Origin of the sequence: Acinetobacter sp. NIPH 2100 (assembly GCF_000369805.1) — a bacterium.
Classification (GTDB): Bacteria; Pseudomonadota; Gammaproteobacteria; order Pseudomonadales; family Moraxellaceae; genus Acinetobacter.
This window is the reverse complement of sequence record NZ_KB850224.1, coordinates 3,683,146-3,798,488: the sequence shown is the minus strand read 5'-3', so window position 1 is coordinate 3,798,488 and position 115,343 is coordinate 3,683,146. Positions and strand designations below refer to the sequence as shown.

Here is a 115,343-nt window from a genome sequence, read left to right as displayed (position 1 = left end):
ATTTAGGAATTCGCCTGCAAAGATCAGAGGTGCGAAAACAAAGCTATTCTTAAGCCATTGTTTAGGTCTTATTAGTTTTATCAGTCCTGGGATTTCCGCTAGAAAAGACCGATTTTCTGCTATATCATACATTTTTTTTCAGCGCTATTAAATATAAATGATGGACTCGATTAAGCTCGCGCTGCTTTATACAGCATTTGCTATGGTTGCTACTTTTTGCAATATTATAGCACAAGATATTTCCAGTTATATTTATGTTGGAAATTTTTATATTTTTATTTCAATTTTTGTCGGCACAGGTGTTGGTTTAATTGTTAAGTATATCTTAGATAAAAAGTATATTTTTAAATATAAAACACAAAATACCAAACATGATGGAAAGGTTTTTCTGCTGTATACCATTATGGGTATCTTTACTACGATTATTTTCTGGGGTTTTGAGTTTGGCTTTCATGCAGTTTTTGGAACCAAAGAAATGCGTTATGTGGGTGGAATAATCGGTCTAATGATTGGCTATATTTGCAAATATTATTTAGATAAACATTTTGTGTTTCGTAAAGTTGGGGCATAAATGAAAACAATGCAGGCTTGGGGTAGGCTTTCTGACGCTGAACATCAGGTTATTCCTTTACTAACACCTTCACGAGCATCCAGACAAATAAAACATGGCACGTTCCCAGGTATCGCTCATGGTATGGGGCGTAGTTATGGTGATGTGGCATTAAATGGTAATGGCCTTTTATGGCTGACCACAGCTATGAATCATTTGATTTCTTTTGATTTGAACACTGGAATTTTACACTGCGAATCAGGTGCTACTTTACAAGACATTCATCGGACACTAATCCCGCAAGGCTGGATGTTACCTGTAACACCAGGCACGCAGATGATTACCGTAGGTGGAGCCATTGCCAATGATGTCCATGGTAAAAACCACCACGCTTTTGGCTCTTTTGGCGACCACGTTCTGCAGATTAAATTACTGCGTACGGATGGTGAAATTATTGAGTGCTCAAAGACTGAAAGGGCAGATTGGTTTTATGCAACCTTAGGTGGGATTGGCCTAACTGGTATAATCTTAGAAGCCAAAATTCAGTTACGTCCAGTCCAAAGTTCTTGGATTGATTCAGAAACCATTCCTTATCACAATCTAGATGAATTTTTTGCACTCTCTGATTCATCTGAACCAGATTGGGAATATACGGTATCTTGGATTGATTGTATGAATGGTGCAAATGCTAAGGGACTTTTTTCACGAGGTAATCTCGCGGGTCAGTCGACTCAAATCGAACCTAAAATAAAAGATAAAGTATTTCCGATTAATCCGCCTATTTCATTGGTCAATAAACTTAGTTTACCGATCTTTAATTTTTCCTATTTCCATGGAAACTCGCTAAAAAGACAGCCGCAAAAAGTACATTATGAGCCATTCTTTTATCCATTAGATGCTATGCATGAATGGAATAAAATGTATGGACCAAAAGGGTTTTACCAATATCAAAGTGTAGTGCCGAAAGACATTGGCAAAGAAGTCACTCAAGAGATGTTAAACACCATTAAAAAATCAGGTGAAGGCTCATTTTTAGCAGTATTAAAAACATTTGGTGATCGTGAGTCAGGTGGATTACTGAGTTTTCCCAAATCGGGTGTTACGTTGGCATTGGATTTCCCAAATCGTGGTGAAAAAACCTTAAAGCTGTTAAATGAGTTGGATCATATCGTACAACAAGCACAAGGCCGCCTTTATTTAGCCAAAGATGCTCGTATGCCAAGATCACTATTTGAAGCGGGCTATCCACGCTTTACTGAATTTTTAAAATATCGGGACCCAGGCATCAGCTCGGAAATGTCTCGTCGTCTATTAGGGGCCTAAATGTCAAATCAAGCAAAAATCTTAATTGTGGGTGGAACTTCTGCTATTGCCGAACACTGCGCCAGACTCTGGCTGAAGCAGCAACCTTGTGAGGTTATTCTATTAGGTCGAGACCAAGACAAATTACAGCGTGTTGCGAATGATCTTAAAGTCCGCACTCCGCAAGCGAATATCCAATTGCAGACCGTTGATTTCTTAAATGCGGCGGCAATTCAGGATTGTATTGATAGCATCAATCAACAGGGAAAAATCGATATTGCTCTGGTTGCACATGGCAATTTACCTGATCAAGAGCAATGTCAAAATGATCTAGTCCAATGTCAGCAGGCAATCGAAGTGAATGCGCTTTCACCTGTGCTATTTACTGAAATTATTGCGAAACATATGATTGAACATAATCATGGGAAATTGGCCGTGATTGGTTCAGTCGCGGGTGATCGTGGTCGTAAATCAAATTATGTATATGGTGCATCAAAAGCACTGCTTGATAAGTATCTACAAGGATTGCAACATCGCCTTGCTTTAATCGGTTCTCAAGTCACAGCAACTTTAATCAAACCGGGTCCGACAGCAACGCCAATGACGGCTGGAATGTCAGGCAAAGGTAAGCTTGCGTCACCAGAACAAGTTGCGAATGATATTGTGCAAGGAATTGATAAAGGTAAATTAACCATTTACACACCAGGTAAATGGGCAATCATTATGATGATTATTCGAAATTTACCTTTCTTTTTATTTAAAAAAATGGATATATAAACAATATGTATCAACTAAAAAGTCCAATCATCTATTGGGCTTTTTAGTTGATGTTTCCTTTAATTTCTATACATCGCATCAGGTTTTATATCCCTATACTTCTAACCATCGTAGGCATCAGGATCTTTGATACAGTTCGCCTGACTGGTTAAAATAATAAAATGAATTGCTTGAATCACTTCGGTTAAGGTAATGAGCGAATATTCAGTTTCTTTTAAAACGTCTTGAGTTGATTTATAGATTTCATATTCACTGGCCAGAAAGCCCAAGTTCAGAACACTGATCCCATTCATGTGTTCTCGTAGTGATTGCGCAATGCCCCTTAGAGTAAATTTGGTTGTGAAGAACACAAGTTCTTTACCGTTATGACTATCAACACCCCACGGTGAACCGATTAGAATGACTTTGGTATTATCAGGGCATTTTGGATTTTCAATTAAAGATTGAATACAGGTATTGGTGGTAATGATTTGAATGATTTTCTTATATAATTACCTTACTTTTTTAGGCTGATTATTCATTATGATAAAAATTAAATTATTACTTGTCGCTGTTTTAGGTCTGAGTGTTGTCCAATTAGCATGGTCAGCACTCCCAGAGAATAATCAAATTGCATCAACTCTGAAAGCTAAACTTAGCGATAAAATCTTAACACAGGCTGAAATCACGCAAGGTGCAAATCAGACACAAATGCTTTACCAATACTGTATCCAAGACACTGTTGAAAAACTTAAAATGATGTATCCAGATGTGGATCAAAACACGGTCATCAATACAGTGAATGGTTCTTGTGTATATTCTGAGGATCATTTTAATCTTTACAGTGTATTATTGGCAGCTTCGAGCATGCAAAAGCCAATGTCAGAAAAACAAGCAGCGGTGTTTATAGAAAAAAATTATGCGAAAGATGGTCGTGATCAAAATAATGCAGCACAGCGTAAGAATATTTATAAAAAGTTAGGTTTGTTGGAGTAATGATTTACTGTTATCTCATTGAGATAGGTACAACTAGCATTGAGTACAAAGCTGCTTATGTAGATTTCATCTTCTCACACTTCTTACATTCCAACACCATACCTAATTTTTCATTGCGCCCTTGTTCGGTTAATACCCAAGGGCGATTCTGCCACGGTGGGTCATGGCGCATATGCTGCCCGTGACCACAGGCGAGATCAGCAACATAATGTCCTTCCTCATCGAGATGAAAACCGACAATCGCTTGCTGCATTTAATTTTCCGTAGACTCGAGTTTAGATTGTTCCAAACCCTTTAAAAAACGATGGCATAAGTTATGAATCGCCAGCAGATCATTTGGGTCCATACCCAACGAACAGGCAAGCTTAAACGGAATCAGGGTAATTTCATCTTTTGACGCCAGCGCCTTTTCCAGCAAAATTACTTTCTTCATCCGCTCATCTTCTTTGACAGCAACGCGTTTTAAAAACTGCTTTTCTTCGAGTTTTTTAATAATTGGAGTCAGCGTTCCCGAATCAAAAAAAGTCTTTTGTCCAATCTCAGACAACATCACATTGTCTTGTTCATACAAAGCCAGCAATACAATAAATTGCGGATAGGTCAGATCATATTCCTGCAGCAAAGGGCGATACTGGCGAATCATCGCATTGGTCGCGGAATACATGGCAAAACACACTTGGTTATCCAAAAATGAAACGTCAGCCACGATGCTTTTTCCTCGACTTGGTTGTTGAACATTCAGTATAAATTGGATTGCTCTAAAAGTACATTGTGCATAATAAACTTGCGCACAAGATAATTGTGTGCAATATTAAATGAACGAGCTGAATGATTAAGCAAACGATTTTGAGCAATTCCATATTGGATAGATGAGAGAACACTTATGAGCAAGATTTATGATTTTCAGGCTGAACTGCTAGAAGGCGAACAAAAGAACCTCGCGGACTACCAAGGCAAAGTTTTATTGGTGGTGAATACCGCTAGCCAATGTGGTCTCACGCCACAATTTGAAGGTTTGGAAAAGTTATATCAGGACTATCAACAGCAGGGTCTGGTGATTCTCGGTTTTCCATGTAACCAATTCGCCAATCAAGATCCCTCGAGCAATGAAGAAATCGGCAGCTTCTGTCAACGTAACTATGGCGTGTCTTTCCCGATGTTTGCCAAAGTCGATGTCAATGGTCCAAGCGCACATCCCTTGTATCAATACCTCACTTCTGAAGCTAAAGGCCTCCTAGGCAGCAGCATTAAATGGAACTTCACCAAATTCCTGATCAATCAAAACGGTGACGTGGTTAAGCGTTATGCGCCAATCACCAAACCTGAAAAAATTGCCAAAGATATTCAAAAACTTTTGGCTTAATTTGAATTTAAAATGCGATGCTTTTCAAATTACTGGCGGTGGATTCATTTGCCAGTAATTTTTTATCCGTAATAAAATAGTCTATTTAAATAAATTGAATCTAGTGATTTGAATAAATTAGAATTTTTTAGATTTAATAATTACATAACTTGTTTAAACATCATCAGTAAACTTCGCTATACTTTTTGCCAAGATTAAAAATACGAGTGTCAGATTATGCGTGTACTGGTAGTGATGGACCCGATTGAAACCGTGAATCTTAAAAAAGATTCAACCATGGCAATGTTATGGGCGGCCAGTCGTCGCGGACATGAATTGGGTTATGCATTACAACACGATTTATATATCGACCAAGGCAAAGCTTTTGGTCTGATCTCACCTTTAAAAGTGTTTGAAGATTACAATCATTATTATGAGCTGGGCGAAAAGCGCAAAGAATCGTTGGCAGATTACGATGTGGTTTTGATGCGTAAAGATCCACCGTTTGACATGAACTTTGTCTACACCACCTATATTTTGGAACAGGCTGAGCGTGAAGGTGCTTGGATCATCAATAAACCACAATCATTACGTGACTGTAATGAAAAATTGTTTGCCACCCAATTCCCAGAGCTACAAGTGCCAACTCTGGTGACCTCTCAACAAAGCCTGATCCGTGAATTTATCAAAGAACATGGCGATGTGATTGTGAAACCGTTAGATGGTATGGGCGGTATGGGGATTTTCCGTTTATACCAAGATGGGGTGAATATCGGTTCGACTTTGGAAATGCTGACAGAAATGGGGACATGCCCAATCATGGCGCAGCGCTATATTCCTGAGATTGTCGAAGGCGATAAACGTATCTTGATGGTGAATGGTGAACCGATCCCATATTGTTTGGCGCGTATTCCACAAAATGGTGAAGTGCGTGGTAACTTGGCAGCAGGCGGTTTGGGGCAGGCGCGTCCACTCAGTGAAAATGATAAATTGATTGCCGCGAAAGTCGGCCCATTCCTGCGTGAAAAAGGTCTAGTCTTTGTTGGCCTGGATGTGATTGGCAATTATGTGACCGAGATTAATGTGACGAGTCCAACCTGTATTCGTGAGATTGATACACAATTTGGGACATCGATTGCCGATGATCTTTTTGCGGTGTTAGAAGCAGGTCGTCAAAACTAAAAAAGTTTCACTTTTTGACCAAAATGCCCGTTTGTATTGAATGAAAATTTAGATGCAAATGGGCATTTGCATATCGGCAGTACCTTGTTTTTAACAAAGAATCGAAAAAAGCCCAGCTTTCTGTTGTAAACAAGTGAAATTCGCTTTTCGTGAATGAAGCTTTAGGATTAAAATAACTGCCGAAAACAATAGACGATAACCTTCTTTTTTGAGTTGAAGAATTAGACCGTGACCAATTCACCACAGAACAAACCCAAACATGTCATGATGATGGCCGCAGGTACTGGTGGGCATGTTTTTCCCGCACTTGCTGTTGCGAAACAACTGCAACAGGAAGGCTGCCAAGTCTCTTGGTTAGCGACGCCTACGGGAATGGAAAATCGGTTGCTCAAAGATCAAAATATTCCAATTTATCAAATTGATATTCAAGGCGTACGGGGCAATGGCCTCGTCCGTAAACTGAGTGCACCGTTTAAAATTTTAAAAGCAACTTTAAGCGCAATGCGCTACATGAAACAGCTGAAAATTGATGCTGTGGCAGGTTTTGGTGGTTATGTCGCAGGTCCAGGTGGTTTGGCTGCACGATTACTGGGGATCCCTGTACTGATCCATGAGCAAAATGCGATTGCAGGTTTTACCAATACCCAACTGGCACGAATTGCCAAGACCGTGTGTCAGGCTTTTCCAAATACTTTTGCTAGCAGTGATAAGATCGTGACCACAGGTAATCCTGTACGTGCGGAGATTACTGCGATTTTGAATCCGTCATGGCGTTATCAAACCCGTGAGCAGGAACAGCTGCCGCTCAATATTCTGATCGTGGGTGGTTCTCTCGGTGCGCAAGCATTAAATGAGCGTTTACCAGAAGCCTTGAAAAAGGTCACTGTGCCGCTCAAGGTGTTCCATCAATGTGGTCAAAATAAGCAAGATGCAACTCGTGCTTTGTACCAAGGTGCACCAGAGCATTTAAATATTCAAGTCGAGCCCTTTATTCATGATATGGCGAAGGCCTATAGTGAAGCGGATTTGATTATTTGCCGTGCGGGTGCTTTGACGGTGACCGAGGTGGCAACCGCAGGTTTGGCGGCGATTTTTGTTCCTTTACCGATTGCGGTAGATGATCACCAAACGGCAAATGCTAAATTTTTGGCAAATGTTGGCGCTGCAAAGATTTGCCAGCAAGCAGACATGACACCTGCTGTTTTAGATGAGATGTTGGCTGGCTTACTCAATCGCCAGTTACTTTCTGAAATGGCTGTAAAAGCACGTCAACAAGCACAACCGAATGCAACGCAGCATGTGGTTGATCTGATTAAAAAATTGTAATTCGAGTTTATCTATGTCTCCAACAAATCCAAACCAAGCCAAAAAGCTGATTAAAGTGCCAGAAATGCGCCGTATTAAAAATATCCACTTTGTTGGTATTGGTGGTGCGGGGATGTGCGGTATTGCCGAAGTATTGAGTAACCAAGGTTATAAAATTTCAGGCTCAGATATCAAAGCGTCGAAAACCACGGCTCAACTTGAAGCGAATGGGATCAAGGTATTTATTGGTCACTCGGCTGACAATATTAAAAATGCCAATGTTTTGGTGGTATCGACGGCGATTGATCCTGAAAACCCAGAGATTAAAGCAGCCATCGAACAACGTACGCCAATCGTGCGTCGTGCGGAAATGTTGGGTGAATTGATGCGTTACCGTCATGGTATTGCGGTTGCAGGAACGCATGGTAAAACCACCACCACCAGTTTGTTGACGACGATGTTGGCAGAAGAAAACCTTGATCCGACCTATGTGATTGGTGGTTTGCTGAACAGCACTGGGGTAAATGCTGCGCTTGGTGAAAGCCGTTTTATTGTGGCAGAAGCGGATGAATCAGATGCTTCTTTCTTGTATTTACAGCCAATGGCTGCCATCGTGACCAATATCGATGCAGACCATATGGATACCTATGAAGGTAGCTTTGATAAGTTAAAAGATACCTTTATTCAATTCTTACATAACTTGCCATTCTATGGCTTGGCTGTGGTCTGTGGCGATGATGCCAATATTCGTGAGATTCTACCACGTGTTGGTCGTCCAGTATTGACCTACGGCTTTGCTGAAGACAATGACATCCGTGCGGTAGATGTTGTACAAGAAGGCATGCAGTCGCATTTTACAGTATTGCGTAAAGACCGTGAGCCATTGCGTGTCACTATTAATCAACCAGGTTTGCATAATGTTTTGAATGCACTTGCTGCGATTGGTGTGGCAACTGACGAAGGGGTTTCTGATGGTGCGATTTGCCGTGCTTTAGAAGGCTTTAGTGGCGTAGGGCGTCGCTTCCAAGTTCAGGGTGAGTATGAAGTTGGCGAAGGCTTAGTGAAACTGGTGGATGACTATGGTCACCATCCAAAAGAAGTTGAAGCCACCATTAAAGCTGCACGGGCTAGCCATCCAGACCGTCGTTTGGTGATGTTATTCCAGCCACACCGTTTTAGCCGTACTCGTGATTGTTTTGATGATTTTGTTGATGTGTTATCACAAGTCGATCAACTATTATTACTAGAGGTTTATCCAGCGGGTGAAAAACCGATTGTAGGTGCAGATAGCCGTGCTTTGGCACGTAGTATTCGCCTACGTGGTGAGGTTGAGCCGATCTTGGTCGATCCAGTGGAAGGCAATTTACCGAACGTTTTACAAAAAGTGTTACAAGCGGATGACCTGTTATTAACACAAGGCGCGGGTAACGTTGGTGCAATTTCGGTAGAATTGGCTCAGCATCGCTTGTATGCCAAATAATTTTGTTTTGTGATTATTAAAAGTTTTAAGGATATAAACGTGTCAAATGCTGCAAAATTCGGCAAAGTTGCTGTGTTATTTGGTGGGAAGTCGGCTGAGCGTGCTGTGTCATTGGACAGCGGCCAAGCTGTTTTAGAGGCGTTATTGCGTTCGGGCGTTCAGGCAGAAGCATTTGACCCGCAAGATCGTAGTGTGACTGAGTTAGTTGCTTATGATCGCGCATTTATCGTGTTGCATGGTCGTGGCGGTGAAGATGGTCAGATCCAAGGTGTATTGGAGTGGTTAAACCTTCCTTATACAGGTACAGGCGTGCAAGGTTCTGCCATTGGTATGGATAAAGTTAAGACCAAGCAAATCTGGCAGGGCAGTGACTTGCCAACTGCACCTTACCGCATTATCACCAAAGATACGGATCTTGAACCTGTGATTGCTGAATTGGGCTTACCTGTGATTATCAAACCTGTGCATGAAGGTTCAAGCGTTGGGATGAGCAAGGTTGAAAAAGCTGAGGATTTTGCTGCTGCAATTGAAAAAGCAACTCAGCATGATGCTGTGGTGATGGCAGAAAAATGGATTACAGGTCGTGAATTTACGATCTCATTCTTGAATGGTCAGCCATTGCCTGTGATTCGTTTACAGCCACCAGCAGACGTTGCTTTTTATGACTATGAAGCAAAGTATCAGCGTAATGATGTGGAATATGGCATTCCTTGCGGTTTAAGCGAAGCAGAAGAGAAAAGCTTGCAAGCGCTCTGCTTACGCGCTTTCCAAGCCGTAGGTGCAGAAGGTTGGGGCCGTATTGATGCGATGCAGGATGAACAGGGGAACTTCTGGTTGTTAGAAGTGAACACAGTTCCAGGTATGACCAGCCATTCTTTGGTGCCAAAAGCAGCACAAGCTGTCGGTTATAGTTTTGATCAGCTTTGTGTTGCTATTTTAGAGCAAACCTTAGCAGCATCGGCTTAACGATTTATGGCTCAGCTTCCTGCCTCTATGCGCCGTAAAACACGGCCAGCCATTAGCTCGATTCACGAGAAACCGCCTTCGCCTAAACAGAAAATGGTGAATGCGGGCGGTTGGATGTTGCTGGTGATTGCATTTGCTGTATTGGCGTTGGGTCTGTTTGGCTTGTATAAAGTCATGACGGATGCACGAGTCGCGCAGTTGCAGGTGGTTGGGACCAATTCTGATGTTGAAAATCAACAGCTGGTTCAATTTCTCAATCCAATTGTTAAAGATAACTACTTCACTTCAGATTTAGAACAGATTCGAGATCAAGCATTAAAAGTGTCTTGGGTTGATCGTGTGGTGGTGTCACGGGCTTGGCCAAATGCAATTCGAGTGCGGGTAATGCCGCGTCATGCGATTGCACGTTGGGGAACAGGGCGTTTGCTGAGTGACAATGGCGATGTATTTAGCGAGGCGGTGCCAACAGCACATCCAAACTTGCCGCTTTTACATGGGCCAGCCAGCCAATCCAAAATGATGATGCGTCGCTATAATGAAATTAATCAATTGTTTCATCCAGCGAATTTGAGATTAAAAGAATTGTATTTAACCGAGCGTATGACTTGGTTCATGCAGTTTGATTCGGGCCTACGGATTATTGTGGACCAAGATCAAACCATGAATAAGTTGCAACGCTTAAGCCATTTGGCACAAACGGATTTAAAACCTGTATGGTCAAAAATCACGGCGATTGATTTGCGTTATCGGAATGGCTTGGCTATTCAGTGGAAAAACGCAGCTCCGCCAAAGATTGTTAACGGTCAGTTAGTTGTAACGATTGATGACACAAGCCTTGCAGGGGCAATTCAGGCAAAGCCATAATACGTGGCTTAAAATAAAGGACAGTTGTCCTAAACAACACTAAAGATATGGTATTGAAGTAATGAGTGAAGCTGTTCCCTCAGTTGTTGCGATTGATATTGGGACCCATAAAGTCTCAGTTTTGATTGGTAAGATCCATGCACCAGATAAGATCCAAGTCATTGGCATGGCAACTGCTCGCAACCGAGGTATGGTTAAAGGCAAGATTGTTAGCTTAGACAAGGTGATTGCGGCGATTAAGAATGCGGTATCCGAAGCTGAGGATATGGCGGAGTGTCGTATTCATAGTGCGTGGGTGTCGATTCCAAGTACAGAATTACAAAGTTTTTATGCATCAGGCCGTACCCCAGTCGCCAACCACGATCATATTATTACGACGAATGAAGTGGTTCGTGCACTAGAGTTGGCCAAAGCGAGTCATGTATCACCAGACTATTACCTCGCCAGTGCTGTGCCATTGGGTTTTGAGCTTGGTGATTCAGCTGAATGGGTACAAAACCCAGTGAATATGTCTGCGCATAGCATGACCGGTCATTATCAGTTGATGATGATGCCGATCAGCACCATGCAAAACCTTGATCGTGCCATGAAAGGGGCCAATATCGGGGTGGAAAAAATGGTGGTGTCTTGCTTGGCAACCGCTGAAGCCAGTCTGCTCAAAGATGAAAAAGAATATGGTGTATGTTTAGTTGATATTGGCGCAGGAATTACCAATATTGCGGTGTATTTAGATGGTCGTTTGGCTTTGGCACGAACCTTGCCACGTGGTGGTGAGAATGTCACCCGTGATATTGCCGCTGTTTTACAGACCACAACCGAAGAAGCTGAACGCATCAAAATTTTGCATGGTTGTGTTGACTTAAGTGTGGTGAAGCCAGATCACATGATTCAAGTGCAAGCGATTGACGGTACACAAACCATCAGTCGTATTGAGCTTGCAGAAATCATCATTGCGCGTTATGAAGAAATCTTCACTTTAATTCGTGAAGAACTGGAACATAGCGGTGCAATTCATGGTCTCTACCATGGTGTGGTACTCACAGGCGATTCTTGTCAAATTGAAGGTATGGTGAATTTGGCGCGTCGTATGTTGGGCGTGTCTGCACATTTAGGCAATCCGCCATTACAAGTCTATGCGGATGATCAACATTTACCTGCTTTGCGTCGTTCAATGTACGCCACAGTATCGGGTTTGTTGATGTTTAGCCAAAGCGATTTGCAAGATACAGTTGAAGAACCAGAAGAAGCAAGTGATCGTAGTTTTGTTGATCGGGTTGCCAATGGTTGGAATGCATTAAATAGCAAATTAAAGGCCATCTTTTAAGTTGTAGTTATTTTTGGGAAAATTTGTTAGGAAGTTGTTCTAAATCCGCCACTGTACTTGACAAGCTAGCGATTATTGAACAGCATCCTACACATCAGTTGTTTAAAAATCAGGGCAGTAACGGGCTGAAGTAACTGCCATTAATATTAGGAAATCTAAAGGTCATGGCCTCATTTGAATTTATAGAAGATGAACTAGACAATGGCAACGGTCAAGCCCGTTTCACAGTATTTGGTGTGGGTGGTGGCGGTGGTAATGCCGTGCAGCACATGGCGCAATCTGATATTCAAGGCGTAAAATTTGTCTGTGCAAATACGGACAAACAAGCATTGGATAGCATGAATGCTCCATTCAAAATTCAATTGGGTGAACAAAGTACGCGTGGTTTGGGCGCTGGAGCGAATCCAGAAGTCGGTCAAATCGCAGCTGAAGAAAGCCGTGACGTGATCCGTCAGCACCTTGAAGGGACTGACATGGTGTTCGTTACTGCGGGCATGGGCGGCGGTACGGGTACAGGTGCTGCGCCAGTGGTTGCAGAAGTTGCCAAAGAGATGGGTATCTTGACCGTAGGTGTGGTCACTACACCATTCAACTTTGAAGGTCGTCGTCGCCAAAAGTCTGCTGAAAAAGGTATTGATGCATTAGAAGCACATGTTGATTCATTGATTATCATTCCAAACCAACGCTTACTTAGCGTGTATGGTGATATCTCAATGAAAGATGCCTATAAAAAGGCAGATGATGTATTGTTGAATGCGGTACGCAGTATCTTTGATTTGGTGGTTAATCGTGGTCATATTAACCTCGACTTCGCCGATTTGAAAACAGCAATGAGTACGCGTGGTTATGCGATGATGGGTGCTGGTTTGGGTCGTGGTGAAGATCGTGCTCGTCAAGCCGCTGAACAGGCGATTCGTAGTCCATTGCTTGATAATGTAAATATTATCAATGCGAAAGGTGTGTTGATCAATATCACGGGTGGTGATGATATTACCCTGCGTGAAACTGAAATTATTACTGATGTCGTTAACCAAATCGTTGATTTGGATGAAGGTGAAATCTTCTACGGTACCGTATTTGATCCAGATGCACGTGACGAACTCCGTGTTACTGTGATTGCCACAGGTTTAACGCGTAATGCGAGTGAAGTTGATCAGAAGAGACGTGCGGTGGTTTCACATGCACCTGCTTCGCAAGCTGCTCAGCAATCTGTAGATGAAGATGATGTTCCAGCGATCAGCAAACGTGCAAATGTTGATGCTCCAGCGAGTGCAGCAGCAAGTTCTACGCCACGTTCATCGCCAATGAGCATTCAAGACTATCTGAAAAATCAACAGCGTAAATAATAAAATCATATATTTAGAGAAAGGGGGCAAGTAATTGTCCCCTTTTTTATTTTTTTAAAATGGCAAAATATGCTAAGTTATATCGGTTTTTGCAAATGAAGTTGGTATGGCATGTTGAAACAACGTACTCTCAAACGTGTGGTGAAAGCGAGCGGGATTGGTCTGCACAGTGGTCAGAAGGTGCTGATTAATTTTGTTCCACATCATATTGATGGAGGTATTGTCTTTCGCCGTATCGACTTAAATCCCCCTGTTGACATTATTGCCAACGCTTTATTGATCCAAGAAGCCTTTATGTGCTCGAACTTGGTTCGTGAAGACATCAAGGTCGGTACCATTGAACATGTCATGAGCGCGATTGCTGGATTAGGGATCGACAATCTGATCGTTGAAGTGTCTGCCTCTGAAGTGCCGATTATGGATGGAAGTGCGGGACCTTTTATCTATTTGCTGATGCAAGGTGAACTGGCGGAGCAAGATGCGCCAAAGAAGTTCATTCGTATCTTAAAGCCAGTCGAGGCTTTAATTGATGATAAAAAAGCAATTTTCTCACCACATTCAGGCTTCCAGCTCAACTTTACCATCGATTTTGACCATCCAGCATTTGCTAAAGAATACCAGTCAGCCACCATCGATTTCTCTACAGAAACCTTCGTCTATGAAGTCAGTGAAGCAAGAACCTTTGGCTTTATGAAAGATTTAGACTATTTGAAAGCCAATAATTTGGCATTAGGTGCGAGTTTAGAAAATGCGATTGGTGTCGATGACACAGGGGTGGTGAATGAAGAAGGTTTGCGCTTTGCTGATGAGTTTGTGCGTCACAAAATTCTAGATGCGGTGGGAGACTTATATTTACTTGGACATCAAATTATTGCCAAGTTTGATGGGTATAAGTCAGGGCATGCGCTGAATAATCAGTTATTACGCAATGTTCAAAATGATCCAAGCAGCTATGAAATTGTAACATTTAATAACGAGAGTGATTGTCCAATTCCTTATGTAAGTGTGACATAAGTCATTGTCTTTTATTGCCTATGTTATGTTATAACAATTGAATTTGAGATTTCCATCACATAAAAATAGTGTGTATTCCAACACTTAATATATGAAGTTTACTTTTTATTGCTTGCCAAACGTAGTAAAGCTTGGCTAAGCTTAGGGTCGCTCACATATTCAGCGGCGCTGCGTAATAGCTCTTGGGTCTCTGATGTCAGTGTTTTTGTTGGGGGAGAGGGTTCACGAGAGACAACATTTTTGTTTCTTAAGCGAACTTGGATTTTTCGTAATTCCTTGAGTCCTTCGAGCTGAGCTAACTGCGCAACATAGTGGCTTTGTAAATAGCTGAGTTGACTAATCATTGCTTGATTTTCACCAGTTATGATCAAAACCCCGTGTTGATAACAAACAACTTGCCATTGCTCTGGTTGGGGCAATAACGGTTGAATAATTTTCGTAAGTTGTTTCCATTGTGTCACTTGCGTCGTCAGAAGCGTTAAGTTTCCAGTTTTTATATGTTGTCCTTTCTGTTGGAAAACGTTGTTAGGTTCAGACATGTGACTTCCTCGGAGGTAATGTGTCCATCTTAAGCGTTTGGTTCAGCTGTTATCAAGGAACAGATGATAAAGGAACGTTTGAAGGACGGTTTCAAGAGGTTTTTTATGCATCACACGCGTCGTATTTTACTCGCATTTTCATTGGCTGCTTCAGCTGCTTCGGTTGCTTTTGCAGATTATCAGAACATTGGTCAGACGACAGGCGATGACCGCTTAGAGCAATTATCAAAAACCTTAGCTCAAGGTTCTTATACTCATTCAGCTGATATGGATTTGCCAGCTGTATCGAATGTGTCAGTTAAACTACGCGAAAAAACCATTGAATTGAATAATGCGACGATCGAGAAGAAATATGGCCGTTCAGCTATTTCAACTCAAGACAACGCACCGTCATTTTCAGCAAATACTGGTTATTCTTGGCTGGTTAGCCATCCGCTACAAGAGGGTCGTGTAAGTTCTTCTTGGGGCAATCGCACACTACTCGGTTCTACTCGCCACCATTCAGGTGTTGACCTTGCTGCGCCGTCTGGTACGCCAATCTATGCAACAGGCCCGGGTGTGGTGACAAAGTCAGGTTGGGGTACGGGTTATGGTCAATATGTTGAAATTGATCATGGCAATGGTTACATCACCCGTTATGCACATGCTTCGCGCTTAATCGTCAGTGCTGGTGATCGTGTAGGTGCTGGTGAACATATTGCAAATGTCGGTTGTACAGGTCGTTGTACTGGGCCACATTTACACTTTGAAGTTGTAAAAGATGGTCAACGTAAAAATCCATCAACTTACTTAGCAATGTTGCCTTAATGTAATTTGTTAACAGTTGTATATCAATATTCAAAAAAATCGCCTTTATTGGCGATTTTTTATGTGTTTTGTTTCATTTAGGTCAATGACTATTTTGTCAGAAAATAATAAGGCGTTTTGCATTCATCTGGGGCAATAGTTCTATCACAGCAAAACATGATAAAAATAGGGTCGACAAATAACTTAAGGGAAAAGGTGAATTGTATGGCGTTTTATGGCGACTCTGACGCGCAAGAAACCCAAGAATGGCAAGAAGCATTTGATTCAGTATTACAACATATGGGCACGGAACGTGCTGCCTTCTTGCTAGAAAAACTTTATCAACGGGCTATTGCAAAACACGTTCCAATCCAACGCATCAATACACCTTACCTCAACACCATTTCAGTTGAAGAACAACCAGCAATGCCTGGCGATCAGGATATGGAACGCCGTATCCGTGCCTTGATCCGCTGGAATGCTTTGGCAATGGTATTACGTGCCAATAAAACGGGTGACGATCTCGGTGGTCACCTTGCAAGTTTCGCATCGTCTGCAACATTGTATGACGTTGGTTTTAACCATTTCTTCCGCGCAAACAGCAATAACTTTGGCGGCGATATGATTTATTACCAAGGTCACTGTGCGCCTGGTATTTATGCACGTTCTTTCCTCGAAGGACGTTTAAATGAAGAGCAGTTAAGTAATTTCCGCCGTGAAGTTGGCGGTAACGGTTTACCAAGCTATCCACATCCATATTTAATGCCGGACTATTGGCAATTCCCAACCGTATCCATGGGTCTTGGTCCAATTATGTCGATTTATCAGGCACACATTCAAAAATATTTGATGAATCGCGGCTTGATCAAAGAAGAAGATCGTAAAGTCTGGGCATATCTTGGCGATGGTGAGATGGATGAACCAGAAAGTACGGGCGCAATTTCACTTGCGGGTCGTGAAAAGCTTGATAACCTCATTTGGGTGGTGAACTGTAACTTACAGCGCCTAGATGGTCCTGTACGTGGTAACGGTAAAATTATTCAAGAATTAGAATCTTTATTCCGTGGTGCGGGTTGGCGTGTCATTAAAGTGGTGTGGGGCCGTCATTGGGATCCACTTCTTGCTCAAGATACTTCAGGTGCTTTAAAAGCGGTCATGGACGAAACAGTTGATGGTGAGTACCAACGCTATCAAGTGAAAGGCGGTGCATATACACGTGAGAAATTCTTTGGCAAGTACCCAGAAGCTGCGGAACTTGTAAAAGACTTAAGCGATGAAGATATCGATAATCTTAACCGTGGTGGTCATGACCCGTACAAAGTTTTTGCTGCCTATGCAGAAGCAATGAAAGCCAAAGGTCAACCAACCGTTATTCTTGCGAAAACGGTTAAAGGTTACGGTTTGTCTGAAGAAATTGAAGCGGTGAACAAAACTCACCAAATCAAAAAAATGCAGATCGACTCTTTGAAATATGTACGTGACCGTTTTAACCTGCCATTTACAGATGATAAGTTAGAAGAGCTTCCATTCTACCGCCCAAGTGAAAACTCTCCAGAAATGAAGTATATGAAGGCGCGTCGTGAAGCATTAGGGGGTTACCTACCTGCACGCCGTCGTGAGAGTGAAACTTTAGCGATTCCTGAATTATCTGTATTTGATGCTGTATTAAATGGTTCAGGTGGTAAAGAGCAATCGACCACGATGGTGATGGTGCGTTTAATTGCTGCTTTACTGAAAGAAAAAGCAATTAAAGACCGCGTAGTTCCAATCGTTCCAGATGAAGCACGTACATTTGGTTTAGAAGGGATGTTCCGTCAGCTTGGTATTTATGCTGCTCATGGTCAAAAATATACTCCAGAAGACCAAGAACAGTTAATGCATTACCGTGAAGCAAGTGATGGCCACATGCTTCAAGAGGGAATCAACGAAGCGGGTGCGATGAGTGCATGGGCTGCGTTGGCAACCAGTTATTCAACCAATAACTTGCCAATGATTCCAATGTACATGTACTACTCAATGTTTGGTTTCCAACGTATTGGTGACATTGCATGGGCTGCTGGTGATGCACAGGCACAAGGTTTCTTGTTGGGTGCGACTGCTGGCCGTACCACACTGAACGGTGAAGGTTTACAGCATCAAGATGGTCATTCACATATCTTGGCGAATACTATTCCAAACTGCGTATCTTATGATCCATGTTTTGGTTATGAATTGGCTGTGATCGTCCATGACGGTTTACAACGTATGTATGTAAACCAAGAGCGAGTGTTCTATTACTTAACCGTAATGAACGAAAACTACGAGCATCCTGCAATGCCAGAAGGCGCTGAGGAAGGCATTAAACGTGGTATGTACTTATTCGAAAAAGATGAAAAAGCAACGGTTCAATTATTGGGTTCAGGCGTTATTCTGCGTGAAGTGATTAAAGCTGCGAAAATCTTACGTGACGAATACCAGATCCACTCAAATGTTTGGAGCGTAACCAGCTTCAATGAGTTGTCACGTGACGGTATGGCATGTGAAGAGTACAACCGCTTACATCCGCTGACTGAAGAAGTGAAAGAATCTTGGGTATCTAAACAGTTACGTGGTACGGAAGGTATCGTCGTTTCTGCGACAGACCATATGCGTGCGTACAGTGAACAAATCCGCGCATATCTACCAGATGGTCGTCCATTTGTTGCATTAGGTACGGATGGTTACGGCCGTTCAGATACACGTGCGAACTTACGTAGTTTCTTTGGTGTTGATGCTGCGCATATCGTTGTTGCGACTTTGAAAAAATTAGCTGACGAAGGCGAAGTAGACGCGCGTTTAGTCAAAGATGCAATTTCTAACTTTGAGTTAGATACTGACCGTCCAGTTGCATGGGCGCCACAAGCGCATCCAGAAGTTCAGGCAGTTGCTGAATACCATGAAACACAAACAGGTGAGGGGAAATAATTATGCAAATCCAAGCACCTGATATTGGCGTAGATAAAGCACTTGTTGCAGAAATCTTGGTCAAAGTAGGCGACCATGTTGCAGTTGACGATAGTCTTCTGGTTTTAGAATCAGATAAGGCAACGGTAGAAGTACCAAGCACTGCGGCAGGTATTGTGAAAAGTATTCTGGTTCAACAAGGCGATGAAGTCACTGAAGGCGTCGCATTGATTGAGTTAGAGTCTGAGTCTGCTGCTGAAGCACCTGTGAACGAAGCACCGAAGTCAGAAGCGCCAAAAGCAGAAGCGAAACCTGTCGAGGCTGAAACAAAAGCACAACCCGCTGCAGCAGCGACAGCAAGCCAGGTTGTGGATGTAAAAGTTCCAGATATTGGTGTAGAAAAAGCGTTGGTTGCAGAAGTGCTGGTCAAAGTCGGTGATCAGATTGAACCTGAACAAAGTATTGTTGTGGTTGAGTCGGACAAAGCGACTGTAGAAGTACCAAGCTCGGTAGCGGGGATTGTGGAAGCGATCCAGATTAAAGAAGGCGACAGCATCAAAGAAGGTGTGGTACTGATTCAGGTCAAGACTGCGAGTGCTGCAACGTCATCTGAACCGCAAGCAGCCCCAACTCAAACAGAAGCGCCAGTCGCAACGACAGTAGCACCAGCTGCAAGCAATACCTCAACAGGTAATGTCGAAATTGAAGTGCCTGATCTGGGTGTAGAAAAAGCACTTGTTTCAGAAATTCTGGTCAATGTCGGTGATCGTGTTGAAGCTCAACAAAGCTTATGTGTGGTTGAGTCGGATAAGGCCTCTGTTGAAGTGCCAAGCTCGGTAGCGGGGATTGTGAAAGCGATTCATGTTTCTGCCAATCAAGAAGTTCGTCAAGGCGTGGCTTTGGCAACGATTGAGGTGAGTGGTCAGGCTGCTGCTCCAGCAGCACCAAAAACTCAACCAGCCGCTGCGCCTGCTACGCAAGCAGCACCAGCAAAACCACAGGCAGCAACGACAGCAGCACCAAGTGCGCCAGCGCAAGCTGAGAAGCTGACCAAAGCGCAAGAAGCAGAAAATGCCAAGGTTTATGCAGGCCCAGCTGTACGTAAATTAGCACGTGAGTTGGGTGTTGTGCTTGGACAGGTGAAAGCATCTGGCGAGCATAATCGTGTCATTAAGGAAGATGTATTTGCTTATGTGAAAACACGCCTTACTGCACCACAGGCAGCAGCTAGCTCTCAAGCAGCTCCAGTGGCTTCAGGCTTGCCGAAGTTGCCAGACTTTAGCGCATTTGGTGGTGGTGAAGCGAAAGCGATGACACGTTTGCAACAGGTTTCTGTTCCGCAATTGTCATTGAATAATTTCATTCCTCAAGTAACACAGTTTGACTTGGCGGATATTACTGAGCTCGAAGCGTGGCGTGGTGAGTTGAAAGATGGCTTTAAAAAGCAAGGTCTTAGCTTAACCATTTTGGCCTTTATTGCCAAAGCCGTTGCACACCTGCTAAAAGAAGAGCCTTATTTTGCTGGGCATTTGGCGGATGACCAAAAGTCAGTGTTATTGCGTAATGAGATTCATATGGGGATTGCAGTCGCAACGCCAGATGGATTAACCGTTCCTGTATTGCGTAATCCAGACCAGAAATCAATTAAGCAAATTGCAGCTGAATTGGCTGAACTTAGCCAAAAAGCACGTGATCGCAAGTTGTCACCGAAAGACTTGCAAGGTGCTAACTTTACCATTACCAGCCTAGGCAGTATTGGTGGAACCGCATTTACACCATTGGTGAACTGGCCACAAGTTGCGATTTTAGGTATTTCACCTGCAACCATGCAACCCGTATGGAATGGCAAAGATTTTGATCCGCGTCTGATGTTGCCATTGTCATTGTCTTATGACCATCGTGTCATTAATGGTGCAGATGCCGCACGCTTTACCAATAAGTTGACCAAGTTGCTTAAAGATATTCGTAGCTTATTACTCTAATTATGATTTGAATTTAGAAAACCTCGCTTAAGCGGGGTTTTCTATTTTTAGCATGATAAAAATAGGGCTTTATTTGAGCATGGTTTTGCCTAAAATAAATTTGTATTGATAACGATTTTTTGAATCAAGGAGCAAGGATGTTAGTGATTTATCGGGTGATGCTACCCATATTACTCATCGTTTTTGTGCTGATGGGATTGTGGGTGAGCTTCCTGCATTTCCCTTGGGACTGGGTCATGTATGCTGTAATGGGCATCGAAGTGCTGGTAGCGACAGTGGTCATGGCAATGGAATATCAGGCACAACATGTTGGTGGTGCAAGTGGTTGGGGCAGTTTTGGTTTTCTTGGCTTAAGTGCTTATTTGGCTTTTTTTCTGGGGCTTGCACGTATATTGATTTGGAGTTACCAAAAATTTTGGGCATAACGATTTAAAATCGTTTTATTGTTTGATAGAATGAAATCACTTCATTGGGGAGTAGCCGCTCTTTACGCAAAGTAAAGAGGTGATGATCAACATAATTGCTCAACAGAGCATGGTCATCATAGCAAAGAACCAAGAGCAGCTGTTTAGCTGAGCTTTTGTTGGCAAGACCTTTGATTTACCACTCTGCATCAATCTATTTGATTTTGGCTAGCAGGAGGGGTAGGTCATCGGTATATTTTGCTAGCCAGAGCATTCAACTATGTATGAATTTCTCATCTCCACATCGATTGTTGCCCTTGCTGAAATGGGTGACAAAACACAATTGCTCGCATTATTACTCGCTGCACGTTTTCGTAAACCGATTCCGATTCTTATTGCCATTCTATTAGCTACGACTATTAATCATGGTATTTCCGCTGTCTTAGGGCAATGGATTACCACCGTACTCAGTCCTGAAATCTTGTTATGGATTCTTGCACTTGGTTTTATTGGGATGGCGATTTGGATGCTGATTCCAGATGAATTGGGTGACGAAACCGAAAATATCAATAAATGGCAAAAATTTGGGGTGTTTGGTGCAACGTTCATCCTGTTTTTCTTGGCTGAAATTGGTGATAAAACTCAAATTGCAACCGTGGCCTTGGCAGCACGATTTGACAGTGTTTTCTGGGTCATGTTAGGCACCACGTTCGGAATGATGCTTGCTAATGCACCTGCAGTGTTTATTGGTGATAAGCTGGCGGATAAGTTACCGATTTCCTTGATTCATAAGATTGGGGCTGCGATTTTCTTGGTCGTTGGGGTCTCTGCTTTGGTGCAACACTATTTCTTTTAGTCTGCTGACATTTTAAATCTATGCGAACCCATCCCAATGTGATGGGTTTTTTTTCTTATAAATTATGATAAAAGTCCAATATCTGATTGAAATGCGAACTAAATCCCATTATTTTATTATGGAATTAAAAATATTTAATATTTAAAGAATTTTTCTGGGGAAATTATGAGTTTTGAGCGGACAACATCACAAATTTTGTTTGATAATGGCACACATAAATGCATTAGTTTTACCAGTTTGGTTAAAGGAGACGGCATTCAGGCCAATCAATTTTTAATTATTGATCATGATCGGGCGGCTGTTTTAGATCCGGGTGGAGATCTGACCTATGTGCCTCTCACCATGGAGCTTAATCGCTATACCAAACTGAAAAATCTGGATTATGTGATGGCTTCGCATCAAGACCCAGACATTATTACCTCGATGCCACGTTGGTTGGTCTATACCGATGCCAAAGTGGTGGCATCAAAACTATGGGCACGTTTCTTGCCACATTTGAATTCTGCCTTTATGAGTGATCGCATGAAAGGCAACTGGGAAGAGCGTCTGATCGAGCTTGCAGATACGGGACAAATCATTGCTTTGGGTGAATCTGCCATCGTTGCAGTTCCCGCCCACTTTCTGCATTCGGTGGGCAATTTCCAGTTTTATGATCCAACCGCAAAAATTCTGTTTTCTGGTGATATGGGGGCTTCAATTGTAGAAGATGCCAGTTTGCCGATTACTGACTTTGACGCGCATATTAAAAAAATGAAAGGCTTCCATCAGCGTTATATGTGCTCCAATAAAGTCATTCGTTTGTGGGTGAATATGGTACGGCAAATGGATTTGGACATGATTGTGCCGCAACATGGCACAGCATTTATAGGCAAGGACATGATCCATCAATTTTTAGACTGGATCGAAACCTTGGAATGTGGTGTGGACTTAATGAATGAATATGTCTTTAGCTTGCCCACTGAAATGAGTTAAGTTGTGATCAGTGAAATGTAACGCTTTATGGCGTGGTGGGGCAGAGAGGTTGCTGTTCCATCCGTGAGTTTTGGTTTTTTGAATTGTAGGTTATTGAATATAGTATGAATAACAAATGATTGTGAGAGTTGTATTTCACGAATCAGTACTCAAAATGATGGAATAGAAAGCCACTGAAGTGCCGATTAAAATTATTTTCATCATAGAAAATGAAATCACATCGAAATTTGTTTATAATAGCTCACGGAAATTACCAGTGAGATTGTTATGCTGACCATCGTTCAAGAAGCGCTAACCTTCGATGATGTCTTATTACTTCCTGCCTACTCAACTGTTCTCCCAAAAGATGTCTCCTTAAAGACACGTTTAACTCGCGGAATTCAACTTAATATCCCTCTCGTTTCTGCTGCAATGGATACAGTGACTGAATCACGTATGGCGATTGCGATGGCGCAAAATGGCGGTATTGGTATTTTGCATAAAAACATGGATATTGCAGCGCAAGCCGCTGAAGTTCGCCGTGTGAAAAAATTTGAAGCAGGTATGGTGAAAGACCCAATTACGGTTGGTCCTGAAACGACAGTACGTGAGCTGATTGCGATTACCCAAGCGAATAATATTAGCGGTGTGCCTGTTGTAAAAGATGGCAAAGTGGTGGGTATTGTCACAGGTCGTGACACACGCTTTGAAACCAATCTTGAACAGCCTGTAAGTAACATCATGACAGGCCAAGATCGTCTCGTGACTGTTCGTGAAGGCGAATCGAAGGAAAATATCCAAGCATTGCTACAAAAGCATCGTATTGAAAAAGTTTTGGTCGTTGGTGAAAACAATGAGCTGAAAGGCTTAATTACCGTAACTGACTTCCGTAAAGCTGAAAGCTACCCAAACAGTTGTAAAGATGATTTGGGTCGTTTACGTGTTGGTGCTGCGGTTGGTACAGGTGCTGAAACCCCAAGCCGTGTAGAAGCTTTGGTTGATGCAGGCGTAGATGCGATTGTCGTAGATACTGCCCATGGTCACTCAGCGGGTGTTATTGAACGTGTACGTTGGGTAAAAGCAAACTACCCACAAGTTCAAGTCATTGGTGGAAATATCGCAACAGGTGATGCAGCATTGGCATTGCTTGATGCAGGTGCAGATGCGGTGAAAGTTGGTATCGGCCCAGGTTCAATCTGTACGACACGTATTGTGGCAGGTATCGGTATGCCACAGATTTCTGCAATTGATAGCGTTGCCAACGCACTGAAAGATCAAATTCCTTTGATTGCAGATGGTGGTATTCGTTTCTCTGGTGACATGGCGAAAGCGATTGGTGCAGGTGCGAGTACGATTATGGTAGGTTCACTGCTTGCCGGGACTGAAGAAGCGCCAGGTGAAGTTGAATTCTTCCAAGGTCGCTACTACAAAGCGTATCGTGGTATGGGGTCATTGGGTGCAATGGCAGGCGTATCTGGTTCTGCAGACCGTTACTTCCAAGACGCTAAAGCGGGTGCGGAAAAGTTAGTTCCAGAAGGTATTGAAGGCCGTGTTCCATACAAAGGACCAATGGGGAATATCGTACATCAAATGATGGGTGGCTTACGTTCATCAATGGGTTATACGGGTTCATCTGTCATTGAAGATCTTCGTCAAAATGCGAAATTTGTGAAAATTACTTCAGCAGGCATGTCAGAATCACATGTTCATGACGTGACGATTACCAAGGAAGCGCCAAACTATCGAGTTGGTTGATTTTTGGTAATTTTGCTGATCGAAAAACCGTCAGGACACTGACGGTTTTTTTTGTTTTGGTGTAAAGTGAATACGATGAAGAAAGATATGGTTAGAAACCATATAAAGATAAGAAAGTGAGTAGAAGATGAGCTATTTTGGTACTGATGGAATTCGCGGCAAATTTGGACAAATGCCAATTACTCCCGAGTTTGCATTAAAATTGGGTTTCGCGGCAGGAAAAGTATTAAAGAGAAATAGCCCTAAAAATAAACCGATTGTAGTACTGGGGAAAGATACACGTTTGTCGGGTTATATTTTAGAAGCGGCATTGCAAGCAGGTTTGAATGCTGCGGGCGTTTATGTCCATTTATTGGGACCATTACCAACCCCTGCGATTGCACACTTAACCCGTGCACTGCATGCACACGCGGGAATCGTCATTTCGGCTTCACATAATCCGTATTTTGATAATGGGATTAAGTTTTTCTCGAGTGAAGGCAAAAAACTTCCAGATGTAATCCAAGAGCAGATCAATCAAGAGCTAGAGAAAGATCTTGTCATTGATGACACAGCAAATCTGGGCAAAAGTGTACGTGTAAAAGATGCCAACGGGCGTTATATCGAATTTTGTAAATCGACTTTCCCATATCATTTTGACTTGCGTAATTTAAAAATTGTGGTGGATTGTGCTAACGGAGCAGCCTATAGCGTTGGGCCATCGGTTTTCCGTGAGTTGGGTGCCAAAGTCATTCCATTATTTAATGAGCCAGATGGTTTAAACATTAATGAAAACTGTGGTTCAACCCATCCTGAGCAATTGCAAAAAGCAGTGATTGAACATAAAGCCGATCTTGGTATTGCTTTTGATGGTGATGCTGACCGTGTGGTGATGGTGGATAAAAATGGTCAGTTGATTGATGGTGACCATATCCTATATATCCTTGCAACACAGGCTAAAAATAAGCCAGTGGGTGTTGTTGGCACAGTAATGAGTAATATGGCACTCGAGCTGGCATTAGAAAAAGCCAATGTGGCTTTTGTACGTGCGAGTGTGGGTGACCGTTATGTATTACAAGCACTTGAAGAAAATGCTTGGATGACAGGTGGTGAGCCTTCAGGTCATATTCTCACATTGGATAAGAGCACCACAGGCGATGCCATCATTGCTGCCTTACAAGTACTTACGGTGATGGTGGAACAAGCGAAAGCGTTACATGAATTGGTGGAAGGTTTTGTGTTATTCCCTCAAGTGCTGGTGAATGTACGCTTACAACACATGATTGACCCATATTCGATTCCAGCTTTGGTGGCTGAGTTTGAAAAAGCGGAACAACAACTGAAAGGTCGTGGACGTTTGTTGATTCGTAAATCAGGGACAGAACCTGTGATTCGTGTCATGGTTGAAGGTGATCAACAGCAAGAAGTTGAAGCATTGGCGAACCATTTGGCCGATGCGGTACGAGCTCACGCCCAAGCTGCTTAAGGGAGAGCGATCATGAGTGATGTGATTAAGGACCTGAGTGAACTGCGCTTGAGTTACGAGCAAGGTGAATTGCACGAAGCGCAAATCAGTGCGCAGCCACATGTACAGTTTCTCAATTGGTTTAACCATGCATTGGCCGCGAATCTACATGAGCCTTATGCCATGTCTCTAGCGACAGCAAATACGCAAGGCCGTCCACATGTGCGTACGGTGTTGTTACGAGGTGCGACCGAAGCAGGTTATGACTTTTATACCAATTATGACAGTCAGAAAGGCTTGGATCTTGCTGAAAATCCTTATGCAGAATTGTTATTTTACTGGCCAAGTCTGGAACGTCAGGTACGTATTGGTGGTCGGGTGATAAAGATTTCTGAACAAGAGTCGACGGATTATTACCATAAACGTCCACGTGATAGTCAGATCGCTGCGCATATCAGTACCCCACAAAGTGGTGTGATTGAGAGCCGTGAGTTATTGCAACAACGTTTTCAAACATTGCAGAGTCAAGCCCAGAATGAACTGGATAAGCCTGAATTTTGGGGCGGTTATCGCCTCGAAGCAGATTATTATGAGTTCTGGCAAGGGCGACCAAATCGCCTACATGACCGTTTAAGTTATGAAAAACAGAACGGACTTTGGACTATACAACGTTTGATGCCATAAATGACCCAGATTCAAATTCAAAAAAGACCTTTGCTGACACGCCCTGAACAGTTTCAGGGCGTGCCTATGTTTATCGCTGAAATTTTGGCAAGACGTGGTGTTCAATCCGAACAAGAGTTGCAACTCAAGCTCAAGCATTTACTCTCTCCCGCGTTAAAAGGGTTGGAACAAGCGGTTGCCTTAATGGATCAAGCCATTGATCAACAACAGCAGATCGTCATTGTCGGAGACTATGATGCTGATGGTGCAACAAGTACTGCTTTGATGGTTCTTGCGTTGAAAGATATGGGGGCCAAAGTTGAGTATCTGGTACCTGATCGTTTTAAGTATGGCTATGGACTCACTCCTGCAATTGCAGAGCTGGCACAGCAAAGTTATCAGCCCGATCTTTTGATCACCGTGGATAATGGTATTTCTAGCCATGCGGGTGTAGAAACGGCACAGGCATTGGGAATGCAGGTGATCATTACGGATCACCACCTCACGACTAAACCGACACCTTGTGCTGAAGCTGTGGTTAATCCGAATCAGCTGGGCTGTGAATTTTCCAGTAAAGCATTGGCAGGAGTAGGCGTTGCTTTTTATGTATTGGCGAAATTGGCTAGTGCTCGCAGTCAGCAAGGTAAAAGCAGCAGCAAAGTTACCCAGTATCTAGATTTGGTGGCTTTGGGGACTTATGCCGATGTGGCAAGTTTGGATTACAACAATCGGATTTTGATTGATGCAGGTTTAAAGCGTATTCAGCAGCATCAATGTCGTGCTGGTATCTTGGCTTTGCTGGATATTGCAGGGCGAGATGCCGCCAGTTTACGTGCGCAGGATTTAGGCTTTGTCGTGGGCCCTCGAATTAATGCGGCAGGTCGTATGGAAAGCATGCGGATCGGAATTGAATGCTTGCTGGCAGCTGATATGGCAACAGCTTATCCAATTGCACAACAGTTGAATCAGCTGAATAATGAACGCCGTCAGGTTGAAACTGAAATGAAGCAACAGGCTATGCAAGCCTTGCAACATATTCAATTAGAAACCTCACATTTGCCTGCTGCGCTGGTGATGTTTGATGAACAATGGCATCAAGGTGTGATTGGGATTGTGGCTGGACGTTTAAAGGAACAGTTTCATCGACCAAGTCTTGTCTTTGCTCCAGATGAAGATGGGATCCATATCAAAGGTTCGGCACGTTCGATTGAGGGGATTCATATCCGAGATACCATTGAGCAGGTGGCGGAGCAATATCCACATTTGGTCAGTCATTTTGGTGGACATGCGGCTGCGGCAGGTTTAACCCTAAGAAAAGAAAATTTTGATGAATTCAAAACTATTTTTACCCAATCTGTTGCTGAAATGGATGATGATTTATTTCACGCTACCTTGTGGACGGATGGTGAATTGACTGATTCAGATCTGCATTTGGGTACATTGGACTGGATTGAGCAATTGGGTCCGTGGGGGCAGAAATTTCCCTTACCGCAGTTTGAAGGACGTTTCAAAGTGATCGATTATCGTTGGCTCAAAGAGCAACATTTAAAACTCAAAGTGGCGGCTGGGGCACATTCTATTGATGCGATTGCATTTAATGCGATGGATCGTTTTGAATTTAATCCAATGCTAGGTTATGTGGATTTAGTCTATACCTTGGAACGTAATGTTTTTAATGGTAACACCAGTCTGCAATTGCAAATTGCTTATTTAAAACAATAAAAAATCCGCTCTGATGAGCGGATTTTTTATTGCTGATTAGCAATTAGAAACGGTATGCGCCACGAAGACCGAAAGAAGTGTAGTCATTATCTACATATGATTTGTCGTTACCAAAACCGACACGACCTTCTAAGCTCACTTGTTGATTGAAGAATTTCTTCGCAGAAATACCCCATTCGTTCGAGTTGATAATCGTGTTGTCATACTTAAGTTTTTGATAATCGACACCAACACTTAAAGTTTTGTCGATGAAGTAATCGCCTTTTAACTTCACTTCTTTGTTGTCACCAAAAGCACTATATGCTTCTAGGTTAACATCATTTTGACCAACTTTAGTTACATACTTCGCACGAAGTGTTGGGCTAGTTTCACGGTCACCGTCTTTAACATCGACAGTTTTCGCACCCGCTGCTACCAATAAACCTGGTGCTGGTAAGTAACCAACTTCACCTGCATAGTGATTAATTTTCACTTTGTTATCGAGATATTTTGAATTTGGTTTGATTTCTTCACGGCCAATATTACCGCTTAAATAGAAATCACTGTTTGGAACAAAGTATTCGATACCCGCGCCATATTGGTTATTTTTAATCGCATCATCTTCTTCATGAGCGTACTGTGCTTTTACATTGCTTGCACGATCAAGGAACGCTGCTTCTGCAAGAGGTGCATTACGTGTTTGTACTGGGTTGAAGTAATATTTGCCGTCTACGCTGAAACGATCACTGTCACCAAAACGATCTTGGTCTTTATAGGTATAAGAACCACCTACCTCAGCTTGATAAGCATGAGCAGTGCCTGTCACTGCGATAGCAGATAAAAGTGCTGATGCAATTGCTAATTTTTTCATGGTTGTTTCCTCATTAAGATTTAAACCAAGTGTTAAACACTGATACATGTTTTGTTACAACTTGAGTCTAGAGCAATTTTCGCGAGCGTCAATCTTGATAAAGTAATCGAACTGTACGAATGTAATGGACTTGTAATTTTGACATTTTATGTATCTGATATATATAAACAAAAAATCATTGTTTTGATTTATTAAAACTTAGGATGAATTATGTGTTTTAGTGTTTTTAGTCTAATTTTCACACAGTGGGCCTGAGCAAACAGGGGCAAAGAAACATTGAAGAGATAATAAAAAGTAATGAGAAATGCAAATTTAACAAACAAAAGGATTCAAAATGACAGAGCTGTGTCGACCAAAACAGTTATGTTAAAATAAGCAATTAAGTGAAAAACTGTGTGAGAAAAGACGCGTGGAAATTAATCCGTATTTAATTCAATTGAAAGATTTATCTGATCGTAGCCAAACACTACGGGGGTATCTTTGACTACGATCTAAAAGCTGAGCGTTTAGAAGAAGTTTTAAGAGAATTAGAAGATCCTGCGATTTGGAATGATCAGAGCCGTGCTCAGGCCATCGCAAAAGAAAAGGGCAGTTTAGAAAACACACTAGGCGTATTTGATCGTCTTGCTGAACAGTTAGATGATGCAAAAGCAATGCTTGACCTCGCAGTTGAAGCGGATGATGAAAGTTTATTGTTGGATGTACAAGCAGAATTAGATAGTGCTGAACAGGCATTGGGCAATCTTGAATTCCGTCGTATGTTCAGTAATCCGATGGATCCAAACCCTTGCTTCCTTGAGATCCAATCAGGCTCAGGGGGTACAGAAGCACAGGATTGGGCATCGATGTTATTGCGTATGTATCTACGTTGGATCGAACGTCATGGCTTTAAAGCTGAATTGATGGAAGTGTCAGATGGTGACGTGGCAGGTATTAAATCTGCCACCATCCGTGTTGATGGCGAGTTTGCGTATGGTTGGTTACGTACTGAAAGTGGCGTACACCGTTTAGTACGTAAATCGCCATTTGACAGTAATAACAACCGTCATACGTCGTTCTCAGCAGTGTTTATTTCACCTGAGATTGATGACAATATCGAAATCGATATCAATCCATCAGATGTTCGTACCGACACCTACCGTGCTTCGGGTGCAGGTGGTCAGCACATTAACAAAACCGATTCTGCGGTACGTTTAACGCATGCACCAACAGGCATTGTCGTGGCATGTCAGAACCAGCGTTCGCAACATGCCAACCGTGACCATGCGTGGAAGCAATTACGTGCCAAACTCTATGAGTTAGAGATGAGCAAGCGTAATGAAGCAGCGCAGGCCTTGGAAGACTCGAAATCAGATATCGGTTGGGGAAGTCAGATTCGCTCGTATGTTTTAGATGATTCACGCATTAAAGACTTGCGTACTGGTGTGGAAAATTCCAACACCAAAGCAGTTTTGGATGGTGACTTGGATAAATTTATCGAAGCAAGTTTGAAACAAGGTTTATAAGTTTTAATCCAATTAAAACGGCAATCTCGTTCAGCATCTACTGGTTAATCGAAAAAATATGATATTAATATCGAAAAAAATGGATATTAATATTTGAAAAGTTCGATATACTGGATTTAGGTGCTGAACAAAGTGTTGCCGCTTGAGAAACGTGGTGAGTCTATGGATATTGATGTTATAAGCAAAGCCTTAGCCAATCCATTACGTCGACAGATTTTGCAATGGTTGAAAGAGCCTGAGCAATTTCTACCCGTTGAGCAATGTGGTGGTAGTTTTGAACGTGGTGTATGTGCAGGACACATCGAACGTTTAGGAAAAGTTGCACAATCGACCATGTCGAATCATTTGTCTGTACTACAACAGGCAGGTTTGATTAATGTCGAGAAATATGGACAGTGGTCCTATTTCACACGCAATGAAGCTTTGATTCAGCAATATATCGAACATTTAAAACAAGCACTTTAGATCGAAGAAGTGTAAGTTGAGGCGATCATGGCTGAACTAAATTCTACTTTGCAAGTAGGTGATTTCACGATTAAAAACCGCTTGGTTTTAGCTCCGTTAACCAGAGCGCGTAGTGGTGAACAACGTATTCCAAACGATTTAATGGTGGAATATTACCAACAACGTGCCAATGCGGGTCTTATTATTACCGAAGCAACGGTCATTAGTCCAAAAGCAGCGGGATATGCCAATACGCCAGGTTTGTGGTCTCAAGAGCAGGCTCAGGCATGGAATAAAATTGTTAAAGCTGTGCATGCACAAGGTTCAAAAATTGTGGTTCAGCTTTGGCATGTTGGACGTATTTCACATCCAGACTTGTTGGATGGTGATACGCCTGTGGCGCCAAGTGCGATTCAACCTGCGGGTGAAGTCAGTTTACTTCGTCCAAAGCGTCCCTATGTAACGCCGCGTGCGTTATCGCATGAAGAAATTCAGGAAATTGTTGCGCAATATAAAAATGCCGCAGAACAAGCGAAAGCAGCTGGTTTTGATGGTGTGGAACTGCATGCGGCGAATGGTTATTTGATCGACCAATTCTTGCAAAGTAAAACCAATCATCGTGATGATGAATATGGCGGTTCAATTGAAAATCGCGCGCGTTTATTACTGCAAGTTGTCGATACCTTTATTGAAGTTTGGGGCGCTGGTCGAGTTGGTGTGCATCTTGCGCCACGTGGTGATTCGCATGATATTGGCGATGAGAATCCATTGGCGACATTTGGTTATGTCATTGAGCAACTGGATCAACGCAATATTGGCTTTATTTTCACACGTGAATATGAAGCTGCAGATAGTGTTCTGCCAAAACTACGCCCGAAATTTAAAGGGGTGTGGATTGCAAATGAAAATCTAACAGCAGAGTCGGCTAAGCGTATTTTGGCGACAGGGCAAGCGGATGCAGTTTCATTCGGTAAACAATATATCTCCAATCCTGATTTATTTGAGCGTTTGCAACACGACTTACCTTTGAATCCGCTTCAGCCACAAACCTTATATGGTGATGGTGCTGAAGGTTATACTGATTATCCTGTATTCGAAAAGCTAGAAGCTTAGTCCGCTTTAAGACTTCAAAAATGACTCATGCGATTTACCAAAATTGCATGAGTTTTTGTTTTAATTCTCAAAATGGTCGATTAAATTTTAGGCAATAAGTCAGAGGAAGCATCTGTACAATTTGTACTATGTACCCATAATCCTCTTTTTGTGACGAAATAATTATGAAAATCAGCCACTTCAAAATTATAAACTTTTTGGCGAAATGCTTCCGCTAAAACATAAACTTCTTGATTATTCACAATGAATGGGCTGGGTGAATTGTCTCCCATCACCCCACTGGCACCTAAATCGCCAAATTCATATAAACTAAAATATTCAACATCTTCAATACTAACTCCTTTTTTGTCTGCATCAAATACATTACTAGGATGGTAACTGCCTGCAACATTAGTCATAGTCGTTTTGCGTAAAGGATTAACCATAAAGACCAAAGCAAAGATTTCTGGATCATGTGTTTCTATAATTTGACCATTTTTCAACTCATCCAGACGAGTCCAACCTAAACCCTTAACCCAAAATGGATGGTTAGGAGTTACCATATTACTGACCATCATACCTTTATGGGACAGTTGTAATAACTTTCCCTTATGTAACTTTGAAATGTCAGTATTGGCTTTAATTTGAAAATATGTTAGTTCCCAAATCTCCTTATCTTCATAGGAAACAGTATGTAGAACAGGCTTATAACAAAGCTCTCCCTCTCCATTTTGTGGCTTAGACAGAACCATGTCACCTACTTTAATGTCTTGAATCGGAACCAGACCTTGCTCTGTGATAATACGAGTCCCAGCTGGAAAGCATCCTTTTTGTTTCATAACAGCATACATTTGCTTAGCTCCTTCTTCGTTTTTATTTCTTTTATGGTTGTAATGAAATTTCAAAAAGATTTTTCTTTTAGATTTAAAACATAACATTTCTTTAGGTAATTGACTAAAATGTGCAATTGGCTTATTTACAAGATAATTTAGTTTAAGCATATAGAAAGAAACTCCATATTTTTTTCAAAACACATTTAAAAGTCTAACTGTCAAAAAATCATAAATTTCCGCATAATGAGCGGGAATCACATTGTAAATTATGGTCTCGGATGGCGCAGCAAAACGCAGTACAGCAAACCCCGTTCTGGTATAACTTTCTACTGACATGTATCAAACCGCTATATCGTTGGAAAATCAAACAGCGGGCGGAAACTGATGCGTTATTCCAGCACGAATGTATAGAACGTTTTGGTCCATTTCAAACCCCTAAAAATTTAAGGACGATTTGGTTTCATGCGGTTTCTGTAGGTGAGACTAACGCAGCCCAGCCTTTAATTGAGCATTACTTAAAACTTGGCCATCCAGTTTTGGTGACCAATACCACCAAGACTGGACAGGCACGTGCAAAATCACTATTTTTAAAAGCACCTTACCTGGATTTATTTCAGGCGGTGTATTTGCCTGTCGACCAAAAAGCATTATTAAAACAATTTTTTAATCTGTATCAACCTAGATTATTGGCATTGGTTGAAACAGAGATCTGGCCAAATTTAATTGCACAGGCAAAGCAGCAACAGATTCCCTGTATTTTATTGAATGCACGCCTTTCTGAAAAATCAGCCAAAGGTTATGGCAAAGTTCGCCGCTTGACCCAGCCCATGTTGCAACAGTTGACTTGGATGCTGGCACAAGACGCCGCAACGCAACAACGTTATGTCGATTTAGGCCTTGATCAAGCCAAAAGTCAGGTGGTTGGGAATATTAAATTTGATATTTCAGCACCACAACAGTACCTGCAACAAGCACAGCAGTTGAAACAAGATTGGCAATTGGCGGATCGTCAGATTATTAGCTTAGCCAGTACGCATGCGCCCGAAGAAGAAAGTTTACTCAAACAATTACAGCCACATTTAAATTCAAATCCGAATTTACTCTGTATCGTGGTGCCACGTCATCCTGAACGTTTTGATGAAGTGTATCAAGTGTGCCAAAGTTTGAATTTAAAAACTCAACGCCGTAGCCTTCAACAACCGATTCAAGCGGATACACAGGTATTTCTGGCCGATAGTATGGGCGAAATGTGGTTGTGGTATGCCTTGAGCCAAGCCTGTTTTGTCGGTGGTTCACTCAATGAGCCGGGTGGCGGGCATAATATTTTAGAGCCCATGGTGCTGAATGTCCCCACCGTCATTGGTCCGCGTTATTTCAATTTTCAAACCATTGTGGATGAATTTGTGGCTCAACAAGGCATTCTGATTGGAGAGGATGCAGCACAGGTGGGGCAGCAATTATTAGCTTGCCTAGATCATGCTGCACAGACTCAGCAATTGATTCAGCAAGCACAATTGGTTTTGCAGCGTAATAAGGGCTCACTGCAGAAACATATTCAATTGCTTGATCATTATTTACAGCAAACCGTATCGTCATGAATATTGTTTTACTTGAACCTGAGCAGTGTAGTTCGGTGGATGCGTGGCAGATTAGCCAACCCAGACAATTACAGCATTTAGGTCAGCACTTACAACTGAAGATTGGGGATCGTCTTAAAGTAGGTGTACGTCATGGATCGCGTTATCTTACGGAAGTTCAAAGTATTTCTGAACAACAGATCATTGTGAAACCTATTCAGTTAGAAGCAGTGCCTGATAAGCTTCCAGTGCATCTGATTCTCGCGTTACCACGTCCTAAAGTATTGCGCCGTATCATCATGGATGCGGTGACGATTGGGGTGGAACGGATTAGTCTGATTCACAGTTACCGAGTGGACAAGAGCTATTGGCAAACACCGTTTTTACAGCAGCTCAATGATTATGTGACTTTGGGGTTAGAACAGGCGGGCGATACCATTGAACCCGAAATTCAACTCTACAAACGTTTTAAACCGTTTGTTGAAGATGTTTTACCAGCTTTGATAAGCGCAGAACGACCAGCGTATGTGGCTCATCCTTATGTAGAACAGCAAATGCCTTATGCAATTCAACATGGCTGCAGCTTGATTGTTGGACCAGAGGGTGGTTTTATTCCGTATGAGGTCGATCTGCTCATAAAAAACGGCTGCCAAGCAAAGAGCTTAGGCAACCGAATTTTACGAACTGAAACCGCAGTATCGAATATTTTGGGACGCTTATTTGTCTAACGTGTCTTGAGGTTCAAGTTGATCGCCACGGTAGACTTTGACTTCTTGTACTGGGTAAGGAATTGAAATTCCTTTTTCATCAAAAGCAGTCACGACCAGTTCCTGAATTTCACTGATAGATGCTGAGGTGCTGGTTTCAGTGGTATTGACCCACCAACGTACTGTTAAATTAATCGAGAAATCTGCCAGTGCGGTGACATTAACTGAGAATCCCGGTTGGCTCAGCACATTCAGATTGCGATCCAAGATATCGAGAATAATTTTTTTGGCTTTTTGCATGTCATCTTCATAGCCAATGCCAACGACAAACTCACAACGACGACGTTGATAGGCATTATTCACCGTCACTGCGCTGGTGTACACCGTGGCATTGGGAATGACAATGCGACGGCCATCAGGGGAACGTAAAAAGGTGGCACGGATTTGAATATCTTCGACGTTTCCTTCCAAGCCATTCACGACAATATCATCACCAATACGGAAAGGCTCACTAATTAAAATCAAAATACCTGACAGTAGGTTTTGAAAAATATCTTTGAAAGCAAAACCGATCGCAACCGAACCAATCCCAAGGGCACCAATCAACTGACTTGGTGTGAAGCCTGGGATAGCAATCACCAACGCAATTAAGAAGCCAAAAAAGAGAATAAAAGTGCTACCGACCCGATTCAGTACCAGAACTAAGTTTTGACGGGTATAGCTGCGATTTTCCAAGGTTTTGCGAATAAAGAATTTAAACAACTTGGTGAGCAGCCAAAAAATGATGAACACCGTGATCGCAATGCCGATGTAGGGAATACGCTCCCAAAAGCTATCCATGATTTTATCAATCGTGGTATAGGCATCGTGATATTTTTCAGTATGCGCGAGTACGCTTTGCGTGGTTTTAGCCCCCGCTTGATGGATCAACTGGCCCGTATCTTTCGCCACTTCCGTCAATGTTGTTTGTTCATTTGCCACAGGAAAATCTCTATTTCGCAAAGGAAGGAGTAAATAAGGGAAGCAATCATAATGAATTTATTGCCAACACGCATGCAAAATTCAATCTTTGCTTCCCATTATGATCAAATCCATCAACTGAATGCGTTCGCTTAAAAATATTCGGTCGTATTTTGAATGATTTGTGTTGGTGCATCCCATAAATCTGGGCTGGCAAAATAATATGCAAAAACAAACATGCCGAACATCATCAACAGACTGAACAGAATCATGATCCATGCGAGTATTTTTTCCCACGCACTGGATGGACGAATATCACCATAATCATTGCGGCGAGGGGTTCCCGGTGCCAATAAAACGTATAAGGTGAACAAAAATTGCAGCACGGGAACCAAGAGCAGTAAGCACAGCCAACCTGTTTTATTCAGGTCATGCAGGCGACGGATAAGAAATACAATTTGAAAATAAAATGCGGCTAACCATAATCCAATCAAGGCAAAGATGGTCATGCCTGAAAATGTAGAAAAGAAGGTTTCATCGACATTACTGAGACTAAAAATGCCAGCGAAGGCGAAGATACCGAGAAAAGCCCCCATACACACGAGGCTGAGTAGACCATACCAAGCGATATAACTTAGACGGTTGAAGCGACCACTTGGGGAGAGCGGATGGTCACTGCTTGGTTGTACTTGAGCAGTTGTTACGGGATCAAACATACAGTGTTCCTATTTTTCTGATTATTAAATCTTTTAAAGGCTTGGCAATGATCAAAATAATCACTTATTTTAAAAACAAAAAGCATAGACAAGCAGTTCAAATTTAAATTATTTTGAGTAAATTTTTGAAAATAAAATGATCGTAAAAGCGTCGGCTTTGCTATTTTAGCCTATAACTTAGTCAAGATCGAAAGATTAAAAGCCCTGACATTTCTACGACCAAAGCCGCATTGTTTGCGCTTGTAAATGGTGTCAATACTGCAAGTGAGAACAAAACATACCCGTGTAATAGATGAGAACATCTAAGGTATGAGATAAAAAACCAAGGAAGTGAGCTATGAAAGAAATCTACCCAGTGCCTGATAAATTCAAAGAAACGGCAAGAATCTCTGAAGCAGACTATTTCAAACGTTACCAGCATTCGATTGAGCAACCTGAAGCATTTTGGGCAGAAGAAGCCAACAAGATTGAATGGATCAAGCCGTTCACACAGGTCAAAAATACCAGTTTTAATCAAGATAATTTCAAAATCGAATGGTTTGCTGATGGTGAGTTGAATGTCTCAGCCAACTGTTTAGATCGTCATCTCAAAGATAATCCTTTAAAGCCAGCGATTATTTGGGAAGGCGACCATCCTTCACGCCATAAAATCATCTCATTTTCTGAACTGCATGATGAAGTTTGTCGTTTTGCCAATGTGTTAAAGAAACAAGGTATTCGCAAGGGCGATCGTGTTGTGCTGTATATGCCAATGGTGCCTGAAGCGGCAATTGCGATGTTGGCCTGTGCACGGATTGGTGCAGTGCATTGTGTGGTATTTGGTGGTTTTTCACCAGATTCATTGGCAAGCCGAATTGAAGACTGTCAAGCAAAACTGGTGATTACTGCGGATGCAGGCATGCGTGGAGGAAAGTTACTTCCTCTGAAAGAAAATGTGGATGCAGCTTTAGAAATTGATGGAACCAATAGTGTTGAAAATGTGATCGTAGTGCATCGCACAGGTAATCCAATTCAGTTCAATGCAGAACGTGATGTTTGGTATCACTTGGCGATCATGGACGTAGACGAACATTGCCCACCAGAACCAATGAAAGCAGAAGATCCTCTATTTATTCTGTACACCTCGGGTTCAACAGGTAAACCGAAAGGTGTGCTGCATACGACAGGTGGTTATCTGGTTTATGTAAATACCACCTTTAGAGAAGTTTTCGATCTGCGTGAAGATGATGTGTATTGGTGTACCGCAGACGTGGGCTGGATTACAGGCCACAGTTATTTACTCTACGGTCCATTGAGTAATGCCACGACTACGGTGATGTTTGAAGGGATTCCACAATATCCAACATGGGCACGTATTGGTCATGTGATTGATAAGCATAACGTCACGATTCTGTATACGGCACCCACTGCGATTCGTGCCATGATGCGTGAAGGTGATGCCTATGTCCGTGAAAGTAACCGCAGTAGCTTACGTTTACTCGGTTCGGTGGGTGAGCCGATCAACCCTGAAGCATGGAATTGGTATCATGAAGTGGTCGGTGAAGGCCGCTGCCCAATTGTCGATACATGGTGGCAAACAGAAACAGGCGGTATTTTAATTTCACCATTACCGGGTGCGACTGCCTTAAAACCGGGTTCAGCGACACGTCCATTCTTTGGGGTACAGCCTGCATTGGTCGATGGCGAAGGCAATGAGCTCGAGGGGGCGACGGAAGGTAATCTGGTAATTAAAGATTCTTGGCCAGGTCAAATGAGAACGATTTGGGGTGATCCACAACGTTTTATCGAGGCTTATTTCTCGACCTTTAAGAATTACTATTTCACAGGTGATGGCGCACGTCGCGATGCTGATGGTTACTATTGGATTACTGGACGTGTCGATGATGTACTTAATGTATCAGGTCATCGCTTAGGGACTGCGGAAATTGAGAGCGCCCTAGTCTCGCATGTGGCAGTTGCTGAGGCTGCAGTGGTGGGTATGCCGCATGATATTAAAGGACAGGGGATTTGTACCTTTGTCACTTTACAAGCCGATGTGGCTGAATCTGAGGAGCTACGTAAGGAGTTGGTCAACTGGGTACGTAAAGTGCTTGGGCCAGTGGCCACTCCAGATGCACTGCATTGGGCACCTGCTTTGCCAAAAACCCGTTCAGGTAAAATCATGCGCCGTATCTTGAGAAAGATCGCAGCCAATGAATTGGATAGTTTAGGTGATACCTCAACTCTTGCTGAGCCAGCTGTGGTTGATCATCTGATTGCCACGGTTTATCCAAACCGATAAATCTATTCAAATTTAAAAAGAGCGTTCGATGGAGCGCTCTTTTTTTCTGCATGATTTAATTGTGCGCTAAAAAATCAGCAGTGTTTTGTACCGTGGCAAAGAAACCGAGTGCAGATAAGAATGCAGTTTGTACATCGGCTGCTTTGGCGATCTTAGCCTCATGTTCAAGATCACGCGTTGCAGTCGCATCGGCAATCACAATCGGTTGGTAGCCAAGTTCTTTCGCTGCACGTGTACCTGAATCAATACAGACATGGGTCATCATGCCAGTTATCACTAACTGCTCAACTTGATGCTGCTGTAACAACGCTTGAAGATTGGTTTCCAGAAAGCTATTGGGAAAATGTTTTTCAACAATCAGTGAGCGATCTGTGACTTTAAGTTGTGGATGTAATTCAACACCCACTGTATTTTCCTGAAAGAAACTAGCAGAGGTAGGGTTTATGTGTTGAATGTAAATAATGGGTAAATTATTTTGAATAAAATGATCTTCTAATAGATTGGTTTTCGCTAGAGCAAGGTCTGGATTGACCAATTCCATTTTGCCATTTTTAAAATAATCGTTTTGGACATCAATAATCAGTAAGGCTTGTTTCATCATTTTTTCTTCCAGCGTTAAGATAAAACAAGAGTAGGGTGAAACGCAGAAATCCGCTATATTCAGATGAAAGCATTGTTGCTGGTTTTCTTTCGTAATGAAAAATGAATATTGAACTTGATCCGATTGATCTGAAAATTATTGAATTGCTAAAACAAGATTCGCGTTTAAGCCATAAAGAAATAGGACAGCGAGTGCACCGTACTGGGCAAGCTGTTGGAGCGCGGATTGCTCAATTGATGGATGCAGGCATCATCAAAAATTACACCGTTGCGATCAAGTACGAACATAAGCAGTTTATTCAACTCTTTATGAATGATCAGCAAGCTTTTATCGAAGTTGAATTGCTGGTTAAACAATACGAGCAGGTGGATGAATGTTTTAAAATTCTCGGGAATGCTTGTTATATGATTGTCAGTCATTTTAATCCATCACAATTAAATGAGTTTATTGAGCAACTGTCGCAGTGGTGCCGATATTCGGTTGAAACGGTCATGCGGGAAATTGAGACTGCTTAAATTAAAAATCCCCAAGCCGAGCCTTGGGGAGAAATATTCAATTGCTTTTATTTTTCTTCTTATTTAATGCCAAGCTTATGCTGATTTTGCCTCCAATTGAATTTCCTGTTGTTGTTCAAGCTGACGAACCAGTGGCAGTACTTTCTCGCCAAAATATTCTACTTCTTCAATAAAATGTAGAAAGCCTGAAAGAACCAGATCAACACCAACATTCTTCAAAGCCACAATCCGTTCCGCAATTTGTTGCGGGGTACCAATCAGATTGGTCTTAAAGCCATCATTGTATTGAACCAGATCATCAAAGGTCGATTTTGCCCAGTTACCTTCACGTTCAGGTGCTGCCGCGCCTGCTTCACGGGTCGCATCACCAAAGGCATTCACGGCTTCGACATTGGCTTGTGCAATGATGTCATTCAGTACGGCTTTGGCTTCTTCCTCAGTATCACGCGCGATGATAAAGGCATTAACACCTATTTTGACGTCTCGGTTGGCCAGCTTGGCCTTGCCGCGAACATCATCGACCTGTTTTTTAATTTCCTCGACACTGTTGCCATTGGTAAAATACCAGTCCGATACTCGTGCAGCCATATCACGAGCGGCACGTGAACTGCCACCCTGAAACACCTCAATATAAGGTTTTTGCAAAGGTTTTGGTTTAAGCGTGTAATTCTGGAACTGGTAATATTTGCCCTCAAAGCTGTAATTGTCAGTGGTCCAGATGCCTTTCAGAGTACGAATAAACTCTTCTGAGCGAACATAACGTTCATCATGCTCGGGCCAAGGTTCACCAATGGCATCAAATTCGCCACGGAACCAGCCACTGACCACATTAATCGCAATACGCCCTTGAGTGAGATAGTCAATAGTTGCCAGCTGTTTGGCTGCAAGCACGGGTTTCCAAGGGCCAGGTAAGATCGCTGCAATTACTTTGAGTTTTTCGGTTTTTGCCAATAAAGCATGACTAAAACTCACTGATTCATGTTGGTTCTCTGCGCCGTAGCCAGCGGTAAAGCGGATCTGTGTGAGGGCATATTCAAAGCCACTTTTTTCTGCCGCTTGTGCTAGACGTACATTATAGTCGTAGCTCCAGTCTGTACGTTGTTCAATGTTGCTTACAACGAGACCGCCACTCACATTGGGAACCCAGTAGGCAAATTTAATTGCTGATGCTGCTATTGTCATCGTTGTATCCTCCATAAAAGATATGGTTTATGCGACGTGGGTTAAATTCTTGGCTGACTTCGGGTGTAAGCGAGATTCAGCTGCATCCAGATTCGGTACCGCCGCAGATGGCAATACTTCTGCTTGTTCAATCTGTTTGTTGATGCCAAGATTTTGATTGGCCTGCTCGGTTTTGGTTTTAATGGCAGCAGCACGTTGACCTTTGGCAGGTGCCCATTCCAAAATCGGTAAAGCACGTGCCACAGCTAAGGTGACGCGATCAGACAATTGCTCGCTTTTAACCGTATATTCAGGCGTGAAATCACGATCAGTGGCATAGACGCCAATGGGCAAGGTCTGTGCTTGGAAGAAGCTAAATAGTGGGCGTAATTGATGTTCAAGAACCAAAGCATGACGATCACTACCACCTGATGCAGCCAACAAAACAGGGACATCGACCAAAGCAGTTTGCTCAACAAAGTCGAAGAAATGCTTAAATAAGCCTGTAAATGAAGCACGATAAACAGGTGTTCCAACAATCAATGCATCTGCGGCTTCAACCGCAGCCAAATCATCTTGTACGCGTTGTGGCAGCTGATTACGATAAATCGCACCACCCAACAACGGCCCAATTTCACTCAGTTTGACGAAATGTACTTTAATATTAATTGCCTCTGAAAGCTCATCAAGGATCGCCTGAACTAAACTTTCTGTTTTTGATGGGCTATTTAAGCCACCAGATACTGCAACAATATTCAGAGGAGTCGAGAGGGTATTGTGATTGGACATAATAACGGCCTAAAAGATCATTTCGAATTACTATTTATTTACCTACACCGCATGCCAAGCTGTAAAATAAGGAAATGCTGCAAGCTTATCTTTTTTAAAGATATGTCGACAAATCACAATAAATATCAAATTTCAGGCAGTTAATTTTCTGTTTCTATTCAAGATTTTTGAATCTGTTTTATTCATAGAACATTTTAATGAAGTTATATCAATATTTGATTTATTTTGCGGGAAAAGGAAATAAATCCTGTCTTGTGCTTGACCTAGCCTTGAATTGAAAATAGGCTTAAGCGGATTGAATTTAAATAAACATCGTACAGTGACGTACTTGCAGATAGCTTAAGCGCTTATGAATATTTTAATTGTAGACGACCATCCTTTATTTAGACATGCTTTGATTCAAGCGGTTCGTTATAGTTTGCCTCAGGCGCAGATCCAAGAGACTGCAGATGTAGATGAATTCTATGCACGTTTAGAACACGGTGCAGAACCTGATTTGGTCCTTTTGGATCTAAATCTACCCGGTGCTTCGGGTTTCTCTGCCTTAGTCTATGTCCGGGCCCAATATCCTGCGATTCCAATTATTGTGGTTTCGGCACACGAAGAAGTTTCGATTATTCAACGTGCAATTGCGCATGGTGCCATGGGGTATATTCCGAAATCCTCACATCCAAGCCATATTGGGGAAGCGATTAAGCATGTCTTAGAAGGGGAGATTTGGTTACCACCTAACTTACCAACCCATGCAGGCTTTGATCCTCGGGCAGCTGATGAAACCGCTTTAGCTGAACGTTTACAATCACTGACCCCACAACAGTTCCGTGTCTTGATGATGGTGGCGGAAGGTTTATTGAATAAGCAAATTGCTTATGAACTGGAAGTTTCCGAAGCTACCATCAAAGCACATGTCACTGCAATTTTCCGTAAGCTGGGTGTACAAAATCGAACCCAAGCGGTGTTGGCGATTAGTGCTTTAAATATTGAAGATAAAAAGATGTAAGAGATTTAAAGTAAGAAATCCAATTTCTTGCTTTATTTAGATCTAGAAAATAAAAAAACCAGTTCATAAGAACTGGTTTTTTTATTATGAATTTAGTGTTCTAAAGTTAGAACATAAATCCAATATTAGAAACGGAACTTCGCGTTTAAGCCAACAGTTTGCGTATCAGTGTTTTCATGTTTCGCATTTGCGTTAACATAAGTTGCACCTACAGCAATTGCTGGAGTGATGAAGTAGTTTACGTTCGCACCCCAAGCAGAATTGATTGCAGAGAAGTTGTCTTCATTTGCTGGGTTTGAGCTGTAATTTGCTTCAGCATAAGACGCACCAACGCTTAACTTAGGAGTTACATATACGTCAGTTTTCAATTCGTATGCTTGGTTATCACCGTAAACAAGACCAGCTTCAAAACCTACAGCCATGTTTGTACCATCGATGTTACCTACGTATTTAGTACGTGCAGTGATCGCATCTTGGTCTTGACCAATGATTTTAGCTTGAGCTACTGATTTAGCGATACCATTTGAAAGTACGCTGTTTGCGTCTAAAGCAAATTGATCAGCAATGTTAGTATAACCAACAGCAACTAAGAAGTTAGGAGTAAGCATAGTACCGACTTCTAATGCGAAACGGTCACCATTGTCTTTTTTACCTTCAGACTTAGTTTGTGAGTGGCTATATGCAGCACTTGTATACACAGGTAAGTAAGGAGTTGGAAGGTAAGCTTCACCTTTTGCACCGAAAGAGTTGTTCTTAACAGTTGCAACTTCGTCACCGCTTAATTCTGCAAAGCTATAAGCTACAGAAACATTAGATGCTTGGTTTAAGAATGCAGCTTCAGCTAAAGGACCTTTAGAAGAATCTACATTTTTGAAGTAGTAAGTACCTTGAGCAGCACCAGTAAAGTCTTTGTCATTGTCGCTTTTTGCGTCGATGAATTCAGATTGACCTTGAACTTCTACTTGGTATGCGTGAGCACCGGTCATGGCTAAAACTAAAGCAGTGGCTAAACCGAGTTTTTTCATAATGATTTCCAGCTTTAAAACAATTAAAGAGTAAAGTTGGAGCCATTGTATTGTAACAAAGTATGAAGTCAATGTAATAAATTTGGGCTTCCGATAAACGAACAAAAGCTGAACAGGTGGTGCATAAAAAACGAACGATTGAAAAAATTATTGTCAACCTTTCATAAAGTATATATCTAACAAATAGATATGTTTATTTTTTAATGAGATAAGGAGGCTGAGAAGAATAGCATCGCTAAATATTTCAATTGGTTTCTTCAATTATAATAATCGTTTTTTTCGTTTAAAAGGTTCTTATTTTTGTCACAAATCTGAGTTCGAAAGTGTGCGGTAAAATCCTATTCTGTAATTTTTATGCGATAGACTTTGCAAAAATATGATACTCATTCTCAGTTAATATAAACTAAAAATCATGTAAAAATCGCATTTTTAATGATCAATTAGCAAAATCGATTGTAACAATAAACCCGATCTATTTAATCAACTTTACTTTGTGAGAAGTAACTCACATAATGCAAAGCAAGAGATATCTAATTTGCATTTAAATGTCTCGTAACATTTTCTTTGACGTATTTTGATGTTTTTACATCACTGTTTTACTAGCTCGGCTTTCCCCAAGGTCGAGCTTTTTTTTATTTTTTTTCTCAGTGTTAGATGAAATAACGCTACAAAGATCAAGTTGTAAAAGATTTATAGTAGCAGTTTATTCTACTTTTCCACCTGTTTTATCATGTCAAAAAGATTAAAAACTCTCGCGTTGAGTGCATCATTTACTTTTGCTTTACCCTTGGTCGCTTGCCAGAGCTTTGGCGATCAAACACAGCACATCATGGCGCAGAAAAGTGAACAACAAAATATTGCCACCCTTTTCCAACAGGCTCAAACAAGTGGTGTATTGGTGATCTATGATGGAAAGAAAATTCAAAAATATGGCAATGACACCAGTCGCGCAGAGCAACGTTATATCCCTGCTTCAACATTTAAAATGCTGAATGCGTTAATTGGCATACAACATCATAAAACCACGCCAAATGAAGTCTTTAAATGGGATGGCCAAAAACGCGCATTCAGTAGCTGGGAAAAAGATCTCACATTAGCTGAGGCAATGCAGGCATCGGCTGTGCCTGTATATCAAGAGCTGGCACGACGGATTGGTCTGGAACTGATGACCCGTGAAGTGAAGCGAGTGGGTTATGGGAATAAGAATATTGGCACACAAGTCGATAATTTTTGGTTAGTCGGCCCATTAAAAATCACCCCTGTAGAAGAAGTACGCTTTGCCTATGCATTGGCGAAGCAAAAGCTGCCATTTGATCAATCCACTCAACAACAAGTGAAAGGCATGTTATTGATTGATGAAGTTCAAGGGACCAAGATTTACGCGAAAAGCGGCTGGGGTATGGATGTTAACCCGCAAGTGGGATGGTGGACAGGGTGGATAGAGCAAGCAAATGGCAAAGTCACGGCATTTTCATTGAATATGGAAATGAATCGGCCTGAGCATGCAGATGCCCGTAAGGCAATTGTTTATCAAGCCTTACAGCAACTGGATTTATTGGCGAATTAGCTTGTTTTTTTAAAGCTAAAAAAAGACCCAGCTTTGGGGAAAGCTGGGTTGAAAAGGATGTTTGCTATTGGGGGAGAAAACATCCTGAGGGTTTCTGTTTTTACACACTAAAATCTTGCTCTGATTAAATTATGTGCTTTAGAAAGTAATTTGTGAAATTGATAATTTTTATTCTTTAAATAGAATTTTCCGATTTTTAATTGAGTTAAATCTAACAAAAATATGTGTGCTTTAGCTATTAAATTGAATTTAAATAATCTATGTAACTATATTATCTATATGATTTTTATTGAATATATTAAAATATAAAAATAAATAAGAACGACCAACTTGCTTTGATTTAATTAATAATGGTTCTCAATAAATTAATGCACTTCTTATTTATTAGTTGAAAATTCACTGAATATAAGTCGTTAAAATTAATGTAAGCAAAAAACTTGGTTTAATCGTGGTAGTGTTATTTGGAATTCAGCTAAAATTATTAGCTGTCTAAAAAGCAATCGAGATCATTTTTGAAACGAGCAAGGTGTCTGAATGGGGCGTAAATTAAAAAGCTCAAAATTACGTTCTGAGCAAATTAGCCGTCGCCTCTTTTTCTGCATGATCGCCATTATCTTTTCAATTTCCTATCTTTCTATTCCTTTAATCATTAATAGCTATCAAGAATATATAAAATCTGATCAAACCCTCACTGAAATTACCTGCCTTCGTGCATTAGTGAAAACAGCCAATAAAATTTCCAGAGAGCGGGCACCTTCAAATAAAGTGATGTCGAGTCAGCCCGATGTGTTGCTCAAGAATCAAAAAGAATTGGCAGCGTATCGTAAAGTTGTTGATATGCAGATTGATGACACTATTGAGGCCCTAAAACAAAAAGGCTTCAAACTTATTGCTTATGAATTAGAAACAGATTTAAAAGTTAAGTTAGCCACAGCACGGGCCATTGTCGATACTTATGCCAACACACCGCATGCTGAGCGCACCTCAGCGCAATATGATCATGCCATTTTATCGATGTTTGGGGTCTGGGATGAGAGCCGTGAGTTTTTAACGTGGTTGCTGGTGCGTTCGAATAGTAAGAACAGCAAGATGTCGAATTATTTTACTTCGATTCTGATCTTGACGGATATGCGTGATCAAGCGGGCCGCGTAGCTTCCAATGTCATGGCATCTGTAAGCTTTGGTGAAAAAATTCCAGATGAGAATCGAGCTCGTTCATTACAGACACAACATCAAGCCATTTATCTCTGGGAGTTGATTGATACGATTCAGCCAGAAGATTCGAAGACCCCAGAATATGTAAGTCTATATCGACGTGTGAGAACTGAGTTTTTAGATAAGGGCTTGCCGATTATTGCGCGGTTATTGGATGAAAGTAAAAATAACCAAACATATTTCCTCTCAGGAACAGAACTGACCGAACGTATGGTGGGGAAATTCACGCCAGTGATGGATCTGCAAAACTATATTTTGAATTACAGTATAAGTGTTGCAGAAGAACAGAATAAGTTGGCGAAGCGACAGTTTATTTTTACTTTGTGTATTTCAAGCCTGTCTTTATTGATTGCGATTTTTACCATGATCTATGCAAAGCGGAAAGTCTTTAGTCCGCTGATCCATGCGCGCGATATGATCTTGCATCTATCTGGAACTTCGGATGAGCAAGCTGAGAATAGCAAAAATAAAGAAGAGTTTTTCTCGTTGTTTGAAGCGATTGATAAATTGAAAGGAATGTTGAAGCAGCGCGATACGATGGAGTTGCAGCTGAAGCAGATTGCAAATTCTGATGTATTGACGGGTGTTGCCAATCGTTTGGCCTTGGATGAATATATTCAGCTTCTTGAATCTAAACCTGAGTCGTTGTCACAGACTTGTGTGATTGCAATCGATATTGATAATTTTAAGTTCGTAAATGATCAATATGGGCATATCGTGGGTGATCAGGTGATTACCATGATTGCAGATCAGTTAAGGCTCAATGTCCGAGCATCTGATTTAATCGTGCGTTATGGCGGTGACGAGTTTTTGGTGGTGATTGAGAATATTCAAATGGAGGCTGCAAAAGTGGTGGCAGAAGGTATTCGTTCGGGAATTTTAAGGCAAAAGATTGTGCTTTCGAACGTGTCCGATTCGATTCAGGTTTCCGTGAGTATTGGTGTAGCGATTGGCGCAAATAGTTGGCTAGAGCTGTTAGAAAAAGCGGATCAGTCGTTGTTAAAAGCAAAGGCAAAAGGGAAGAATATTGTAGAGACTTGATTCACACAATTATTTAATTATTATAAAGTTTTATAATTAAGTGTGACCAAAAGAAAGATGAATATCTTAGAGAAAGAAAAAAGGCTAAAAGAATTATTAGAGCACAATATTCGAAATGAGAAAGTCGGGACAGCGATTGCAATTACTGGACCTTGGGGGGTTGGTAAGACATTCTTTTGGAAAACTTTTCTAGAGAAACAGCTATCGGATGAACGAATTTATAAAAAAGATAATTTATTCAACCGTAAGTACGCTTATGTTTCATTATTTGGGCTAGAATCCTTGAGTGAGCTAAAAACTCAGATTTATAGCAGTATTGAAAGTTATCATTCTTCAATAGAAGTTCCTAAATGGATTAAAGGTTTACCATCAATTTTTAAAGATACAAAAATTTCTCAGTTTGGAATAAGCGCACCTGCAAAACTCTTTGACAGCTTAATGTTCGCGCAAGTTAAAGATGCGATTATTTGTTTCGATGACTTTGAAAGAATGTCAAAAAAGCTAGATATCAAAGATGTCATGGGGTTAGCAAATCAACTTAAATTAGAAAAAAATTGTCAGATCATTTTAATTTTGGATGAAGATAAAGCTGAAGGAGACAATAAGAAAAAGTATGCTGAATACAAAGAAAAATTGGTTGATGGAACAATTAGAATCAATTTTGTAAATCCATTGATTGAAGAAAAAGCCAAACACTTGAAGATTGAGGAAAGACTTGTTGAATTGATGGTTGAATTTGCAGAGGCGCTAGAGATTCATAATTTCCGTTTTTTCCAAAAAGTGATTAAGTTATATCTGCAATTTAGAAAAGAATTATCAGAAGAAGTCGCTGATTCAACAAAAGAAATTATTTTGACTAGGATATTGCAAGGTTTTTTTATTCAAGATTTTGGCTTAACTTCTGAGATAAATTGGGAGGATTTTAGAATCATTATTGAATCTAAGCAAAGTGCATGGTCTGAGAGAAAAAAGCAAACTTATTTAGCATTTGATAGACTTTCAAGTTCTTACTCTTATTTTTTTACAGAAGATGATTGGTGTCTAGAATTTAGAAAATGGTTTGAACAAAGCGATGATTTTTCTAATGAAAACCTAATAAAGTTAGCTCAATCTGAGCTGATAAGTGATTCAAATAATAAATTAAGAGACAAACTTTCAGCTCTTTTTGATGAGCGCGATAATTATCAAGCAAGTGATGATTTTATAGATAGACTATATTCGGTCTCTTGCCAATGTATTGGTTTAAGTTCTTTACTTGATCTTAGAGCTTGTATCAATACATTCAACGATTTTGAGGAGTTTGAAAAAGCTAAGCTGCTGGAATCAAAGGTTGTTTTCTGGATTGAGGAAAAATTATCTAAAAATAGAAATGCTTTTAAGAGAAGTAGAGTATTTGGGATACACGGATTTGAAGACTTTATTCAAGACTTTTTAATACAAAATCCAAACTTAGACTTACCTTCGTTAAAAGATGCTATGTATAACAAGTATATCAATGTATATTCTGATCTAGATATAAAGAGCCTTAATACTGCTAACAAAGAGAGTCTATATCAATTTATTTTCACGGATTTTCAGAAAGATGAACGTTTTATAAATACTAGAGTTCATCATCTTATTTCTAGTTTAGCCTACCAGCAAAGACAATTTGTAATCGAAATTTTAAAAGAGAGAGCACAGGTTTCTAGTTCTCAGAAGATTTACGCAAATTTCCTTATTTCTAAACTGATAGATGAAAAAAAGGAGTCCTAAGACTCCTTTTTTATCACTTCAACAACGGTTTTAAGAACTTCGCTGTATGTGAAATTTTAGATTTCACCACTTGTTCAGGTGTTCCTTCGGCAATAATTTGACCACCACCAGAACCACCTTCAGGGCCAAGATCAATCACCCAGTCGGCAGTCTTGATCACATCCAGATTATGCTCAATCACCACAATAGTATTACCCTTATTGCGTAGCTCATACAAAATATCGAGTAACTTGGCAATATCATGGAAATGCAGACCTGTGGTTGGTTCATCCAAGATATATAAGGTTCGACCCGTATCGCGTTTTGCCAACTCACGTGCCAGTTTCACCCGTTGTGCTTCACCGCCAGAAAGGGTCGTTGCTGCTTGTCCTAAACGAATATAGCCAAGACCGACTTGAGTTAAAGTATCTAAACGACGATGAATCACAGGAATGGCACTAAAGAACTCGGCGGCATCTTCCACAGTCATTTCCAAGACATCAGAAATGTTCTTGCCTTTATAACCCACTTCTAAAGTTTCACGGTTATAACGCTTGCCATGGCAAGCATCACATGGCACATACATATCAGGCAGGAAGTGCATCGCCACTTTGATCATACCGTCGCCTTCGCAGGCTTCACAGCGACCGCCTTTCACGTTAAACGAGAAACGACCTGCGCTATAACCACGTGCTTTGGCTTCAGGTGTCTGAGCAAACAATTCACGAATCGGCGTGAATAAACCCGTGTAAGTGGCAGGATTCGAACGTGGGGTACGGCCAATAGGACTTTGGTCAATATCCACCACTTTATCTAAATGTTGTAAGCCATCGATCGAGTCAAACTTTTCAGCAGTCAGCGTGGTTGCCCCATTTAGCTGAGTTGCAGCCAAAGGTAATAAAGTACGGTTAATCAAGGTTGATTTACCTGAACCAGACACCCCAGTCACACAGGTCATGATACCCAATGGAATGGTCAAATCGACATTTTGTAAGTTATGTCCGCTTGCACCAGAGAGTTTGATGACCTCATCTGGGCGAGGGGATTGGGTCCGTTGTTTTGGTACTTCAATCTTTAACTTACCTGACAGATATTGACCTGTGAGCGAGTCGGCATGATTCGCCAATTCTTCATAAGTACCTTCTGCAATCACGGCACCGCCATGAATACCCGCACCTGGTCCGATATCAATAATATGGTCAGCAGCACGGATGGCATCTTCATCATGCTCAACTACAAGCACGGTATTGCCGAGATCACGCAAGCGAATTAGGGTTTGTAATAAGCGATCATTATCACGTTGATGCAGACCAATCGAGGGTTCATCTAGCACATACATCACGCCCATTAAACCTGCACCAATCTGTGAAGCCAGACGGATACGTTGCGCTTCACCGCCAGATAGGGTTTCGGCTGAACGCGCCAAGCTGAGATAGTTCAGGCCAACGCTGACCAAAAAGTGTAAACGTTCACGAATTTCTTTAAAGATTTTATCGGCGATTTCACCTTTAGCACCTTCAAGGTTCAAATCTTGATAATAGTTTTCCGCATCACCAATCGACATCTTGGTGATTTGGGCAATGGTTTTGTCTTTGACACGAACGTGACGAGAAATTTCATTCAGACGTGAACCGCCGCAAGCATCACAAGCCGCATTCGACAGGTATTGCGCCAGATCATCACGGACATAATTCGATTCAGTTTCGCGATAGCGACGTTCTAAATGCGGCAAAATCCCTTCAAAGGCTTGCACGCGACTGTGCTTACGACCACGCTCATCAATATAACTGAGATCGATTTTCTCTTTGCCTGTGCCTTGCAAGAATTTTTTCTGCGTGTCTTTATCCAGTGTATTCCATGGCTGATCCAGATCGATATTGAAATGATCCGCGACTTTTTGCAGCATGGTGTAGTAATACGGACGTTGTCTGTCCCAACCACGAATCGCGCCTTGGCTGATTGAAACCTCAGGATTTGGAATCAGTTTATCTGAACTGAAATGGCTGCGCGTCCCCAGACCATCACAAACCGGACAAGCTCCGAAAGGGTTGTTGAATGAGAACAGACGTGGTTCAAGTTCAGCCACGGCACGATCACATTCAGGGCAAGAATGTTTTGCCGAGAACACGCGTTCAGGATGTTCACCATTCATCCATGATAAAACTGCAATATCACCGCCTAAACGTAATGCGGTCTCAAACGATTCCGCAATACGGTTACCGAGATCATCACGCACTTTAAAACGATCGACCACGACTTCAATGGTATGTTTTTTCTTCTTGTCCAGCTCAGGTGGTGTATCAATATCAATGATTTCACCATCGACACGGGCACGAACAAAACCCTGACCTTGTAACTGTTCAAATAATTGGGTGTATTCACCTTTACGTTCACGCACCACAGGCGCAAGCAACATCAGGGCTGTGCCTTCTTCAAGTCCTTTTACTGCATCGACCATTTCTGAGATGGTTTGTGCCACCATCGGAAGATCATGCTCAGGGCAGTAGGGTGTACCCACACGTGCGTAGAGCAAACGCAAATAGTCATAAATTTCAGTAATGGTTCCGACGGTTGAACGGGGGTTGTGGCTTGTTGATTTTTGTTCAATCGCAATCGCAGGCGATAAACCTTCAATCGAATCGACTTCAGGTTTTTCCATTTGTGACAGGAATTGGCGTGCATAAGCCGACAGGGATTCGACATAACGGCGCTGACCTTCGGCATACAGGGTATCAAAGGCCAAGGATGATTTTCCTGAGCCAGAAAGTCCCGTAATTACCACAAACTTGTCACGTGGAATATCGAGTGACACATTTTTTAAATTATGGGTACGTGCGCCTCGAATACGGATATGACTTTGACTCATAAATACATCTCAATAAGCTGAATATGAAAACATGTATATGATAGCGATTTAAAATCGTTCAAGTGGTATAAAAATAATTAAAACGACAAATTGTGACGGTTAATGAACTGGTTCACATTTATCTCACGCGATGCGCCTAGTATTTTTAGCATTCAATGCCACAGATTGCCATGTAAAAATTGATCACGGATTAAAATACATAATTTACTAGACGACTGGTCTAATATTGATTTATAGTGTGTGCATGAAACGATCAAATAAAAGTGAAACTACTCGACAACATATCCTCGATACCAGCTTTGAATTGGTGTTGCGTAAGGGTTTTGTCGGTGTTGGTTTACAAGAGATTCTCAAAGCCTGTGATGTCCCGAAAGGGTCGTTCTACCACTATTTTGCTTCTAAAGAAGCATTTGGCTGTGCTTTGCTCGAACAATATATGGCGGATTATAAGGTCCGTGTAGAGCAGCTTTGGCAACATACTGAACAAAGTGCCTATGCGCGTCTGATGGCTTTATGGCAAGCGTGGATTGAAGACCCAGTTTATGGCAGTTGGGCGGAAAATTGTCTGATTGTGAAACTGGCGGCCGAGGTTGCGGATTTATCCGAGGACATGCGTGAAATTCTCAATCTTGGGGTGCATCGATTGACGCAACGCGTGGCCTTGTTATTACAAGAAGGGCAACAGCAAGGCTCAATCCCTGTGCATCTTGACCCACTCAAAACAGCCCAAGTCATGTATCAATTGTGGTTGGGTGCGGCCCTGATGACCAAGTTAGCGCAAGACAAAGCACCGCTACATTTAGCTTTAGAAACCACACAACAGCTGTTACAGCCGATTAAGGAATAAACCATGCAAAGTATTATCCATGAAAGTTTTGGTGAACCTGTAGAGGTATTGCAGCTAGCAGAAATGCCACAACCTGAACCTAAAGCAGGTGAGGTTCGTATTAAAACCATCATGTCTCCCATGCATAACCATGATGTTTGGACCGTACGTGGTAGCTATGGCTATAAGCCAACGCTCCCAGCTATTGGTGGCAGCGAAGCGGTGGGGATTGTCGATGCAGTTGGTGAAGGTGTCGATGAAAGTAAACTGGGACAGCGTGTTGCGGTTGCTGGCGTACATGGCAGTTGGGCAGAATATTTTATTGCACCTGCACAAAGCATCATTCCGTTAAATGATGCAATTGATAATGAGACAGCAGCTCAACTGATCGGCATGCCAATCAGTGCCTTGATGCTACTTGATTTTGTTAATCTGCAAGCAGGCCAATGGTTGATTCAAAATACGGCCAATGGTGCGGTGGGTAAAACCGTTGCGATGATTGCCCAAGCTCGTGGACTACAAGTCATTAATTTAGTTCGCCGTACTGATGCGATTGCAGAAATGCAAGCATTGGGCATCCAACACGTCGTGGCGACGGATCAGCCCGATTGGAAACAACAAGTCAAAGCCATACATGCAGATCAAGCACTAATTGCAGGGGTAGATTCAATTGGCGGCAGTGCCAGTGGTGAAATGTTGAATTTACTGAGTGAAAATAGTCTGTTGGTTTCATTTGGTAGTATGACAGGAGAAACCATGCAGATCTCATCCGGGGATCTGATCTTTAAACAGGCAACCGTGAAAGGTTTCTGGGCCAGTGTCGTGAATAAAGAAATGCCAGCGGAACGTAAAAAGGCTTTGTTCGTGGAACTGATTACATTGGCGACCCAGAAGAAACTGATTTTGCCCGTTGAGGGAGTATTCAGTTTTGACGAGATTAAGACTGCCGCGCTTAAAGGAACACAAGGTGCACGTCAGGGTAAGGTCTTGTTACAGCCATAATCTAAACACACATCACCAGCCGAGAGGCTGGTCTCTTCCAATGTAGTCATCATAAAAAGGAAAAATCAGATGCTTGGACAATTACTTATCGGACTCATCGCATTATTGCATGTCTATATTTTGGTGTTGGAAATGTTTCTTTGGGACAAGCCTTATGGCCTAAAAGCCTTTGGCAATAGTCTGGAAAAAGCACAGCTCACTAAAGTGTTGGCACAAAATCAGGGGCTTTATAATGGTTTTCTTGCCGCAGGTTTATTTTGGTCATTACTGGCACCCGCTACGTATGCAATCGCGATTGCCAATTTCTTTTTAGCCTGTGTGCTGATCGCGGGTATATATGGTGGTTTGACTGCCAGCAAGAAGATTATTTACATTCAAGCGGTGCCCGCATTGCTTGCTTTAATTGTGGTGAATGTTTTTTAGTCGGAAGATAAAAGTAGGTTTTCGATGAGGTTTATGCTTTAATGCACTCAGTTTGAGATGAGCCTCATACAGTATATCGGACGATACGATATACGACTAAGCCCCTAATAGGGGCTTTTTTATGTCTATAGAAAATGCAGATAAGGATACCGTTTAGGCTTGATCCAGACCTAACCATTGACGTTGTTGGTAGGCGCTGTCCCAGAATAACCATTCCAGTTTTGCGCCCATGGTATAGGCTGCGTGCATTTTCGCCAAAGTATCTTCATCACAACGTGCAGCAACTTTATCAACCGTTGCAATCACATTACGCACTGCCGTATTAAATTCTTCACCTGCATAGGTATCGATCCAGGCTTGGTAAGGGTTATTTTCGACCGATTGATTGACGATATCTTTACCTACTTCTGCATAAATCCAAAAACATGGCAGGAGTGCTGCCAAAATCACAGGGTAGCTTTCTGACCATGCTGTTGCTGTTAGAAAAGAGGTGTAATGATGGCAGGCAAGGGTCAGCGGTGTGCTTTCAAACTCGGTTTTGCTGATGTCAAATTCCTGCATAAAGTCACTGTGTAAACTGCGTTCCACAATAATGGCAATTTTAGCCGCTTCAGAAAATTGAATCACATCATCTGCTTCATAGGCCTTTGCCGCAGCAACAGCGAGAGCACGACCATAAGCCAATAAGTAATGTGCATCTTGAATGACATAGTGACAAAAGGCTTCACGGTCTAATGAACCTGCTGCAAGTTCTTGATTAAACGGGAGTGCTAATATTTTTTGATATAAATCTTGATTACGTTGCCAAACATCTTGAGAAAACGTCATGGATTGAACCTATTAAAGCAAGCCTAAAAGAAATCTGTCAGCACTATAACAGAGTCTCGTCGCGATAATTTTTTCTTCAAAATAAGTGCAACAATCTTTTGTCTATTTCAACTCAAACTCGCCTACAATAGACACATTTTTATCCCCCCGACAATTTGAATAAAAGGTTGCTCATGAAGCATTTCCGTTTCTCAATTTTCTTTACGGTAGTGTGTTTAGCACTATCTGCCTACTGGGGCTATACGCACGGCCCAGAAGCAGGCGTTGCGACGATGCTTAAGGCATTAACAATCACTGCAATTTTGGCAGTGATGGAAGTTTCTTTATCATTTGATAATGCGGTTGTGAATGCATCGGTATTGCGTGGTTGGGATCATTTCTGGAAGATGATTTTCCTAACAGTGGGTATCCTGATAGCCGTATTTGGTATGCGTTTAATTTTCCCTGTTGTCATCGTGGCTGTGACTGCGGATATGGGCATGATTGAAGTGGCTAAATTGGCATTGAATGATCCAAAGACCTATTCAGAACGCTTAATGGCACATCATGCTGAAATTGCAGCATTTGGTGGAACGTTCTTATTGTTGGTGTTCCTGAACTTCTTCTTTGATGATGGTAAAGAAACCCATTGGTTTAAATGGTTAGAAGCGAAACTAGCGCACTTGGCTAGCGTACCTGCAATGTCTGTTTTCCTTGCTTTGATCGCGATGATTATCATGGCTGCAAATGTGGAAGAATCAGCACGTTTGGCAGTGACCATGGCAGGTATCTGGGGCATCGTGGTGTATATCGGTGTGCAAGTACTGAGTCATTTGTTGGGTGGCGAACCTGAAATTGATGAAAATGGTAATGCTGTGACTCATGACTCAAATGGCGCAGCGACAGGTGTAGTCAAAGCGGGTTTTGGTGGTTTCCTTTATCTTGAAGTACTTGATGCATCGTTCAGTTTTGATGGTGTGATCGGTGCATTTGCGATTACCAGTGATGTGGTGATCATCATGCTCGGTCTGGCAATTGGTGCGATCTTCGTTCGTTCAATGACCATTTATTTGGTTGAGAAAGGCACCTTAGATGCATACATTTTCTTGGAACATGGCGCGCATTATGCGATTGGTGCTCTGGCATTTATCATGATCGCAAGTGGTACGGGCTTGCATGTACCTGAAATCGTGACCGGTTTAATCGGTGTTGCCTTTATTGTTTGGGCAGTCATCGCCTCGATCCAATATAGCAAGCGGGAACAGCAAGCCTCTTAAGTTTGCTTTCAGCTTGATTCGATATGATAAATAAAGGAGCGAACATCGCTCCTTTATTTTTTCTCCGCAGAAAGATTGTGTTTTTCATAATCTACTTACAACCTTTGTAGGCGAATGGCTTATAATTCGCTGAGCCAGTTATAGTGTCTTATCAACAATGAATGCTTTAGAACGCCGTTCAACCTTTGCCTTAAGTAGCATTTTTGCCTTACGCATGTTGGGCTTGTTCATGATTATTCCTGTCTTTTCAGTGGCAGGACAATCCTATCAATACGCGACGCCAGCCTTAATTGGTCTTGCGGTTGGGGTATATGGCTTAACCCAAGCAATTTTACAGATTCCATTTAGCTTATTGGCCGATCGTTTTAGCCGTAAACCTCTGGTGGTACTCGGCTTATTGCTGTTTGCAATTGGTGGTGCAATCGCAGGTTTATCTGACACGATTTATGGTGTGATTATTGGTCGTGCGATTGCAGGCGCAGGTGCGGTTTCGGCTGTGGTCATGGCTTTACTGGCCGATGTAACCCGTGAAGAACAGCGTACCAAAGCCATGGCTGTGATGGGGATGAGTATTGGTTTATCCTTCGTTGTCGCTTTTAGCTTAGGGCCGTGGCTCACCAGTTTAGTCGGTATTTCAGGCCTATTTTTTGTCACCACGATTATGGGCTTGGCAGCGATTTTAATGTTGCTGTTGGTTCCTAAAGTCACACGGCATCATCGCAACTACCAGCAGGGCTATCTGAATCAGCTGAAACAAGTCATCCAAATGGGTGAGCTGAATCGTCTGCATGTTTCGGTATTTGCACTGCATTTATTGCTGACAGCGATGTTTATCTATGTACCTTCGCAGTTGATTGAATACGCACAAATTCCATTGGCGAAGCATGGTTTAGTTTATTTGCCATTATTGGTTATCAGCCTATTCTTTGCCTTTCCAAGCATCATCATTGCGGAAAAATATCGCAAGATGCGTGGCATTTTCCTTACCGCAATTGCTGGGATTATCGGTGGTTTATTAATCCTGATTTTTGGTTACGAATCTAAGTATGTGTTGCTCGCTGGACTTGGATTATTCTTTATTGCCTTTAATGTCATGGAAGCTTTATTGCCGTCTTGGTTATCCAAAGCAGCACCGATTCAGTCTAAAGCGACTGCAATGGGTGTCAATGCCAGCAGCCAGTTTTTAGGGGCATTCTTTGGCGGTACTTTGGGTGGTCAGCTTTTGATGTTACAGAATACTGCGCTCGGGTGGAGTGTGCTCACGGGGATTGCTATAATATGGCTGCTGATTAGTTTTGGTCTGGCTCAGCCGAGATATTTATCTTCCATTGTGTTGCCTTTACCTCAGGCCATACAAACAGATGAATGGACTTCAAAACTGTTGGCGATTCGTGGTATTGAAGAAGTCGTGGTGATGCCAGAACAGCAAGTTGCGTATATTAAAGTCGATAAACAGCGCATAGATGATGTTGGGCGACAAGATTTAACGCACTTGATTGGCAAAGAGGTAGCCATTTAATCATAACTCTTATAAAGTAAAACATAGAAATATATAGGATGAAGACAGCTAATGCGTGGTGTGAATAAAGTTATTTTAGTAGGTACTTTAGGTAAAGATCCAGAAACAAAAACTTTTCCAAATGGTGGATCGTTGACTCAATTCTCGATTGCGACCAGTGAATCGTGGATGGATAAAAGTACAGGTGAGCGTAAAGAGCAAACAGAATGGCACCGTATCGTGTTGCATAACCGTTTAGGTGAAATTGCTCAACAATATCTGCGTAAAGGTTCAAAAGTGTATATCGAAGGTTCATTGCGTACCCGTCAATGGACAGACCAAAATGGTCAAGAGCGTTACAGCACGGAAATCCGTGGCGATCAAATGCAAATGCTTGATAGCCGTCAACAAGGCGAGCAGAGCGGTGGTGACTTTAACCAACCACGTTTTAACAACAATAATAACCAAGGTGGTGGTTACCAAAATACAGGCTATAACAATAACAACAACCAAGGTGGTTATGGTCAAGGCGGTGGCAATCAAGGCAATTATGCGGGTAGCCCTCAGGCAGGTAATGGTTTTAATACACCAAAAGCAGCGCCACAACCCGCTGCCGCAGCACCTGCTGATTTAGACGATGATTTACCGTTCTAAGCTCAAAGCATAGAAAAAAAGCGAGGATAACTTAGGTTATACCTCGCTTTTTTATTGGATTATTTCTACAGCCATAACACGATAAGTACAATGGCTGTCTATATGACGTCAATGCTTTTATTTTTAAGAAATAAATTAGAAAAAACCTCTGAAAGCTGACCTTAAGCTCCTCCTGTTTTGTATAGAAGCGCTGAAATTGGCTCTTATTTTTATTGTAAAAGTGGCTCTTGTTTGTTCACTGCTTAAACGACAGATTAAGTGTATTGAACGTATGCATACGGAAAGTGTCGGTTTAGTCATATAAAGATCCATGAATGGATGATGAACAAAACGACTAAATTTTTAGAGAGTATTTTTTATTTCAGAGTTCGCTGCTCTGGAGTATGAGTATTCCCCATATGTTAAGGAAAATAATATGGCAGTACAGCCTGATTGTTCTGAGCCTAATCGAGCCCAAGGTTTACAAAGTGGATTGAAGTCTCGCCATCTGACCATGATTTCCATTGCTGGCGTGATTGGTGGTGCACTGTTTGTTGGCTCTGGGAATGTAATTTATTCAGCGGGTCCAGCCGTCATATTGGCTTATGCCTTAGGTGGTTTGTTAGTCCTTTTTATTATGCGCATGCTGGCTGAAATGGCTGTTCTTAATCCAGATAGTGGTTCATTTTCCACCTACGCGGACCGTGCGATTGGACGTTGGGCAGGGTTTTCAATCGGCTGGCTGTACTGGTGCTTTTGGACACTGCTCATGGGGTGGGAAGCTTATGTCGCAGGTAAAATCCTACATAGCTGGTTTCCTTTTATTCCCATCTGGGGATATATGTTATTGGTGATTGTTTCTTTGATTTGGGTAAATCTAAAAGATGTCAAAAGCTATGGTGAGTTTGAGTTCTGGTTTGCTTTAATTAAAGTCGTGGCGATTGTCATATTTTTAGTGATTGGTAGCTTAGCCATTCTGCACTTATGGCCGTGGGGCGAAATTTCTCAGACTAATTCAGGGAACCTTTTATTCCAAAAAGAATTCATGCCGAATGGTATTGCACCTGTAATAACGGCTTTGTTGGGGGTGATGTTTGCCTATGTCGGAGCTGAAATTGTGACTGTGGCTGCGGCGGAATCAAAAAGCCCTGAGAAAGAGATTCGAAAAGCCTCTAATTCTGTGGTCTGGCGTATTTTATTGTTCTATGTCGGATCAATGTTGATTACAGTCTGTTTAATTCCGCACGACAATCCTTTATTGAAAGATCCGACTTGGGGCACCTATAGTGTCACGCTGACGGCACTTGGGATTCCTGAAGCACGTCATATTGTGAATTTTGTTGTACTCACTTCCGTATGTAGTTGTTTTAACTCAGCACTGTATACCTGTTCCCGTATGTTATTTTCACTTTCCAAGCGCGGTGATGCCCCAAAATGTTTGGCTTTGACTAACCGTCAGGGGAGTCCATGGATTGGTGTTTTATTTTCCAGCCTATTTGCTCTCGTTGCCGTGTATTTAACCGCGACAGAAAGTATGAATGTCTATGATGTTTTAATGATGGCAACAGGAACGGTCGCTTTATATGTGTATTTGGCGATTGCATGTTCTCAGTTACGGATGCGGAAAAAATATGAACGCGAAGGTAAACATATCGACTTTAAGATGTGGTTTTTCCCATGGATTACCTATGCCGTGATTTTCGTTATCATTGGGTCATTGGGGGTGATGTTGGTCGAAGGGACTTATTTTAAAGAAGTTACTTATACTTCAATGCTAGCCTTGTCGATTGTATTGGTTGGATTTTTGGTTCAGAAATCGAGCAGGAGCAAAGTCGAGAAAAATGCCTTGCTGCAAGAAAAACAGTCGATCTAAACGTAGATCACTAAAGAAGCCTCATGGTCTTGAAAGCGAATGATCCAAGATTTGAGAAATATCTAGAAATAGATCGAAAGTCTTAAAATTTGAAAAGGCATAAAACTGAATTTTTATGCCTTTTTGGTCGGCGGTGCTTTTTAGCGTGCAGAATCTAAGGTTTCATGATTGGTCACGACTTCTTGAGCTTTGCTATAACTTTCAATCAGAAGCTGATACGCAGGGAAAATTTGCGTATAAACCTGAGCCCATTCCAGTGCATCGTCTCGGTTCCAAGTGCGCTGAATTTCAGAAGCGACTGCTGCGGTATCCATTGGCACTACGCCTGCTTGCACTACACGTGCCAAGGTAATTTCTTCTGCCATTTTGCTATAGGTACCAGAAGCATCAACCACTGCAAAGACTTTATAGCCGTCAGCAACTGCACTGATTGCAGGGAAGGCCATACATACGCTGGTGATGGTTCCAGCAATAATCAAGGTATTGCGACCAGTTGCTTTGACTGCTTTGACAAAGTCCTCGTTATGCCATGCATTGATTTCACCTTTACGTGCGACATATTGTGCATGTGGTGCATTGGCATGGATCTCAGGAATCAAAGGACCATTTGGACCTTGTGGTACTGACGCTGTGGTAATGACTGGAATGTTGGCTAAACTTGCGATTTTGGCAAGTGCCGCAGCACGCTGACGTAACTCAGGCATTGGCATATCGCCGACGGTTTGGAATAAGCCGCTTTGGTGGTCAATCAACAGCATTACGGCATCATTGACATCGATGACTGGTGCTTGACCATTGAAATTTGCTGGCATTGTCATTGTTGTATCCTCATCATGTTATCGTTGGTATAATTGATGATATAGGTAGGACGATGGCTGAAAAATATCTTTAATAGGATATATTGTCATATTAAAAGAACAATCAACCCCTGCACTCAAGTCGAGCAAATAAACATGAAAGATTTAAATGACTTATATTTCTTCGTCAAGGTGATCGACTGTGGTGGTTTTTCGGCAGCCAGTCAGGAATTGATGGTCACCAAGTCTCTATTGAGTCGCCGTATTGCCGAATTAGAGGAGCGGCTTGGGGTGAAGTTAGTAAATCGAACCACCCGACAGGTGTCGATTACCGAAGTGGGTAAAATTTATTATCAGCATTGCAAAGCCATGTTGATTGAAGCCGAGGCAGCTGAAGAAGCGATTGAGTTTTTAACGGCTGAGCCACGTGGACTCATTAAGCTGTCTTGTCCGACCAATTTGTTGCATATCAATATTAGTCCGATGCTGAACGAGTTTTTGCAGCTTTATCCTAAAATTAACCTGCATGTCGAAGCAACCAATCGCCGTGTTGATTTGATCAATGAACGTTTTGATTTGGCGATACGGATTCGCCCTTTGCCTTTAGCAGATAGTGAGTTAATTGTGCGAGAACTGGCTTTGGCGCGTCAGTTTATTGTTGCCAGTCCAGATTTATTGCATCAGTTCTATTCAATTACTGAGCCACAGCAATTGACCCAATTCCCGATTTTGATGATGGAGTCCTTTGCACCTGAGTATTATTGGCAGTTATTTTCTCATGATCAGCAAGAACTCAAAGTTCAGTGCCATCCTCGCTTGACCACCACTGATTTAACCGCATTAAGAGAGGCCACTCTACAGGGTTTGGGGGTGGCTAAATTACCAGAATTAATGGTGGCGGAAGATATTAAACAGGGGCACTTGATTCACGTTTTACCAGAATGGCAGCCCAAAGCGGAATTGATCCATTTGGTTTATACATCGAGACGAGGATTACTCCCATCGATGAAATTATTGATCGATTTTTTGGTGAAAAAATTTGCTGAATTGAAGCAACAGAATTCAGTGCTCTATTAAAAAACTGCACTATAAAGAATAGCCACTGTCAGTTTTTGCCAATTCACGTAGACCCTCCATGAGCGTTTCAATCAGCTTTTCGACCACCAAACGTTGGCCTTTACGAGAAGCATAGACCAATTGCACTGTACCCCGATTGGACTTCCATTCAGGTAGTAGATGAATCAGTTTGCCTTTTGCAATATCGGCTTGCACGGTGAGATAGGGGAGATCAGCAATCCCAAGACCATCGCTGACGGCATAATATACACCAGCCAAATCATTGCTTTTAACTCGGGGTTGATAAGGCACATCCACGCTTTCATCGCGGTTGACATGACATAAATGCCAATAGTATTGATGTTTTTGAATGCCCAAAGCCACGCTCGGGTAGTGCTGTAACTCTGAATAATGCTGAATAGTTTTGCCTTCTAATAATTCCGGTGCGGCCACTAAACAATGCTCGGTGCGAATTACATCACGGACGATGAGACTGGAGTCCTGATTTGGCTCAAAACTGGTTCGAATCGCGATATCGATATCGTCATGCAAGACATCAACGCGACGGCTGGTGAGTTCTAAAGAGATTTCAACTTTTGGATAGCTTTTCAAAAACTGATTCAGTAATTTCCGAATTTGGAAATGCATCATCAAAGGCGGGCAGCTGATTTTAACGATACCTTGTGGTTCATTTTTTTGTTTGAGCAAGACATTTTCCGCACATTCTACTTGTGCAATCACTTTGCAGCATTCCTCATAGAACTCTTGACCTAATTCCGTGACCTTAAAATGACGGGTGGTTCGCTGAATGAGACTGACATTAAATTTATGTTCAAGTTCAATGATGCGACGACTGAGTTTGGATTTGCTGATATTTTCAGCTTCGCTGGCCGCACTGAATCCGCCATGTTTCACCACCAGATAGAAATAATGAAAGTCATCAAATGAATTGATCAAAGCAAGTCGAATCCAATAAATATTGAAAGATTAGAATAGCATTAACTATCCTAATCTTTTCTTCGCAAGCTTTATTTTTGAGCAGTATTTTGTGTGTAACTATTCATTAAGTTGCGATAGTCAGGAATATGGTTAGAGAATAATGCACCCAAGCCTTCAATATCATTACGCCAGTCACGATGTAATTCACATGCCATCCCAAACCAAGTCATCAATTGTGCACCTGCCTGTGACATACGATCCCACGCAGCATCGCGGGTTAACGCATTGAATGTTCCCGAAGCATCGGTAATCACGAATACTTCAAAACCTTCTGCCAAGGCGGACAGTGCAGGAAAGGCCACACATACTTCTGTGACCACGCCGGCAATAATTAATTGTTTTTTTCCAGTGGCTTTAATGGCTTTGACAAAGTCTTCATTGTCCCACGCATTGATTTGACCAGGACGGGCAATATAAGGCGCATCAGGAAACATGTCTTTCAGTTCTGGTACTAATGGACCATTGGGGCCATTTTCAAAACTGGTGGTTAAAATGGTCGGTAGATTGAAATATTTAGCGGCATCGGCAAGTGCTAATACATTATTTTTGAATTTATCAGGATCGATATCTCGAACCAAAGAAAGCAGACCTGTTTGGTGATCGACCAACAGCACGGCAGCATTGTCTTTATCTAGGCGAATATAATCTTTAGTCATGGTTGTATCCTCATGTTTTTGTAAAAAGAATTTAAAAAGAGCAGCTCTTTTTAGCTATTGCTTGGAATTATGCTAGATAAATTTTGAGGGTAGATGAAGGGCAAAAAATGAGATAAACAATATCAAAAATGGGATGATTGATAGCATCCCGAGCAGTATCTAGTTTTATTAATTTAATTGTCCTATAGATAGAATAATGTGTTGCTAATCTATGGCTATAAGCAAGATTCACGGAGGCGTAAAATTAACCTCATGAACAGAACTTCTACGCTATAGGAGAAACCGAATGAAAAAAATTCTTGGTGTGTATCAAAACAAACACATGCACTGGGTGGGTGATGGTTTCCCAGTTTATAACTTGTTTTCTTATGACCGTTTAGGCCAAAGCATCAGTCCTTTTTTGCTGTTGGACTATGCGGCACCTTATCGCTTTGATCCAACCACAGCGCAGCATGGCGTGGGGTCGCATCCACATCGTGGTTTTGAAACAGTAACCATTGCCTATAAAGGTGAAGTGACACATAAAGACTCAAGTGGTGGTGGTGGCACCATCAAAGCGGGTGATGTGCAATGGATGACTGCGGGTGGTGGTATCCTGCATCAAGAGTTTCATTCACCTGAGTTCGCTCATCAAGGGGGTTTATTTGAAATGGTACAGTTGTGGGTGAATTTGCCAGCGCATTCAAAAATGACCCCAGCGAAATACCAAGCGATTGAAGCAGATCAAATTCAGCATATTGCACTGGATGATGCAGGCAGTGAAATGCGTGTAATTGCAGGTCAATATCAAGATACTGCGGGCGCAGCAACTACTTTTAGTCCAGTCAATGTGTGGGATGGCACCCTGGTTAAAGATCAGCAACATACCTTCTATGTAACCGAAGGCCATACCACTTTATTGGTGCTGCTCTCTGGTCAGGTTAGCTTAAATGGAAGTCAAAGCATTGAAGCACCGAGTTTGGTGGTGCTGAGTCGAGAAGAAATTGACTTTAGTATGAAGGCCGAACAGGACAGTAAATTTTTGATTTTGACAGGCCAACCACTGAATGAACCGATTGAAGGTTATGGACCTTTTGTCATGAATAGCAAAGCGGAAATCGTCGAAGCAGTTCGTGATTTCAATAGCGGTAAATTTGGTGTAATGGAAGCCTAATTGATGAATTAAATCAGTTGCTTATATAAGAAAGCCTATCACTCCGTTAGAGTGATAGGCTTTCGCTGTAAGGGTCCTCTATTGATTTTTTTAATATTATGTCACTTATAATTATTCAGCTTGTTATGTGACTTTGTTCTCGTTATTGTTAAATAAAAATAGCACTAATCTGGGGCTTTGCAAAGCGTGTAAAGTGCTGAAAATGAAAAAATATAGAATGTTCTGTATGTTTTTATGTCCTAAAATGTAATAAATTCAAATTTTTCATTATGTTACGATTGAAATGCAAATTGTGATAAAATGTAACAAGAATCCAACAACGATATTACGACAAAAGTCTGGCAGAAGCCTCGAATCTGGTATTTTTTAATACCGCGTTTCGCTTAACTATCGGTCATAATCAAGAAAAATCATCAACTGATGGGACATAATTTTGGATATTGCAATTATTGGCAGTGGAATGGCAGGACTTGCCTCAGCCAGAATCCTACATGATGCAGGGCATAAGGTTACTATATTCGAAGCACTTGCTGGACGAGGCATGGATAGTCATAGTATTGATTTTGATGGTGGTATTATTGATGCCCCATTACGTGTAATGAATCCAAAGCTTTGGCAAAATACGCTCAGCTTGGCAAGCTACTTGGGCATTGAAACCTTTCCTGTCCGTACGTTTATGGCTTGCAGTTGGTTGTTTGAAGATAAGACTGATACATGGCTGACCACATCGCGCAGCCGTATTGGCAATTTCCCAATTATTAATAACCGCAAAGGCATTCAGCAATATGGTTGGCGTTTGGTCAAAGGCATGTTGCAGCTGAAAACCGCGGTGCACCAATTCTTTAAATCGGATAATCAAGACATCACCTTGGCCGAGTTCATGAATCAATATCATATTGAGGAAGTGTTCTGGCATGGTACAGTGATGCCAGTGCTGTACACGATTTGTACGTGCCATCCCAAAACCATCGGTGAATGGCCTGCCAAACCTTTACTAGAATTTATCCGTCAGTTGACTGAAGGTGAAGCGTTATTGCGGATGAAAGGTGGCACACCTGCGCTAGTCAATCGCTTGATTGAAGGTATTGAAATTCATAGCGGTTCTCCAGTTAAAAAAGTGGAAGAGCAGGGCGAAAAAGTTCTGGTGGAAAATGAGCAAGGTGAAAATCAGTTATTTGATCGTGTAGTGATTGCGACACCTACGCCAGTGATTGAAGATTTTCTCAAGCAGCCACAATTTGCCGAAGACATTGCCTTATTGAAAAAGTTCCGTTTTGAACAAGGTGATTTAGTCATTCATACCGATCCAATTGTGATGCCAGAGCGTCGTAAAGATTGGGCGGTGTTGAGCTATATGATGGATCGTAAATTTACCCGTCAGCAATTTACCGTGTGGATCAATGCGATTGAACCTAGCTTGGTTGGTAAAAATGCCGTGTTCCAGACGTGGTGCCCTGTGATTGATATTGATCCGAAGAAAATTATTTCCAAGGTCAAACTCACCCGTGCAGTAGTCGATTCGGAAACGGTGGCCCTGAATAAACAAATTCAGCAACGCCATTTAGATTTAAATCGCAAAGTATTTTATTGCGGTTCATGGTCATGTGATGGCTTGCCAATTTTAGAATCAGCAGTAACCTCTGCGATGCATATTTCTGAAATTTTAGGCGCCTCTGTGCCATTTGTTGGATTAAAACCGAAAGTAGCCGTTGCGCCTGAACTCGGCTATTAAACATGGCCACCTTCAAGCAAGCACTGATTGAAAAAGTCATTGTCATTGGGCATAAATATGCGATTGATGCCAAACGGCTCGGTGATGATGCATTGCTTGCTTGGAGTAATTTAGGCTTTTGGCAAGGCCAACATGATAATTATCCACAGGCCTGTCGAAGTCTGGCCGATCAAATTGCACGATCGATTCAACTGAAATCCACAGATCGTGTTTTAGATTTAGGCTGTGGACAAGGCGCAAGCCTATTACATTGGTTGACGCATTATCAAATTCAACAGCTCAGTGCAGTTGAGCTACAAGCTGATTGCGTCAAACGAATTCAAAAACAATTGCCACAAGTGCAAATTCATTGTGAATCTTTTTTGAATTTAAAAGCCCTGCAATTTTTGAATTCATTTGATGTGGTGCTGTGTATAGATGCCGCCTATCACAGTCATTTGAATTCATTTCTCGATTCAGCTTCTACTGTTTTAAATTCAAAAGGCCGCATCGCTTTTCATACCCTGATGTGGTCAGAGAATTGGCAGAATTGTACTTATCTACAAAAACAGAAATATCACTACCTGTTGAAAAGTGCAGATGTGAATTGGCAACACTTGATGGATCAGCAGCAGCTTGTGCAAATTTTGGCGCAGCATGATTTTACTGACATTGAAATTCAGGATTTTTCTGAACCTGTATTGAATGGTTTTGCGGAATATATCGAAACACGAAAAATTGAAAAAACAGCTTTTGATTTGGCCCAACTCAAAATAAACATGACTGCCAAGTTGTGCCGAAAACTCTACCAAGATGGATTAGTACGTTATATTCAAATCAGTGCAGTAAAAAAGTGAGAACAAGATGCCAAATGAATATAAAGGTTCATGCCTGTGTGGGGCAGTGAGCTATCAGGCGGAAGTTACGCCACGTTATCGTTTTAATTGTCATTGTCGTGACTGTCAGAAAGCTACAGGCAGTGCCTATGCACCGATTGCGTTCTTTCATCAATCTGAATTGAAAATCGAAGGCGAGCTGAAATATTTTGAATCTTTCGGTTTATCAGGCAAGCCGATCCGCCGTGCATTTTGCCCCAACTGTGGTTCGCAAATGTTTGGTTTACCAGAACTCGTACCTGAGATGATTTCAATACGTGCAGGAACACTGGATGATCCAAATCTGTATCAACCGCAAGCAGAATGTTTTGTGAGTCATGCAAATGAATGGGATCTGTTAAATCCGAATATTTCGCATTTTGAAAGAATGATGGGGAAGAAAAGAGAATAAAGAGAGAAATGGTGCCGGCACACGGATTCGAACTGTGGACCTACTGATTACAAGTCAGTTGCTCTACCAACTGAGCTATGCCGGCAACGTGGCGAGAATTCTACAGAATCTGTTTAAAAAAACAAGCGAAAAAATGAGCAAACAGATAAATTTAATTGAATCGTCGAATTTTCGCCAATTTTAACTTATGTATTGAGCGCATAAACAAAGGAATCAACGATTTCGCCTGTACTTAAATGCGCTTTGACGGGCACACGTTGATAGCCTGCACCTTCGAATTCATCCAGTGCTTGCCAATGTTGTTCTAGGTTATCTGAGAAAAATACAAAGCCAGAGACCTTTTGATCTGTTTGATCTAAAACAATACCCGGAAAGCCCAATTCAGCTCCCCAACCTTGTTGTTTGAGTGTGCCAAAGACATGTGCGTCTGCCCATGTACCACCAATATTTTCCATAACATGGGCATTGGGACGGTTGGGCCCTAATGTGCCGTAAACAAATAAACTGAGCATAGTGAAAGGTAGGAAAGTAAAAGAAATAGGGTAGCAAAAATGGGAAAAAATAGGTTTGAGAATACAGCTATTATTATTGATTTTTTTAATTAAAAAATTCTGGCGAGAGAGGGAATAAACTTATCAATTTAAAGGTATGATAATTAATGAAACTTAAAAATGATATTTTATATTTTACCCCTAGTTATACCCCCAACTGCATGAAGGTACTAACTTAGCTACTCAGCTATTGTTCTTAATATAGCATGGAACCCTTATCGTAGCCTGTGTGATTTTATTGGCATCATTTTTCAGTATATGATCATTTAATTACATACTAAATAAGAGACTAGCATGTTTGAGATCATTGATGATTTAAAAGTTAAATTAGATCAGCATCTACCTCTATCACCTGCGATTGTCAAAAATCTACATGAAGATTTAGTCCTACGCTGGACTTACCATTCCAATGCGATTGAGGGTAATACTTTAACCCTATTGGAGACCAAAGTTGTTCTAGAGGGTATTGGGGTAGGAGGTAAGGCATTAAAAGAGCATTTTGAAGTTATCAATCATCGTGATGCAATCTTGTATGTCGAAGATATTAGAAAAAAACAAGAATCCTTTTCAGAGTGTCAAATTCGGAGCATCCATCAATTGATCTTGAAAAATATTGATGATAAGAATGCTGGGCGATATCGCCAGGAGAACGTATTAATTTCAGGTGCTAGAACCAATCTGCCAGACTACAATTTGCTTAATCAAAAAATGGCTCAGTTTATAGATTGGTATAACACGGAAGCTGATACATTGCATCCAGTTGAGCGAGCAGCCAAAGTCCATGCAGATTTCGTTGGTATCCATCCTTTTGTTGATGGGAATGGTCGAACATCTCGGTTACTGATGAATCTGGAACTATTAAAAGCTGGCTATCCACCCAGTGTGATTACTGTAGAGAATCGCTTGGCCTACTATGAGGCCCTAGATCAATGGATGGCTTATGGTAATACAGAACCATTCATCAATTTGATTGGTGGAGTTGTACTGGATGGATTTAAACCTTATCAGATGGTTTTGGGGATTTAATTAATTCGTATTTGGGATAACAGGCTAAAATCCAGTGACGTTGTAGTATCTATCGTCTGTGTACTGATCGAGAGATAGATCATTATCCAAAGTGAAATTTATTAGCTATCATTTCTCGTTATATTGTTAAGATTTTTTAAATAATAATTTACTTCATATAGTTCAAAACTATAAAGCTTTAGTTAAGCCCTGTTAGGACCCTATTTGCTTCTCACCACCCTATTTGGTTTTTGTAAGCTATAAAATTTCTCTTTGCTCAGAAAAGCCATTTCACGTCTTTGTTTATTTTTCTCTCCTATAGCCTTTTCTATCTGTTAAGGGTTATTCGTGCTGTTTTCTTTAATCTACCTATGTGTATGTGTACTTATCCTATCAATCATCTTGCCGTTGAGTAGATTTTATTGATTTGATAGAAAATATATCAGAATTTCTTATTTTTAATCACATATATAATATTTATCGATGGATTGATGTACTTTAATTTAAGAAATAAATATAAATATTTAATAGAATAAATTGTAATTAATTAAGGATTAATATTTTTAAATATTGGAATAATATAATTTTTGATTTAAATTATAGATTATAACTTATTGCTTTAGATTATTAAATTATGGAAATGGCATACAAAATAAATGATAGGGATTTTTTTAAATTATGTCAGTTAAAGTTTCCAGTCTACCTAGCAGATTGCCCTAGTTCGGAAGCATGTCATTTTTCTATTTTTAGAGAACATATTGATGTCTTAGAGTTGCTATGGGGAATAGAAAAAAATTTAGACAATCAGAAAATTTTACAGTCTCTAAGATTGATCAGTCTGATGAGTAAAACGGAAAGCATCTTCAATGAATTATTTCAAGAGCAGAATGAAAGTCTTGGAATTTGGGGGCTTAATGGTTCGATTGAATTTGAGTGGTTTCATACACTTTTATCTATAGCACGTGATAATTCAAAACTAAATATTTCCCTACCATGGGAGCTTCTGTCTTTAAGAGCAGGTACTAAAGTTGATCTTCATTATTTAGTTAATCTAATAAGAAGTATCAAATTTCGCTTAGATCAAAGAGCAGGTTCCCTGTCTAAAAGTTTTATTAAAATCTCAAACTTTTTGATGGAAGAACAGAAGTATGAGGAGGTTTTCTCTTTATATAAAATGTATGGATCGCTTTTTACAGTCTGTTTAAATTTCCACTTCCCAAATGGAAATTCCCTTTTTAATTATGATATGTTTGCTCGACAACGAGACAAAGATATCGATTTTATCAAAAAGAACATTTTGGAAAGTGATCCAGGATTGGTAAAAGCTTTTTATAAAATTGAGGATGATGGTAAGCGAGGATTAAAGTTCAGCTGTATTCTGATTTATGCGGGTGGCGCAAAAAAAGTAAAGCAAAATTTGATCAGCATTATATCTAAAAAATTGGCTGATCTTGTCATTGATTACCCCATTAATTTAGAGGATTGGGGGGAGAAAATTGATCAAATTGCTTATTCATCTGTGCTTGGGAACCTGAATAATGAAGAGCAATTAAGACGTTTTTTTTATTGGACTGTTAGTCCTTATTGTCGCTATGAACAGTTTTTTAGGTTAAGCACAAATACGAATTTCAACACTCTCTTATTGGTCAATCGAGAATACTCAAAGATATATTTAGGCGCAAAACAAGATAAATTTGCTGACTATGATCAACCTCTAAATGTTAGGAAATTCAATAATTATAGTGCTAGTGTTAATTTGGTCTGGGACACAAAGCATTTAGATAAAGTTCTACAAGAAAAAAATAAAGCAGTGCTGATTTACTACCGTGAACTTCAACTCGGGGATGAGCATGGAAAACTGTATGATCCTTCCTTTTTGCACTATCTCGGTATTTTTATAGATAACTTGGCTCAGCAAAGAGAGCCATTTTTTATTCTCACCTTTGGAGCTGTGAATCAAGAAAAACAGATACGGGTTACTCGCTTAGGTAATCAATTGCTCTTTCTTCTTGAAAAATTTGTTCCATTAGGGATTGATGCATTTGAAGCACTTAATATTTATAACCAACGGTTATACGGTCGATTTGATTTGCTGCTTCAGAGCGTTATTTGGCTCAAAATGCGGGAGATCATACTCAGCAGAGATATACGTTTAACAGTCAATCAAGTGAAAGCTTTAAATGAGGCACGTGAGAAAACGACCTTTGCCAGTGGCATTGACCCCCATACGGTTCGAGTGAGTAATTTGATTTCTATTTCTGGGGTTCAGAAGGTTCTTTATAAGGATGAGCATTTTGCCTACTATGAGAAGAGGACAGTTGATACAAAAAAATATGTTCAAGCCTTTTTTAAACAAGATCGAGTGTTAGCGAGATTTCAAATTGTTTATGATTGTCCCTATTTCGATAACGAGGTTTTAAGGAGTGCTTTTTCGGCATCCTTTACTGAATTTTTGCGCCTTAATAAACGTACTGAACTATTGCGCGACTTAGTTGGATATTTTTTAGTTTGGTTAGATGATTACCAAAATAAACCATACATTGATTTGGTAGTTATTTTAAATTGCACGGATGAGTCTTTTAAAAATCAAGCCAGCCTTGCTTGGAAATTGGATCGAGCATGGGAAGAATTTCTATTACGTCGCCAATTAGAGTCTGGTCCAATACAGCCAGATTCATTTTCCTCAGTTGTTAAAGACTTACCCATCATGCAATCCGCACATGCATTAAATCAGCATTCAGTTGTAGTCGAAAGTTTGAATAAGGAGTTACAGAAAGAGATAACACAGTACCTTGTCCCGTACTTCACCTATAGACATTTCTTTTTACCATATCATATTGAGAACAATAAAAAATTATCTAATGCTGCTCAAAAGGTAAAACTATTTAGCCGAGGCGCAGCATTGAAAAAGAAGAAACCTATTCAAAAGTAGTGGCGTAATGCATGAGAAATCCGATGACCTAACTCTCGCTTAGTTCAATTTAAGTTATTTCACGTTTTTATTGGAAGTTTTGTAATTGTAAATGTCTGACTTTAGCGAAAAGTTCTTGTTTAGGCTTAGTGGGTATTTAATACAATATATATACTAACCCTATATAAAACGTAATCTTAATAACAACTCTGAGCATGGTTTAGATGAAGTGAGTTGTTGAGAGAAAGAGTTACTGATGTAAAAAGATATTTATAGCTCTAGTCATATGAACTTTAATCCCAAGGATAATTTCGTATGAATACTCAAACTACTACTGTTAACGAATCTGAAATACTTATTGGCATTGAACAATTTATACAACGTGTGTTGTATACACCTCGAATGAGTGATCAGGAATTCACTCAACGTCTACTTGAATTAGTTCCTCTATTCGAAATGATAGAAGATCGAGATCTAAATTACTGTCGAAGCATAGAAATCTTTAGGTTTGTTATTGAGAAGTTAAAGCTAATGGGTAATGTCTCAATACCATATTACCTAAGGTCATATGATACTGAGCAGATCAATGCTCTTAAGAGTTGTATTTGTGAGAGCAGTCGCGAGATTGACGACGAGGTAAAGGCTTTCCAGCAGCAAGAAAAACGTAATAAAAAAAGTTTGTATCAGTACCTAACAAAATTGACTCAGCACTATGCCAAATTATTATTCGTACGTGTTGATTTAGGAATACAGTTTAAACATCAATTTGATGTTGGGATTGAAGAGTTCAATTTTTATATGCGTAGACTGTTAAAGCGAGTGCATGATCAGGATACATGCTTTCAGGGTTTACAAGGTTATGCATGGGCGATTGAGCAAGGTGAGAAAAAAGGATATCACTGTCATTTGTTATTGATCTACGATGGACACAAACATCAGAATGACTTTGGTTTAGCTTCAATGGTTGGAGAATGCTGGAACGAAATCACAGAAGATCAGGGATACTTCTTTACTTCTAATACGCCTGAATATAAAAGCCGATTAGAACAAAAGGAGGTATTGGGCATAGGTATGATACATCGTGATAACCCTCAACAAGTACTGAATGCAATCAATGCAGCGATGTATTTGGTCAATCCTGAAAAGGATGGTCAGCATTTACGTGCTTGGGTGGATTCAATGCGTACATTTGGTCGAGGTCAGTATGATTTAGGCTGGCGCAGGGACAGGGACAGTAGCATTATCCCTACATCTCTAGTTAATCAATCTCAAGTACTTATTGCGATTGATCGATTCATACATTCCGTGATTCATGCTCAAGTGGATGATCAGCAATTCAAGCAACGCTTGATGGAATTGGTCCCTTTGTTCCAGTCGATAGGTGAGCCCGATTTAAAATACAGTTTAAGCATAGAAGCATTTAAAAACATTATTCTGTTGCTAAAAAAATCTTGTACTGATTTTTCACCCTGTATGATTGAGCTTTTTGATACTCAACAAATCAAAGAGATTCGAGATTATATTACCGATCGTACAGAACTTCTTAAAGTAGATTTAAAATGGCTTGTTGATAAAAACGTAATAAATATAAACAGGTTAGCCAAGTTTCTTAGGGGGTTAACTCGAAACTACACTAAACTTTTATTTGTACGTGTTGATTTAGCCATACAACTGGAACATCAATCCAAAGTGGGTATTAAACAGTTTAACGCTTACCTGCGTATTTTGTTGAAACAAATACATGATCAGAATTGTGGTTTTAAGGGGATGTTAGGCTACTCGTGGTCGGTTGAGCAAGATGAAGATATGGGTTATCACTGTCATTTGTTATTGATCTATGATGGGGAAAAACATCAAAACGATTTTGGATTGGCTTTGCAGGCTGGCCAACGTTGGATTGAAATTACAAATGGTCAAGGCGTTTTTCTTAATTTGAATGCACCTGAGTATAAGAGTCAATTTGAGCAAGACGGTAAATTGGGAATAGGTATGATTCATCGTGATGATCTTCAATCCGCACCTAATATTATCAATGCTGCGACGTATCTGGTGACTAGTGATAAGGAAGGTCAGTATTTGCGTGTTTGGGAGGATTCAATGCCAAATTATGGTGAAGGACATATGAACATGATTGGAGTATGAATGGTTTAGATTTGTTTATTTAAACCTTTGGAACGGATGTGTAATTCTATTTTGAATTACACATCTTATTTATTTCTCTATTGAATACGATAAGCATAAGTACCATTGGCAGTACTGATGCTGACCTCACGAATATACTCCGCTTTACAGCGTGGATAGGCGAGCGCAACTGAGCCATAACGCATGTTGTTATAGTCGTATATTCTGGTTATCGCACAATTACCACGATTGACTAGAATCCCGGTAATGGAGGTAGGTGAGTCATTCAGTGAAATGATATCGATCTTATCAATATAACCACTCATAGTGCCTTGAGATTCGGCACGATAGACTTTGATGTCAAACTCTTCCTGTGCAGGTTGATTTTCAGCAATTGGCTCAAGGGCAGGATCGACATATTCCTGTTCAGTAGAGTCAGCTTGAGGCACACTGACTTCTAATTCACTCAGATCAGTTTCAAGAATACGTTTGGTTTCTGGATTAACTTCAGTTCGTTTCTGATGGGTTGCTTCAGTCTGTTCAGCTTTGTGCGAGGGGTTACATCCACTCAGCAAGGATAGTAACAAGGCTGAAAGTAGAAAGGGCTTCATGTTCGGCATGACAACCTCCTAAAATGTTTTCTGCTCTTTAATCCATAGGACTTTGATATTTTGCGCTGATCAAGAAAACGGATCGAAGAGCAGAAGTTTAAGCGTAATGGGATTGATTTTTATCGAACTGACTTATTCTCGAGGTAGAGCAGAACAGCCATGCCTTGTGCATAGACGCGCTCATCTGCTTTAGAGCTATCACCACCTTTGAAAAAAACTGCATCACCTGCATTTGCTAGGGCAATGGCACGATTAGAATTCAGTGTGAAACCTTTCCAGAGTCCATAGCCATCCCCATCCTTGGCATAAGATTTGACATTGATACCATCAAGCTTGAAATTGTTTGGGATGGATTGCCATTCCTTTGCTAAGGCATAGAAAGCATTGCATTTGATATTGCCTTTACAGCGCTGGACCTGTGGTGCTGATTGAGGTTTATTGTAGACTTTGCTCATACTCACCACATCTGCATGACTCAGTGTTGCACCGAGTATTCCGATGACGAGTGTCCCACCTTGTAAAAAACGATTGATATGTTTGTTCATAAAAAAGAATCCTGATTATTGTTGTTGAATCGGTTATTACTTTATTAGGGTTAGTTAAACATTGAGATCGGCCAGACAATGGCTTTACCCAGGTTATAGGCATAACTACGATCTGCTGTGGCACTGCAACCTTTTAAGTAGGCTGAGAACAGCAGGGCAATCACGATATAAATCCCGATCAGATAATGTTTGATTTGCATGCTGTACTCCTAGCGTGACTGACAGACTTGAGCAGCACGAAGCATTTGCTCAGTAAAGTCACGAGGTAGATCAAGTTGGCTAACATTCTGTTGACCTAACTTTTCCATAACGCTAGGTGAATAATGTGCTTCCAACTTGTCATAGACACAGGAACAGGTTGAACGATCAGTCCCACCAGACTGACAGCCAGCATTAAAGTCACGTTTGGATTTGCTTTCACAGCCTGCCATAGAAACAGCAGCCAGCAGTACAACACCCATGAAGGGCAGATGATAAAATAGAGACATGATGATTCTCGTCATAAAAGAGGATGATCGATGCCTGACATTAAAATTGGTGTAACTACGGATTGAATGACTTATTACGGTGGTGGTTTATTCCAACCTGCCAATGCCATCAATATATAGAATAGGATCACCAAAGCCATAAAACCTAAAAAAGCAGGGCCAAGCCAGATCACGACACCAATGATTAAAATCAGACGCGCAAAAATCTTCACAGCCGCAGCAAAGGAATGCTGTACGACTTGAATGAACGAGATGAAATTGGAATAAAGCTAAACGCTAAAAAAGAAACAGTCATGATTGACTCCTGTATGTAAATGGAGTTCTACCGCATCACTGTCAAATAATGGTGGCAGAACGAAAAGGGGTTGACAGACTGGACATACAGAACCAGCACGCGCGGACGCGTCCCCCTCCCGTTCTACCGCAAAGGGGGACGAGAAGGTTTTACGCACAAGAATGACTCAGACGAGTAAACCCTGATGCGCTGTATGAAACGGTCTGTCAAAACCGACTGACCATGAGGGTCAGCAAGCCCATCATAATCATAACGATTTATCAGGTCAATTCGATTTGTTCCGATGTTTTGTACAACTCAGTAAAAAATGAACAAGCATACGATTCCAAATTATTTCAAATACATATTACTGAAATGAAGTAACGCCAAGCAGCGTCCGAATAAGGTCTGCAACAGCGTTTTAAACAGTCATTTCAAACATTGGAGAACGATGATGTCGTATTTGGAAAATGAAGAAGACACCTACAGCCCACGCTTTCGAGAAGCACAACCTTTGCAACTCAGCCTTGCCAGTGCACCAACCACTTTGGCAGTACTAGGTATGAGCTTAGCGAAGTCGATGGGTTTCTCACCGCTCATTGGTGGTGTAGCTGGTGCTGCCTTGGGCGGTGTGATTTTAGTACTGGCAGATCAAACTCGATCACCGATTGGCACAACTAAATACTGAGTACGCAATTAACAGCAGAATGAGAAGGACAAATCTTATGGCACATTTAGTAGAAACAATGGCATTCACAGGACAGACCCCTTGGCATGGTTTAGGCAATCAACTGACACCGAATCAACCTTTAGAGGTCTGGGCACAACAAGCAGGCATGGATTGGCGGATTGAATCCTCTGATGTCAGTTACATGGCTCAAAACCAACGTGGTCAAAGTATCATTATGCCCTTTGAGGAACAGCGAGTACTCTATCGTTCAGATACTCACGCACCCTTATCCGTGGTCAGTCAACGCTTTCAGGAAGTCCAACCCATGGAAATCCTGCATTTCTACAAAGATCTGACTGAACAATCAGGCTTTGAACTGGAAACGGCTGGGGTGCTGAAAGGCGGTAAGAAATTCTGGGCATTGGCGAAGACTGGACAGAGCGCAGCACTCAAAGGCAAGGATGTCAGCAATGGCTATATTTTACTGGCAACTGCCTGTGATGGAACATTGGCGACGACAGCACAATTCACCAGTATTCGTGTGGTGTGTAACAACACTCTGGCGATTGCGCTCAAAGGACAAAATACCAGTACTGGTGTAGTTAAAGTGCCGCATAGCACCAAGTTCGATGCCGAGAAAGTCAAACAGCAACTCGGTATCTCGGTTCGTGCATGGCAAGACCACATGTATGAAATGAAGCAACTGAGTCAGCGTAAGGTAACTCAGCAAGAAGCAGCCACTTACTTTGATGCGGTATTTAACAATACCAACTTGAGTACAGTGGAACAGGATGAAAGCATTATTCAGTACTACCGTCATGCAGCGATGCCCAGTCAAATGAACTCATCTAGATCAGACAATAAAACTGAACCGAATGGACGAGCGATGTCTAAAGTCATGACCATGTTTAACGGACATGGACGAGGGGCAGAGCTCAGTTCAGCTAAAGATACAGCTTATGGTTTGCTGTGCTCTATAACGGAATTTGTCGATCATGAGCGACGAGCCATGAGTAGTGATCATCGACTCGATTCAGCTTGGTTTGGGGCAGGAGCAGCAATCAAGCAACGTGGATTAGAACAAGCACTTCGGATGGTGGTTTAGCTTAATTAGCCTAAGCAAACTTCAACGCGATATTTAACACTGTGACACTTTTCGCCACATCAAATCTGATGTGGTTATTTATGTCGAAAATATGGCCTAACCTGTTAATAGTTATAAGTAAATGCAATGAATTGGTTGAAATAAAATCAGTTATCCATAATGATAACGATGATTCACTTGGTCATTCATTCTAGGAGGTAGATCATGTTTGATGTGCAATATTCCGAAAATGTCTCGATTCAGCAATTATCTGATGACGCATTCTTATTAAAAATTAATGATGCAAAGGTTTATCAGTATTTGTTGACGCAATGTGAAAAGGAGTTTGGGTGGGAACGTTCAATACAAAAGTCTCAAAACTTTTTTAATGGTGACATTGAATATCTGATCAATGTTTCAGATATCCCTTTAGAAAACTTTGGACGAGACTTTTTTATGCTAGAGCCTGAGCTACTCAACAACATTGCAAAAAGTTAATACTTAAATTTAAGAGGCATTGATCGACGATCAGTGCTTCGATACACCATTATTCACGCTTTCGCCACATTTCCCCAAATGTGGTTTTTTTATGCCCGAAATTCAGCTTTTACGATTTTACCCATACTGGAATATTTTCTATGAATAGTCATACGCAAATTCAGAACACCCTAAATCATCCACCCTTACAACCCTACCCAATCAAGATTGAGACAGAACCTAAAGTTGAAGTGGGGACTCGAAGTAAACGCATACCCAAGAAAACCAATCATCTACCCGCAGCTAAACGACTCGCCAATACCAAACAGATGAATTACCAGCAATGGTTGGAAGTCAGAAAACAGGGCATTGGTAGCAGTGATGCAGCAACCGCCTGTGGTCTAAACCCCTATATGTCGATGTTGGAGTTATGGATGATCAAGACAGGTCGGATGCAACAAAACATCGAAGACGAAAGTGCCGGCTATGCACCGCTTTATTGGGGAAAGCAACTCGAACCACTTGTAGCTCAATACTACAGTATGCATACCAATCACAAGGTGCGTCGCGTCAATGCAGTGCTACAGCATCCAGATGAAGACAAACATTTTATGCTTGCCAATCTGGATTATGCCGTGGTCAACAGTGATGAAGTGCAAGTTCTAGAATGCAAGTCAGTCGGAGAATATGGCGCAAAACTATGGCGGGATGGTGTACCGCTTTATGTCCTTTGCCAAGTACAACATCAACTCGCAGTGACAGGCAAACAGGCAGCACATATCTGTGCCTTAATTTGTGGACATGAAACCAAAATCTATAAGGTGACGCGTAATGAAACCGTGATTCAGCACATCATCAATGCCGAACGTCATTTCTGGCAATGTGTCGAAACAGGTATTCCTCCAAGTGTTGATGCATCCGATTCAGCAGCCAAAGCCTTGCAACAGCTTTACCCAGAACAGATTCCTTTATTGGTAGAGGACCTGACCCAAAATGAACAAGCCAATTACCTATTTAACCAACTATTAGAGGAGCGACACAAAGCTGAACAACATCAACAGTATTTTGATGAGTTAAAACATCAACTACTAATGATGATGAAAGATGCTGAACGAGCAGTGTTTCTAGGTGGTTCTGTGACTTGGAAGAAATCACAAGACTCGATTAGCCTCGACAGTAAATCACTTCTCAAACAGCATCCTGAATATCTACAGCAGTTTCCACAAACCAAAGTGGGAACACGAAGATTTCAGATTTACCCGAATGGTGGATAAGACTGAGATACCGAAATCCGCCACCCAAACCAATCGATCCCATACCGCAACAGGTATGGGATTTTTTTATGCCCTAAATTTTATTGAACCCATTCAATGCTTATTTATACATCTATATAGAGGACATTGCCATGATTAAAGGTCTCGCAATCACACCACCCGTACTCGGTCGTATCAGTATCGGCAAGATCGTGGAAAAGAACGGCAAACGTCTGCCTGAAAAAGATGATCAGTTTACCATTACCAGCCAAATCCAAAACAAGGATGGCTGGGTGAAGCATCCATTGGATGAACAACTACGAGCCAAGGCACAAAACCAAAAATTGAGAACCATACCCGTAAGAATGATCTTTAATGATCCTGAACTGAATCTACGAGCAGAGTACAGCCTGTTTGACCGACAAACTGGACGATTAATTTGTTCAGGCAATGGTGAAAGCTGCCAGCGTCTTGGACAAAACGGCATTGAACAACATCCATGTCCATCACCTGATCTTTGCCCACTGGCTCAAGGTGGGCTGTGTAAGCCTTACGGCAGACTTTACGTCAATCTGGACGAATCGGATGAGTTGGGTACATTTATCTTTAGAACCACAGGTTTTAATAGTATTCGAACCTTGGCAGCAAGGCTTAGTTATTATCATGCAGCATCAGGTGACTTACTTTCATGTCTGCCATTGCAACTCACTCTGAGAGGTAAAAGCACCACACAAAGCTATCGCACCCCAATCTATTACGTGGATCTGACTTTACGTGATGGTGTCAACTTACAGGAGGCAATTAGCTCAGCCAAACAGATTGATCAGCAGAGCAAGGCAGCAGGGTTTTATCAGGAGGCTTTAGATCATGTGGCACGGCAGGGTTATGGCAATGCCAGTTTTGAGGTTGGTGGAGAAGAGGGGCTGGATATTGTTGAGGAGTTTTATGCAGATGAGTCTAAAACAGAGCAGCCTCAGCAAACACATGATTTAACCCATGTTCAGGATATCAAGAAAGGGTTGCAGCAGTCGGTTCAGGCTTTGAATTGAATGGGGGGGAAGCAGGACGTTTTTTCTTACAGCGAGCTCTATTATTTGAGCGAAATTGCGCTCGCATCATTGATTGGGAGAAAAACATCATGAATGCGTTCACAGGTCAAACTTTTCAGATGAATCAAATCATTAATATCAAGCATGTCGTTGAATTTACTGCTCTTAGTCGATCAAAAATCTATGAGATGATCAACAAAGAGTCAAAGTATTATGATCCTACATTTCCTCAACCTGTACGGTTAACAGAAATGCGCATCGGCTGGTCGGCTTGGGAAATTCATCAGTGGATTGAGGCTAAGATGGAAGAGCGAGAATAATGGGAGCTTTTGCTCCCTTATTTTTTTGGTTATTATTGATATAAAACAATAATTGGAAGAATATGGCACGTTATCAATATGCTAAAGATCAATTGGGGCAAGTAATCAGAGCTATTGATTTGGTTGGTAAAGAGCAACAGTCAGATTTCACATGTTTAGGCTGTAATAATATTTTAATAGCTAAAGTGAATGGAAAAATAAAACAACCACATTTTGCACATAAAAGTATTCAAGAGTGCAATGGTGAAACATATTTGCATCGTTTGGGCAAACAGGTTTTTTTTGATGTCTATCAAAAATGTTTAGAGGAAAATGAACCTTTTTATATTACTTTTCATGTTTCTAAGAAATGCAATAAATTCAGAAGAAGTATTCGTAAGAATTGTGATCTTGGATTTATTGAAAAGAAGTTTGATCTGACCGAATATTTCTCAATTATTGAAGTTGAGAAGAAAGAGGAAAATTTTATTCCAGATTTATTACTTTCTAGAGCAAATTTTCCAGAAGACAATATTTATATTGAAATTGCCGTAACGCACTTTTTGAGTGAGAAAAAACAAAGCTCAGGAAAACGTATTATAGAAATAAGAATTGATTCTGAAGAAGATATAGATCAAATATATCAAGCAAATTTAGAGCCTCATGGTGCATTGTTTTTAGGCTTTAATCAGGGAGGTACCTCACTTACTGATGCTGAATGCAAATGTTTACGCAAGCAATTTTTTAGCTTCTATGTTTGGGATTCAGGTAAGTCTTTTTTAGAGCTCGCTTATTTGTCAGACATTGAAGCAAAGCTAGCTAAGTACAAGGATAAAATTATCTATAGTAATATCATTGAAACAGATTTAGAGTTTGTGAATTCTACCGTATATGTCGGTTATGCTCATGGTGATATATTCTTAGACCAGTTAAAGTTGGCAGCTCATAACAAAGTTCCTATCAAGAATTGTTTTTTGTGTAGATATAGTGGGAATAACTGGGATTATGCAAATAATCAGCCCATCTTTTGTAAAGCTAAAAAATTTAAATGTGGGTCAAATCAGGCAGCTGAATGTGATTGGTACAAGCCTGAAAAACTATTTTAAAAATGCTAAGATATTTATTATTTCTTAATTACAAAACATACGGTTATGTTATCCAAGCTTTCTGATCAACAAAAACTATATTTATCTTGGATTTTAACAAAGAAGTCTGCTGATAATTCTATTGATTCACTTGCCTCAACATTGATTGATTCACAAGTTGATCTGAATCCACATCAAGTGGATGCAGCTTTATTCGCCTTTAAAAATCCTTTAGCGCAAGGTGTATTGCTTGCAGATGAAGTGGGTCTAGGTAAAACCATTGAAGCTGGTTTGGTAATTGCTCAGACTTGGGCAGAGCGAAAAAAACGTATTTTGGTCATTACACCTGCTAATCTTAGAAAACAATGGTATCAGGAGCTTTATGACAAGTTTGGCTTGAAGGCTGTTATTTTTGAAGCGAAGATTTACAATCAACTTAAAAAAGAAGGTAGCACAAAACCTTTTATTCAAGATGACATTATTATCTGTTCTTATCAGTTTGCAAAATCCAAAGCAAATGACATAAAGAATATTACTTGGGATTTGGTTGTAATAGATGAAGCACATCGCCTGAGAAATGTTTATAAAAAACAAAATATAACTGCAAATGTGATCAAGCAATCTTTAGAGCATGTTCACAACAAAGTATTATTAACTGCAACCCCATTACAAAACTCTTTATTAGAGCTTTATGGTTTGGTGAGTATTTTGGATGAACGAGTCTTTGGAGACTTAGAAAGTTTTAAAAGTCAATTTATTACAGGGGATAAAGACCTAACACTTCCTCAACTTCGAGCAAGATTAGCAACGGTATGCAAACGAACTTTAAGACAACAGGTACAGCCTTTTGTTTCGTATACAGCACGACGTGCAATTGTTCAGGACTTTACGCCATCAAAAGAAGAACAACAATTAAGAGAATTAGTTGCTGACTATTTACGTCGCCCTAATTTACAAGCATTACCTGTTGGGCAAAGACAGTTGATTTCTCTTGTGTTGTGGAAGTTACTCGCTTCATCAACTCAAGCGATTGCTGGTGCTTTAGCCACAATGATTACTCGTCTAGAAAAGAAATTGCTTGATCAAGATTCTAATATTTTGGATGAATTGGATGATGACTATGAAGCTTTGACCGAATCTGGAGATGACTATGAAGAGCTTCTTGAGGAAGATGAAATTTTATCTGCTCAGGAAAAGCAAGCCATTGAGCTGGAAATTGCTGAGCTTAAAGAGTTTCAATCTTTAGCCGTAAATATTAAACAGCAGTCTAAAGGGCAAGCTTTACTTACAGCATTAGAAACTGCATTTGAGGCTTTGCAAGAGTTAGGTGCAGAAAGAAAAGCAATTATTTTCACTGAGTCGAAACGGACTCAAGAATATCTCACTGAATTGCTGAGAGGTACATCTTATTTTGATGGCTTAGTTTTATTTAATGGCACCAATAATGATGATAAAGCGAAGAAAATCTATAAGGAATGGATTGAACGATATAAAGGAACAGATCGTGTCACAGGTGCGAAGTCAGCAGATACACGTGCTGCATTAGTAGATTACTTCAGAGAAAAAGGTTCTGTCATGATTGCCACAGAAGCTGGTGCTGAAGGGATTAACTTACAGTTTTGTTCTTTGATCATTAACTATGATTTGCCATGGAATCCACAGCGTATTGAGCAACGTATTGGACGTTGTCATCGTTATGGGCAAAAGCATGATGTAGTGGTTGTAAATTTTGTTGATCGTAGTAATGAAGCTGATTCTCGTGTCTATGATTTATTGTCTGAAAAGTTTCAACTCTTTGATGGAGTTTTTGGTGCAAGTGATGAAATTTTAGGCACAATTGGTTCAGGTGTGGACTTTGAAAAAAGAATTGCAGAAATATATCAAGAATGTCGTGATCCGAAAGAAATTGCACAAAGCTTTGAAAATTTACAGAATGAGCTTTCAGCTGAAATTAATGAAGCAATGCTGAATACTCGTAATTTGCTGATGAATCATTTTGATGAGAATGTTCTTTATCGTATTAAGTCTGATGCTATTCAGATTAGGCAGACCTATGAGCAATATTTATTGGCATTGCTCAATGATGAATTTACCTGTCATGAGGCAAATGTTGTATTTGATGAAAATGGTTTCCAATTGAATGATGCAATTACGATTGATGGAACTTCATTCAATATTGGTCGTTATGATTTAGCCAAAACAAATACACATGAACATGTCATACGTTTAAATCATCCTTTTGTTCAATCTTTATTAGATCGATTTAAGGCACAAATGCTAAAGCCTGCAAAATTGGTATTTGATTATGATGCATATGGCTTACAGGTATCCAGTTTAAAGCCGTTCATCGGTAATTCAGGTTTTTTAATTGCTGAGTTATTAGAAGTTTCTAGTCTTGGTCGTCTTGAGCAACATCTTGTTTTGAGTGCGATGACTAATTCAGGTGAACTTTTGGCGGATGATGATCCTGAGAAACTTTTAAAATTACCGATGAAATCTCAAGCTGATATGGCTCAAATTGTATTGCCTGAGAAGATATGTTTAGAGCAAGAAAATTGTAAGAACAGGATTCTTGAGGAAGTCAATGTCCGAAACCTTGGATTGTTTGATCAGGAAATTATTAAGCTCGATGGTTGGGCAGATGATTTGAAAAATGGTCTTGAGGTTGAGATTAAGGAAATTGATAAAGCGATTAAAGAAGCAAGAAAGTCAGCAACGATTGCAGCTTCATTACAAGATAAGTTGAATTGGCAAAAGACACAGCGTGAATTAGAAACGAAGCGGACTAAATTGCGTCGTGATTTATTTGATCGACAAGATGAAATTGATATCCAGCGTAATGAGTTGATTGGTCAATTAGAGGGGCAGCTTGAACAGCAAGTTCAAGTGAAGAAGTTATTTGAAATTGAATGGGAAATTATTTAAATGCCAGCTTTGAGAGCAGATTTATTAGCTATTTTAAAGAAAGAATTGAGCACTCATTATCTTCATCACTTACCCCCTTTGCTAGATCAAAGTAGACCGATTGAGGAACAAAATGAAAAAAATATAGCAAGAGCATTTAGTGCTTTTACTTTGCGAGCACTATGTAATGCTTCTGTTGTGGAAAGTGCCAGAGCAGTTATCGATGATTTTAACGATAATGGCATTGATGCGATTTATTTTGAATCAACCTCAAAGGTTTTGTATTTGGTTCAAAGTAAATTAAAAGCGACTGAAGAATTTAAACAAACAGAAGCACAAGCTTATGTTGATGGCTTAAGACAATTGTTAAATTTTGAATTTAATTCATTTAATCAAAATGTTACGAATCGTTTGTCTGAGATTCAAAGTGCACTTAACGATGCTGAAACAATAAAATTAGTTGTTTGTTATACAGGGAATCAAGTTTCGACGCATGCTAAAGATTGCTTAGAACGTTTTATTGTAACTGAATCCCAGAATGAGGATCGGTTACAGTCAGAAATTATATATTTTGATTCTTCGAATGTGAAAGAGTGTTTGGATAAACAACATAGCTATCCAACAGTTTCTGAAAAAATTAACTTTTATAATGTCATCAATATTCAGACTCCAAGGAAAACTTTATATGGACAAGTTAAGCTAAAAGATCTAGTTCAACTACATGAGCGACATTCATTTGCTTTATACCAAAAAAACATTCGTTATTTCATTGGTGGTAATACTGGTCCTAATAGAGCAATTAAAAATACTTTGAATCAAGAAGCGAATAATTTTTTCTTATATAACAATGGAATAACAGCTTTGTGTTCTCATTTTGAAAGTGCCGGTTCTTTAGGTGGGAATAATAGAAAATATAAAATCCTAAATATATCAGTTGTTAATGGTGCTCAAACTATTGCAACAGCATATGATTTTTATAAAGAAAATGGAGATCAGATTTCAGATGATGCAAAAGTTTTAGTTACGGTAATTCAAGCAGATTCAGCGCATGATATTGGTAAAAAAATTACTCAAAATCGTAATAATCAAAATCCAGTAGATTTAACAGATTTTGTAGCATTAGATAATCAGCAAGAAAGATTGAGACGAGAAATTAAGTACTGGGGACATGAGTACTTCTACCGGCCTACGGAATTATCTTATACTGCACAAGCTATTACAGTGGATGAAGCGATGCGCTCTTTGGCAATGTTAGACAAAAACTCCACATATCCAATCAAACTTAAAAACAATGCAACATTGATGCTTGATTTAAATTCACAAGATTATCAGCAAGTATTTTCTAACACTTTAACAGGTCTAAAATTACTGAATACTGTTTTGTTATATAGACATTTTAATCATATTTGGAATGGATATATTCAATCTGCAAGTGGGCAGGAAAAGCTAATATATAAGCATGCGAATTATGTAGCATTTTATATTTTTTCAAAACGCTTCAAGAAAGAATTGGATAAACCAGTTTTAGCTTCAATGACTAATCTCCCCGTAAGTGTTAGTGCTGAATTAGATGCCTTAAGGCTATTAACCTTTAATAAAACAAGTTCAAGATTAGCAGGTGATTCACCTCATAAATTCTTTAAAAATTCCTCATCTGTTATAAATGTTTTAATAGATGTAATGATTGAGCATTTTGGTAAAACAGCGGACACTAATGTTTTAGGTATGGTGACTACGTCTAATTCAAATGAAAGCTATCCAAAGGCAAATTTGGTAAACTACCTAACAGACAATGCTCCACAATTGACTTTAGGAACGGGGACACCATGACCAAAACAAAACTTGAACTGACTTGGATTGGTAAAGACAAACGACCACGCCTAGAGCCACGCATTTTGCTTGAAGATTTTTCACTTTCTTACCATGCAACGAACAAAGTTTCAGAAAACGATATTTTTGATAATAAGCTAATTTTTGGCGATAACCTACTTGCACTTAAAGCATTAGAACGTGAGTATGCCGGCAAAGTTAAGTGTATCTATATTGACCCGCCATACAATACTGGACAAGCATTTGATCATTATGATGATGGACTGGAGCATTCAATTTGGCTTTCTCTAATGAAAGAGCGCTTTGAAATTTTAAAAAATCTTTTGACAGTTGATGGAGTTTTTTTCTGTCAATTAAATGATGATGAGCTGGCTTACTGTAAAGTATTGTTAGATGAGGTATTTGGGCGTAGTAATTTTCTAAATCAAGTCTCTGTAAAAATGAAGCAAACCTCTGGGGCTTCGGGAGGAGGGGAAGACAAAAGATTAAAGAAAAATGTCGAATATATTCTTATTTATACTAAGGATAAAGACAGTGATTTAGGATTTAAAAAATTTAATGATGTCTATGATGAAGAGGATTTGTTTGAAGTTATTGGGCAAATGCGTGATGAAGGCAAAAGCTGGAAGTATACTCGAGTAATAAAAGACTTTGGTGAGAGGAAGTTTTTAAAAACAATTCTTGATGGTTCTGGTGAGCCTATTGATATCTTTATCCATGAAAATGTTGAAATAGAACCTATTTCTCAAATTATTAAAAAAGAGAAGATTACAGAACAAGAATGCTATGTAAAATACTTTGATAAAATTTTTCGTGATACGAATGCTCAGAGTTCTATACGTACTAGAGTGATGGATGCAATCAATGGCGAACATGATTTTGTTAGTATTGAATATGTGCCTAAATCAGGGAAAAGTAAGGGAAGAAAGACTACTTTGTATTATAAGGGAAATAACTGTGACTTAATTGCATGGTTAAGAGATGTTGCAGTAAAAAAAGGGAATAAGCTGGTAAAGCTAGAAAAGGCTGGTACTTATTGGGATGGTTTTCCACTAAATAATTTAACAAAAGAAGGTGGGGTTGTGTTTCCTAATGGGAAAAAACCAGAAGCTCTAATTCAAAAAGTACTTGAATTATCCACTGAACCGAATGATTTAGTTTTGGATTCTTTCGGGGGTTCTGGAACAACAGGTGCTGTTGCCCATAAGATGGGACGCCGTTGGATTATGGTCGAGCTAGGTGAGCATTGCCATACTCATATCATTCCTCGGTTACAGAAAGTTATAAATGGGAAGGACACAGGAGGAATTACAAAAGCCCTTAACTGGAAAGGTGGTGGTGGTTTCCGCTATTACAAACTTGCCCCAAGTCTTATGAAAAAAGACCAATGGGATAATTGGGTTATCAATCCTGAATATAATCAGGAAATGTTGGTTGAAGCCATGTGTAAGTTAGAAGGCTATACCTATACACCATCAGAAACTGAGTACTGGAATCATGGTAGAGGCAGTGAAACAGACTTTATTTATGTTACGACACAGACTTTGACAGATCCGCAGTTACAGGCAATATCTGAGGAAGTTGGTGAAGGTCGTACTTTGCTTATTATTGCGAGTGCTTGGCGCTCTAAAAATATTGATCGTTTTATCAATCTGACTTTAAAGAAAATTCCAAACAGTATTATTAAGGCATGTGAGTGGGGGCATGACGATTATAGTTTGAATGTTCAAAATCTACCGATTTCAGAACCTGATACTGAAGAAAAGACAATAGCGAAAAAAATTAAAAATACGAAAAAACAGAGTCAGGCAATGGGTGACTTATTTGGGGATCAAACATGACAGCATCAATTCAACATTCACAGCGTAACTCTATTGCCCAAGTTGTTAAAGATTTAAAAGCACGTTTGTCTTTGCGTGCACCACAAGCAGAAAGCTTAGAGAAACTAGATGTAGCAATTCAAAATGCCAAAGAATTACTAACAAAGCGAGGACGAGATACTGAAGTTAATGAGCAAATATTAGCAAAGTTACAAACAGTATTCCCAACATTGGCTGATTTCGAAAGAGACTTTCCGAGTATCTGTTTTAGCTTGGCGACAGGCGTGGGGAAAACACGCCTGATGGGTGCTTTTATTGCGTATTTGCATTTGGCTTATGGGATTAATAATTTTTTTGTTTTAGCACCAAACTTAACGATTTACGAAAAATTGATCACAGATTTTACTCCAAATACGCCTAAGTATGTTTTTGCAAATTTGGCACAGTTCAACTTTCAGTCACCTATGATTATTACAGGTGATAATTACGATAGTCGTGATACTGCAACAGCTAGTTTATTAGGTCAAATACGTATAAATGTATTTAATATTTCAAAAATTAATAGCGAAGTTCGTGGCGGTAAAGAACCTCGTATTAAACGTATGCGTGAAGTATTAGGGGAAAGCTATTTTAATCATTTAGCTGGGTTAGATGACTTAGTGCTTTTAATGGATGAGTCGCATCGTTACCGTGCAAGCGCAGGGATTAAAGCGATTAATGAGCTTAATCCATTGATGGGATTGGAAGTAACAGCAACACCATTTGTGGAAACGGCTAAAGGTCCAGTTGCATTTAAAAATGTGGTGATGGATTATCCATTAGCAAGAGCAATGGAAGATGGCTTTGTGAAAGAGCCTGCTGTGGTGACCCAGCGAGACTTTAATCCCAAAGGATTCAGTACTGAACAATTAGAAGAAATTAAGCTTAAAGATGGTATTCGCTTACATGAAATGACTAAAGTACATTTAATTAACTATGCCCAAAATACAGGTCAGCCAAAAGTTAAACCATTTGTTCTCATTATTGCACGTGATACGACACATGCGGCACAGTTAAAAGAAAGAATTGAGTCGGATGAGTTCTTTAAAGGTCAATATAAAGATAAAGTGATTCAGGTTGATAGTAGTACGAAAGAAGAAGAGACTACCCAACGATTATTGTCAGTTGAAGATTCAAATGAACCGACAGAAATTGTCATTCATGTAAATATGTTGAAAGAAGGTTGGGACGTCACAAACCTTTATACGATCATCCCATTACGTGCTGCAAATGCACGTACTCTTGTAGAGCAGTCAATTGGGCGTGGGTTGCGTCTGCCTTATGGAAAGCGTACAGGTATAGAAGAAGTAGATCGCCTGAGTATTGTAGCGCATGACCGATTCCAAGATATTGTAGATGAAGCGAATCGAGAAGATTCTATCCTAAAATTAAAAACCTATATTCTTGAACCTGAAAATGAAGAGCAAGAGGTCATCAGTGTAACAAGTACATCTCGTTTAGATCTGCTGTTAGGTACGGGGCACAGTCTGCAAACTGATACTCAAGAAACAGTCACTATTCAAGATCAGGTTGAGCTGAATGATCAAAAGACCAATAAGACAAAGCTGAAAGTTGATTTGGATTTAACTGATCCGAATGTAATTCAGGCAATTCAGCAAGTGAAGAAAGAGATTCAAGCACAAGCAAAAAATACTGAAACAGTAAAACATAGTGAAGATTTAACTCGTCACGAAGTTCAAGCACAAATGACGGCAAATGTACTCAAAGCGATACAAGCAAATGTCTCGAACATAGTGCAGGAATTAGATTTTGGTGAAGAGCAGAGCAGTAAAAATATTCCATCCGAAGAAGAAGTGCTTAAAATTGTTCAGCAGGTTACTGAAGTGCATATCCAGAATACTATTGATATTCCTCGTATTTCAGTAACACCTTCTGATGATGTAACTACAGGATTTAATTCATTTAATCTTGAGGTTCAAGGGTTGCATTTGCAGCCACAAGATCGTGAATTGATTGGTCAAAACTTAAGTAATAATCAGATTTTCAGTATTAAGGCTGATGAAGCTTTAAATGAAAAGAGTCCTCAAGATCGCATCGTTTATGCGTTGATCGATTTCGATGATATCGACTATTTTACTCAGGCAGACTTGTTGTATGACTTATCGAATCAAATGGTAGATTATTTTAAAACCTACTTAACTGATGAAGAGGTAATACAAGTTGTCGAACAGAATTATCAAACGATCGCCAATAATATCCATGGTCAAATGCAGGATCATCATTGGGAAAATGCATCAAATTATAATGTTGTAATTAACCGCAGTTTTGTTGAGCTGAAACAGCCAAGTTTTACAGCAATAAAGGAAATTCCTCCTCAATCCATACGAGTAACGCCCGTTAAAGGAATACCGATTAAAAAATTGCTTTTTACGGGTTTCTCAAAATGTCTTATGGTCTTTCAAAAGTTTGATTCAGATACAGAAAGACGTTTTGCAATTATTTTGGAAAGAGATAGTAATAAATGGTTTAAGCCAGCTAAAGGACAATTCCAAATTTATTATAATTTTCAAGGAGCACAGCCTGAATATATTCCAGACTTTGTAGTTGAGACGGAAAAGTATTATTTGCTCGCTGAAACAAAAGCAGAAAATGAAATGACTTCGGAAGAGGTAATTATAAAGGCTCAAGCTGGAAATGAGTGGTGTAAGAATGCCTCAAAAGTGTCGACTAAACCTTGGCATTATTTATTGATTCCACACAATGAAGTAGTCGAAAGTAAAAGGTTAGATGACTATTTGCGATTTAAAGTGAATGGATAAATTGAGATGCTTAAGAGGTTTTCTCTTAAGCATAAATTCTATATGTTAAGTAGATGGATTATTTTGGGTTTTGGGGTTAGGAGGAAGTTGTGAGCTTACAAACAAACTTGAAAGGGCGCCTTCGAAATACAGCTCTACCTAAAACCCATGGTTTAATGCCTGTCTTTGAAGCAGTTGTTAATTCTATACAATCTATTGAAGAAAAAGGAGAAAGGGATACTGGGAAAATTATTCTTCAGATTGATAGGGATAAGCAATCTACTCTGGATTTGGAATCTAAAGAGTTGCCTCCAATCGTTGGTTTTACAATTATTGATAATGGTTGTGGATTTAACGATGAGAATTTTAAATCATTTAAAATACTTGATTCTGAACATAAAATTGAAAAAGGCTGTCGTGGTGTAGGGCGACTAATGTGGTTGAAAGTTTTTGATAGAGTTGAAATTGAAAGTCATTTTGCAAGTGTTGAAGGTTGCCTAAATAAAAGGACTTTTAATTTTAATGATACAATGGCTGTCCATAAGGAACAGTTAGTTAATAGTGACGAAAAAGAATCAGGAACCACTATCAGGCTGATTGACTTTGAAAAAAGTTATAGAGAAAAATTATCAACAAAAGGCCTCTCGATTGCTAATCAACTTTTAGAACACGTTCTTTGGTATTTTGTACGCCAAGGTGGTGCTCCAAAGATTATTGTAAATGACGGATCTGATAGTTTTGATTTAGATGATCTTCTGCAAAAACATATGCACTCAAGTGCATTTCATGAAACTATTCATATTTTTAACCATTCTTTTGATTTAACACATATTAAATTTCGTTCATCAGTAAACAAGAAGCATCAAATTGCTCTTTGTGCGGCAAATCGTTTGGTAGAAGAATATTCAATTCAAGGAAAAATTCCAGGCCTTTATGCCAAAATTTCAGATGAAACAGGCGATTTTATCTATACTTGTTATGTTTCATCAGAATATTTAAATGACCGTGTGCGTAGTGAGCGAACTTCATTTGATATTGCTGAAGATGTAAGTGATTTATTCGAAGATATTACACTTAGAAGTATTAGGGAAGAAGTATTGAAAAGGGCAAAACAATACTTGAACGACGTGCTTTCTAAAAACATTGCAGCGGGTAGAAAAAGAGTAGAAGACTTTATAAGTAACCATGCACCTCGTTACCGTCCAATTGTTGGATATGTGAATGATGAATTATTAATAGTTGACCCTGATAAATCTGACAAGGAATTAGAATTACATCTACATGCACAGTGGTATGAGGTGGAACGACAATTAGTTGAAGAGGGCCATGATATAATGCAACCTCGCAAAGAGGATCATGTGGAAGAATATAAAAAGCGAGTTAGTAATTATTTAAAAAAAGCTGAAGATCTAAAACAATCAGATTTAGCAAATTATGTTACTCATCGTAGAGTAATTATTGATTTGCTCCAGAAAACTATTGGACTACTTGATGATGGAAAATATGCACGTGAGGAAATGATCCATGAGTTGATCATGCCTATGCAGAAAGATTCAAGTGAGGTATTTCTTGACTCATGCAATCTATGGTTAATAGATGAACGTTTAGCTTTTCATAACTATTTAGCATCAGACAAAACAATAAATGCTATGCCTATTTCAGAGAGTGCCTCTGGTAAAGAGCCAGATTTATTGAGCCTAAAAGTATTTGATAATCCTATCCTTGTAAATGATCAAATAAATTTTCCTTTAGCATCTATAACAGTTGTAGAAATGAAAAGACCAATGCGGAATGATATGAAAGAAGGGGAGGACAAAGATCCAATTGAACAAGCTTTGGGCTATGTTGAGCGCATTCGTGAAGGTCAAGTGAAAACTAAAGACGGATTCCTCATACCTAGAAATGATCATATTCCAGCTTACTGTTATGTTGTATGTGACCTGACACCATCTATGATCAAGCGATGTAAAAATTTTAGTTTAACAATGACAGCAGATGGAATGGGATTCTTTGGTTATAACCCTAATTATAAATCATATATAGAGGTGATTAGTTTTAATCAACTTGTTAGGGCTGCAAAAGAAAGAAATAAAGCATTTTTTGATAAATTAGGCTTACCATCAAACTAGTTAAAATCTTTTTTCCCTTTTATGAATTCCTCACTCGGTTTTTCATGCGATGGAAGATTTAGTTGATCGTCTATACTAATGGTACGGAAATCATTTTAGAATTATTTTAAGCCTGTGCGAATAGGGTATTTTCGATCCAAATAATTTCTTTAAAAAGCTTCTCTGTCATTACTTCACCACTTAAGATTGTTCGATACATATAAATGCTATAACGAGGGTGGGGGAAGTGCAGTGTAAATTCATGGCGTTTTTTATCAATGACAACTTTAGTGACACAATTAGTGTAATTTTCAGAGTTTTGTGTCACATAAGTTGTTATTTTCTAAAAAGCGTTTTTATAAGCTATTTCTTAGTTGAAACAAAGTTAAAAGCTTTATCTCTTATCTCCTGAACCTTGCTAATGATCTTTTTTCGAACTTCATGTTGACTATTTTTTTCAAGCCTAGATAACTTTTCTATGCTGAAATTGAAGCTCGTTCCAGAGTAGTCATTATCTTTAGTTGATTTACCTGAAAATAAAAACTCTATTCCACAATCCCCAGTATTAGTTCCAAATTTAAAAGTGTAGATTACAGTCATTTTTATGAGAAAATAAAAAGGGTAATATTTAGGTTCGTGTAGTAGAAAGACTTTTCCTAGATCTTTTCCATTTACGTTAATTTTACTAACTCGACCTTCCATCCATTCAATTTGGGGATCTTTTGGCAAAGCTCCTGCTTCTTGATCTCGAATAATTTCAAAGTCACCGACTTCTTTATAGGTAAATTCTGCATCAGAAGCCGAGGTGAGTTGAAGAAAAAAGCGAATACGATCAATATTATCAAAGTCTTCAAATTTAATAGAGAAAGGTTTTTCGTCCACTGTAATATTTTGGGATTTATAAAATTTACCAATGGCTTTAGTAATTTTTTCATTTAAATGATCGGTATCTTTAGAGGTTCTATATCGATCAACTTCGATTTTAAATCCACTACTTGATTCTTTTAGTCGAATTTCAGCTGGGTAAACAAGTTCTTGCTGAATCCAATCTTTACTAAAATCAAGAACTCGAACAGTATAAGTAATTTTGAGTTCACCATTAGGTTCTACCGTAAGGGTAGGGCTAGATGCGAATTCACGACCATCATCAAGTTGAATGCCATCGATGACGGATGAAAAGTCATCAATTAATGGAGTTTTCCAGTCCATTGAGCTAGAGGATAACTGGAATGAACTTGATGAGTACTTTTGACCAGATTCTCTAACGAAAGATTTTTCAATTAATTTAGAAAACTCATCTGGTGTGAGTAGACAGGCGCTTAATAGAGGAACTGTATCAGCTTTTTCTGAACTACCAATAAAGATACCTTTTTCTTTAAGAGTTTCAGTTATCTCTCCTGGACTAATTAGATCACTATTTAGGAGAATTCGAAGATGATCTCCCCAGAGTATAGCTTTATCGAAGTCAAACTGTTTAGCATACGATTGCATATTACACTTCCAATAAGTCCAGAACAGATTCCTTGTAGCAAAATACTTTGATGTCTGCTTCCCTTTTATCAAAGCTCATTAAAACTTCATCCTTTTTATTTTTATCATCAGCGGGATGATAATTTTCTAACCCAATGAATATGTTTTTAACCCATGCATCGGCAAAATCTAGAGCTAGGCTACAAAGTTTTTTTAATACTTCTTCAGAGAAGTCTTGTTTCGCGTATAAACATAGAGCAGGTTGATCACCAAGTATGAACCTTATAGGTATGATGTCAGAAGCAATTAGTTCTATTGGTAGGGTTGAACCGTACCGTTCATCAGTAGAGACAACAATACTTCCAAGTTTGGGATAATAAAAATTATAAGTTCCATGTGTAGAAGATCTAAAGTGTGTGATAGCGTCTTTAATAAATGTCGCTCTAGCCATATCAATTAGATAGATTGGATACTTTGCTCCCGAATCAATTTGCATTGCACTAAGGTATTGTTTTATATCCCTATCTATTTCTTTTTTATTTCCATGCCACCAAAAAAGCATACCAAAATGTCGTTTTTGCTTTCGACAATTAAATGAGTTAATCGCACTATTGATTTCAGGGCTAACTTTAGAACAGTCAATAATACTTTCTAATTCTAATAAATGTTTTTTTAGTTTGGTTCGGGTGCCTTGTGCACCTGGAGGATATCCTTTACTTGAATTTTTTGTAGATATATAAACGATATCAGTTTTCTGATCGTGAAGGGGGTTGTTATAGATATAAAAGAAATCATTTCCATGAGTTTCTTTTTCATGTAATGGTTTGTTGCAAGGAACATTAATTCCTTGCATAAAATTCTTCCAGCCCATCAGTTTTAGGAGCTCTGCAGTTAATTTTTCACCATTTTCACCTGATGTTTTTGATAGCTCACCCATTTGATTTCTCCAATACAATACTTATATGTACTTGTTTTTTATCTTCATCCCAAGTCATGCCTTTAAAAGAAAAATCATTGGGTAACATAAGTGAAATATCTTTACCTAAATTGATTTTACTTAGAACTTTTTGGAGCTTATTTTCAAACTTTTTGGCTGGTATAGTCAGCTCTTGAAGTTCGATCTCTCCTTTTAAATCATTTAGTCGTTTAAATTCTGAATCCCAAGTTTCTTTAGGAACATATTTCTCCGATATATTTTTAATATCAATCCCTGAGATTGATTCTTGTCCAGTACATAGAGCAGAGATTTCTTGCCCAAAAGACTGGCGTTCAATAGGACTCTCAATCCTATTGTTAACCGTTGTGATTAGGCCTAAAGCAATTGCTGATTTAACTCGTTCATTCGGTATCTGTTTTGCTTGAAGGAAATCTTCAATCCAATATTTTGTCCGATTGCTAAGTCTATCTACAGCGTAAACTTGATTTGAACCTTCAATTATCAGTGCGCCTTTATCAATAAGCTCAGGGTTTATCCCTTGAAGAACTTCAAGTTTTTGAGTCCCATTTTCAGAGTGTGCAGATAGGTATTGTTGTTGTGATTCAACTTTATAAATACCAATTGCTGATCTATATTTGTCTTTAATTTTTATTTTGTCGAATAAGATAATAAATAGATCACCAGAAGCAATGTTGGGATGGTGTGTCGAGCTGTAAAGGTGGGTAGCCAATCTTTTTGATAGCTCAATAAAATCAATTTTTTCAGATTCAAAGTTGGAAATGTGATGAGACAGCTCATTTAGGGTAGCATCTGTCTCATGAAAAAGTGTAAATAGATTATTGCTACGTACTATTCCACGAAGATATCCGTACAATAAAATATTCGCAATATCTTCAGTAATGGATATACATTCTTCGGCCAATACTAGTGGCTCTTCTCGAAGTCGATTACCGACCTTATGTAGAATAACTGATTTGACTCGAGCCTCACCAATTTCCATATTTTCCTCGTAAAATAGTTGGATAGAAAGTTGCTTAAACGATATTTATTTAATGAATAATTACTAAATATAGCTTATTGATGTATAAAGTTTTTTAAATATTAGAACTTTTTTTATTTTTTGTCTAAATGGGAAAATATTTTTAGTTAACTCTGATAGGCTAATGCAACAGGATGTCATGAAAAATTCCCGCCTTCTGAGTTTTTCTTTGATTAACGATAGTTAGTATTTTTAGATTTTCATACTTTACTTTGGATAATAAAAAGGCCGCAAGTTGTGGCTTTTTGCAATTAGTTGTTTATGACAATTTATGTGTCATATGACGAGTAGTAAAGTTATTGGGTACCAAAATTATTTATTATTATTTGAATCTATATAATTCCCTTTTAGCAAAGGAATAGAATTGATTCTTAGGCTGTCAATAAAATCAGACCACTCTTGCATCATCTTAATACGGTAGTCTAGGTGTTGAGCATGGTTATAAGCCTGTGAAACAGCATTCCCAACCCTATGTGCAAGTTGAATTTCAATAGCGTCATGCATATAGCCATGCTCATGCAAGGTTGTAGATGCAAGTCCTCGGAAGCCATGACCTGTCATTTTACCGTTATAGCCCATTGTTCGAATTGCACATAAAAGGGCATTACTGCTGATTGGCTTGGCTGTACTGTAGTTGTAGAAAACGTATTGTTTTATGCCTGTAATTGGTTGAATTCTTTCTAATATCTCTAAAGCCTGTTTTGACAGAGGAACTATATGTGGCATAGCCATTTTCATTTTGTGCGCTGGAATCCTCCATAAACGATTCTCATAATCAATCTCATTCCACTCCATCATTCTAAGTTCTGCTGTTCTGACAAAAGTAAGCGTCATCAATTGCAATGCTGATCGAATGATGAGATTGCCGTGGTAGCGATCCATACGTTCAATAAAGGCAGGAAATTCGGAAATATCTAAACGAGCCATATTCTTTACTTTGCGTGGTTTAAGCGCCTCACCTAAGTGTGGCGTAGGATCATTCTCAATAATGCCTTTACGAATCGCGAAGCGGAAAATACGCCCAGCTAAAGGGATTGAGCGTTTTGCCATTTCCAATGCACCGCGCTCTTCAATTTTTTTGGCGCAAGCTAATACATCTCTCCCCTTAATTTGATCAATTGGCATATTACCAAGGGCAGGGAAGAGGTCTTTTTCAAATACCGACAAATCACGTAAATAGGTCGCTTCTTTAATCACTGTTTTACGGTCTTGCATCCATTCCATAGCAAGTGCTCTGAAAAGTGTACTTTCATCGACTTGCAATTTTTTTTGTTTCTTCGCTTCGTTTGGGTTAATACCATCTTTTAACTTTAAGCGAGCTTCATCACGGACTCTTCTCGCTTGGGCAAGTGTGGTGTCAGGATATGTACCAATACTGAAAATATTTTCTTTGCCATTGAAGCGAAATTTCATACGCCAGTGCATGCCACCTGATGGCGTGACTTCCAGATACATGCCTTTTTCATCAGAATATTTGGTTTTCTTTTCAGCAGGTTTAATCTTTCTGACCTGAGCATCTGTAAGCATTGCCGTTCATCCAGTAGAAATTTGGGGGTATAAAAATAGGGGTAATTTATTATACCCCCAGTTATACCCCCAAGTAATTCAGGATTCAATAGGGTTAATTGGAAAACATAAGGCAATAAAAAAAGCCTAAATCCTTTAGATTTAAGCTTTTAGGAATCTATGAGATATCATAGAAAGTAAACTTGGCGGTGAGAGAGGGATTCGAACCCTCGATACGCGCAAACGTATACACACTTTCCAGGCGTGCTCCTTCAGCCACTCGGACACCTCACCAAGGTGTGCGATAGTAACCAAAAAAATGCACGCTGCCAAGTTGTAGTCGAACAGATTTGCAGAAAAACTTTTTGGCTAGTGATAATATTGCGCCATATAACGTTCTATTTTGAAGACAACATAATATGCAAAGTACTGCAAAAAAAGCCGCTTTGCCCGCAATGACGCTGGCAGCACTAGGGGTGGTATTTGGAGACATTGGAACCAGTCCGCTCTATGCAATACGGCAATGCTTTGTCACAGGACATGTTGATATCAGTGAAGGTTCGATTCTAGGCATTCTTTCACTGATTTTTTGGTGTATGAACCTGACCATTAGTTTTAAGTATGTGTCGATGATCATGCGCGCAGACAACAATGGTGAAGGTGGGATCATGTCACTGCTTGCACTGAATCTGCGTTCCTCCGTTTTTAGCAATAAAAATAAAATCTTCCTGATTGCATTGGGATTTATAGGCGCATCGCTGTTCTTTGGAGACGGGATCATCACACCTGCGATTTCAGTCCTATCTGCGATTGAAGGTTTGAGTCTGGTGACACCTACTTTAGATCGTTGGTTGGTTCCGATTGCTTTGGGTATTCTCACCGCATTGTTCATGGTGCAACGACATGGTACCGCCACCATGGGGAAATTCTTTGGCCCGATTACCTTACTTTGGTTTGCATCGATTGGTCTGATTGGACTGTGGAGCATTATCCAAACGCCTTATGTATTGATGATGGTCAATCCGTATTGGGCATTCCATTTTGTCTTTGATCAACCGACAGTTGCCTTTATCACCATGGGCGCGGTGATTCTGACCATGACTGGTGGTGAAGCACTTTATGCAGATATGGGGCATTTTGGGCGTATGCCAATTAAACTGGCGTGGTTCTTGGTGGTACTACCTTGCTTGCTTTTAAACTATGCAGGTCAAGGGGCATTACTGTTACGTGATGCCAAAGCCATTGAAAACCCGTTCTATTTATTGGTGCCAGATTGGGCTTTATTCCCGATGATTGGCTTGGCAACAGCCGCAGCAGTAATCGCATCTCAAGCAGTCATCACAGGCGTATTTTCGATGGCAAACCAAGCCATTCAATTACGTTATTTGCCGCGTTTAACCGTGCACCATACCTCTGATGTAGAACAAGGTCAGATTTATTTGCCCTTTATTAACTGGGTGCTGTTTATCTCGGTGGTGATTCTGATTTTACTGTTTGAAAGCAGTGCGGAATTGGCGAGTGCTTATGGCGTCGCTGTGACCATGACCATGCTCTGCGGTACGATTCTGATCTCGACTTTGGCCTATGGTGTATGGCGTTGGCCGTTGTGGAAAGTAGCATTATTTGCAGTGCCATTCCTGATTATTGATTTAATTTTTGTTGGTTCAACTTCATTAAAAATCTTGTCGGGCGGTTGGGTGCCGATCTTAATTGGTGTGGTGGTGTATACCATTTTAATGACTTGGAAACGTGGTCGTGAAATCGTCTATACCCGTATGGAAACCAATGCCTTGCCAATTGAATTGTTCATCAAAAGTATTGGTATGAGCAAAGAAACCCATTTTGTACCTGGCGAAGCGATTTTCTTAACAGGAACACCGAATATTGTGCCGCATGCAATGTTGCATAATATTAAGCATAATAAGGTATTACATGAACGCAACGTTATGGTCACGGTCTATACCCAAGATATTCCGTATGTGGCCAATGAAGATCGTCTAAAAGTTGAAAAACTGGATGAGCATTTTTATCGCATCTTTATTTACTATGGTTTTAAAGATCAGCCAAATATTCCAGAGGCGTTGAAACAGGCCTATGAACAGCTAGACTTCGAATTCGATATGATGCAAATGAGCTTCTTCATTTCACGTGATCGTATCGTGCATACCGTGGGTGATGGCATGTCACCGTGGCGTGAAAAGTTATTCATCTCGATGCAGCGCAATACCAGTCCTGTCAGTGACTTTTATCAGATTCCAACCAACCGTGTGGTGGAGCTGGGCAGTCAGATTGAAATTTAAATAAAAACAGATAAAAGGCACTTTCGGGTGCCTTTTTTTATTGTCTGTAGATCAAGTGTACAGATTTGCGACATAAAGTGTCGCTCTAGGCTGAAACTCAATATACAGTGGGCTTTTGAGTTGTTAAGCTGCGCGTTCGTATTGATTTTGATGTAGTTATGGCAAAGAGACCAACTCGAAAGAGTAAAACACCATTTGCTTTTTTGAGCCAAAATATTGGAAAAATGCTGTTGGCTTTGGTCGCGACGGGAAGTTTTGCGATCGCATTTGGCAGTGAAAAAATTTCGAAGTTGATGCCATTTCAATCGAGTAATGCTGGCTGTTTAAAACAGTTTTATCGTGATGTTCCACCATTGTTGAGCAAAGATAGCCTAAAAAAAGACAGTTATGCCTTGTGTTTTAATGACTTTAATGTGATGTATTCAGGTGTATCTAAAACCCCGTTATGGACAGCAGAATACCTAACACCAGAGCGTTTAAGCATCAAAATTAAACGTGAAGATAATTTCCATGAGGAAACACGGGTCAAACTTGTACATCGTGCGTTGTTATCTGATTATCGTGGTTCGGGCTATGACCGTGGGCATATGGCACCGAATGGCGACATGAATAATACTGCGGCACAGTATGACAGCTTTTCTTTAGCCAATATGGTGCCGCAAGCACCTAAAAATAATCAGGAAGTTTGGCGTAAATTAGAAGAAGCCGTGCGTTCTATTGTGACCAAACAGCATAAAGATGCCTATGTCCTGACAGGTCCAGTATTTGAAGGCAAAAGGCTGAAAACCATAGGCAAAGGGGTGATTGTCCCGACTGCGGTATATAAAGCGGTGTATTTACCGAAGCAGGGGATTATTGGAGCCTATTATGCACCGAATAATAATTCTCAGCAGGTCAAAGTGGTCAGCGTCTGCTATTTGGAAGAGAAACTGGGCGTTAATTTATTCCCACAATTGACGGAGCAACAGAAGCGCAATGTCTATCAATTGCCACTGTCTGCGCAGCAAGTGAAGTCGAATAAAGATATTAGTTATTCGCATTGGGATGGTCAGAGTCAATGTGCTGAAGATGCTCAAACAGATGCGATTCAAGTGCAGCAGCGTGAATTTACCTCACAGCAAACTGAGGCTGCAGAAAGCAAGTTCCCACAAATTGATGAAGAGACCAAACAGGCTTTGATCAATCAACTGGTCAACGCATTGCTGCAGTATTTCTTACAAATGTTGAGATAATGTAGAACATCTTGCAAAGTTATGCTGCTTGGCTCATGTTGTGAGGCAGACAAGAACAATGAGAGGGAAAAGATGTTTAAACCGTTTGAGCAGGGTGATGAGTCGTCAGCAATTTATGATCTGACGTTGGAAAATCAGGTCGATTGCGTCAGTTTATATGGCAATTTGCAGATTACCAAAGATCAGGCGGGGTTGAAAACGGCAAAGGCATTGCAAAGCTTCATCAATGATGTGGTCGCTGCATTGGAGAAAGAGAATTTACCTGAGCAGATTGAACGAAAACCTGAGCAGGATATCGAAAATCCTTTTCTATAAATAAAAAAAACAGCCTTTGAAGGCTGTTTTTTTATTGGAAGCAGGTTTTAGTTTTTCTCGCTGCCGACCACTTTGTAAATCACCGCACCAATGATGGCACCGATAATTGGTGCAACCCAGAATAACCAGAGTTGACTGATTGCCGCTGTTTCAGCAAAGAATGCGACTGCAGTACTACGTGCAGGGTTCACCGACGTATTCGTCACTGGAATACTGATCAAATGGATTAACGTTAAAGCTAAACCAATTGCAATTGGAGCAAAACCAGCAGGTGCACGACGATCTGTTGCACCCATGATCACGATCAAGAAGAATGCAGTTAGCACCACTTCAATTAAGAACGCAGATGCGACAGAGAAATGGTTTGGAGAAAGTTCACCATAACCATTGGTTGCGAAACCACCCGTACCCGCAAAACCAGCTTGACCTTGTACGATGATGTACAGCACAAATGCCGCTAAAGTACCGCCAATCACTTGAGACACGATATAAGGGACTAAATCTTTAGAATCAAAACGTCCACCAACCCATAAACCTACACTGACAGCAGGGTTAAAGTGACCACCCGAAATATGACCGAAAGCGTAGGCACCTGTTAAAACAGTTAAACCAAACGCTAGTGCAACACCTAAGAAACCAATCCCAAGTTCTGGATATGCCGCTGCAAGCACAGCACTACCACAACCACCAAAAACGAGCCAAAAGGTTCCCAGAAATTCTGCTAAATATTTGTTCATTGTTATCACCACATCAGTTATAAAAAAATAAAAAAGCAAGCATCCAAAAATTTATTATGGATATGTTTAACCTGCGTGAAAAAATTGTGAACTAATTCACATAGGTATATAGGCTCTTATATAAAACGAGCATTAAAACTGGTCAGTTGTGAAACCGTTAGTTCCTCAGTATTTTTATTAAGAATTGTAAGTTATGTTGTTGTTCCGCCACTGTTGCGGGGTTTGACCTGTCCAGATCTTAAAAGCTCGCTGAAAAGCGCTTTGTTCAGAATAACAAAGTAGCAAGGCAATTTCTTGCAAACTGAGATGTGGATCTTTCAAATATTCTGTTGCCAGCATAAAGCGAACTTGCTGCACCCGTTCCTGAAACGTGGTGTTTTGTTGCTGTAAATGGCGTTGTAGTTGACGCACAGAAAGCCCTAGTTTTTCTGCAATAAAATCGATTTGATATTGGTTTTTTTGTAGTCCGGTCAAGATGGCATGTTGCAGGCGCTGATCCAATTGGGTTGAATTGGGGAGTTTATCCAGCAAGGCGTGGGCTTGCTGTAACAGCAATTGCTGTAAGGTATGGTCGCCAGTTCTCAGTGGTTTAAAAGCTTCACTGACAGGGATCAGGAGTTGAGTTTTAGGCTGTTCAAAACGGACTTTACAATGGAAATACTGCTCATAAATGCTGATGTTTTTAGGTGCAGGATTCACAAAATGTACTTCATGTAAATGAATGCTGTCACCCGACATAAACAGTTTAAGAAACTGCACCATCAGCGCAATCGCAATTTCATCGGTCAGTTGAGTCGGATGCGGTTCAGGAGCTTCCCAGCGAATCGAACCATAGGGATGACTTAACTCGACCACCAACGGACTGCCATCATAAATCAGACGATGAAAGTCATGATAACGTGCCAAAGCTTCGCCTAGATTTTCACAAGACAAGGCCAGATAGGCAATAATACCGAGATGCTTGGGCTGTACGTAGGCTGCAATCTGCAAGCCCAAACCTGCTTTTGGATGCAGGCGATTGAGGTCTTCCAACAGGTCACGCCAAATCACATAATCAAACCGTTCGAGGTTTTGAACTTGTTGTAATTGTTCAGGAATTGCAATATTTTCTGCTTCGCAATAGGCCTTTAATAAATGCCCCAATCCCCCAAAAACAGAGCCTGTATAGTTCTTGAGTTGTGACATCCTGTCCACCTCGTGTTTTGTCGTGTTTTGTCAATATAAATATATCGCATCGTCAATACTTCGCCTACAAAAATTTATATCTTTAATAAAAATAAGGAAACATTTGGAGAAAACCATGATTAAGGGTTTTATCGCAGGTCTGGCTGTTGCAAATGCATTTGAGTGGTTTGCACATAAATACATTTTGCATGGGGTACATCGTCCTGGGCAGCCACGTTATAGCCCTGTGCCGAAAAGCATGGAGTCACATTGGGCACATCACCGTGAAGTGCGTAAGCAAGCCTTTTCGGATGATTGTTATGTAGAAGGCGTCGATCACTGGCGGACACGTAATGAAATCATGTCATTGGCTGTGGTGGCAGGCGTTGCCAGTGTTGCCTTTTATCCGATTTCAAAAGGTATGTCTTTGGCGGCGCTTTATAGTGCAGGTAACTATTATTATGTACATCGTCGTGCACATTTAGAACCTGATTGGGCAAAACGAACCATTCCTTGGCATTATGATCATCATATGAACTCTAACCAAGATGCCAACTGGTGTGTGACACGTCCATGGTTTGATTATGTGATGGGTACGCGAGTGGTGTCTTCTGCCGATTTAAAAGAGACCAATCCATTGGGTCTTCCTTTACCTGCGGCTTTGTCTAAAGCGTTGACGCAAGCGATTGAGTCGGTCTTTCCTGCAAAATGGGTAGAGCAAAAACCAAAATTGGTCGAGACGGCTGTGCTTGAGCAACAGCAAAAACAAGCACAAGAATCGGTGGCTTGAATTTAAACGCGAATAACAGAGGGTAGCTTCTTTTTCATTGACAAATCATGACGGCAAAAATAGGATTTTGTCGTAAATTGTCAATAAAATTGGTTTTTAATGTCAATATTTCTGCTCATTTTCTCGCTAATTTAGCTCAAGCATTTTAAATGCTCAGAATTTGTTCAAATTGACTGTATTATGCTTACCCTCTAGCGTTGTATAACGCAGTTTCCTACCTTGCTCAGCAAGGTATTTTTTTGTCTGTTAAAAGATATTGTTTAATAAAAAACCTCTCCAGCGAGAGGTTTTTTATTTAGCGCATTGATTAGAGACGCATTTCAATGCCTTGAGCAGCAAGGAATTGTTTTGCTTCAGGAATAGTATGTTGACCAAAGTGGAAAATAGATGCGGCAAGTACAGCATCTGCGCCACCTTTCAAGATTCCGTCAGCTAAATGTTGTAAATTGCCGACGCCACCTGATGCGATGGTTGGAATGTTGACACGATCATTGATCTGGCGCATCAAGGCAATGTCATAACCTGCTTTGGTTCCGTCAGCATCCATACTGGTAATCAGCAGTTCTCCTGCACCGAAGTCAGCCATTTTCACCGCCCACTCAATTGCATCAATCCCTGTGGGTTTACGGCCGCCGTGAGTGAAAATTTCCCACTTATTCTCGCCCGTTTTTTTCGCATCAATCGCAACGACAATACATTGTGCGCCAAAGCGTTGCGAGGCTTCCTGAACAAACTCAGGGGTAAATACTGCTGCTGAGTTGATACTGACTTTATCTGCACCTGCATTGAGCAGTAAACGGATATCTTCAACTTTACGGACACCACCACCCACAGTTAAGGGTACAAAAACGCTTTCTGCCATGCGTTCTACGGTACGGTAAGTGGTGTCGCGTCCATGATGGGTAGCAGTAATATCTAAAAAGGTAATTTCATCGGCACCTTGTTCGTTATAACGACGGGCAACTTCGACAGGGTCACCTGCGTCACGAATATCAAGGAATTGAACGCCTTTGACGACTCGACCATTATCAACATCTAAGCAAGGGATAATACGTTTTGCGAGCATAAAATTTTCCAAAAAATCGCCAATAAAGAAAGGGGTGCTACACCTTCATGGAGGGAACAGGTATTCTATCAAACTTCACAGCTATTTTTTGCAGGTTTTCCATGTCGGTTTATACCCCGTTGAGTTTAGAAGAAGTTCAAGCCTTTGCTGAGCCCTATGGTTTAGCGGTGATTGACCTGATTCCAATCCAAGGCGGTATTCAAAACACCAATTATTTTTTGGTGGATCAATCACAGAAACAATATGTTTTAACAGTTTTTGAAGAGTTAGATGCTGAAGGGGCAGGTGAACTGGTGCCTGTACTGGACTGTTTAGGTGAGGCAGATGTGCCTGTGGCAGTACCGTTAAAGCATAGTGGTCAGGCAATTCATAGTATTGCCGATAAACCTGCACAAATTGCGCCACGCTTGATGGGTGAGCATCCAGAAGATGCAACGATTGTACAAATCCAGGCAATTGCCCAAGCACAGGCAAAATTGCATTTGGCCTTGCAAGGTTTTCCTTTAGAACGTGATTTTAATCGGAACCATGAATATTGGTCAGAGGTTGCCGATCAGCTTAAACCACAAATGAATGCTGAAGATCAGGCTTTACTGGCACAGGTTTTTCAGCAGTTTGCACAGATCACGCAACAGCACCCAGATCGCCCTACAGGTTTTATTCATTCAGATTTATTTAGAGACAATACGCTGTTTGAAGGTGATCAACTGCAAGGCATTCTTGATTTTTACGAATTAAATCAAGATGAATGGTTGTTTGATATCGCGATTAGTATCAATGACTTTTGTACCGCCTACCCACAAGCGTATTTAGATCAAGCGAAAGCAGATGCGTTCCTCGCAGCGTATCAACGTATTCGTACGCTGACCGCAGATGAATTGGCTTGTTTGAATATTTTCTTGGCCATGGCAGCTTGCCGTTTCTGGAGTATGCGTTTACAGGTGGCACAGAAAAATGCCGAGCAAGGCCGTACAGGCGATGACATTTTGCAAAAAGATCCGCTGGAAATGCGCATGATGTTGCAAGACCGTTTACAACGAATCACAACTTAGGAAAGAGTCATGCGAGATCAAGGTCGTTTAGTTGAATGGTTCGATGATAAAGGCTACGGATTTATCCAGCCCAATGACACCCAAAAAGATCGTGTCTTTATTCACATTAAAGACTTTGCTCGCACAGGCCCACGACCATTGGTGGGTTGTGCGCTGGAATATGTGGTGATTCTGGATGAGCGCGGTCGTTATCGCGCTCAGCAAGTGGTTTATTTAAAAGCCTCTCAAGTCTTTGAACATAAAGCTAAAGTAGAGAAAACGACGGCTTCTAAACCTTGGTCAGCCATGCAGATTGCGATCGTCATTTATATTGTCTTTATGGTGATTGCAAGCTTTAGCAAAGTGTTGCCACCGTATACCTTATTATTTGTCAGCTTGATGAATGTGTTGAGTTATTGGCTCTATGCACAGGATAAAGAGGCGGCACAATTGGGTAATCGACGTATTCCAGAACAGACCTTGCATATCGTAGATTCACTTGGTGGATGGTGTGCTGGTTGGCTTGCTCAGCAAAAACTGAGACATAAAACACAAAAACAACCGTTTCGTAAGATTTATTTCTGTACCATAGTCTTCCATATATTGTTGATATGTTGGTTAATTTCTCCACTCAATGTGTTTTATTGATCGGGGGAGCTTTGTTTCTGGAGATAAATAAAAATGAATTATTCCGTTGATCAAGATCCAAACCGTACTTTGACTTTGGTTCTTTATGTGCTTTATATCATTGCCATTTTTACGGGTGGTTTATTGGCAATCATTGCTTTAATCATCAACTATGTAAAACGCAGCGATGTACAAGGTTCGATTTTTGAAAGTCACTTTACTTGGCAAATTCGCACCTTCTGGTGGTATTTGGCTTGGAATATTATTGCTTTTATACCGTTCTCGTTCCTGTTCTTTACCGGAGATAACAGCACGGCCTTTGCTGGAGTGGCCGTGTCTGCCACGACCTTTGCGTTTGCCGTGATCTTTGGTGCATGGATCTGGATTGTCTATCGCGCTATTCGTGGTCTGATTGCCTTAAATGACAATAAACCAATGTATCAAGACTAAGATTGTTCAGAACTCGCTTGGTCACACTAAGCGAGTTCTGGATTATTGACTGCCTTTGTCGTTGAATGATAGCGATAGTGCGCACCGCGATGTTGTTCTGTCAGAAGTGGACCTTGACCAAACAGCTTTTCGCGTAAGGTTCCTTCAGTATAGTCCGTTTGATATACCCCACGTTGCTGAAGTTCAGGTACCAAGTATTCCACCACATCCTCAAAAGTCTGATGCGCCAAGATATAGGCCAAGTTAAAGCCGTCAATATCGGTTTCTTCAGTCCATGCTTGTAGCTGATCGGCTACAGTTGCAGCTGAGCCCACCAAGATTGGGCCATTCCCGCCAATACTAATAAATTTCGCAATCTCTTCAATGGTCCAAATGCGATTCGGATCTGCTTTTACATAAGAATCAAGCATCGATTGGATTGCATCAGTATGAATATATTCAACTTTGTCTTCCGCATGAAATTGTGAAAAATCGACTCCAGACCAGCCAGATGCCAAAGTTAAACCGCCGTGATAACTGGCGTAGTTTTGATAGTCTTTAAATTTCTCCTGAGCTTTTGCATCACTTTCATCGACCACGATCGACAGCATGGTATAAATCAAAATCGAATACGGGTCTTTACCTTGCTCAATCAGCTTGGAACGGATGCCTTGTACCAGTTTTTTCACAGCTGCTTTGGTCGGTGCTGAAATAAATACACATTCTGCATTTTGGCTGGCAAATAACTGTCCACGATTGGATGCACCTGCTTGATAAAGCACAGGGGTGCGTTGCGGGGAGGGCTCACAAATATGGATGCCAGGAACACTGAAATATTGACCTTGATGGTTGATGGGATGAACTTTGCGATGATCTGCAAAAATCCCTCGTTCCTTATCACGTAAGACTGCATCCTGCTCCCAAGAACCTTCCCAAAGCTTGTAGAGAACCTCTAAATATTCGTCAGCAATATCATAGCGTTGATCATGGCTGACTTGAGTTTTAAGGCCTAAATTTTTTGAACCACTCTCCAAGTATGAGGTCACAATATTCCAACCAATGCGCCCTTTGGTCAAATGATCCAAGGTACTCATCCGCCGTGCAAACGGATAGGGGTGTTCAAAAGAAATGGAGGTGGTAAGTCCAAAGCCTAAGTGTTTGGTGACAGCTGCCATGGCAGGCACGATTTGCAAGGGGTCGTTGACAGGAACTTGGACTGCGCCAGTGAGGGCATGTTCTGCGGATTGATGATAAACATCGTAAATCCCTAAAACATCCGCAATAAAAACCCCATCAAACTTGCCACGCTCTAAAACTTTTGCCAAATCGGTCCAATATTCGAGGTCTTTATATTCGGTAGAACGATCAAGCGGATGCCGCCACAATCCTGGGGATTGATGTGCAATACAATTCATCTCAAAGGCATTAAATCTAATTTTCTTGATCATTACTCTTTACTAAATGAAAGCTTTTTATAAATATTAATGAAAAGATATCTAATTTATTAATCATAAAAAAAATCAATGTTTATCATGAATCTATTGAATAGCGTATCTGGTTTTACTTTTTGTTATTCTTTTTTAATGAAATTCAAAAAGTTATTTTGCTTTCTTAGTATGCATGTATTGAGGTGGAAATGAATGCTATAAACGTGGTTTTTATTTGATTTTAAATAACTATTTAAAAAAATCAGTGGGTGGGTGATTTTATTTTAAATAAAAAGATTTGTTTCTAAATTTAACTTATAAATAGAAAATAAAAATAGTGCTAGTTTATTTTTATAAATGAGAAATGAGTATTTATAATGACCTCGAAAATAGAAATAAAACTGGAAGATGCACAGAGTATTCCCCAAGATTTTTACTTAAATAATACGCCAGCACATGTGATTGCTTCAGATCAGGAAGCCCTCGCTGTGGCACATCGCCTAGCAGCTACTTTTGCCCAAGAGGCGGCGAAGCGTGACCATGAGCGAAAACTGCCTTTGCAAGAAATCCAGCAATATTCTGCCTCAGGTCTTTGGGGAATTAATATCCCGAAACAGTTTGGTGGTGCAGGGGTAAGTTATAAAACCCTTGCTGAGGTCGTGACGATCATTTCCAGTGCAGATTCATCTCTGGGGCAAATTGCACAAAATCATTGGGCCTTTTTAGAACATATCCGTTTGGATGCTTCATTGGAACAACAGCAATTCTTCTTTGCACAAGTATTGGCAGGTAAGCGCTTAGGCAATGCATTTTCTGAAAAAAACTCAAAAACAGTCGCGGATCTGACCACCAAAATTGAATTCAAAGATGATTATGCGGTCATCAGTGGTCAGAAATTCTTTGCCACGGGGGCGTTATTGGCACATTGGATTCCTGTGGTTGCAGTCAGTGACGATGCAAAAGTATTTGCTGCACTGGTGCCACAACATACGTCTGGATTGACCATTGTAAATGACTGGAGCAGTTTTGGTCAGCGTACCACAGCCAGTGGCAGCGTGCAGTTAGATCATGTGCGTGTCGATCTGAAATATGTGGTTCCGATTCATCAGGCTTTTGAACGTCCTACCGCAGCAGGTGCAATTTCGCAAATTATCCAGTCCGCTGTCGATGCCGGTATTGCACGTGGGGCCATTGAGGAAACGATTGGTTATGTCCGTGAATATGCACGCCCTTGGATTGATTCAGGTTTGGAACAAGCCTCTGATGATCCCTATACGATTAGTAATATCGGTGAGCTGAAAATTAAACTGCGTGCTGCGGAGGCGGTTTTAGCTTTGGCGGGCGAGGCCATTGATCGCGCTTTAGCAAATCCCACTGAGGAAGCCGTGACCGAAGCAACGTTGATTACTGCTGAATCTAAGGTACTGACCACTGAAATTGCATTACTTGCCGCCAATAAATTATTTGAGCTGTCTGGCACCCGTTCAACCTTGTCGGAGTTGAATCTGGATCGACACTGGCGTAACGCTCGAACACATACGCTGCATGATCCTGTGCGTTGGAAATACAATCTTGTGGGTAATTATTATCTGAATGGTGTGGCATTACCACGTCATGCGTGGAGTTGAGAGGAGCGTATTATGACAATTCAAAGCAATCAAAATCTCTCATTGGGTGCGCATTATGAGCAGGTGGCGGGCAAGTTCCGTCCGATCTTTGCGCGTATTGCAGAGGGTACGTTAACGCGTGAAAAGAATAGAATTTTACCTTATGAGCCCATTCAATGGCTAAAGCAGGCTGGCTTTGGTGCTGTACGTGTCCCTGTCGCTTTTGGTGGTGATGGTGTTTCGCAAAAGCAATTATTTCAGTTGTTGATTGAACTTGCTCAAGCCGATTCCAATGTGGTGCAGGCATTACGCGGTCATTTTGCCTTTGTCGAAGATCGTTTAAATGCACACAAAACTGAACCTCAGACCTTATGGTTTGAACGATTTGTACGTGGGGAAATTGTCGGTAATGCATGGACTGAAATTGGTAAAGTCGAAATCGGGGATGTCGTGACCCGAGTGACGGCAGCACAAGATGGAAAATTACGTGTGAATGGTCAGAAATATTACTCCACAGGCACGATTTTCGCAGACTGGATTGATTTATTCGCTTTGGATGAAACCACCAATCAACATGTGATTGCTGCAGTTTCTACTCAAGCAGAAGGCATTGATATTGTCGATGACTGGGATGGTTTTGGTCAAAGAACCACGGGCAGTGGAAGCTTAACGCTCAGCAATGTCGAGATTGCCCATGATCATGTCCTTGTCTTTGAAAATCGATTTAAATATCAAACCGCATTTTATCAGGTGGTGCATCTGGCGACTTTGGCGGGCATTGCACAAAGTGCAGTGCAAAGCTTTAAGCAGGAAGTGCAGAAGCGTACTCGTATTTATAGCCATGGCAACGCGGGTTTAGTACGTGACGATGCGCAAATTTTACAGGTAATTGGCAAAGCCTCTGCGCAGGCTTATGCGACTCAAAGTATTGCACTAAGTACTGCGGAAGCATTGGATGAGGCCTATCTGTATCATTTTCAAAATGATGAACAAGCCGAGTTAGCAGCCAACGAACGTGCCGAGTTAGCGTCATCACAGGGGCAGGTGGTGATTGCGGAATTGGTGTTGAATTTGAGTACCGAACTCTTTAACGCCTTAGGTGCATCCGCCAGTACCACGGAAAAACAGCTGGATCGCTTTTGGCGAAATGCACGTGTCATAGCCTCGCATAATCCACTTATTTATAAGCAGAAAGTGATTGGCGATTGGGAAGTCAATCAAGCGCCCTTGCCTTATGTATGGCAAATTGGAAATAGTCCTGTTGCAGCGAAGCAAAATGAAATTCCTGCCTAGAGAAAACCAAAGTGCATAACAGTGCTTATTTTTCATCGGCACTGTTATTCATCTTCTCAATTGCCTTATTTATTTTCTATAATTTTCTTCTTTTCAAAAAATTTAAATTTCAGCTCGCTGACTAAAATACCGAGTACCACCAATAAGCCACCAAACAAAGCCAATAAAGTTAAGCGTTCTCCGGCAATACGACCGATTACACCTGCCCATACGGGTTCACCTGCATAAATAATCGCAGCACGTGTTGGATCAACCATCCGTTGGGCCCAATTCATCACAAATTGAATTAAAGCACTGGTCAAACCTAAAGCGACGGCAAAAATCACCAAGCTCCATGAGAAGTTTGGAATGCTGTGTTCACCCACCATGGGCATACTGGCAAAAGACAATAATGATGCCACTGCCAATTGAATGACGGTGACCCGTCTTAGGTTTACTTTTCCTGCAAAATAACCAATCAGAATAATTTCTAAAGCCACGGCAAATGCACAGATCAAGGTTAAGATTTGGCCATAACTAAAGTTAATATTTGAAAAGCCATTACCCGTTAAAAAGATCAATCCGATAAAGGCCAACGCTGTGCCGACCCATGTCATCAAGGGTGGTCGTTTTTGAAAGATCATCCACATTAGAAATGGGACAAGGGGGACATAAAGTGCGGTTAGAAAAGCAGACTCGCTGCTCAGAATCGTTTGCAGCCCAATGGTTTGTGTACCATAACCAATTGCAATCAAAACACCTATCGCTGCGCCTGCCATGGTTTCTTTGAGTGTTAGCCCACGCATCGATTTCATTGAAATCAAGAAAATGGCCAGGGTTGCAACTGCAAAACGACAACCTACGAAAAACATGGGGGTACTAAAGTTCAGTGCATATTGCACGGCTAAAAAGGTGCCACCCCAAATCATGGTAACGACAATAAGTGCAATTTGTGCGGCTTTAGGTGATTGTGATAAAGCAGTCAAGACATCGCTCCAGTGAGATATAGTGCAATATATTGCACATATTGCATTGCTTTGAACTATTGTGCAATATATTGCTCATATTTTTATTTGTTGTGATTATCAATGAGTCATTCAGAGGTGGTATTGGAATATGTCGGACAGAATATCCGCCTTTTCCGAACGGAACGTCAATTGAGTCAGCAAGACTTGGCAGACCAAGCTGGTGTTAGTCGCCGTACCATCGCAGCCTTAGAAACAGGGCAGGTTAATATTAGTTTGGCCAAGCTGGATGCAATTGCAACAGCTTTGGCTGTGGACTTTAAAAGATTGGTCAGTGCATCGGCCTTAAATGAATCTGCGATTGTGAATACCTTGGCTTGGCAAGGACAGTTCCCTGAAAGTCGGGCAACTTTACTCGCCGCTGTACCTGCCCATGCTCAGGTGGAATTATGGAATTGGAGCTTAGCTGTTGGAGAGGTTTATCAGGCTGAAGCGGACCAAAAAGGTTGGCAAGAATTGATTTATGTCTTAGAGGGAGAATTAACCCTGTCGTTTGAACATGAAAATCGAGTCGTTCAGGCAGGGGATTCAATTTTATTTGAAAGCTCTGTCGATTATCGG

103 protein-coding genes, 2 tRNA genes, 1 pseudogene and 1 riboswitch (2 of these 107 only partly in view) are annotated in these 115,343 nt (G+C 40.5%); of the genes and pseudogenes, 71 read left to right on the top strand and 35 right to left on the bottom strand.

From position 1 onward, the window contains the following. On the bottom strand, nucleotides 1–132 hold the start of the coding sequence (locus F887_RS00595) for a decaprenyl-phosphate phosphoribosyltransferase (protein WP_005297564.1). 747 nt of this gene lie to the left of the window's left edge; 132 of the gene's 879 nt are visible here — the first part of the coding sequence; the start codon lies at nucleotides 130–132; its stop codon lies beyond the left edge, outside the window. 25 nt (nucleotides 133–157) lie between these two features. On the opposite strand from F887_RS00595, the gene F887_RS00600 reads away from it, so the two are divergent. Genes F887_RS00600 through F887_RS00610 form a run of 3 tightly spaced genes read left to right on the top strand, consistent with a single transcriptional unit; the run spans nucleotide 158 to nucleotide 2,629 of the window. Continuing rightward, complete coding sequence (locus tag F887_RS00600; protein WP_005297563.1) at nucleotides 158–571, top strand: GtrA family protein; 414 nt, start codon at nucleotides 158–160, stop codon at nucleotides 569–571. Continuing rightward, nucleotides 572–1,873 (top strand): FAD-binding oxidoreductase, encoded by a 1,302-nt coding sequence (locus F887_RS00605; protein WP_005297562.1) that lies wholly within the window; start codon nucleotides 572–574, stop codon nucleotides 1,871–1,873. Then, the gene (locus F887_RS00610) at nucleotides 1,874–2,629 is read left to right on the top strand and encodes an SDR family NAD(P)-dependent oxidoreductase (protein WP_005297561.1); all 756 of its coding nucleotides are present in this window, start codon (nucleotides 1,874–1,876) and stop codon (nucleotides 2,627–2,629) included. Nucleotides 2,630–2,714: 85 nt separating this feature from the next. On the opposite strand, the pseudogene F887_RS18915 reads toward F887_RS00610, so the two are convergent. Further along, nucleotides 2,715–3,111 (bottom strand): annotated as a pseudogene (locus tag F887_RS18915) (short-chain dehydrogenase); the annotation flags it as partial. A gap of 40 nt (nucleotides 3,112–3,151) precedes the next feature. On the opposite strand from F887_RS18915, the gene F887_RS00615 reads away from it, so the two are divergent. Beyond that, on the top strand, nucleotides 3,152–3,604 hold the full coding sequence (locus tag F887_RS00615) for a hypothetical protein (RefSeq protein WP_005297558.1): 453 nt from the start codon (nucleotides 3,152–3,154) through the stop codon (nucleotides 3,602–3,604). Between the two features lie 55 nt (nucleotides 3,605–3,659). Here F887_RS00615 and F887_RS00620 read toward each other — a convergent pair whose 3' ends face one another. Both F887_RS00620 and F887_RS00625 read right to left on the bottom strand, forming a co-directional pair. Further along, complete coding sequence (locus tag F887_RS00620) at nucleotides 3,660–3,857, bottom strand: DUF3565 domain-containing protein (RefSeq protein WP_005297557.1); 198 nt, start codon at nucleotides 3,855–3,857, stop codon at nucleotides 3,660–3,662. After that, nucleotides 3,858–4,310, bottom strand: a complete 453-nt coding sequence (locus F887_RS00625; protein ID WP_005297555.1) for a MarR family winged helix-turn-helix transcriptional regulator — start codon at nucleotides 4,308–4,310, stop codon at nucleotides 3,858–3,860. It abuts the gene before it with no gap. A gap of 177 nt (nucleotides 4,311–4,487) precedes the next feature. Here F887_RS00625 and F887_RS00630 point away from each other — a divergent pair, with 177 nt between their 5' ends. From F887_RS00630 to lpxC, 9 genes are all read left to right on the top strand, one after another. Continuing rightward, nucleotides 4,488–4,967 carry a glutathione peroxidase gene (locus tag F887_RS00630; protein WP_005297553.1) on the top strand — a complete coding sequence of 160 codons (480 nt, stop codon included), beginning with the start codon at nucleotides 4,488–4,490 and terminating at the stop codon, nucleotides 4,965–4,967. 216 nt (nucleotides 4,968–5,183) lie between these two features. Further along, nucleotides 5,184–6,128, top strand: coding sequence for a glutathione synthase (gene gshB / locus F887_RS00635; RefSeq protein WP_005297552.1), 945 nt, complete (start codon nucleotides 5,184–5,186; stop codon nucleotides 6,126–6,128). Between the two features lie 228 nt (nucleotides 6,129–6,356). Then, complete coding sequence (gene murG, locus F887_RS00640; protein WP_081401650.1) at nucleotides 6,357–7,454, top strand: undecaprenyldiphospho-muramoylpentapeptide beta-N-acetylglucosaminyltransferase; 1,098 nt, start codon at nucleotides 6,357–6,359, stop codon at nucleotides 7,452–7,454. A 13-nt stretch (nucleotides 7,455–7,467) separates the two neighbouring features. Next, nucleotides 7,468–8,913 carry a UDP-N-acetylmuramate--L-alanine ligase gene (gene murC, locus F887_RS00645; protein WP_005297550.1) on the top strand — a complete coding sequence of 482 codons (1,446 nt, stop codon included), beginning with the start codon at nucleotides 7,468–7,470 and terminating at the stop codon, nucleotides 8,911–8,913. A gap of 39 nt (nucleotides 8,914–8,952) precedes the next feature. Further along, complete coding sequence (locus F887_RS00650; RefSeq protein WP_005297549.1) at nucleotides 8,953–9,879, top strand: D-alanine--D-alanine ligase; 927 nt, start codon at nucleotides 8,953–8,955, stop codon at nucleotides 9,877–9,879. A gap of 6 nt (nucleotides 9,880–9,885) precedes the next feature. Next, complete coding sequence (locus F887_RS00655) at nucleotides 9,886–10,743, top strand: cell division protein FtsQ/DivIB (protein ID WP_005297548.1); 858 nt, start codon at nucleotides 9,886–9,888, stop codon at nucleotides 10,741–10,743. Nucleotides 10,744–10,804: 61 nt separating this feature from the next. Continuing rightward, nucleotides 10,805–12,067, top strand: coding sequence for a cell division protein FtsA (gene ftsA / locus F887_RS00660; protein WP_005185883.1), 1,263 nt, complete (start codon nucleotides 10,805–10,807; stop codon nucleotides 12,065–12,067). 164 nt (nucleotides 12,068–12,231) lie between these two features. Further along, nucleotides 12,232–13,413, top strand: a complete 1,182-nt coding sequence (ftsZ, locus tag F887_RS00665; RefSeq protein ID WP_005297547.1) for a cell division protein FtsZ — start codon at nucleotides 12,232–12,234, stop codon at nucleotides 13,411–13,413. A 111-nt stretch (nucleotides 13,414–13,524) separates the two neighbouring features. Continuing rightward, the gene (lpxC, locus tag F887_RS00670) at nucleotides 13,525–14,427 is read left to right on the top strand and encodes a UDP-3-O-acyl-N-acetylglucosamine deacetylase (protein ID WP_005297545.1); all 903 of its coding nucleotides are present in this window, start codon (nucleotides 13,525–13,527) and stop codon (nucleotides 14,425–14,427) included. A 98-nt stretch (nucleotides 14,428–14,525) separates the two neighbouring features. Here the strand turns inward: lpxC and F887_RS00675 are convergent, their stop codons facing one another. Continuing rightward, complete coding sequence (locus tag F887_RS00675) at nucleotides 14,526–14,966, bottom strand: DciA family protein (protein ID WP_005147659.1); 441 nt, start codon at nucleotides 14,964–14,966, stop codon at nucleotides 14,526–14,528. A 105-nt stretch (nucleotides 14,967–15,071) separates the two neighbouring features. Here F887_RS00675 and F887_RS00680 point away from each other — a divergent pair, with 105 nt between their 5' ends. The 10 genes from F887_RS00680 (at nucleotide 15,072) to recJ (ending at nucleotide 28,451) form a co-directional block, all read left to right on the top strand. After that, nucleotides 15,072–15,773, top strand: coding sequence for a M23 family metallopeptidase (locus F887_RS00680; RefSeq protein ID WP_005297544.1), 702 nt, complete (start codon nucleotides 15,072–15,074; stop codon nucleotides 15,771–15,773). Between the two features lie 204 nt (nucleotides 15,774–15,977). Then, nucleotides 15,978–18,695 (top strand): pyruvate dehydrogenase (acetyl-transferring), homodimeric type, encoded by a 2,718-nt coding sequence (gene aceE / locus F887_RS00685; RefSeq protein ID WP_005297543.1) that lies wholly within the window; start codon nucleotides 15,978–15,980, stop codon nucleotides 18,693–18,695. 2 nt (nucleotides 18,696–18,697) lie between these two features. Then, nucleotides 18,698–20,656, top strand: a complete 1,959-nt coding sequence (locus F887_RS00690) for a 2-oxo acid dehydrogenase subunit E2 (protein ID WP_005297542.1) — start codon at nucleotides 18,698–18,700, stop codon at nucleotides 20,654–20,656. Between the two features lie 137 nt (nucleotides 20,657–20,793). Beyond that, nucleotides 20,794–21,081, top strand: a complete 288-nt coding sequence (locus F887_RS00695) for a hypothetical protein (RefSeq protein WP_005297541.1) — start codon at nucleotides 20,794–20,796, stop codon at nucleotides 21,079–21,081. Between the two features lie 34 nt (nucleotides 21,082–21,115). Continuing rightward, nucleotides 21,116–21,256, top strand: a riboswitch (yybP-ykoY riboswitch). Nucleotides 21,257–21,340: 84 nt separating this feature from the next. After that, nucleotides 21,341–21,916, top strand: a complete 576-nt coding sequence (locus F887_RS00700) for a TMEM165/GDT1 family protein (RefSeq protein ID WP_005297540.1) — start codon at nucleotides 21,341–21,343, stop codon at nucleotides 21,914–21,916. A gap of 165 nt (nucleotides 21,917–22,081) precedes the next feature. Continuing rightward, a complete protein-coding gene (locus tag F887_RS00705; protein ID WP_005297539.1) occupies nucleotides 22,082–22,888 on the top strand; it encodes an oxygen-binding di-iron domain-containing protein in 807 nt (268 codons plus the stop codon). 267 nt (nucleotides 22,889–23,155) lie between these two features. Continuing rightward, nucleotides 23,156–24,622 carry an IMP dehydrogenase gene (gene guaB / locus F887_RS00710; protein WP_005147644.1) on the top strand — a complete coding sequence of 489 codons (1,467 nt, stop codon included), beginning with the start codon at nucleotides 23,156–23,158 and terminating at the stop codon, nucleotides 24,620–24,622. Between the two features lie 127 nt (nucleotides 24,623–24,749). Then, nucleotides 24,750–26,087 (top strand): phosphoglucosamine mutase, encoded by a 1,338-nt coding sequence (gene glmM / locus F887_RS00715; protein ID WP_005297538.1) that lies wholly within the window; start codon nucleotides 24,750–24,752, stop codon nucleotides 26,085–26,087. A 12-nt stretch (nucleotides 26,088–26,099) separates the two neighbouring features. Further along, entirely contained in the window at nucleotides 26,100–26,750 is a 651-nt protein-coding gene (pdxH, locus tag F887_RS00720) for a pyridoxamine 5'-phosphate oxidase (RefSeq protein ID WP_005297537.1), read from the top strand. Further along, nucleotides 26,751–28,451 (top strand): single-stranded-DNA-specific exonuclease RecJ, encoded by a 1,701-nt coding sequence (recJ, locus tag F887_RS00725; RefSeq protein ID WP_005297536.1) that lies wholly within the window; start codon nucleotides 26,751–26,753, stop codon nucleotides 28,449–28,451. A 43-nt stretch (nucleotides 28,452–28,494) separates the two neighbouring features. On the opposite strand, the gene F887_RS00730 is transcribed toward recJ, so the two are convergent. Continuing rightward, nucleotides 28,495–29,301 (bottom strand): putative porin, encoded by an 807-nt coding sequence (locus tag F887_RS00730; protein ID WP_005297535.1) that lies wholly within the window; start codon nucleotides 29,299–29,301, stop codon nucleotides 28,495–28,497. Nucleotides 29,302–29,710: 409 nt separating this feature from the next. On the opposite strand from F887_RS00730, the gene prfB reads away from it, so the two are divergent. The 3 genes from prfB to F887_RS00745 all read left to right on the top strand — a co-directional run bounded on the left by prfB (nucleotide 29,711) and on the right by F887_RS00745 (nucleotide 32,363). Next, a protein-coding gene (gene prfB, locus F887_RS00735; protein ID WP_096089470.1) for a peptide chain release factor 2 occupies nucleotides 29,711–30,806 on the top strand; the annotation gives its coding sequence in 2 pieces (ribosomal slippage) (nucleotides 29,711–29,782 and nucleotides 29,784–30,806; 1,095 coding nt in all). A 162-nt stretch (nucleotides 30,807–30,968) separates the two neighbouring features. Further along, a complete protein-coding gene (locus tag F887_RS00740) occupies nucleotides 30,969–31,271 on the top strand; it encodes an ArsR/SmtB family transcription factor (RefSeq protein WP_032863220.1) in 303 nt (100 codons plus the stop codon). A gap of 27 nt (nucleotides 31,272–31,298) precedes the next feature. Next, a complete protein-coding gene (locus F887_RS00745) occupies nucleotides 31,299–32,363 on the top strand; it encodes an alkene reductase (RefSeq protein WP_005297534.1) in 1,065 nt (354 codons plus the stop codon). An 80-nt stretch (nucleotides 32,364–32,443) separates the two neighbouring features. Here F887_RS00745 and F887_RS18170 read toward each other — a convergent pair whose 3' ends face one another. Then, a complete protein-coding gene (locus F887_RS18170; protein ID WP_005297533.1) occupies nucleotides 32,444–33,343 on the bottom strand; it encodes a Hint domain-containing protein in 900 nt (299 codons plus the stop codon). 110 nt (nucleotides 33,344–33,453) lie between these two features. On the opposite strand from F887_RS18170, the gene F887_RS00750 reads away from it, so the two are divergent. Both F887_RS00750 and F887_RS00755 read left to right on the top strand, forming a co-directional pair. After that, nucleotides 33,454–34,773 carry a 3-deoxy-D-manno-octulosonic acid transferase gene (locus F887_RS00750; protein WP_005297532.1) on the top strand — a complete coding sequence of 440 codons (1,320 nt, stop codon included), beginning with the start codon at nucleotides 33,454–33,456 and terminating at the stop codon, nucleotides 34,771–34,773. Beyond that, nucleotides 34,770–35,480, top strand: a complete 711-nt coding sequence (locus F887_RS00755) for a 16S rRNA (uracil(1498)-N(3))-methyltransferase (RefSeq protein WP_005297530.1) — start codon at nucleotides 34,770–34,772, stop codon at nucleotides 35,478–35,480. Before F887_RS00750 ends, F887_RS00755 begins: the two co-directional genes overlap by 4 nt. Here the strand turns inward: F887_RS00755 and F887_RS00760 are convergent. Both F887_RS00760 and F887_RS00765 read right to left on the bottom strand, forming a co-directional pair. Continuing rightward, nucleotides 35,469–36,440, bottom strand: a complete 972-nt coding sequence (locus tag F887_RS00760) for a mechanosensitive ion channel family protein (protein ID WP_005297529.1) — start codon at nucleotides 36,438–36,440, stop codon at nucleotides 35,469–35,471. The two genes, F887_RS00755 and F887_RS00760, sit on opposite strands and share 12 nt — an antisense overlap. A 131-nt stretch (nucleotides 36,441–36,571) precedes the next feature. Then, complete coding sequence (locus tag F887_RS00765; protein ID WP_005297527.1) at nucleotides 36,572–37,135, bottom strand: DUF805 domain-containing protein; 564 nt, start codon at nucleotides 37,133–37,135, stop codon at nucleotides 36,572–36,574. A gap of 337 nt (nucleotides 37,136–37,472) precedes the next feature. Here F887_RS00765 and acs point away from each other — a divergent pair, with 337 nt between their 5' ends. Beyond that, the gene (acs, locus tag F887_RS00770; RefSeq protein ID WP_005297526.1) at nucleotides 37,473–39,416 is read left to right on the top strand and encodes an acetate--CoA ligase; all 1,944 of its coding nucleotides are present in this window, start codon (nucleotides 37,473–37,475) and stop codon (nucleotides 39,414–39,416) included. A 55-nt stretch (nucleotides 39,417–39,471) separates the two neighbouring features. Here the strand turns inward: acs and F887_RS00775 are convergent, their stop codons facing one another. Further along, nucleotides 39,472–40,014: a cysteine hydrolase family protein gene (locus F887_RS00775; protein WP_032863215.1), complete on the bottom strand. Its 543-nt coding sequence runs from the start codon at nucleotides 40,012–40,014 to the stop codon at nucleotides 39,472–39,474. A 104-nt stretch (nucleotides 40,015–40,118) separates the two neighbouring features. Here F887_RS00775 and F887_RS00780 point away from each other — a divergent pair, with 104 nt between their 5' ends. Then, a complete protein-coding gene (locus tag F887_RS00780) occupies nucleotides 40,119–40,532 on the top strand; it encodes an Lrp/AsnC family transcriptional regulator (RefSeq protein ID WP_004659927.1) in 414 nt (137 codons plus the stop codon). Nucleotides 40,533–40,607: 75 nt separating this feature from the next. Here the strand turns inward: F887_RS00780 and sfnG are convergent, their stop codons facing one another. Beyond that, nucleotides 40,608–41,714, bottom strand: coding sequence for a dimethylsulfone monooxygenase SfnG (sfnG, locus tag F887_RS00785; RefSeq protein ID WP_005297522.1), 1,107 nt, complete (start codon nucleotides 41,712–41,714; stop codon nucleotides 40,608–40,610). A gap of 27 nt (nucleotides 41,715–41,741) precedes the next feature. Continuing rightward, nucleotides 41,742–42,482: an FMN reductase gene (msuE, locus tag F887_RS00790; RefSeq protein WP_005297521.1), complete on the bottom strand. Its 741-nt coding sequence runs from the start codon at nucleotides 42,480–42,482 to the stop codon at nucleotides 41,742–41,744. Between the two features lie 349 nt (nucleotides 42,483–42,831). On the opposite strand from msuE, the gene F887_RS00795 reads away from it, so the two are divergent. Next, entirely contained in the window at nucleotides 42,832–43,482 is a 651-nt protein-coding gene (locus F887_RS00795; RefSeq protein ID WP_004657203.1) for a response regulator, read from the top strand. A gap of 125 nt (nucleotides 43,483–43,607) precedes the next feature. Here the strand turns inward: F887_RS00795 and omp33-36 are convergent, their stop codons facing one another. Continuing rightward, the gene (gene omp33-36 / locus F887_RS00800) at nucleotides 43,608–44,510 is read right to left on the bottom strand and encodes a porin Omp33-36 (RefSeq protein WP_265596641.1); all 903 of its coding nucleotides are present in this window, start codon (nucleotides 44,508–44,510) and stop codon (nucleotides 43,608–43,610) included. Between the two features lie 727 nt (nucleotides 44,511–45,237). Here omp33-36 and F887_RS00805 point away from each other — a divergent pair. From F887_RS00805 to F887_RS00815, 3 genes are all read left to right on the top strand, one after another. Continuing rightward, a complete protein-coding gene (locus tag F887_RS00805) occupies nucleotides 45,238–46,074 on the top strand; it encodes an OXA-286 family carbapenem-hydrolyzing class D beta-lactamase OXA-306 (protein WP_005297518.1) in 837 nt (278 codons plus the stop codon). Nucleotides 46,075–46,608: 534 nt separating this feature from the next. Continuing rightward, nucleotides 46,609–48,330, top strand: coding sequence for a GGDEF domain-containing protein (locus F887_RS00810; RefSeq protein ID WP_005297517.1), 1,722 nt, complete (start codon nucleotides 46,609–46,611; stop codon nucleotides 48,328–48,330). Nucleotides 48,331–48,387: 57 nt separating this feature from the next. Beyond that, nucleotides 48,388–50,082: a hypothetical protein gene (locus F887_RS00815; protein ID WP_005297515.1), complete on the top strand. Its 1,695-nt coding sequence runs from the start codon at nucleotides 48,388–48,390 to the stop codon at nucleotides 50,080–50,082. A gap of 13 nt (nucleotides 50,083–50,095) precedes the next feature. On the opposite strand, the gene uvrA is transcribed toward F887_RS00815, so the two are convergent. Further along, nucleotides 50,096–52,927 (bottom strand): excinuclease ABC subunit UvrA, encoded by a 2,832-nt coding sequence (gene uvrA, locus F887_RS00820; protein ID WP_005147591.1) that lies wholly within the window; start codon nucleotides 52,925–52,927, stop codon nucleotides 50,096–50,098. 244 nt (nucleotides 52,928–53,171) lie between these two features. Here uvrA and F887_RS00825 point away from each other — a divergent pair, with 244 nt between their 5' ends. The 3 genes from F887_RS00825 to F887_RS00835 all read left to right on the top strand — a co-directional run bounded on the left by F887_RS00825 (nucleotide 53,172) and on the right by F887_RS00835 (nucleotide 55,178). Next, entirely contained in the window at nucleotides 53,172–53,774 is a 603-nt protein-coding gene (locus F887_RS00825; RefSeq protein WP_005147589.1) for a TetR/AcrR family transcriptional regulator, read from the top strand. 3 nt (nucleotides 53,775–53,777) lie between these two features. Beyond that, the gene (locus F887_RS00830; protein WP_005297514.1) at nucleotides 53,778–54,755 is read left to right on the top strand and encodes a zinc-binding dehydrogenase; all 978 of its coding nucleotides are present in this window, start codon (nucleotides 53,778–53,780) and stop codon (nucleotides 54,753–54,755) included. A gap of 69 nt (nucleotides 54,756–54,824) precedes the next feature. Further along, nucleotides 54,825–55,178 (top strand): DUF1304 domain-containing protein, encoded by a 354-nt coding sequence (locus F887_RS00835; protein WP_005297513.1) that lies wholly within the window; start codon nucleotides 54,825–54,827, stop codon nucleotides 55,176–55,178. A gap of 153 nt (nucleotides 55,179–55,331) precedes the next feature. Here the strand turns inward: F887_RS00835 and tenA are convergent, their stop codons facing one another. Then, on the bottom strand, nucleotides 55,332–56,006 hold the full coding sequence (gene tenA / locus F887_RS00840; protein ID WP_005297512.1) for a thiaminase II: 675 nt from the start codon (nucleotides 56,004–56,006) through the stop codon (nucleotides 55,332–55,334). A gap of 173 nt (nucleotides 56,007–56,179) precedes the next feature. On the opposite strand from tenA, the gene F887_RS00845 reads away from it, so the two are divergent. From F887_RS00845 to F887_RS00860, 4 genes are all read left to right on the top strand, one after another. Next, nucleotides 56,180–57,262 (top strand): DUF475 domain-containing protein, encoded by a 1,083-nt coding sequence (locus tag F887_RS00845; protein WP_005209435.1) that lies wholly within the window; start codon nucleotides 56,180–56,182, stop codon nucleotides 57,260–57,262. A gap of 157 nt (nucleotides 57,263–57,419) precedes the next feature. Continuing rightward, on the top strand, nucleotides 57,420–58,781 hold the full coding sequence (locus tag F887_RS00850; RefSeq protein ID WP_005297511.1) for an MFS transporter: 1,362 nt from the start codon (nucleotides 57,420–57,422) through the stop codon (nucleotides 58,779–58,781). A 51-nt stretch (nucleotides 58,782–58,832) separates the two neighbouring features. After that, nucleotides 58,833–59,414 carry a single-stranded DNA-binding protein gene (ssb, locus tag F887_RS00855; RefSeq protein ID WP_005297510.1) on the top strand — a complete coding sequence of 194 codons (582 nt, stop codon included), beginning with the start codon at nucleotides 58,833–58,835 and terminating at the stop codon, nucleotides 59,412–59,414. Nucleotides 59,415–59,829: 415 nt separating this feature from the next. Then, a complete protein-coding gene (locus F887_RS00860) occupies nucleotides 59,830–61,266 on the top strand; it encodes an amino acid permease (RefSeq protein ID WP_005297508.1) in 1,437 nt (478 codons plus the stop codon). A 140-nt stretch (nucleotides 61,267–61,406) separates the two neighbouring features. Here F887_RS00860 and F887_RS00865 read toward each other — a convergent pair whose 3' ends face one another. Next, nucleotides 61,407–62,084 carry a hydrolase gene (locus tag F887_RS00865; RefSeq protein WP_005147577.1) on the bottom strand — a complete coding sequence of 226 codons (678 nt, stop codon included), beginning with the start codon at nucleotides 62,082–62,084 and terminating at the stop codon, nucleotides 61,407–61,409. A 135-nt stretch (nucleotides 62,085–62,219) separates the two neighbouring features. Here F887_RS00865 and F887_RS00870 point away from each other — a divergent pair, with 135 nt between their 5' ends. Then, nucleotides 62,220–63,140, top strand: coding sequence for a LysR substrate-binding domain-containing protein (locus F887_RS00870; RefSeq protein WP_005297507.1), 921 nt, complete (start codon nucleotides 62,220–62,222; stop codon nucleotides 63,138–63,140). A gap of 9 nt (nucleotides 63,141–63,149) precedes the next feature. Here the strand turns inward: F887_RS00870 and F887_RS00875 are convergent, their stop codons facing one another. Both F887_RS00875 and ycaC read right to left on the bottom strand, forming a co-directional pair. Then, nucleotides 63,150–64,097 (bottom strand): LysR substrate-binding domain-containing protein, encoded by a 948-nt coding sequence (locus tag F887_RS00875; RefSeq protein ID WP_416201973.1) that lies wholly within the window; start codon nucleotides 64,095–64,097, stop codon nucleotides 63,150–63,152. 50 nt (nucleotides 64,098–64,147) lie between these two features. Further along, entirely contained in the window at nucleotides 64,148–64,774 is a 627-nt protein-coding gene (gene ycaC / locus F887_RS00880; protein ID WP_005297505.1) for an isochorismate family cysteine hydrolase YcaC, read from the bottom strand. Nucleotides 64,775–65,060: 286 nt separating this feature from the next. Here ycaC and F887_RS00885 point away from each other — a divergent pair, with 286 nt between their 5' ends. From F887_RS00885 to F887_RS00900, 4 genes are all read left to right on the top strand, one after another. Further along, nucleotides 65,061–65,927 (top strand): pirin family protein, encoded by an 867-nt coding sequence (locus tag F887_RS00885; protein ID WP_005297504.1) that lies wholly within the window; start codon nucleotides 65,061–65,063, stop codon nucleotides 65,925–65,927. 433 nt (nucleotides 65,928–66,360) lie between these two features. Then, a complete protein-coding gene (locus F887_RS00890) occupies nucleotides 66,361–67,659 on the top strand; it encodes an FAD-dependent oxidoreductase (protein ID WP_005297503.1) in 1,299 nt (432 codons plus the stop codon). Nucleotides 67,660–67,661: 2 nt separating this feature from the next. Beyond that, nucleotides 67,662–68,495 (top strand): SAM-dependent methyltransferase, encoded by an 834-nt coding sequence (locus F887_RS00895; RefSeq protein ID WP_005297502.1) that lies wholly within the window; start codon nucleotides 67,662–67,664, stop codon nucleotides 68,493–68,495. Between the two features lie 7 nt (nucleotides 68,496–68,502). After that, the gene (locus F887_RS00900) at nucleotides 68,503–68,925 is read left to right on the top strand and encodes a GFA family protein (protein ID WP_005297499.1); all 423 of its coding nucleotides are present in this window, start codon (nucleotides 68,503–68,505) and stop codon (nucleotides 68,923–68,925) included. 9 nt (nucleotides 68,926–68,934) lie between these two features. Here F887_RS00900 and F887_RS00905 read toward each other — a convergent pair. Together F887_RS00905 and F887_RS00910 are read right to left on the bottom strand one after the other, a co-directional pair. After that, nucleotides 68,935–69,010 (bottom strand) — tRNA-Thr (locus tag F887_RS00905). A 100-nt stretch (nucleotides 69,011–69,110) separates the two neighbouring features. Further along, nucleotides 69,111–69,437: a gamma-glutamylcyclotransferase family protein gene (locus F887_RS00910; protein WP_005297498.1), complete on the bottom strand. Its 327-nt coding sequence runs from the start codon at nucleotides 69,435–69,437 to the stop codon at nucleotides 69,111–69,113. A gap of 333 nt (nucleotides 69,438–69,770) precedes the next feature. Between F887_RS00910 and F887_RS00915 the strand changes: the two genes are divergently transcribed. The 3 genes from F887_RS00915 (at nucleotide 69,771) to F887_RS18910 (ending at nucleotide 75,534) form a co-directional block, all read left to right on the top strand. Beyond that, nucleotides 69,771–70,502, top strand: a complete 732-nt coding sequence (locus tag F887_RS00915) for a Fic family protein (RefSeq protein ID WP_005297497.1) — start codon at nucleotides 69,771–69,773, stop codon at nucleotides 70,500–70,502. A gap of 613 nt (nucleotides 70,503–71,115) precedes the next feature. Next, on the top strand, nucleotides 71,116–73,413 hold the full coding sequence (locus F887_RS00920; protein ID WP_005297496.1) for a hypothetical protein: 2,298 nt from the start codon (nucleotides 71,116–71,118) through the stop codon (nucleotides 73,411–73,413). A 294-nt stretch (nucleotides 73,414–73,707) separates the two neighbouring features. Next, nucleotides 73,708–75,534: a YagK/YfjJ domain-containing protein gene (locus F887_RS18910; protein ID WP_005297494.1), complete on the top strand. Its 1,827-nt coding sequence runs from the start codon at nucleotides 73,708–73,710 to the stop codon at nucleotides 75,532–75,534. A gap of 77 nt (nucleotides 75,535–75,611) precedes the next feature. Here F887_RS18910 and F887_RS00925 read toward each other — a convergent pair whose 3' ends face one another. The 5 genes from F887_RS00925 to F887_RS18715 form a co-directional block, all read right to left on the bottom strand. Next, nucleotides 75,612–76,133, bottom strand: coding sequence for a hypothetical protein (locus tag F887_RS00925; RefSeq protein ID WP_005297493.1), 522 nt, complete (start codon nucleotides 76,131–76,133; stop codon nucleotides 75,612–75,614). Between the two features lie 110 nt (nucleotides 76,134–76,243). After that, nucleotides 76,244–76,669, bottom strand: a complete 426-nt coding sequence (locus tag F887_RS00930) for a hypothetical protein (protein WP_005297492.1) — start codon at nucleotides 76,667–76,669, stop codon at nucleotides 76,244–76,246. Nucleotides 76,670–76,719: 50 nt separating this feature from the next. After that, entirely contained in the window at nucleotides 76,720–76,869 is a 150-nt protein-coding gene (locus F887_RS18720) for a hypothetical protein (RefSeq protein WP_005258418.1), read from the bottom strand. A 9-nt stretch (nucleotides 76,870–76,878) separates the two neighbouring features. Continuing rightward, entirely contained in the window at nucleotides 76,879–77,157 is a 279-nt protein-coding gene (locus F887_RS00935) for a hypothetical protein (protein ID WP_005297490.1), read from the bottom strand. Between the two features lie 74 nt (nucleotides 77,158–77,231). Next, nucleotides 77,232–77,369 (bottom strand): hypothetical protein, encoded by a 138-nt coding sequence (locus F887_RS18715; RefSeq protein ID WP_171067411.1) that lies wholly within the window; start codon nucleotides 77,367–77,369, stop codon nucleotides 77,232–77,234. 516 nt (nucleotides 77,370–77,885) lie between these two features. Here F887_RS18715 and F887_RS00940 point away from each other — a divergent pair. The 12 genes from F887_RS00940 to F887_RS00995 all read left to right on the top strand — a co-directional run bounded on the left by F887_RS00940 (nucleotide 77,886) and on the right by F887_RS00995 (nucleotide 94,829). Further along, nucleotides 77,886–78,119, top strand: a complete 234-nt coding sequence (locus F887_RS00940) for a hypothetical protein (RefSeq protein ID WP_005297487.1) — start codon at nucleotides 77,886–77,888, stop codon at nucleotides 78,117–78,119. Between the two features lie 37 nt (nucleotides 78,120–78,156). After that, nucleotides 78,157–79,206 (top strand): DUF932 domain-containing protein, encoded by a 1,050-nt coding sequence (locus F887_RS00945; protein WP_005297485.1) that lies wholly within the window; start codon nucleotides 78,157–78,159, stop codon nucleotides 79,204–79,206. Between the two features lie 204 nt (nucleotides 79,207–79,410). Beyond that, nucleotides 79,411–79,683 carry a hypothetical protein gene (locus F887_RS00950; RefSeq protein ID WP_005297484.1) on the top strand — a complete coding sequence of 91 codons (273 nt, stop codon included), beginning with the start codon at nucleotides 79,411–79,413 and terminating at the stop codon, nucleotides 79,681–79,683. Nucleotides 79,684–79,823: 140 nt separating this feature from the next. Beyond that, nucleotides 79,824–80,936, top strand: coding sequence for a YqaJ viral recombinase family nuclease (locus F887_RS00955; RefSeq protein ID WP_005297482.1), 1,113 nt, complete (start codon nucleotides 79,824–79,826; stop codon nucleotides 80,934–80,936). Nucleotides 80,937–81,067: 131 nt separating this feature from the next. Then, nucleotides 81,068–81,964 carry a recombination directionality factor gene (locus F887_RS00960; RefSeq protein WP_005297480.1) on the top strand — a complete coding sequence of 299 codons (897 nt, stop codon included), beginning with the start codon at nucleotides 81,068–81,070 and terminating at the stop codon, nucleotides 81,962–81,964. Nucleotides 81,965–82,053: 89 nt separating this feature from the next. After that, entirely contained in the window at nucleotides 82,054–82,284 is a 231-nt protein-coding gene (locus tag F887_RS00965; RefSeq protein WP_005297479.1) for a helix-turn-helix transcriptional regulator, read from the top strand. 62 nt (nucleotides 82,285–82,346) lie between these two features. After that, entirely contained in the window at nucleotides 82,347–83,369 is a 1,023-nt protein-coding gene (locus F887_RS00970; protein WP_005297476.1) for a competence protein CoiA family protein, read from the top strand. A gap of 45 nt (nucleotides 83,370–83,414) precedes the next feature. Next, nucleotides 83,415–86,273, top strand: coding sequence for an SNF2-related protein (locus tag F887_RS00975; protein ID WP_005297474.1), 2,859 nt, complete (start codon nucleotides 83,415–83,417; stop codon nucleotides 86,271–86,273). Further along, nucleotides 86,274–88,082 carry an AIPR family protein gene (locus F887_RS00980; RefSeq protein ID WP_005297472.1) on the top strand — a complete coding sequence of 603 codons (1,809 nt, stop codon included), beginning with the start codon at nucleotides 86,274–86,276 and terminating at the stop codon, nucleotides 88,080–88,082. It abuts the gene before it with no gap. Next, nucleotides 88,079–89,923, top strand: a complete 1,845-nt coding sequence (locus tag F887_RS00985; RefSeq protein WP_005297470.1) for a site-specific DNA-methyltransferase — start codon at nucleotides 88,079–88,081, stop codon at nucleotides 89,921–89,923. The genes F887_RS00980 and F887_RS00985 overlap by 4 nt, the downstream gene beginning before the upstream one ends. Continuing rightward, on the top strand, nucleotides 89,920–92,721 hold the full coding sequence (locus tag F887_RS00990; protein WP_005297468.1) for a DEAD/DEAH box helicase: 2,802 nt from the start codon (nucleotides 89,920–89,922) through the stop codon (nucleotides 92,719–92,721). The genes F887_RS00985 and F887_RS00990 overlap by 4 nt, the downstream gene beginning before the upstream one ends. An 89-nt stretch (nucleotides 92,722–92,810) precedes the next feature. Next, nucleotides 92,811–94,829: a hypothetical protein gene (locus F887_RS00995; RefSeq protein WP_005297467.1), complete on the top strand. Its 2,019-nt coding sequence runs from the start codon at nucleotides 92,811–92,813 to the stop codon at nucleotides 94,827–94,829. A 342-nt stretch (nucleotides 94,830–95,171) separates the two neighbouring features. On the opposite strand, the gene F887_RS01000 is transcribed toward F887_RS00995, so the two are convergent. From F887_RS01000 to F887_RS01020, 5 genes are all read right to left on the bottom strand, one after another. Beyond that, the gene (locus F887_RS01000) at nucleotides 95,172–96,299 is read right to left on the bottom strand and encodes a GapS4b family protein (RefSeq protein ID WP_005297465.1); all 1,128 of its coding nucleotides are present in this window, start codon (nucleotides 96,297–96,299) and stop codon (nucleotides 95,172–95,174) included. A 1-nt stretch (nucleotide 96,300) separates the two neighbouring features. Then, nucleotides 96,301–97,215 (bottom strand): GapS4a family protein, encoded by a 915-nt coding sequence (locus tag F887_RS01005; protein WP_005297464.1) that lies wholly within the window; start codon nucleotides 97,213–97,215, stop codon nucleotides 96,301–96,303. Next, nucleotides 97,208–98,215 carry a nucleoid-associated protein gene (locus F887_RS01010; RefSeq protein ID WP_005297462.1) on the bottom strand — a complete coding sequence of 336 codons (1,008 nt, stop codon included), beginning with the start codon at nucleotides 98,213–98,215 and terminating at the stop codon, nucleotides 97,208–97,210. Before F887_RS01010 ends, F887_RS01005 begins: the two co-directional genes overlap by 8 nt. A 351-nt stretch (nucleotides 98,216–98,566) precedes the next feature. Further along, nucleotides 98,567–99,781, bottom strand: coding sequence for a tyrosine-type recombinase/integrase (locus F887_RS01015; RefSeq protein WP_005297461.1), 1,215 nt, complete (start codon nucleotides 99,779–99,781; stop codon nucleotides 98,567–98,569). Nucleotides 99,782–99,964: 183 nt separating this feature from the next. Continuing rightward, nucleotides 99,965–100,054: transfer RNA gene (locus F887_RS01020), tRNA-Ser, on the bottom strand. 125 nt (nucleotides 100,055–100,179) lie between these two features. Between F887_RS01020 and F887_RS01025 the strand changes: the two genes are divergently transcribed. The 3 genes from F887_RS01025 to F887_RS01035 all read left to right on the top strand — a co-directional run bounded on the left by F887_RS01025 (nucleotide 100,180) and on the right by F887_RS01035 (nucleotide 103,607). Continuing rightward, nucleotides 100,180–102,060 carry a potassium transporter Kup gene (locus F887_RS01025; RefSeq protein ID WP_005297460.1) on the top strand — a complete coding sequence of 627 codons (1,881 nt, stop codon included), beginning with the start codon at nucleotides 100,180–100,182 and terminating at the stop codon, nucleotides 102,058–102,060. A 158-nt stretch (nucleotides 102,061–102,218) separates the two neighbouring features. Beyond that, the gene (locus F887_RS01030) at nucleotides 102,219–103,292 is read left to right on the top strand and encodes a DNA/RNA non-specific endonuclease (RefSeq protein ID WP_032863019.1); all 1,074 of its coding nucleotides are present in this window, start codon (nucleotides 102,219–102,221) and stop codon (nucleotides 103,290–103,292) included. 72 nt (nucleotides 103,293–103,364) lie between these two features. Then, on the top strand, nucleotides 103,365–103,607 hold the full coding sequence (locus tag F887_RS01035; protein WP_005297458.1) for a hypothetical protein: 243 nt from the start codon (nucleotides 103,365–103,367) through the stop codon (nucleotides 103,605–103,607). Nucleotides 103,608–103,654: 47 nt separating this feature from the next. Here F887_RS01035 and aqpZ read toward each other — a convergent pair whose 3' ends face one another. Next, entirely contained in the window at nucleotides 103,655–104,344 is a 690-nt protein-coding gene (gene aqpZ, locus F887_RS01040; protein WP_005297457.1) for an aquaporin Z, read from the bottom strand. A gap of 177 nt (nucleotides 104,345–104,521) precedes the next feature. Beyond that, nucleotides 104,522–105,529 carry an AraC family transcriptional regulator gene (locus F887_RS01045; RefSeq protein ID WP_005297456.1) on the bottom strand — a complete coding sequence of 336 codons (1,008 nt, stop codon included), beginning with the start codon at nucleotides 105,527–105,529 and terminating at the stop codon, nucleotides 104,522–104,524. A 115-nt stretch (nucleotides 105,530–105,644) separates the two neighbouring features. Here F887_RS01045 and F887_RS01050 point away from each other — a divergent pair, with 115 nt between their 5' ends. Then, nucleotides 105,645–106,298, top strand: a complete 654-nt coding sequence (locus F887_RS01050; protein WP_005297454.1) for a sterol desaturase family protein — start codon at nucleotides 105,645–105,647, stop codon at nucleotides 106,296–106,298. Between the two features lie 307 nt (nucleotides 106,299–106,605). Here the strand turns inward: F887_RS01050 and hisF are convergent, their stop codons facing one another. Further along, a complete protein-coding gene (hisF, locus tag F887_RS01055; protein ID WP_004776152.1) occupies nucleotides 106,606–107,364 on the bottom strand; it encodes an imidazole glycerol phosphate synthase subunit HisF in 759 nt (252 codons plus the stop codon). Between the two features lie 101 nt (nucleotides 107,365–107,465). Here hisF and F887_RS01060 point away from each other — a divergent pair, with 101 nt between their 5' ends. The 3 genes from F887_RS01060 to F887_RS01070 are packed head-to-tail and all read left to right on the top strand — an operon-like array spanning nucleotide 107,466 to nucleotide 109,472. Then, on the top strand, nucleotides 107,466–108,416 hold the full coding sequence (locus tag F887_RS01060; RefSeq protein WP_005297452.1) for a homoserine kinase: 951 nt from the start codon (nucleotides 107,466–107,468) through the stop codon (nucleotides 108,414–108,416). A gap of 9 nt (nucleotides 108,417–108,425) precedes the next feature. Next, a complete protein-coding gene (locus F887_RS01065; protein ID WP_005297451.1) occupies nucleotides 108,426–109,043 on the top strand; it encodes a DUF1294 domain-containing protein in 618 nt (205 codons plus the stop codon). A gap of 33 nt (nucleotides 109,044–109,076) precedes the next feature. Next, nucleotides 109,077–109,472 (top strand): DUF4870 family protein, encoded by a 396-nt coding sequence (locus F887_RS01070; protein ID WP_005297450.1) that lies wholly within the window; start codon nucleotides 109,077–109,079, stop codon nucleotides 109,470–109,472. Between the two features lie 26 nt (nucleotides 109,473–109,498). Here the strand turns inward: F887_RS01070 and F887_RS01075 are convergent, their stop codons facing one another. Further along, nucleotides 109,499–110,899: an LLM class flavin-dependent oxidoreductase gene (locus F887_RS01075; RefSeq protein WP_005297448.1), complete on the bottom strand. Its 1,401-nt coding sequence runs from the start codon at nucleotides 110,897–110,899 to the stop codon at nucleotides 109,499–109,501. A gap of 356 nt (nucleotides 110,900–111,255) precedes the next feature. On the opposite strand from F887_RS01075, the gene F887_RS01080 reads away from it, so the two are divergent. Continuing rightward, entirely contained in the window at nucleotides 111,256–112,506 is a 1,251-nt protein-coding gene (locus tag F887_RS01080) for an SfnB family sulfur acquisition oxidoreductase (protein WP_005297446.1), read from the top strand. A gap of 12 nt (nucleotides 112,507–112,518) precedes the next feature. Then, nucleotides 112,519–113,778 carry an acyl-CoA dehydrogenase family protein gene (locus tag F887_RS01085; RefSeq protein WP_005297442.1) on the top strand — a complete coding sequence of 420 codons (1,260 nt, stop codon included), beginning with the start codon at nucleotides 112,519–112,521 and terminating at the stop codon, nucleotides 113,776–113,778. A 65-nt stretch (nucleotides 113,779–113,843) separates the two neighbouring features. Here the strand turns inward: F887_RS01085 and F887_RS01090 are convergent, their stop codons facing one another. Further along, the gene (locus tag F887_RS01090) at nucleotides 113,844–114,686 is read right to left on the bottom strand and encodes a DMT family transporter (protein ID WP_416201972.1); all 843 of its coding nucleotides are present in this window, start codon (nucleotides 114,684–114,686) and stop codon (nucleotides 113,844–113,846) included. A gap of 159 nt (nucleotides 114,687–114,845) precedes the next feature. On the opposite strand from F887_RS01090, the gene F887_RS01095 reads away from it, so the two are divergent. Beyond that, nucleotides 114,846–115,343 carry the 5' portion of a helix-turn-helix domain-containing protein gene (locus tag F887_RS01095; protein WP_005297439.1) on the top strand. 54 nt of this gene lie beyond the right edge of the window, so 498 of the gene's 552 nt are visible here — the first part of the coding sequence; its start codon is at nucleotides 114,846–114,848; its stop codon lies beyond the right edge, outside the window.

Bases quoted from the DNA above. Each gene is read 5' to 3' on its own strand.
- F887_RS01025 (WP_005297460.1), top strand. From the start codon at position 100,180: ATGCAAAGTACTGCAAAAAAAGCCGCTTTGCCCGCAATGACGCTGGCA.
- F887_RS00680 (WP_005297544.1), top strand. From the start codon at position 15,072: ATGCATCACACGCGTCGTATTTTACTCGCATTTTCATTGGCTGCTTCA.
- gshB (WP_005297552.1), top strand. From the start codon at position 5,184: ATGCGTGTACTGGTAGTGATGGACCCGATTGAAACCGTGAATCTTAAA.
- F887_RS00835 (WP_005297513.1), top strand. From the start codon at position 54,825: ATGCTTGGACAATTACTTATCGGACTCATCGCATTATTGCATGTCTAT.
- F887_RS00730 (WP_005297535.1), bottom strand. From the start codon at position 29,301: ATGAAAAAATTAGCAATTGCATCAGCACTTTTATCTGCTATCGCAGTG.
- F887_RS01045 (WP_005297456.1), bottom strand. From the start codon at position 105,529: ATGTCACAACTCAAGAACTATACAGGCTCTGTTTTTGGGGGATTGGGG.
- F887_RS00700 (WP_005297540.1), top strand. From the start codon at position 21,341: ATGTATGAATTTCTCATCTCCACATCGATTGTTGCCCTTGCTGAAATG.
- F887_RS18910 (WP_005297494.1), top strand. From the start codon at position 73,708: ATGAATACTCAAACTACTACTGTTAACGAATCTGAAATACTTATTGGC.
- F887_RS01060 (WP_005297452.1), top strand. From the start codon at position 107,466: ATGTCGGTTTATACCCCGTTGAGTTTAGAAGAAGTTCAAGCCTTTGCT.
- tenA (WP_005297512.1), bottom strand. From the start codon at position 56,006: ATGACGTTTTCTCAAGATGTTTGGCAACGTAATCAAGATTTATATCAA.
- F887_RS00815 (WP_005297515.1), top strand. From the start codon at position 48,388: ATGAATATCTTAGAGAAAGAAAAAAGGCTAAAAGAATTATTAGAGCAC.
- F887_RS01090 (WP_416201972.1), bottom strand. From the start codon at position 114,686: ATGATTTGGGGTGGCACCTTTTTAGCCGTGCAATATGCACTGAACTTT.
- F887_RS00655 (WP_005297548.1), top strand. From the start codon at position 9,886: ATGGCTCAGCTTCCTGCCTCTATGCGCCGTAAAACACGGCCAGCCATT.
- F887_RS00915 (WP_005297497.1), top strand. From the start codon at position 69,771: ATGTTTGAGATCATTGATGATTTAAAAGTTAAATTAGATCAGCATCTA.
- F887_RS00830 (WP_005297514.1), top strand. From the start codon at position 53,778: ATGCAAAGTATTATCCATGAAAGTTTTGGTGAACCTGTAGAGGTATTG.
- F887_RS00910 (WP_005297498.1), bottom strand. From the start codon at position 69,437: ATGCTCAGTTTATTTGTTTACGGCACATTAGGGCCCAACCGTCCCAAT.
- acs (WP_005297526.1), top strand. From the start codon at position 37,473: ATGAAAGAAATCTACCCAGTGCCTGATAAATTCAAAGAAACGGCAAGA.
- F887_RS01070 (WP_005297450.1), top strand. From the start codon at position 109,077: ATGAATTATTCCGTTGATCAAGATCCAAACCGTACTTTGACTTTGGTT.
- uvrA (WP_005147591.1), bottom strand. From the start codon at position 52,927: ATGAGTCAAAGTCATATCCGTATTCGAGGCGCACGTACCCATAATTTA.
- F887_RS01010 (WP_005297462.1), bottom strand. From the start codon at position 98,215: ATGGAAATTGGTGAGGCTCGAGTCAAATCAGTTATTCTACATAAGGTC.
- F887_RS00920 (WP_005297496.1), top strand. From the start codon at position 71,116: ATGGAAATGGCATACAAAATAAATGATAGGGATTTTTTTAAATTATGT.
- F887_RS00740 (WP_032863220.1), top strand. From the start codon at position 30,969: ATGGATATTGATGTTATAAGCAAAGCCTTAGCCAATCCATTACGTCGA.
- F887_RS00900 (WP_005297499.1), top strand. From the start codon at position 68,503: ATGCCAAATGAATATAAAGGTTCATGCCTGTGTGGGGCAGTGAGCTAT.
- msuE (WP_005297521.1), bottom strand. From the start codon at position 42,482: ATGTCCAATCACAATACCCTCTCGACTCCTCTGAATATTGTTGCAGTA.
- F887_RS01085 (WP_005297442.1), top strand. From the start codon at position 112,519: ATGACAATTCAAAGCAATCAAAATCTCTCATTGGGTGCGCATTATGAG.
- F887_RS01015 (WP_005297461.1), bottom strand. From the start codon at position 99,781: ATGCTTACAGATGCTCAGGTCAGAAAGATTAAACCTGCTGAAAAGAAA.
- ssb (WP_005297510.1), top strand. From the start codon at position 58,833: ATGCGTGGTGTGAATAAAGTTATTTTAGTAGGTACTTTAGGTAAAGAT.
- F887_RS01000 (WP_005297465.1), bottom strand. From the start codon at position 96,299: ATGCAATCGTATGCTAAACAGTTTGACTTCGATAAAGCTATACTCTGG.
- F887_RS00695 (WP_005297541.1), top strand. From the start codon at position 20,794: ATGTTAGTGATTTATCGGGTGATGCTACCCATATTACTCATCGTTTTT.
- F887_RS00675 (WP_005147659.1), bottom strand. From the start codon at position 14,966: ATGTCTGAACCTAACAACGTTTTCCAACAGAAAGGACAACATATAAAA.
- guaB (WP_005147644.1), top strand. From the start codon at position 23,156: ATGCTGACCATCGTTCAAGAAGCGCTAACCTTCGATGATGTCTTATTA.
- F887_RS00750 (WP_005297532.1), top strand. From the start codon at position 33,454: ATGGCGCAGCAAAACGCAGTACAGCAAACCCCGTTCTGGTATAACTTT.
- F887_RS01035 (WP_005297458.1), top strand. From the start codon at position 103,365: ATGTTTAAACCGTTTGAGCAGGGTGATGAGTCGTCAGCAATTTATGAT.
- F887_RS00825 (WP_005147589.1), top strand. From the start codon at position 53,172: ATGAAACGATCAAATAAAAGTGAAACTACTCGACAACATATCCTCGAT.
- murC (WP_005297550.1), top strand. From the start codon at position 7,468: ATGTCTCCAACAAATCCAAACCAAGCCAAAAAGCTGATTAAAGTGCCA.
- F887_RS00955 (WP_005297482.1), top strand. From the start codon at position 79,824: ATGAATAGTCATACGCAAATTCAGAACACCCTAAATCATCCACCCTTA.
- F887_RS01050 (WP_005297454.1), top strand. From the start codon at position 105,645: ATGATTAAGGGTTTTATCGCAGGTCTGGCTGTTGCAAATGCATTTGAG.
- F887_RS00610 (WP_005297561.1), top strand. From the start codon at position 1,874: ATGTCAAATCAAGCAAAAATCTTAATTGTGGGTGGAACTTCTGCTATT.
- F887_RS00970 (WP_005297476.1), top strand. From the start codon at position 82,347: ATGGCACGTTATCAATATGCTAAAGATCAATTGGGGCAAGTAATCAGA.
- F887_RS00965 (WP_005297479.1), top strand. From the start codon at position 82,054: ATGAATGCGTTCACAGGTCAAACTTTTCAGATGAATCAAATCATTAAT.
- F887_RS00705 (WP_005297539.1), top strand. From the start codon at position 22,082: ATGAGTTTTGAGCGGACAACATCACAAATTTTGTTTGATAATGGCACA.
- F887_RS00870 (WP_005297507.1), top strand. From the start codon at position 62,220: ATGAAAGATTTAAATGACTTATATTTCTTCGTCAAGGTGATCGACTGT.
- F887_RS00600 (WP_005297563.1), top strand. From the start codon at position 158: ATGATGGACTCGATTAAGCTCGCGCTGCTTTATACAGCATTTGCTATG.
- F887_RS00945 (WP_005297485.1), top strand. From the start codon at position 78,157: ATGGCACATTTAGTAGAAACAATGGCATTCACAGGACAGACCCCTTGG.
- F887_RS00845 (WP_005209435.1), top strand. From the start codon at position 56,180: ATGAAGCATTTCCGTTTCTCAATTTTCTTTACGGTAGTGTGTTTAGCA.
- F887_RS00865 (WP_005147577.1), bottom strand. From the start codon at position 62,084: ATGACAATGCCAGCAAATTTCAATGGTCAAGCACCAGTCATCGATGTC.
- F887_RS00775 (WP_032863215.1), bottom strand. From the start codon at position 40,014: ATGAAACAAGCCTTACTGATTATTGATGTCCAAAACGATTATTTTAAA.
- F887_RS18720 (WP_005258418.1), bottom strand. From the start codon at position 76,869: ATGCAAATCAAACATTATCTGATCGGGATTTATATCGTGATTGCCCTG.
- F887_RS18170 (WP_005297533.1), bottom strand. From the start codon at position 33,343: ATGCTTAAACTAAATTATCTTGTAAATAAGCCAATTGCACATTTTAGT.
- F887_RS00940 (WP_005297487.1), top strand. From the start codon at position 77,886: ATGTCGTATTTGGAAAATGAAGAAGACACCTACAGCCCACGCTTTCGA.
- F887_RS00615 (WP_005297558.1), top strand. From the start codon at position 3,152: ATGATAAAAATTAAATTATTACTTGTCGCTGTTTTAGGTCTGAGTGTT.
- pdxH (WP_005297537.1), top strand. From the start codon at position 26,100: ATGAGTGATGTGATTAAGGACCTGAGTGAACTGCGCTTGAGTTACGAG.
- F887_RS00860 (WP_005297508.1), top strand. From the start codon at position 59,830: ATGGCAGTACAGCCTGATTGTTCTGAGCCTAATCGAGCCCAAGGTTTA.
- F887_RS00975 (WP_005297474.1), top strand. From the start codon at position 83,415: ATGTTATCCAAGCTTTCTGATCAACAAAAACTATATTTATCTTGGATT.
- F887_RS00885 (WP_005297504.1), top strand. From the start codon at position 65,061: ATGAAAAAAATTCTTGGTGTGTATCAAAACAAACACATGCACTGGGTG.
- F887_RS00745 (WP_005297534.1), top strand. From the start codon at position 31,299: ATGGCTGAACTAAATTCTACTTTGCAAGTAGGTGATTTCACGATTAAA.
- F887_RS01065 (WP_005297451.1), top strand. From the start codon at position 108,426: ATGCGAGATCAAGGTCGTTTAGTTGAATGGTTCGATGATAAAGGCTAC.
- ycaC (WP_005297505.1), bottom strand. From the start codon at position 64,774: ATGACTAAAGATTATATTCGCCTAGATAAAGACAATGCTGCCGTGCTG.
- F887_RS00605 (WP_005297562.1), top strand. From the start codon at position 572: ATGAAAACAATGCAGGCTTGGGGTAGGCTTTCTGACGCTGAACATCAG.
- glmM (WP_005297538.1), top strand. From the start codon at position 24,750: ATGAGCTATTTTGGTACTGATGGAATTCGCGGCAAATTTGGACAAATG.
- F887_RS01080 (WP_005297446.1), top strand. From the start codon at position 111,256: ATGACCTCGAAAATAGAAATAAAACTGGAAGATGCACAGAGTATTCCC.
- F887_RS00930 (WP_005297492.1), bottom strand. From the start codon at position 76,669: ATGAACAAACATATCAATCGTTTTTTACAAGGTGGGACACTCGTCATC.
- hisF (WP_004776152.1), bottom strand. From the start codon at position 107,364: ATGCTCGCAAAACGTATTATCCCTTGCTTAGATGTTGATAATGGTCGA.
- F887_RS00690 (WP_005297542.1), top strand. From the start codon at position 18,698: ATGCAAATCCAAGCACCTGATATTGGCGTAGATAAAGCACTTGTTGCA.
- F887_RS00895 (WP_005297502.1), top strand. From the start codon at position 67,662: ATGGCCACCTTCAAGCAAGCACTGATTGAAAAAGTCATTGTCATTGGG.
- F887_RS00765 (WP_005297527.1), bottom strand. From the start codon at position 37,135: ATGTTTGATCCCGTAACAACTGCTCAAGTACAACCAAGCAGTGACCAT.
- aceE (WP_005297543.1), top strand. From the start codon at position 15,978: ATGGCGTTTTATGGCGACTCTGACGCGCAAGAAACCCAAGAATGGCAA.
- F887_RS00935 (WP_005297490.1), bottom strand. From the start codon at position 77,157: ATGTCTCTATTTTATCATCTGCCCTTCATGGGTGTTGTACTGCTGGCT.
- F887_RS00630 (WP_005297553.1), top strand. From the start codon at position 4,488: ATGAGCAAGATTTATGATTTTCAGGCTGAACTGCTAGAAGGCGAACAA.
- ftsZ (WP_005297547.1), top strand. From the start codon at position 12,232: ATGGCCTCATTTGAATTTATAGAAGATGAACTAGACAATGGCAACGGT.
- F887_RS00755 (WP_005297530.1), top strand. From the start codon at position 34,770: ATGAATATTGTTTTACTTGAACCTGAGCAGTGTAGTTCGGTGGATGCG.
- F887_RS00990 (WP_005297468.1), top strand. From the start codon at position 89,920: ATGACAGCATCAATTCAACATTCACAGCGTAACTCTATTGCCCAAGTT.
- aqpZ (WP_005297457.1), bottom strand. From the start codon at position 104,344: ATGAACAAATATTTAGCAGAATTTCTGGGAACCTTTTGGCTCGTTTTT.
- lpxC (WP_005297545.1), top strand. From the start codon at position 13,525: ATGTTGAAACAACGTACTCTCAAACGTGTGGTGAAAGCGAGCGGGATT.
- F887_RS00620 (WP_005297557.1), bottom strand. From the start codon at position 3,857: ATGCAGCAAGCGATTGTCGGTTTTCATCTCGATGAGGAAGGACATTAT.
- F887_RS00810 (WP_005297517.1), top strand. From the start codon at position 46,609: ATGGGGCGTAAATTAAAAAGCTCAAAATTACGTTCTGAGCAAATTAGC.
- F887_RS00960 (WP_005297480.1), top strand. From the start codon at position 81,068: ATGATTAAAGGTCTCGCAATCACACCACCCGTACTCGGTCGTATCAGT.
- F887_RS00980 (WP_005297472.1), top strand. From the start codon at position 86,274: ATGCCAGCTTTGAGAGCAGATTTATTAGCTATTTTAAAGAAAGAATTG.
- F887_RS00780 (WP_004659927.1), top strand. From the start codon at position 40,119: ATGAATATTGAACTTGATCCGATTGATCTGAAAATTATTGAATTGCTA.
- F887_RS00985 (WP_005297470.1), top strand. From the start codon at position 88,079: ATGACCAAAACAAAACTTGAACTGACTTGGATTGGTAAAGACAAACGA.
- F887_RS00950 (WP_005297484.1), top strand. From the start codon at position 79,411: ATGTTTGATGTGCAATATTCCGAAAATGTCTCGATTCAGCAATTATCT.
- F887_RS00925 (WP_005297493.1), bottom strand. From the start codon at position 76,133: ATGCCGAACATGAAGCCCTTTCTACTTTCAGCCTTGTTACTATCCTTG.
- ftsA (WP_005185883.1), top strand. From the start codon at position 10,805: ATGAGTGAAGCTGTTCCCTCAGTTGTTGCGATTGATATTGGGACCCAT.
- F887_RS00805 (WP_005297518.1), top strand. From the start codon at position 45,238: ATGTCAAAAAGATTAAAAACTCTCGCGTTGAGTGCATCATTTACTTTT.
- F887_RS00795 (WP_004657203.1), top strand. From the start codon at position 42,832: ATGAATATTTTAATTGTAGACGACCATCCTTTATTTAGACATGCTTTG.
- sfnG (WP_005297522.1), bottom strand. From the start codon at position 41,714: ATGACAATAGCAGCATCAGCAATTAAATTTGCCTACTGGGTTCCCAAT.
- F887_RS01030 (WP_032863019.1), top strand. From the start codon at position 102,219: ATGGCAAAGAGACCAACTCGAAAGAGTAAAACACCATTTGCTTTTTTG.
- F887_RS01075 (WP_005297448.1), bottom strand. From the start codon at position 110,899: ATGATCAAGAAAATTAGATTTAATGCCTTTGAGATGAATTGTATTGCA.
- F887_RS00850 (WP_005297511.1), top strand. From the start codon at position 57,420: ATGAATGCTTTAGAACGCCGTTCAACCTTTGCCTTAAGTAGCATTTTT.
- F887_RS01005 (WP_005297464.1), bottom strand. From the start codon at position 97,215: ATGGGTGAGCTATCAAAAACATCAGGTGAAAATGGTGAAAAATTAACT.
- recJ (WP_005297536.1), top strand. From the start codon at position 26,751: ATGACCCAGATTCAAATTCAAAAAAGACCTTTGCTGACACGCCCTGAA.